This is a genomic window from Flavobacterium sp. GQ95 (assembly GCF_059758655.1).
Map to the genome: position 1 here is coordinate 230,685 of NZ_JCAXEB010000007.1, position 115,343 is coordinate 346,027.

At 34.7% G+C, this 115,343-nt stretch carries 74 protein-coding genes and 1 pseudogene (2 of these 75 cut by a window edge); 46 read left to right on the plus strand and 29 right to left on the minus strand.

Annotated features, from left to right (window positions below; translation table 11 throughout):
- On the minus strand, positions 1–739 hold the 5' portion of the coding sequence (locus AC6CH4_RS15195) for a hypothetical protein (RefSeq protein ID WP_498104355.1). 2 nt of this gene lie to the left of the window's left edge; 739 of the gene's 741 nt are visible here — the first part of the coding sequence; the start codon lies at positions 737–739; the stop codon is cut by the window's left edge — 1 of its three bases falls inside, at position 1.
- Positions 740–1,159: 420 nt separating this feature from the next.
- Here AC6CH4_RS15195 and AC6CH4_RS15200 point away from each other — a divergent pair.
- Positions 1,160–1,250, plus strand: a pseudogene (locus AC6CH4_RS15200) (protease); the annotation flags it as partial.
- A gap of 191 nt (positions 1,251–1,441) precedes the next feature.
- Here the strand turns inward: AC6CH4_RS15200 and AC6CH4_RS15205 are convergent.
- Complete coding sequence (locus tag AC6CH4_RS15205) at positions 1,442–1,804, minus strand: hypothetical protein (protein WP_498104357.1); 363 nt, start codon at positions 1,802–1,804, stop codon at positions 1,442–1,444.
- A gap of 48 nt (positions 1,805–1,852) precedes the next feature.
- Entirely contained in the window at positions 1,853–2,104 is a 252-nt protein-coding gene (locus tag AC6CH4_RS15210) for a hypothetical protein (RefSeq protein WP_498104359.1), read from the minus strand.
- Between the two features lie 592 nt (positions 2,105–2,696).
- Between AC6CH4_RS15210 and AC6CH4_RS15215 the strand changes: the two genes are divergently transcribed.
- On the plus strand, positions 2,697–2,930 hold the full coding sequence (locus AC6CH4_RS15215; RefSeq protein ID WP_498104361.1) for a hypothetical protein: 234 nt from the start codon (positions 2,697–2,699) through the stop codon (positions 2,928–2,930).
- Between the two features lie 120 nt (positions 2,931–3,050).
- Here AC6CH4_RS15215 and AC6CH4_RS15220 read toward each other — a convergent pair whose 3' ends face one another.
- The 3 genes from AC6CH4_RS15220 to AC6CH4_RS15230 all read right to left on the minus strand — a co-directional run bounded on the left by AC6CH4_RS15220 (position 3,051) and on the right by AC6CH4_RS15230 (position 6,505).
- Entirely contained in the window at positions 3,051–3,500 is a 450-nt protein-coding gene (locus AC6CH4_RS15220; RefSeq protein WP_498104363.1) for a GIY-YIG nuclease family protein, read from the minus strand.
- A gap of 63 nt (positions 3,501–3,563) precedes the next feature.
- A complete protein-coding gene (locus AC6CH4_RS15225) occupies positions 3,564–4,565 on the minus strand; it encodes a hypothetical protein (RefSeq protein ID WP_498104365.1) in 1,002 nt (333 codons plus the stop codon).
- Positions 4,562–6,505, minus strand: a complete 1,944-nt coding sequence (locus tag AC6CH4_RS15230; protein ID WP_498104367.1) for an AAA family ATPase — start codon at positions 6,503–6,505, stop codon at positions 4,562–4,564. Before AC6CH4_RS15230 ends, AC6CH4_RS15225 begins: the two co-directional genes overlap by 4 nt.
- Before the next feature lie 735 nt (positions 6,506–7,240).
- Between AC6CH4_RS15230 and AC6CH4_RS15235 the strand changes: the two genes are divergently transcribed.
- Entirely contained in the window at positions 7,241–8,155 is a 915-nt protein-coding gene (locus AC6CH4_RS15235; RefSeq protein WP_498104369.1) for a sugar phosphate isomerase family, read from the plus strand.
- A 489-nt stretch (positions 8,156–8,644) separates the two neighbouring features.
- On the opposite strand, the gene AC6CH4_RS15240 is transcribed toward AC6CH4_RS15235, so the two are convergent.
- From AC6CH4_RS15240 to AC6CH4_RS15250, 3 genes are read right to left on the minus strand one after another with little or no spacing between them, the layout of a single operon-like run.
- On the minus strand, positions 8,645–9,730 hold the full coding sequence (locus tag AC6CH4_RS15240; protein WP_498104371.1) for an efflux RND transporter periplasmic adaptor subunit: 1,086 nt from the start codon (positions 9,728–9,730) through the stop codon (positions 8,645–8,647).
- Positions 9,720–13,004 (minus strand): efflux RND transporter permease subunit, encoded by a 3,285-nt coding sequence (locus tag AC6CH4_RS15245; protein ID WP_498104373.1) that lies wholly within the window; start codon positions 13,002–13,004, stop codon positions 9,720–9,722. The genes AC6CH4_RS15240 and AC6CH4_RS15245 overlap by 11 nt, the downstream gene beginning before the upstream one ends.
- Before the next feature lie 12 nt (positions 13,005–13,016).
- Complete coding sequence (locus AC6CH4_RS15250) at positions 13,017–14,402, minus strand: TolC family protein (protein ID WP_498104375.1); 1,386 nt, start codon at positions 14,400–14,402, stop codon at positions 13,017–13,019.
- Positions 14,403–14,565: 163 nt separating this feature from the next.
- Here AC6CH4_RS15250 and AC6CH4_RS15255 point away from each other — a divergent pair, with 163 nt between their 5' ends.
- The 3 genes from AC6CH4_RS15255 (at position 14,566) to AC6CH4_RS15265 (ending at position 17,124) form a co-directional block, all read left to right on the plus strand.
- On the plus strand, positions 14,566–15,603 hold the full coding sequence (locus AC6CH4_RS15255; RefSeq protein ID WP_498104377.1) for a sensor histidine kinase: 1,038 nt from the start codon (positions 14,566–14,568) through the stop codon (positions 15,601–15,603).
- A complete protein-coding gene (locus AC6CH4_RS15260) occupies positions 15,603–16,301 on the plus strand; it encodes a LytR/AlgR family response regulator transcription factor (RefSeq protein ID WP_498104379.1) in 699 nt (232 codons plus the stop codon). The genes AC6CH4_RS15255 and AC6CH4_RS15260 overlap by 1 nt, the downstream gene beginning before the upstream one ends.
- A gap of 349 nt (positions 16,302–16,650) precedes the next feature.
- On the plus strand, positions 16,651–17,124 hold the full coding sequence (locus AC6CH4_RS15265; protein ID WP_498104381.1) for a hypothetical protein: 474 nt from the start codon (positions 16,651–16,653) through the stop codon (positions 17,122–17,124).
- A 197-nt stretch (positions 17,125–17,321) separates the two neighbouring features.
- Here AC6CH4_RS15265 and AC6CH4_RS15270 read toward each other — a convergent pair whose 3' ends face one another.
- The 9 genes from AC6CH4_RS15270 to AC6CH4_RS15310 form a co-directional block, all read right to left on the minus strand.
- Positions 17,322–18,086, minus strand: a complete 765-nt coding sequence (locus AC6CH4_RS15270) for an SDR family NAD(P)-dependent oxidoreductase (protein ID WP_498104383.1) — start codon at positions 18,084–18,086, stop codon at positions 17,322–17,324.
- A gap of 289 nt (positions 18,087–18,375) precedes the next feature.
- Positions 18,376–19,104: an SDR family oxidoreductase gene (locus AC6CH4_RS15275; protein ID WP_498104385.1), complete on the minus strand. Its 729-nt coding sequence runs from the start codon at positions 19,102–19,104 to the stop codon at positions 18,376–18,378.
- Positions 19,105–19,273: 169 nt separating this feature from the next.
- Positions 19,274–20,197, minus strand: a complete 924-nt coding sequence (locus tag AC6CH4_RS15280) for a helix-turn-helix domain-containing protein (protein ID WP_498104387.1) — start codon at positions 20,195–20,197, stop codon at positions 19,274–19,276.
- Between the two features lie 251 nt (positions 20,198–20,448).
- Complete coding sequence (locus tag AC6CH4_RS15285; RefSeq protein ID WP_498104389.1) at positions 20,449–21,012, minus strand: 2'-5' RNA ligase family protein; 564 nt, start codon at positions 21,010–21,012, stop codon at positions 20,449–20,451.
- Between the two features lie 24 nt (positions 21,013–21,036).
- Positions 21,037–22,404 (minus strand): alginate export family protein, encoded by a 1,368-nt coding sequence (locus AC6CH4_RS15290; protein WP_498104391.1) that lies wholly within the window; start codon positions 22,402–22,404, stop codon positions 21,037–21,039.
- Between the two features lie 3 nt (positions 22,405–22,407).
- Entirely contained in the window at positions 22,408–24,192 is a 1,785-nt protein-coding gene (locus AC6CH4_RS15295) for an amidohydrolase (protein WP_498104393.1), read from the minus strand.
- Between the two features lie 145 nt (positions 24,193–24,337).
- On the minus strand, positions 24,338–25,027 hold the full coding sequence (locus AC6CH4_RS15300; protein WP_498104395.1) for a hydrolase: 690 nt from the start codon (positions 25,025–25,027) through the stop codon (positions 24,338–24,340).
- A gap of 220 nt (positions 25,028–25,247) precedes the next feature.
- A complete protein-coding gene (locus AC6CH4_RS15305; RefSeq protein ID WP_498104397.1) occupies positions 25,248–25,562 on the minus strand; it encodes a hypothetical protein in 315 nt (104 codons plus the stop codon).
- Positions 25,563–26,697: 1,135 nt separating this feature from the next.
- Complete coding sequence (locus AC6CH4_RS15310) at positions 26,698–27,636, minus strand: alpha/beta hydrolase (protein WP_498104399.1); 939 nt, start codon at positions 27,634–27,636, stop codon at positions 26,698–26,700.
- Between the two features lie 436 nt (positions 27,637–28,072).
- Here AC6CH4_RS15310 and AC6CH4_RS15315 point away from each other — a divergent pair, with 436 nt between their 5' ends.
- The 9 genes from AC6CH4_RS15315 (at position 28,073) to AC6CH4_RS15355 (ending at position 39,214) form a co-directional block, all read left to right on the plus strand.
- Positions 28,073–29,539, plus strand: a complete 1,467-nt coding sequence (locus tag AC6CH4_RS15315; protein WP_498104401.1) for an MFS transporter — start codon at positions 28,073–28,075, stop codon at positions 29,537–29,539.
- Positions 29,540–29,584: 45 nt separating this feature from the next.
- Complete coding sequence (locus AC6CH4_RS15320) at positions 29,585–30,901, plus strand: MFS transporter (protein ID WP_498104402.1); 1,317 nt, start codon at positions 29,585–29,587, stop codon at positions 30,899–30,901.
- 88 nt (positions 30,902–30,989) lie between these two features.
- A complete protein-coding gene (kduI, locus tag AC6CH4_RS15325) occupies positions 30,990–31,826 on the plus strand; it encodes a 5-dehydro-4-deoxy-D-glucuronate isomerase (RefSeq protein WP_498104404.1) in 837 nt (278 codons plus the stop codon).
- 5 nt (positions 31,827–31,831) lie between these two features.
- Entirely contained in the window at positions 31,832–32,620 is a 789-nt protein-coding gene (locus AC6CH4_RS15330; RefSeq protein WP_498104406.1) for a gluconate 5-dehydrogenase, read from the plus strand.
- Positions 32,621–32,645: 25 nt separating this feature from the next.
- Positions 32,646–34,052 (plus strand): glucuronate isomerase, encoded by a 1,407-nt coding sequence (uxaC, locus tag AC6CH4_RS15335; RefSeq protein ID WP_498104408.1) that lies wholly within the window; start codon positions 32,646–32,648, stop codon positions 34,050–34,052.
- 99 nt (positions 34,053–34,151) lie between these two features.
- Positions 34,152–35,174: a PfkB family carbohydrate kinase gene (locus AC6CH4_RS15340; protein ID WP_498104410.1), complete on the plus strand. Its 1,023-nt coding sequence runs from the start codon at positions 34,152–34,154 to the stop codon at positions 35,172–35,174.
- A 10-nt stretch (positions 35,175–35,184) separates the two neighbouring features.
- Complete coding sequence (locus AC6CH4_RS15345) at positions 35,185–35,853, plus strand: bifunctional 4-hydroxy-2-oxoglutarate aldolase/2-dehydro-3-deoxy-phosphogluconate aldolase (protein ID WP_074661805.1); 669 nt, start codon at positions 35,185–35,187, stop codon at positions 35,851–35,853.
- Between the two features lie 220 nt (positions 35,854–36,073).
- Positions 36,074–37,516, plus strand: coding sequence for a tagaturonate reductase (locus AC6CH4_RS15350; protein WP_498104412.1), 1,443 nt, complete (start codon positions 36,074–36,076; stop codon positions 37,514–37,516).
- Between the two features lie 81 nt (positions 37,517–37,597).
- Entirely contained in the window at positions 37,598–39,214 is a 1,617-nt protein-coding gene (locus tag AC6CH4_RS15355) for a UxaA family hydrolase (protein WP_498104414.1), read from the plus strand.
- A gap of 500 nt (positions 39,215–39,714) precedes the next feature.
- On the opposite strand, the gene AC6CH4_RS15360 is transcribed toward AC6CH4_RS15355, so the two are convergent.
- Positions 39,715–40,743 carry a LacI family DNA-binding transcriptional regulator gene (locus AC6CH4_RS15360; protein WP_498104416.1) on the minus strand — a complete coding sequence of 343 codons (1,029 nt, stop codon included), beginning with the start codon at positions 40,741–40,743 and terminating at the stop codon, positions 39,715–39,717.
- A 286-nt stretch (positions 40,744–41,029) separates the two neighbouring features.
- Here AC6CH4_RS15360 and AC6CH4_RS15365 point away from each other — a divergent pair, with 286 nt between their 5' ends.
- The 11 genes from AC6CH4_RS15365 (at position 41,030) to AC6CH4_RS15415 (ending at position 57,980) form a co-directional block, all read left to right on the plus strand.
- Positions 41,030–42,469, plus strand: a complete 1,440-nt coding sequence (locus AC6CH4_RS15365) for a glycoside hydrolase family 28 protein (protein ID WP_498104419.1) — start codon at positions 41,030–41,032, stop codon at positions 42,467–42,469.
- A 30-nt stretch (positions 42,470–42,499) separates the two neighbouring features.
- A complete protein-coding gene (locus tag AC6CH4_RS15370; RefSeq protein ID WP_498104421.1) occupies positions 42,500–45,631 on the plus strand; it encodes a SusC/RagA family TonB-linked outer membrane protein in 3,132 nt (1,043 codons plus the stop codon).
- 11 nt (positions 45,632–45,642) lie between these two features.
- On the plus strand, positions 45,643–47,316 hold the full coding sequence (locus AC6CH4_RS15375) for a RagB/SusD family nutrient uptake outer membrane protein (RefSeq protein ID WP_498104423.1): 1,674 nt from the start codon (positions 45,643–45,645) through the stop codon (positions 47,314–47,316).
- Between the two features lie 97 nt (positions 47,317–47,413).
- Positions 47,414–48,349, plus strand: a complete 936-nt coding sequence (locus AC6CH4_RS15380) for an alpha/beta hydrolase fold domain-containing protein (RefSeq protein WP_498104425.1) — start codon at positions 47,414–47,416, stop codon at positions 48,347–48,349.
- Positions 48,350–48,360: 11 nt separating this feature from the next.
- Positions 48,361–49,587: a glycoside hydrolase family 88/105 protein gene (locus AC6CH4_RS15385; RefSeq protein WP_498104427.1), complete on the plus strand. Its 1,227-nt coding sequence runs from the start codon at positions 48,361–48,363 to the stop codon at positions 49,585–49,587.
- A gap of 21 nt (positions 49,588–49,608) precedes the next feature.
- Positions 49,609–50,832 carry a glycoside hydrolase family 88/105 protein gene (locus AC6CH4_RS15390; RefSeq protein WP_498104429.1) on the plus strand — a complete coding sequence of 408 codons (1,224 nt, stop codon included), beginning with the start codon at positions 49,609–49,611 and terminating at the stop codon, positions 50,830–50,832.
- Positions 50,833–50,921: 89 nt separating this feature from the next.
- On the plus strand, positions 50,922–52,520 hold the full coding sequence (locus AC6CH4_RS15395) for a glycoside hydrolase family 43 protein (protein WP_498104431.1): 1,599 nt from the start codon (positions 50,922–50,924) through the stop codon (positions 52,518–52,520).
- 8 nt (positions 52,521–52,528) lie between these two features.
- A complete protein-coding gene (pelA, locus tag AC6CH4_RS15400; protein WP_498104433.1) occupies positions 52,529–54,541 on the plus strand; it encodes a pectate lyase in 2,013 nt (670 codons plus the stop codon).
- A 26-nt stretch (positions 54,542–54,567) separates the two neighbouring features.
- Positions 54,568–55,917 carry a glycoside hydrolase family 28 protein gene (locus AC6CH4_RS15405; protein WP_498104435.1) on the plus strand — a complete coding sequence of 450 codons (1,350 nt, stop codon included), beginning with the start codon at positions 54,568–54,570 and terminating at the stop codon, positions 55,915–55,917.
- A 240-nt stretch (positions 55,918–56,157) separates the two neighbouring features.
- Entirely contained in the window at positions 56,158–56,901 is a 744-nt protein-coding gene (locus tag AC6CH4_RS15410; RefSeq protein WP_498104437.1) for a rhamnogalacturonan acetylesterase, read from the plus strand.
- A 647-nt stretch (positions 56,902–57,548) separates the two neighbouring features.
- A complete protein-coding gene (locus tag AC6CH4_RS15415) occupies positions 57,549–57,980 on the plus strand; it encodes a hypothetical protein (RefSeq protein WP_498104439.1) in 432 nt (143 codons plus the stop codon).
- 114 nt (positions 57,981–58,094) lie between these two features.
- Here the strand turns inward: AC6CH4_RS15415 and AC6CH4_RS15420 are convergent, their stop codons facing one another.
- From AC6CH4_RS15420 to AC6CH4_RS15440, 5 genes are all read right to left on the minus strand, one after another.
- A complete protein-coding gene (locus AC6CH4_RS15420) occupies positions 58,095–59,903 on the minus strand; it encodes a prolyl oligopeptidase family serine peptidase (protein WP_498104441.1) in 1,809 nt (602 codons plus the stop codon).
- On the minus strand, positions 59,887–62,853 hold the full coding sequence (locus AC6CH4_RS15425; RefSeq protein ID WP_498104443.1) for a glycosyl hydrolase 2 galactose-binding domain-containing protein: 2,967 nt from the start codon (positions 62,851–62,853) through the stop codon (positions 59,887–59,889). Before AC6CH4_RS15425 ends, AC6CH4_RS15420 begins: the two co-directional genes overlap by 17 nt.
- A complete protein-coding gene (locus AC6CH4_RS15430; RefSeq protein ID WP_498104445.1) occupies positions 62,853–63,971 on the minus strand; it encodes a glycoside hydrolase family 88/105 protein in 1,119 nt (372 codons plus the stop codon). Before AC6CH4_RS15430 ends, AC6CH4_RS15425 begins: the two co-directional genes overlap by 1 nt.
- Positions 63,972–63,993: 22 nt before the next feature.
- Positions 63,994–66,798, minus strand: coding sequence for a glycosyl hydrolase (locus AC6CH4_RS15435; protein WP_498104447.1), 2,805 nt, complete (start codon positions 66,796–66,798; stop codon positions 63,994–63,996).
- 435 nt (positions 66,799–67,233) lie between these two features.
- Positions 67,234–68,289, minus strand: coding sequence for a GntR family transcriptional regulator (locus AC6CH4_RS15440; protein ID WP_498104449.1), 1,056 nt, complete (start codon positions 68,287–68,289; stop codon positions 67,234–67,236).
- A 572-nt stretch (positions 68,290–68,861) separates the two neighbouring features.
- Between AC6CH4_RS15440 and AC6CH4_RS15445 the strand changes: the two genes are divergently transcribed.
- From AC6CH4_RS15445 to AC6CH4_RS15525, 17 genes are all read left to right on the plus strand, one after another.
- Positions 68,862–72,005, plus strand: coding sequence for a SusC/RagA family TonB-linked outer membrane protein (locus tag AC6CH4_RS15445; protein ID WP_498104451.1), 3,144 nt, complete (start codon positions 68,862–68,864; stop codon positions 72,003–72,005).
- Positions 72,006–72,011: 6 nt separating this feature from the next.
- Positions 72,012–73,544, plus strand: coding sequence for a RagB/SusD family nutrient uptake outer membrane protein (locus AC6CH4_RS15450; RefSeq protein WP_498104453.1), 1,533 nt, complete (start codon positions 72,012–72,014; stop codon positions 73,542–73,544).
- A gap of 419 nt (positions 73,545–73,963) precedes the next feature.
- Entirely contained in the window at positions 73,964–77,122 is a 3,159-nt protein-coding gene (locus tag AC6CH4_RS15455) for a SusC/RagA family TonB-linked outer membrane protein (protein ID WP_498104455.1), read from the plus strand.
- 44 nt (positions 77,123–77,166) lie between these two features.
- On the plus strand, positions 77,167–79,272 hold the full coding sequence (locus AC6CH4_RS15460) for a RagB/SusD family nutrient uptake outer membrane protein (RefSeq protein WP_498104457.1): 2,106 nt from the start codon (positions 77,167–77,169) through the stop codon (positions 79,270–79,272).
- A 429-nt stretch (positions 79,273–79,701) separates the two neighbouring features.
- A complete protein-coding gene (locus tag AC6CH4_RS15465) occupies positions 79,702–82,821 on the plus strand; it encodes a SusC/RagA family TonB-linked outer membrane protein (protein ID WP_498104459.1) in 3,120 nt (1,039 codons plus the stop codon).
- 22 nt (positions 82,822–82,843) lie between these two features.
- Positions 82,844–84,787, plus strand: coding sequence for a RagB/SusD family nutrient uptake outer membrane protein (locus AC6CH4_RS15470; protein ID WP_498104461.1), 1,944 nt, complete (start codon positions 82,844–82,846; stop codon positions 84,785–84,787).
- A gap of 669 nt (positions 84,788–85,456) precedes the next feature.
- Positions 85,457–86,989: a sialate O-acetylesterase gene (locus AC6CH4_RS15475; RefSeq protein WP_498104463.1), complete on the plus strand. Its 1,533-nt coding sequence runs from the start codon at positions 85,457–85,459 to the stop codon at positions 86,987–86,989.
- Between the two features lies 1 nt (position 86,990).
- Positions 86,991–88,061, plus strand: a complete 1,071-nt coding sequence (locus AC6CH4_RS15480; protein ID WP_498104465.1) for a glycoside hydrolase family protein — start codon at positions 86,991–86,993, stop codon at positions 88,059–88,061.
- Between the two features lie 25 nt (positions 88,062–88,086).
- On the plus strand, positions 88,087–88,416 hold the full coding sequence (rhaM, locus tag AC6CH4_RS15485) for an L-rhamnose mutarotase (protein WP_498104467.1): 330 nt from the start codon (positions 88,087–88,089) through the stop codon (positions 88,414–88,416).
- Between the two features lie 45 nt (positions 88,417–88,461).
- Entirely contained in the window at positions 88,462–89,748 is a 1,287-nt protein-coding gene (locus tag AC6CH4_RS15490) for a DUF4861 family protein (protein WP_498104469.1), read from the plus strand.
- A 34-nt stretch (positions 89,749–89,782) separates the two neighbouring features.
- On the plus strand, positions 89,783–91,135 hold the full coding sequence (locus tag AC6CH4_RS15495) for a glycoside hydrolase family 88/105 protein (protein ID WP_498104471.1): 1,353 nt from the start codon (positions 89,783–89,785) through the stop codon (positions 91,133–91,135).
- 226 nt (positions 91,136–91,361) lie between these two features.
- Complete coding sequence (locus AC6CH4_RS15500; RefSeq protein WP_498104473.1) at positions 91,362–92,702, plus strand: hypothetical protein; 1,341 nt, start codon at positions 91,362–91,364, stop codon at positions 92,700–92,702.
- Positions 92,703–92,766: 64 nt separating this feature from the next.
- Positions 92,767–94,167, plus strand: coding sequence for a family 43 glycosylhydrolase (locus AC6CH4_RS15505; RefSeq protein WP_498104475.1), 1,401 nt, complete (start codon positions 92,767–92,769; stop codon positions 94,165–94,167).
- Positions 94,168–94,188: 21 nt separating this feature from the next.
- The gene (locus tag AC6CH4_RS15510) at positions 94,189–95,517 is read left to right on the plus strand and encodes a rhamnogalacturonidase (protein ID WP_498104477.1); all 1,329 of its coding nucleotides are present in this window, start codon (positions 94,189–94,191) and stop codon (positions 95,515–95,517) included.
- Between the two features lie 219 nt (positions 95,518–95,736).
- Positions 95,737–98,145 carry a glycosyl hydrolase 115 family protein gene (locus AC6CH4_RS15515; RefSeq protein ID WP_498104479.1) on the plus strand — a complete coding sequence of 803 codons (2,409 nt, stop codon included), beginning with the start codon at positions 95,737–95,739 and terminating at the stop codon, positions 98,143–98,145.
- A gap of 1 nt (position 98,146) precedes the next feature.
- On the plus strand, positions 98,147–99,529 hold the full coding sequence (locus AC6CH4_RS15520) for a sulfatase-like hydrolase/transferase (protein ID WP_498104481.1): 1,383 nt from the start codon (positions 98,147–98,149) through the stop codon (positions 99,527–99,529).
- Positions 99,530–99,761: 232 nt separating this feature from the next.
- Positions 99,762–99,938, plus strand: a complete 177-nt coding sequence (locus AC6CH4_RS15525) for a BF3379 family histone-like protein (protein ID WP_026983373.1) — start codon at positions 99,762–99,764, stop codon at positions 99,936–99,938.
- A gap of 264 nt (positions 99,939–100,202) precedes the next feature.
- Here the strand turns inward: AC6CH4_RS15525 and AC6CH4_RS15530 are convergent, their stop codons facing one another.
- The 3 genes from AC6CH4_RS15530 to AC6CH4_RS15540 all read right to left on the minus strand — a co-directional run bounded on the left by AC6CH4_RS15530 (position 100,203) and on the right by AC6CH4_RS15540 (position 106,072).
- On the minus strand, positions 100,203–101,711 hold the full coding sequence (locus tag AC6CH4_RS15530; RefSeq protein WP_498104483.1) for a rhamnogalacturonan acetylesterase: 1,509 nt from the start codon (positions 101,709–101,711) through the stop codon (positions 100,203–100,205).
- A gap of 110 nt (positions 101,712–101,821) precedes the next feature.
- On the minus strand, positions 101,822–104,683 hold the full coding sequence (locus AC6CH4_RS15535; RefSeq protein ID WP_498104485.1) for a glycoside hydrolase family 2 protein: 2,862 nt from the start codon (positions 104,681–104,683) through the stop codon (positions 101,822–101,824).
- A 21-nt stretch (positions 104,684–104,704) separates the two neighbouring features.
- Complete coding sequence (locus AC6CH4_RS15540; RefSeq protein ID WP_498104487.1) at positions 104,705–106,072, minus strand: rhamnogalacturonan acetylesterase; 1,368 nt, start codon at positions 106,070–106,072, stop codon at positions 104,705–104,707.
- A gap of 246 nt (positions 106,073–106,318) precedes the next feature.
- On the opposite strand from AC6CH4_RS15540, the gene AC6CH4_RS15545 reads away from it, so the two are divergent.
- The 3 genes from AC6CH4_RS15545 (at position 106,319) to AC6CH4_RS15555 (ending at position 114,069) form a co-directional block, all read left to right on the plus strand.
- A complete protein-coding gene (locus AC6CH4_RS15545) occupies positions 106,319–109,729 on the plus strand; it encodes a DUF4450 domain-containing protein (RefSeq protein ID WP_498104489.1) in 3,411 nt (1,136 codons plus the stop codon).
- Between the two features lie 202 nt (positions 109,730–109,931).
- Entirely contained in the window at positions 109,932–112,058 is a 2,127-nt protein-coding gene (locus AC6CH4_RS15550; RefSeq protein WP_498104491.1) for a hypothetical protein, read from the plus strand.
- Between the two features lie 160 nt (positions 112,059–112,218).
- The gene (locus AC6CH4_RS15555) at positions 112,219–114,069 is read left to right on the plus strand and encodes a rhamnogalacturonan lyase (protein WP_498104493.1); all 1,851 of its coding nucleotides are present in this window, start codon (positions 112,219–112,221) and stop codon (positions 114,067–114,069) included.
- A 384-nt stretch (positions 114,070–114,453) separates the two neighbouring features.
- Here the strand turns inward: AC6CH4_RS15555 and AC6CH4_RS15560 are convergent, their stop codons facing one another.
- Both AC6CH4_RS15560 and AC6CH4_RS15565 read right to left on the minus strand, forming a co-directional pair.
- Positions 114,454–114,978, minus strand: a complete 525-nt coding sequence (locus AC6CH4_RS15560) for a hypothetical protein (protein ID WP_498104495.1) — start codon at positions 114,976–114,978, stop codon at positions 114,454–114,456.
- 289 nt (positions 114,979–115,267) lie between these two features.
- Positions 115,268–115,343 carry the end of a hypothetical protein gene (locus tag AC6CH4_RS15565; RefSeq protein ID WP_498104497.1) on the minus strand. It continues 338 nt past the right edge of the window, so only the last 76 of its 414 coding nucleotides appear in the window; the start codon falls outside the window, past its right edge — the gene reads right to left on this strand; the stop codon is at positions 115,268–115,270.

Consider the following 115,343-nt stretch of genomic DNA (forward strand, 5'->3'; position numbering starts at 1 on the left):
AATTATTAATAATTAAATAGTTATCGCTGTTTCCATTGTCGCCATCTTTTTTTAATCGATTAATATGGTAATTGATATCCCCTATTATTGTAATTGATTCATCATAAGAAGAAAATTTTTGAAAAAATGCTCCAGCAATAGTTACCTCTTTATTATTTGAGTTGTAGGGAACGTATAAATCGTTTACTTTGTATAAATCAAAAATATAAGGAAGGAATTTCACTCCTTTATATTTATCAACAATTGATTGATATACTTTAAGAAAAACTTCTTCATAATCTCCAACAGGTGAAACAATTATATTTTCAATAGCCCAAATCTTTCGTTTGCCAAAAAGTGGATGTGAAATTTCCTTACTATGGATGTTTTCTAAAACTTCAATAGTAAAATAATTCCCTATCAAGCTTTTATAAAAATGTAATTCTGTTTTACTCTCTAAAGTATTTTTTAATCTAACAACTCCCGAAAAATTAGGAACTAATCCCGCTGTTGTTCCATATACGTCAGAAAAATTTGATTTTAATTTTTCCAAAAAACCAATATTCCATTCTTTTTCATAATAATCTACTGTACTATTTTTTTTAATTATTTCATTTAATTTAACTATTCCTGAATAAGAAAAGTAATTTTCATCTTCACTTGTTAGTCCTATTGGATAATATTTCTTTATACAATCACTTATCTCCGAAAAGTTGTGAGAAAGATCATCAATATTAATATTTACAAATTTATTATTCATGCGAAAATAATTTATTTACAATATACAGCAGTTGAAGAAGGAATGCCTGAACATGTACCTGTGATTACAGAAACACCTGAATTTAAACCTGCTGAATAATTCAAATTAGTGATTAAAAACTCTAATATTAATTCTCTAAGATTCCACTTCGCCAGCAAGAAAACGACAGTAAGGTCAATAGTAAACTGATAATTTTTTAATTTTTTTCTTCATCTTTTAAAGGTTTTAATTGGTTAAATTCTTATAATTATTTATCCTTAAATTAGATGAAAGTAGAAAGAAGAATCTGGTAAAAAAGCCTAAAAAATATCAAAATAAGTTTTTATTTACATAAAAAACTTTTGTAAGGATTCCAAATTTTAATTTTCAAGTTAGAATGTAGCCATTCTTTTGCGTTCACGAGCGAAACGCTCGCGCGGGACCAGCCGAAACCAGAATGATATTGCCCGCTTTTAATAAAAAAATGGTGGAAGAAATTAAAGAAGGAAAACATGAGCGTCAGACAGTGTAAAAAGATGTTTTTTAATTAGATGTATCAAGTTGCAAAAAATGCAAGATCAATTTTGGTCTTGCATTTTTTTTTGTAATTGCCAGTTTAATTAATAATCAATCATTAATTCAATATATAAGACTTTATTTATCGTACAAAATATTACAAATTTTAGATCTGGTCATCTTTGTATATTATCTTTAGGATCTAAATTACCCTTGCCACACGCTTATTTCAGAGACAATTCCATTATCGAACGTTAAAACCAGTGAGCCCGTATTTATTCCCGTATGAGTGTAGCCTAGATAATATTTAAAAGTACTTCCTGTTGTTAAACTTCCATCTGGTGCTCCTAACAAAGTAATGATTTCACTTTTAGACATTCCAATTAAGTTATTATTGTTTCGCAAACTATTCATCATATCCCAGCGTAATGACCAATTATCTTCTAATTCTAAATCAGCAGTTTTCCATTTTTCAGAATCGAACTTTTCACCGGATATTTTTCCGCGTAGTCCAAAACCGCAAACAATTATGACAATTGCAATTAGAATGATTTGATTTATTTTCTTCATGTTTTAAATTAGATTGTTGTCATCTCTGTATGCACTAGTTAACGTTACTTAATTTTCTAACATTAAAAACCCTAACAAAATTCCTTTTAGCTCCTTTTCGTCAAAATATTTAATTGTTAAATCTATTTCGGTTTTTGAAAACAATTTTTGAATGTCACTTTTTGGTATTATTAATTCTTCGTTATTTTCAAAGTTATATTCTGAGATTAAATTTTTCCCATTAAAGAATTGTATTTTTTGTTTTTCATAGGATTTAGTATCGCGAAAAAAAATAATTCTCAAATCTTTAAATTCATCCATTTTCTTTATAACGCCAGTTGGTTTATAACAATCAAATTGATTGCTACGAAACAATAATTCAGAACCGTTATAAATCTGCCAGTTCGTAATGGTATCAGTTTTGGTTTCTGCAAAACAAATTTTAGAAGAAGTTAAAAAACAGAATAGTATTATAATTTTCAAATATTTCATTGTGCTGGATTTTATTTAACGTCAGCTAGTGTTTCACTCGCTCATACAATCAAAGAAAACACTTTTTCAGTAAACTTTGATTAGATTTTTTGTAATTTCATTTTTAATTAGGAGCTATTTCCTGCTGTCCTTCCAATCTTTTGTGGTGAACCCCACCACAAAAGGATTTTCCCTCCCATCAGGGCTAGGGGAGTTGGTTTCATAAGAAGATTTATTGTATTAAAATAAATAAATTGTGTAGGAAAAAGAATATAATTTAATTGGTTTTTCTTATATTTGGTATTCCTATTATTACGACTTTAAGGCTAAAAGAAATTTGCCCTTGTATTATGTGTACGGTATCGGAAACGACCGTAAGCGCTGTCGTAAGCGTTAGGAACACTAAGATACAGGGGCTTTTTTATTCCTAACTTACGACATTATGAATACAAACACCCTTTCAAAAGAAGCCGAAACCAGGCTGATGAATTTTTTCAACAAAACAATAGAGCCAGAAACAATGGCTAAGACACTAAGACAAGTAAATTATATACTCGCTTTAGGCGTTATGAGAGAACATGAAACACTTCAAAACGAAATTGCCAATTTAGAAAACGGCTATTATTGGCTGAATGAATTAGCCGAAATCTTAAATCCTTATTTGGATAAGGAATAGAAGTTTCTTTAAAATTTAAATAAAATAAAAAACCTCGATTTTTTAAAATCGAGTTTTTTTTTGTTTTGGATTTTGTTTGCGTTCACGAGCGGGACGCTCGCGCTAGCAGGGGAATTATTTTTAGTTTGCTTTTCGCTTTCCTCGTTTATTTAATCTAACGTTAATATCAATTATAGAATGTATAAATTCTTCAAGTTCTTTTCTACCGAGTTTTACCTCTAAATATGCAAGAGAAAGTTTCCTGCAAATATGATTATTAACTAGAATTTCTATATTCTCAGGAAATTTCAATTTTGTTGTTGCTTTTGCAAAGCCAGGAATATCACAATAGAATCTTTCACCAATTGTTCTTCTTATTGTATGTTGACGGCTATCAAGTAAATCTTTCATTCTACCTCTTAAGTTTCCTGTTTCTCCAACATAAACTATTTTGTCTGAATCTTTAAAGACATAAACCCCAGCAACGCTAGGGATTTTTGTTGCCCAATCTCTTGTCATAATAACTTCTTTAAAGTTATTTTTTGATAATAATTCATCGCTCAATTGTTCTAAATATTCGTCTGTATTCATTCTATAGCTTTCTTATGATGTCATGATAGCCAATTCGATCTATCGTTGCGTTATTATATTTGATTAAATCAATTTTAATTGTTTAGCAATATCTTGTGAATATTTTGCCATTGGTCTTTTGTGAATTTCTGACTGATCAGCATAATTTCCAACGATTAATCTATCTAATATTAATTTATCAGGAAATAAACGTTTAAAGGTGTCTACTAAATTTTTTTTATAAGCGTCAGTATAGATTTTTGCTTTATGAACAAGTTCTTCTGCTATATCAACTTGAGTGTCGTATATACCTTGAATACCAAACATCTTGTTATATTCATTTAAAAAATCAGAATCTCCATTTGAACTTTCAAAATGAACTTTTAAACTACTACTGTCTAATGACAGCCAATAATCTAAAATTGATTTTTCATCGATTGAAAATTTAAATTTATCGATCTCTTTTATGTCATTTGAATACAATTCAAAATCTATTTTATTATCACTTTTAGCTCTGTTGCAATTTCCGCAAACAGGATATAAATTGTAAAAAGAAGTACTTAAAAAAGGATATTTAGATTTTGAATAATAGTGATCTAACTCCAATTTAGCCATATTTTTAGATTTTCTTTTTTTTTCTTTTTTGTCGTAATAAGAAAAGTTAATCACAACTGTTAATTGAGCGTTACAATAGATACATGATTTAATTTCCGAAGCTTTAATATATGAATGAAATTCTGAGTCCCTTAAATCTTCGTATCTCATCGCTTTTACAATAGCTTCGTGAAATTTTACTTTTTTGTCTGGAACATATTGATTAAGAATTAGACCAGTGTCAATTTTATTAAATTCAGATATTAAATTTTTAATTACTGAAGGTTCTGCTTTAATAATGGAAGGGTATTCATTGATAATCTTATCAAGATACTCTCTATGCTTTTTGTGTTTTATTTTTCCTAATTTATCATATAAGTTTTTCAAAGCTTGTTTTGGCTGAATGAAATTAGCTTGTCTCTTTTTGAATAAATTGTCATAAAATATCTCGACTCTATTTTCTAATACTTTATCAATTAAAATTTTTCTCATTGTTCGAATTTTTTTAATTCTTTTTCTAATTCTTTCATTTTTGCTAAAATCGATTCTTTTGTTTTGATCGTAAATTTTTTATCAAATAAATCTAAAAGACGGTCTTTAATAACTGATTCACCAATAATATTTATAACGCTTAATGCTTCGTTTTTAGACCATTTTTGCAGAGGTTTAATGTTTAATCCATTTTCTATAGTTTGCTCATCAAATGTCAGATATTTAATCAAATCAAGAATTTTATTTTTTGCAAAATCTCCCATAAACCCTTCGTTTAAGAAAAAACTATCCACTAATAATTCATGAATATTAGAAGCGAATGTTTGTTCTCTTTCTATATTGGAAATTTTGGTATTTCCATTTTTATCTTTATCTAGAAATAATACATTGCTTTTAGGAATATCTGATAGTACAAATGGGCTATGTGTAGCTAAAATTAATTGAACTTTTTTGTCAATAAATAAATTACTTAAAAAGTTTATTATTTTATCAAAAAAAACTCTTTGCCATTCTGGATGAAGAGCGACCTCTCCTTCGTCAATAAAAATAGTTATTGATTCTCTATTAATGCCATGTGTACTATTTTCAGAGTTTTTAATTTCTTTACTTGCCCAAAAAAATCTCGAATATAAAGTTAATAAATGCTTTTGTCCCGAACTAAATTCGCTCGAAGGTTCATAAGTAAAAATTCTTCTTTTACTTAATAATTCATCCATTAAAGCAATTGACTTATTTAAGAGAATTTTATTTTCTTGTAGTGGAATTTTTAAGTATCCTAAATATTCATAAATATTTGCTTTTTTTGAATCATAAGTATCTGGTAATGGTAGTTCAAAGTTATTCCAGTTTGCATTATTTATAATTTGTATTATATATTCTTTTAAATCTAGAAGTTTCTCTTGTATTAGTAAGTCATCCATTTGATCTGATAGCTTTTCGTTATGTACAAAATCACCAAAATAATTTTCAGGAAATAAAATGTCATTATTTAAAAGTGATTGGAATATATTTATAAAAAATAATCTGAAAAAAAATTTTTTTTGCTCCTCAATTGGAAGCTCATAATATTTAACAGTTGAATTTTCAGCTTGTTTTGTGAAATATTTTTCAAAGTCATATTCTATCAATTGAGATTCTAAATCATCTAATTGATATTGATGTGTATTTATTATCTTCTTCTTGGTATCATTTAAATCATCTCCGTAAAAATGTCTTTTAGCGAGAAAATTATTATTTAAAATCGAGATTGTAATGTTTTTTGGTAAAAATTCGATGTAATTGTTTACCATTGGATAATTTAAAATAAAGTCGCAGATTCTTGAATTCTCCATGTCATTAAAAGCATGTAACGGAGAAATATTCGGGTTATCATTGTTTATTGGATATACAAATTTAGAATTGTATAAATCGTTGTATAGTAATAATGTGGTAGATATGTTTATTAAATTATTTTTTACTGAAATACCTCTATGATCAAAAGTTGGATTGTAATAAATATATTTATTTCGTTCCATTTCATGCCATCTTATTCCCATTTGACCTTCATCTAAAGGGGCATATTCATATCTTAATATTTTATAGCCTGATTGTGTAATAAAATCTTCATTATTGATTATAATTTCATTTTGTACAAATATCCATTGATCTAGGATAATTATTCCTTTACTTTTACGATGTGTTTCTAGACTGCCATTTGTTGCATGAGCTAAGTTGTAATTTATGAACTCGGTTAAATTTGTTTTGCCTGAACCATTTTTACCAACAATAACTGTTACTCCAGAAATATTTTCTTTAAAAAAGTTTTTAGGAGTCTTAATTGAAGGAAAAATTTTAAATTCATTATTTATAAATTGAATTTCTTCTTCAGTACTATGATCGAAGTTAAAACCTGTATTCTTTATGTTTTTATATTCTTCTATCCAAACAAATTTTAATTCCATAATTTTAATTCTACTAATTAATGCTGTTAAATTTAAAGATTTTAATTAATTGCTTTTGTGGAAAACCATATTGTTGTAAAATTCAATCGAAACAAGTTTAATAATAAATATAATAAACTGACCACGTACTTTTACCTGTTTATTCTTTATAAATACTAATTTTCTAACTCTGATAGAAAGGGAAAAGCTTTTTTATTGTTTTCCCTGCTGGCGCGAGCGTCTCGCTCGTGAACGTAATCTAAATCAATTAATATTATACCTGCTTAATATAAATCTTCTATCAAAAATATCACTGTAGCACTCTAAACAAGCAAGTAATTATACCTGATTATTTCTTTTGAAAATGAGTGCCCTAGCCCCGATGGGAGGGAAAATCCTTTTGTGGTGGGGTTCACCACAAAAGATTGGAAGGAACAGCGGGAAATAGCTCCTTATTAAAATTCCAATCTTTTAAAATTCCAAATTCCAAATTTTTTACGTCTTTGTTAATATTTGAGTTTTGGTTTCATAAGCCTTCGACTTCGCTCAGGGTGACAATTGGGTTTAGGTAGAATATCAATCTTTGTCGAGCTACTTGCGGGGATTCCTCATTCCTCGGAATGACAAACTGTACGTGTAGATTATACTTATGGAATTTTTGGCAGTTGTTCGGGAGGAACAAAAGATATTGTAGTTATGTTTTATATTTGCCGTTACATGATGTAATGATCAGAATAAATAACCAATTATAATAAAATGACTAACTCACAATTTACAAGATATGAAGACAACAATACGGTATGGTTGTCTCAAAATAGCAAACAAGAATTTGATTTTACTGATTATGGCATAACGCCTGTTATTCTTGACAGTGAAACTCAGGTTGGTCAGGCGATGTTAAATGAACTTTATAGTACTGCGAAATCAAAAGAAGGTGATATTAATATTGCGCTTCTGGGTGGGAGAGGTGCTCAGGAGTTACACCGTTTGTTGGGAGCCTTAGCGAAGTCAACGCAACAGGATGAGCTACTGGCCAGGTTGAATGTATTTACTCAGGATGCGCTTGCTCCTTTGGGCATGAATAATGATTTAAGTTTTGTTAGAGATTTTGAGCGTATTTTAGGTGAGGCCTTTTTCAAAAAGATAAAAAGCTTTACACCCATGCGAACCGATACAAAAGATTTAGAGTCTGCGCTTGTGGAATATTTGACTAAATTGGAAGCATTAGGTGGTTTGGATATCTTTTTTATTGGTCATGGTCCGGAAGAAAACCAAGCTTCACATTTGGCTTATATTAAGCCTTTCTCTGGAGCGCAATCGCATCATATTGCAGGGATTATTCCAATATCGAGTAGTATTTTGGAGCACCACATTAGCAAGTTTAAAGCGGGTGGAAGCCTTGTTAATGAAAACGATGAAAAGGAATGTCGATCTGCTGAATATATTCTCACTTTAGGGCCGGCTGCGATATTACAAGCCAAAAAGATCGTGCAATCTGTAGTAGATGCTGATTCTGCTCCTGCTAAAATTCAAACGTATGCAAATGTGCTTAAAACAGAGATAAGTTCAAATAAAGAGGAAGCGTTACAGCAATTGAATAAAAATCCTGGGTTGTGGATTAGGTTGCATGCTAATGCTAGGTCTTTTGTGTTGCCTGGTTTGGGGGTGTAGTTGAGTCCAAAGTCGAAAGTCTAAAGTCCAAAGTCCAAACTTTGTCGAGCTACTTGCGGGGATTTCTCTCCCGAAGCCTCGGGATCGAAATGACAAAAATGAGAATACTTTGCGTGCTTAATACACGAGTTTGCAATAAAAAACTTTGCGACTTTGCTCCCGATAGCTATCGGGATTGCGCGATTATTTCGACAGCTTTAAACAAAATAACTTAGTCAATCTTTGTGGAGCTACTTGCGAGGATTTCTCCTTCGTCGAAATGACAAAAATGGGGAAACTTTGCACGCTTAATACACAAGCTTTGAACAAAAAACTTTGCGCCTTTGCGCCTTTGCGAGATTAATTCTTCGCCACAAAAAAGGGCGGTACCAATAGCACCGCCCTCTTAGGCAAAATTTTAATTTACATTTTAAAACCAAATCAAATTTTAAAATGCCGCATTGAAGCGTACAGTTTTTGGTAATCACTAAACAGAAAGCAAAACGCAGGTTATTCGTTTATGATATCGCCTTCTTTAGTTTCTTCGCTGGCAATTTTTACCAGTTTGTCTTTTCGATTTAAGTCGCCAAATATTTCGATTTTATCTTCTATTTCTCTTCCTCTTTTTACATTGACTCTTGCGGCTTTGTGATCGATTACTTTAATTACAAAAGTACCTTCCGCAACATTTACCAAAGCTGTTTTCGGAATTACGAAAGTGCTGTCTTTTGCGTTAAGCGGTAATAACACTTCGGCTACCATTCCAGGTAATAAATCTTTTTTAGTATTGTGAACGTCCATTTCGACACGCTCAGAACGCAGTTTTAAATCTAAAGCGCCAGACATTCTGGTGATGGTTGCTTTAAACGTTTCCGGCAATGATTTTACATTAAAACTCATTTCGTCGCCGGTGTGTAAATATCCCGTGTACAATTCCGGAACAGAAACCGCCAAACGCAATTTATCCTGCTGTTGAATCGTCAATAAAGGCAAATCGGAACCTTTTCCTGCCGGACCAACAAATGTTCCTAAATTGACATTTCTTGCTGCTACAACACCATCAAACGGAGCACGGATTTCAAGATAACCTCTCATAATCGAAACTTCTTTGTGTCCTGCAACTGCTGCCTGATATTGTGCGTAATCAGAGTTTTTCTTTCCGCTGGCCATTTCTAAATCATTTTTAGAAATCGTTCCTTCCACTTTGCTGGTTTCGTACAAACGGTTGTAGGTACTTTTGCTGGTCGCGTAAATGGCTTCCATCGATTTCAATCTTGATTCGGCTGCGGCCAGTTGGGAACTGATTTCAGGCGCTTCTAAAACGATCAAAAGCTGTCCTTTTTTTACTTTAGTTCCAATATCAACTTTAAGTATTTTTACGAAACTGCTTACTTTAGCATACAAATCGACTTGTTGAAAACCGGTTAATTCGGCTGGCAAACGCAATTCGGTTGTTAGTTTTTCTTTTTCTAACAGAAACGTTTCTGTTTTAGGTTCCAATTCTGCAACAGGCGCTTCTTCTTTTTTAGAATTACAGCTGTTCAGGAAAAATAGTGCTGCAAAAAACAGCGCGCTAAATTGTATTTTATTTGTCATTTTTCGAGTTTAATGATGAGATATAATGGATGCTTTCTTCGTCTTCAGGATCTAAAGAAACCGATTGTGTCGTTGTTTTTTCTTGCGCCCACGCAAAGATAAGTGGCAGGATTAGCAATACGGCAAAGGTCGAGAATAATAATCCGCCAATAACCGCTCTTCCTAACGGAGAAACCTGATCGCCACCTTCGCCGTGACCAATTGCCATTGGCAACATTCCGGCAATCATCGCCACCGAAGTCATGATAATCGGACGAAGACGCAGCGCCGCCGCTTCACGAGCCGATTCTAAGGCGTTTCCGTTTATTTTACGCAATTGCTCAGCATTGGTAACCAATAAAACGGCATTCGCGATCGAAACCCCAACCGACATGATGATTCCCATATACGATTGTAAGTTTAGGGTTGAACCTGTAATGGTCAGCATTAATAAGGCTCCTAAAACCACCGCCGGAACGGTTGTTAAAATAACCAGCGAAACCTTGAACGATTGGAAATTAGCGGCTAACATTAAGAAGATTACAAAGATGGCAACCAATAATCCTACTTGTAAACTACTTAATGTTTCTTCCAATACTTTACTCAAACCGATTGGGGTGATGAATAAACCTCGCGGTAATTCTCCCAATGAATTTAGTGTTGCATTCACATCTTTAACCGCCGTCCCCAAATCGGTCTGGTTGATGTTTGCTGTAACAGTAATGTATGGCATTGCCCCTAAATTGTCATTTTCACCGCTTACAAAGCCGGGTGTGATTTTAGCAACGTCACTTAAAACGGGACGAAGCGAGTTTTTCAATACCGGAATTTCTCCAATATCGGTTTTGCTTTTCATTTGGTTTAACGGAACCTGAACCTGAACGTTGTACGACAATCCGGCTCTTTCGTCAACCCATGTATTTTTTTCTGTATATCTTGAAGATGAGGTCGAAGCCACAAGTGATCTTGAAATATCATTCATATCAACACCCAATTCGGCAGCACGGGTTCTGTCAATATCAATATTCATCGCTGGATAATGAATAGGCTGACCAATTTGTACGTCTCTGAAATACGCTATTTTTTGTAGTTTTTCTACAATTTTGTTGGCGTATAACTCATTTCGTTTTTTGTCTTTTCCGGCAATACGAACTTCAATTGGAGTAGGAGAACCCTGGCTCAAAACTTTGTCCGTTAATTCGATTGGCTCAAACGACAGTTTTACATCTGGTAATACCTTTTTGATTCGCGCTCTGAAATCGTCTTTAAAGTCGTCCATATCCGTGTGATATTCTTTCAAACTCACTTGGAATACCGCTTCGTGTGAACCGGCCATGAACAAATAAATCGGGTTAATCGAGAACAGCGATGGGTGCTGACCAACATATACAGAGGATATTCCGATATGTTCTTTACCAACCATTTTTTGCAATTCTTTCAATACAATTACCGCTTTTTCTTCGGTGCGTTCTAAACGGGTTCCGTCTGGAGCACGCATTCTCAACTGAAACTGACTGGAGTTTACTTTTGGGAAAACATCTTTTCCAATGAAAGTAAGAAAGCCAACAGCAAGAAGGGTAGCAGAAACAAGATACACCAATGCAGCTGTTTTTTTGAATGGAAACAAGCGATCTAATGTTCGCATGAATCGGATTCTGAAACGCTCGAAAGCGCCTATTTTTCCGTTTCCGTCTGTATCGGTTCTTTCAACGTAATCTTTTTTCTGAGTAATCAGTTGTTTCTCAGATTCCGGTGTTAATCCGCAAGCATTGAATTCTGCTTCATCATCTGTAATATTTGGCTCGTGTTCATGTTTGGCATGACCTTTCATCAACCAGTTCGCCATTACAGGTACAAAAGTTTGTGATAGTAAAAACGAAATTACCATTGAGAATCCAATTGCCAATGCCAGCGGCAAGAACAACGCTCCCGGAATACCAACCATCGTAAATGCCGGAGCAAATACCGCTAGTATACAAAGCAAGATCAATAATTTAGGCAACGCAATTTCCTGACAGGCATCCCAAATGGCGAGTGCCTTGGGTTTTCCCATGTCGAGATGCTGGTGAATATTTTCGATCGTTACGGTACTTTCATCAACCAAAATTCCAATTGCCAAAGCCAATCCGCTTAAAGACATTAAGTTGATGGTTTGTCCGAATAATTTCAGGAATAAAACTCCCGAAATAATCGAAATTGGAATGGTTAAGATTACGATCAAAGCCGCACGTCTGTCGCCAAGGAAAAGTAAAACCATTAATCCGGTTAAAACCGCACCAATAATTCCCTCTGTAATTAAACTTTTAACCGAGTTGATTACATAAACCGACTGGTCAAATTCGTAGGATAATTTTACGTCTTCCGGAAGTGTACTCTGAATTTTAGGCAATTCTGCTTTTAATTTCTGAACCACATCCCAGGTCGAAGCATCTCCGGCTTTTGCAATACTGATGTAAACCGAACGTTTTCCGTTTACCAAAGCGTAACCCTGTGTAATATCGGCACCATCTTTTACCGTTGCCACATCGCCTAATTTTAAGTTTTGAACACTTCCCTTGAACAACGGAATGTTTTCAAAATCCTTAACTTCTTTAATCGTATTATTCGTTGGTGTAATGTAGTTCACATCGCCCATTCTCACGTTTCCGGATGGAGCAGTTTGATTGTTAATACGGATCGCCTCCACAATTTGATCTGGCGTCATATTGTGCGAACGCAACAAATCCGGATCTACGTTAACCTCAATTGTTCTTGGGCTTCCACCAAAAGGTGCCGGTGACAATAATCCCGGAATCGAAGTAAACGAAGCACGAACGTAGACGTTGGCTAAATCCTGTAACTCATTGTTCGATCTGATTTTACTGCTTAAAACCAATTGCCCGATTGGCAAAGAAGAAGCATCAAAACGAATGATGAACGGAGGCTGTGTTCCCGGAGGAAAGGCCGCCTGGATTCTGTTGGAAAGCGAACTCAACTCGGCAGCAGCCTGTGCCATATTCGTGTTTTCATAATAGGTTAATTTCATAATCATTAACCCCTGAATATTCTTGGTTTCAACCGATTTTACACCGTTTGCAAAGGGTAAAATGTTGACATAAGTCTTAGCAAAATAAGCCTCCATCTGGTCTGGTGTATAACCTCCAAAAGGGTGCGCGATATAAATTACCGGCAAATTCATTTTCGGAAGGATATCTACCTTAATGTCCTTGATGGCACCAATTCCGAAGAAAAATAAACCAGCCACCATAACTAATATGGAGATGGGTTTGCGGAGTGCAAAACGTATTAAATTCATTAGGATCTATAATTAAAATTCATTTATAAATAAGTCGAAATTGCCACTCGCGGCTACTTTTAGCAAATACGATTGCCACACATTGTTGTTGACGATATCACGGTCAATTTCGGCACGGTTTAACGTATATATTGTTTGTGTCAAATCGGTTAAATCGGTTAAGCCGTTTTTGTATAAAGTCGATTTTTGCAGATACGCTTTTTGAGCTGCGTTCACCTGAATCGGTGCTTCTGCAAAATTCTCCAGCGTGATTTGTATTTTATCTTCTGCAAAACTCATTTGCGATTTTAATTCTCTGTCCGCCTGATTGTATTCTTCTTTCAAAGCCTGAGAAACGAATTTCTGAGCGCTTACCTGTCTGCTCATTCGGAACGGTGTGGTCAAATTCCAGCTAATTCCAATTCCGACTAAATAATTAGAACGATCTGGATTTACGCCATCCCAGTAATTTCTGGTGAAAGCCGTTTGATCCTGAATATAATTCGTATCAAAACCAGAAGCACGGGTTTGTACAACACCAAACGCACTCATGGTTGGATAATAAAAACGTTTGTACAGTTTCGTTTGCTGATAACTGTAATCAATTCTTGTTTTATAATATTGAAGTAACGGATGAAGGCTGTCAGTTGTTTTTTCGGCTGTTAAAATGGCTTTCGGAATCTGGTTTACAAACAAGGTATCTGTTTTGAAATCCTGTGGCGCAACGCCCATTAAATCTACCAATTTATTGTTTTGTTCCTTAACGAAATTACGAGCCAGGTTCAAAGCAATTTTAGCTTTTGAAACTTCGGCTGTAGCCAATGTAGAATCTACTCCCGCCAGTAATCCGTTTTTAACACGTGCAACAGCTGTCTTTTTGAAAACTTCTGCACGGCTTAAATTCTTTTGCTGCGAAATCAGTAATCTTTGGCTTGCCAGTAAATTCAAATAAGCAGCAGAAATTTTGATTTCCTGTTGAAACATTTCCTGTTGCAAATCTTTTTCCTTGGCCTGAACGTCGACTTTAGCCAAATTGATTTTTTCCTTTGCTTTTCCGAAAGTGAAAAAGTCCCAGTTCATATTGACTAAATAAAGGGCACCAAAAGCAGAGTTCCAGTTTTGATTGGGTAAAGCAGGACCTGAAGAAGCAGCAGCCAAACCATTTAATCCGTAAAGAGCACCATTTTGCCCGTTGATCGTTCCGTAATCCTGTTGCGCTGATAAGTTCAGATTCGGTAAGTAATCACGTTTGGATTGTTTTAGAGTCTCGCGCGAGGCATTGGTATAATTGCTTTTTGCCCGGATAGAACCGTAGTTTTCAAGACCTGTTTTTATAGCTTCTTTTAAAGACAAGGTTTGTGAATAACCAATTGAGGCAAAAATCAAGAAAAATAATAAAGTAATTTTTTTGAAATACATAAAACTCAAAGTGTGAAATTATGTCCCAAAATTATTTCTCTTACGCGGATATAAGCCTTCTTAAATGATGTAATGCGATTAAAAATGACCAATTGAATTTGTCATTTATTGGGAATAATAATTAAATATTTGTGGTTAATTTGTAAACTATTTAAAAATTAAAATGAATAAAAAGTTTGATAACATCTTGGATAACAAATGGTGGCAGGAAATTGCCGTCGTCGCGTTTTCCTTTACCATATATACACTGAAAAACGACTGGATGTTATTTAGCTCCATGACATCAGTCTTAATGGGCATATTTTTCTACTTCATCTTATACATGCACGCCCAGTTCAATCGCTTTTTTCTTCTTCCGATATTATTCAAAACCCGACGTCCTTTAACTTATGTTTTTCTAACGCTTTTTGGAGTGTTCGTGTTTTCCGTCATTTTGTACGAGATCACAATGCTCGATATGTTCAGCAATTGCCGCTTGTATCAAAACTCACATCAAAGAAGTTATGTGTACCAACTGGCGAGTGTTTTAGGAACTTTGGTTTGTATTTTGAGTCCGATTATTGTTTTTAAATTCTACAGAATCCACAGAAAACAAACTGACGAAACGTTGTTGTTCAACCAAATGCAGTTGAATGCCTTAAAAGGACAATTGAATCCGCATTTTTTATTCAATACTTTCAATACACTTTACGGAATCAGTTTGGAATTCCCCGAAAGAACGCCGGATCTGATTATGAAAGTATCGCAACTAATGCGTTATCAATTGGAAAGTAATAACAAACAATGCGTATCTTTAGAAGACGAACTGGAATTTATAAACAGTTACGTTCAACTTGAAAAAGAAAGGGTAGGATACCGTTGCGACATAACTTACGATTGCAAAATTGACAATGAAAACGCTTATAAAGTGTCGCCAATGTTGTTGATTGCCTTTATAGAAAATGCCTTTAAACACGGAACCTGCGCCATTGAAAAATGTTTTGTTCGCATTATTGTTACAGTCGAAAACGGTTTACTGCATTTGCACGTTGTGAATTCAATTCCGAATAAAAAAACAGATGTTGTTTCGACTAAAATTGGTTTAAAAAATACCATTGAACGTTTGAACTTACTTTATGGGAAAGACTATAAATTAAACATTCAGGACGATAAAAACACCTACATCGTAGACTTGAAATTACAACTGAAAAAGTTTGTGTAATGAAAGAAACCAAAAAATGCATTATTGTAGATGATGAGCCGGCGGCACATTATGTTTTGGCGAATTATATCAAACAAAACCCGGAATTAGAACTTGTTTTTCAGGGTTATAACGGAATCGAAGCGATGAATTACCTGCGTGAAAATAAAGTCGATTTGATGTTTCTGGATATCAATATGCCGGAAATCTCAGGAATGGAATTATTAAAGATTATTCCAACACATCCTAAAACTATTTTAACGACAGCTTATTCTGAATTTGCTTTGGAAAGTTATGATTATGGCGTGATTGACTATTTACTGAAACCGATTTATTTTCCGAGGTTTTTGAAAGCGGTTGATCGTTTTTTTTCAACAGAAAATGCAGCAATAAAAGAAGAAGAAGCAATTGTAAATTCTGTTAGCGTAAAAGTTGATGGTTATTTTATGGATATTGAATTAGACCAACTTTTATTCGCTCAGAGTTTTGGGAATTATGTGAAACTGCACACGATCAAAAGAACGTATCTGGCCTCAATCACGACAAGCGAATTAGAGAAATGCCTTCCTGAAAAGAGTTTTATGCGTATTCATAAATCGTATATCGTGGCTTTGGATAAAATTGATGCGACGGAAAAAGACTTTGTTACCATTAAAAATGAAAAACTCCCAATTGGGATTACCTATAAAAGAGAACTCTCTGACCGACTTAAAAAATAATGAATTGCGGAAATATCAGAGGCAAGATGTCAGATGCAAGAAGCACGAGGAAAGATGGCAGATTTAGACGCGCAACTTTTACAATTCATAACTCATAATTCATAATTCACAATTCAAAAAAGACTGCTTACTAATTCAGTTATTTAAGGAAGAGCCTGTAGAAGATTAATTTCTTCGCAGGCTTTTTTGATTTAGGTAAAATCAATTTTTTGAAATTTGCCAAAAGAGTATTTATACTTTTTAAAAATAACATGAATTGTAAAAAATATCTTTAAAATCTAGTTTTTGTTATAAAAAAAGTAGTAATTTTAATACGTTGATTTGGTTGATTATTTTAAAAATTGAAATCATGAAAAACGTACTTGTAGCTGTTTTCTTTTTATTCAGTGGCTTTTTAATAGCGCAGGAAGGAGTTAATATGAAGGAAAAAGTGACACCGCCAGAGAAAGTTTTATTTACATTTCAGAAGGAATATCCAAATAAAGTACCCGTTTGGGCAATGGAATATGTGGGAGATGATAATGATGAAGTGCGATACGAAGCGAAATTTAAAACAGATACAAATGTAGAAGCCTTGGCTGTTTATGACAATTTAGGAGTTTTAAAAGCTTACGAATTACAGATTCCGTTAAGTCAATTGCCGCTGAAGGCACAGACTTATTTAAAGAAAAATTATCCGGCAAAAGCCATTCGTGAAATTGCAGTTGTAGTAGATTATAAAAGTAAAACAACCTATGAAGTTATAGTAGAAAAGGACTCCAGATTTTACGACGTAGTTTTCGATAAAACCGGAGGCTTTGATGTCATCATAGAGAAAAACTAAAATACGCTTGCTTACTAATTCAAATATATGTGAAACGACAAACCCGATAGAGTTTTAAAGTCTATCGGGTTTTGTTTTTAGTGCTGTTTGTCATTGCGAGGAACGAAGCAATCTCATTTGCTGAGTTAACAAGAGCTTGTGTAGTGTGGTTGCTTCGTTCCTCGCAATGACATACTTTGAGAATACTTAAAGATAAATTACAACATCATTCCGCCCGAAACCTCAATTCGCTGCGCATTTACCCAACGTGCCTCTTCAGAACATAAAAACGCAACAACACCTCCAATATCGTCTGGTAAACCAACTCTTCCTAAAGCAGTTCCTGATGCAATTTGTTGATTCACTTGCTCGTTGTCACGAACAACGCCTCCGCCAAAATCGGTTTCGATCGCGCCAGGAGCCACAACATTTGCCCTGATTTTTCTTTCGCCTAACTCTTTCGCCTGATATTTAGTCAACGTTTCAATTGCACCTTTCATTGAAGCATAAGCTGCATAACCCGGGAAAGAGAATCTCGCTAATCCTGTTGAGATATTTACGATTCCGCCACCGTCATTCATTACGTTTAGCGCTTTTTGAGTCAGGAAAAACGGACCTTTAAACTGAATATTAGTCAATTGATCAAATTCGGCTTCCGTCGTTCCGATGAATGAATTATGAATTCCGATTCCGGCATTGTTTACCAGAAAGTCGAATTTATCGGTTTTAAAAGTGTTTTTTAAAGTAGCTGAAACATTCCCGAAGAAAGAATCAAAAGTACCTGAATCAGCTACATTTAATTGAAGCGAAGCCGCCTTCTGACCTAAGTTTTCGATTTCTTTTACAACCAAATCAGCTTCTTCTTTTTTGCTGTTGTAGGTTATGATGACGTCAATTCCTTTTTTAGCAATTGCGATTGCCATGTTTTTTCCTAAACCCCTGCTGCCGCCTGTTACTAAGGCGATTTTTGTATTTACTGCCATTTTATTTTAGATTTTAGATTGTTGATTTTAGAATATAGAATATAGAATATAGATTGTTGATTATTGAGATATTTGCCACAGATTAAAGGATCACATGATTAAAAAATCTGCCAAATCTGCTGAATCTGCGAGAGAAAATTTAAACACATAGAAACATAGTGTTTCTTTGGCTTGTAAAAGGGTGTCGAAAGAAACTAGTTTCTCACACATAGCTTCTATGTGTTTTTTAGTTAAATGAAATGCCTTTTTTTTTAAGCGTTCCAATTATCTATGTTTCTATGTGTTTAAATTATAAGCTGCCGTGTAATGCCTCAAATGAAGCTTTTAATTCCGGGACACTTGCGTTTACTCTTGTTTCGCTCGTACCAAAAGTTAATTCGTTTTTACCTTCTTTTAATTGTTCAAAAATGGAAACTATAAAGTCAGCTACGCTTGGATGTGCATTGTGTAAACCAACTCCACCCAAATCGGTGTTTAATGCTGGGGGAATAATTTCAATAACTTCAATATTTTTTGATTTTAAAATATGACGAAGTGAAAGCGTAAACGAACGAAAGAAAGCTTTTGTAGCCGAATAAACCGGAACTTTTGCAAAAGGAGAAAAAGCCAATCCGGAAGTAACATTCATTACCGTTGTAAGGGATTTTAATTGAATAAATAAAGAAGTTAAGTGTACAGGTGCTTCAATATTCGTATCAAGCTCCGTTTTCATGCTTTCGTAGAAATCAGCATCGGTAACAGAAACCCATTTTTGGATTCCGGCATTGTTGATTAATACATTTAAATCAGGATGATTTTCTGCAATCCATTCGTAAAGTGCGATGCGCTCTTTTTCATCCGATAAGTCACATACTTTTGTAATTACAGTTGGGAATTTTGCTTTCACTTCATTTAAGACAGCTTCTCTTCTTCCGCAGATAATTACGGTATTATTCTCTTCGATAAAACGTTCAGTCAGGCCAAGTCCAATGCCGCTTGCACCGCCTGTTATTAAAATTTTGTTGTTTGCTAAATTCATCTTTTTGATCTTTTAAATTGATAAGACAAAGGTAGGAGCAAAGCAGTGTTGGGGAATTGTAAATATCAAATGGAAGTTTGCGAAATTCAAATTAAACAATTTTAAATTCCAATTTTTAAATTCCAAATTCCAAATCGGAAAACCTGAAACTTGAAACCTGAAACAAAAATCAACTTCTAAATGCTAAAGGCGTGAACGATGTTTGTTTTTTAAAGAAATTGGAAAAATGCGCTAATTCTTCAAAACCTAGTGAAAAAGCGATTTCAGAAATGTTCCAGTCCGTTTGTTTTAAAAGGATTTTGGCTTCGTTGGTTAATCGGTTACTGATTAATTCGGTTGTGGTTTTTCCGGTATTTTCTTTTAAAACTTTATTTAAATGGTTCACGTGGACAGATAATCTTTCGGCAAAATCTTTCGCTGTTCTTAGTTCTAATCGCTGATGCGGCGATTCAATCGGGAATTGCCTTTCCAACAATTCAGCAAATAAAGAAGAAACTCTTGCCGCCGAATTATGTTTGGAATAAAGAGCCGTAATAGGTTGTAATTTTTGTCCAAAGTGAATTAACTCCGCCACATAATTGCGGATTAAATCGTATTTATAAATATAATCGGAGTTGATTTCTTTTTGTATTTTGTTGAAAATCAATTCAACTTCGACAACTTCTTCATCGGTAAGCTGAAAAACAGGATAACCGTCTGAAGCAAAAATGGGAAGATCGTCCAAATCAATTCCGCTTTTACTTTTGGATAAAAACTCACTTGTAAAAACACAAAATTGTCCGGCCTGATTGGTGTCTTGCGGTATGTAATTATATGGAATTTTCGGTGTTGCAAATAAAAGCCCCTGCTTTTCGATTTCGATTATTTTATCAGCGTATTCAGATGTGTTTTTGCCTCTTATCAAACTTATTTTGTAATAAGCTCTTCTGTCATAAGGCATAGCCGATTTACCCTGCATTCTCTCCAGAAGTTCTTTGATGTCAAATACATTAAAATGACCAATTTCTTTTTTGATGTCGTTGGGCAATAAGGAGCTTGGTTCAATAGAGGTGCCTTTGGTAATATCCTGGTAAAATGAATCTAGGGATTTCATAGGTGTGAATTGTAAAATTCAAATATACGAAAAATAGATTTTAGTTTCAGGTTTCAAGTTTTTCTTGTTTCAGGTTACTTGGTTTGTGTGGATTTAACCGCAAGGTTCGCAAGGGTTTTACGCGAGGTGCGCAAAGCTGCATTATTTAATCGCGCAAAGACGCAAAGTCGCAAAGTTTATTTTCTTTGCGACTTTGCGTCTTTGCGCGAAATTACTAGCGCCCTTTGCGTAAATCTTTGCGAACCTTGCGGTTAAAATAAACTCCCCTGAATTAATTCTGGAATGGGATTACTTCCGAATGGAATAGTATCAATTACAAAAAACTGCTTTTTAATTGGATCCAATTCTCGTAAGACTATTTCACAACATAAAACATTAATATCAATTGTAGTGAAAAGTTGTACTGCTATTTTAAGATTTTCGGGAGTTAATCTTCTTCCAATAGACAGATGAGGATCGTCGCTTTTTTTCAGACTTAAAGGTTTTAATGTTTCCTGCGTTTTTTTAAGGATCGGTTTTAGTTTTGTTTTAGAATCTTCATTTGGTGCAATAAAAAAGGCTCCGCTATTTTCATAAGATCCAAAGTGATCTAAATAAACAGGAAAAGGCGTAAACGTATCACAAACCTTAAAAAGTTTTTGTTTGATTTTATCGATTTCAGATTCAGCAATGGTAAACTCACAAATAGTAATATGTGCAACAGAATTACAGCTGTTATACCAATCTATTTTGCTTTTTAGATAATCCTTCATTGTTTTGACGGAATCAATAACTTCTTGTGAGGGATAAATGGCAACTGAATATTTTTTCTCCATTTTAAGATTTGGTTTTATGCAAATTTAAAACTTAAACTGAGCCGTCAAAGCTGCATAAAAATAATCTTTCCCTGTTCCGACCTCTTTTAAGAATGAACCGGCATTAAACCAACCAGATTCTAATGTAAATGCAAGGAAATCATTTGCAGTATAATCTAAATTAGAGATTAACTGAGAACCTATAAAACGCTCGCTTGTATCTTTTCCGGAATATAAAAGTTGCATATTAGGGGCATAAATACCATCACTTAAAGTTTGTCTCCAAAATATATCATAATCAAATCCAAGGCTGAATTTTTGACTCAATTCTAAATTAATGGAAGGATGAATGTCAATTAAATTCGATGGCCCAATTAAAGCTACTAATCCAAAATAAGCACCTCTTGGATACAACGGATTAAAGGTTTGCAAATGATTATCGTCTGAATGTTTATCTCCTGAAATAATTTCAGCTTTCAGGCCAATTTCAGGCTTGAATTTTACTTCTGAAAAAGTATAACAGGCAAAAGAAGAAATCGTCCAGGCCGATATGGATTTCTGATTTATGTTTCCAAATTGATATAATCCTTCAAAATCATATTTCCAGTTTCCTTTGTTTTTCCAGATTCGGGTCCCAATAGACTGACGATTTTCTTCTCCGATGGCATCATCAAAAACAGCTCTTTTTTTCCATAATCCTAAATAATAAAAATCGATATTTTGGATGAATGGAACTTTATGAATGACAGTATAACTTCCCCAGAATTGCGCATTTTCATTGAAACCGTCATTAAAAGTTCCGGGTTTATTGGCGATTGGATGCGTGTAAAATGCGTCTGTCTGCCAATTGTTTTTTTTATAAAATAATTTGATCGCATCAAAAGCAAGTCGACTGTTTGGACCTTCGCGAACTGCTATTAATCGCTGTGAACCATACGACATTTCCTGTCTTCCTGAACGTAAAGTCAATCGTTCGTTTTCATTCTGAATAAAATCGATATCCAGAAAAGCCTGATGAAAATCCAATTCATTTTCATCCACCGGACTCGGATCAATTTTGCTGTTGGCCAAGCTGCTTTGCAGTTCAACAAAAGTTCTGAAAGCTCCTAAATGAACATCGGCATGAAGCAAATAGCGAGAAAGTAAATAGCCATCGCCTTCGTCAGAATCATCGCCCCATTTATCATTTACAGTGTAAGTATATTGTAATCTTGCTTCGCCACCAATAGTGGCGTAATATTTATTGTTTTGGCCAAGTGGAATATATTTGATTTTTTCATACCAATTTCTGGTAGAATCTTTCAAATAAGTTACATCATCGTCATATCGTAACTTTTGGAATGTCATTTTTTGTTGCGCATTTGCGGTATAAAAGAATACCAAAAGCAACAATAATCGGAATAGCATTTTCATAACTTAGTTTTTTTGATAACCTCCAAAATAATTTACAGGACTCCATTCCGGAATAGCTTTCGGAATTGGATTTGAATAAGTTCTAAAGTCATTGTCGGCATAAACTACTTTGCCGTTTACAACAGTAAGTTTTGATTCTATGTTTAGAATTTTTTCTTCAGAAGTATTGAAATAATCATCAGAAAGAATAACGAAATCAGCTAAGTTATTTGCTTTCAGCATGCCGCGGTCTTTTTCTAAATTAATCAATTGTGCACTTCCGTAAGTGAATAATTTTAAAGCTGCAGTTCTGTCCTGAATATTTTCGTCCAGCATGTATTTTGTGCCGCCCAACGTTTTTCCGGTAGTCAGCCAATACAAACCAACCCATGGATTGTAGCTGGCAACACGGGTTCCGTCGGTCCCCATTCCGACTTTGATACCCATTTCAAGGATCTTTTTAAGCGGAACCGTGTTTGCAGCAGCCGTTTTCCCATATCTTTTTATAAAACTTTCCCCTTGATACGCCATTCTGTGCTGAATTGCCAAACCTCCGTTTAAAGCTTTGATTCTTTTTAGATTTTCAACTGAAACGGTTTCTCCGTGATCGAAAAACCATAATAATCCGTTTAATGGTGTTTCTCTATCAATTTCTTCAATGACATTTAAAAATCGAGTAATGCTTTCGTTGTAAGTCGCGTGAATTCGAAACGGCCATCTGTTTTTAATCAATAATGATAAAACCGATTTTAATTGCCCTTCCATCGCCGGACTTAATTCGGGTCTTGGTTTGTCGAAATTTTCAAAATCTCCGGCACTCATGACCAGATTTTCTCCCGCACCTTGTGCATGGTATTCTACTTTATCGTCGTCGTGATCGTCACAGCCTTCGCCAATTTCGACGGTGCTGACCCATTTGGTATAATCGTTTAATTCGTTTCCTGCTTTTTGGGCAAATAAATAATAAGGCATTCGCACTGTCAAATCGCTTTCTTTGCATAAACCATTTGTTACACCATAATCGTCAGGAAAGTTTTGAAATCCGCCACCTGCATCGATAATTGCGGTTACTCCAAGACGATTCATTTCAGACATAAATTGTTTGGTCGAATTTATTTTTTCATCCGGAGTTAATTCAGGAAGTTTTGAAAGGGTAGAGTATAAGATGAATGCGTTTGGCTCTGCCACTAATAATCCTGTTGGATTTCCTGCTGCATCTTTTTCAACCAATCCACCGTTTGGATTTGGCATATTAGAATCGATTTTTAAAGCCTGCAAGCCTGCTTTATTCAAATAAGCATGTCCGTATAGATGTAAAACGAAAGCTGGAACATCGCCAGTTGCTTCGTTTATTTCTTCTAAAGTAGGTAATCTTTTTTCTTCAAACTGATAAGCATTCCAGCCACCAACAACGCGAACCCATTGTCCTTTTGGTGTTCTCTGTGCCTGTTCTTTTAGCATGGCCAAAGCTCTTTTTAAGGAACGAACGCCGTCCCAGCGTAATTCGGTATTAAAAAATCTTCCTCCGCGGATAATGTGCATGTGAGAATCAAATATTCCCGGAATAATTACTTTTCCTTTCGCATCAATTATCGTGGTGTTTTTGTTTTTTAATTTTAAGATTTCATTGTTTTTTCCTGTTTTCAGGATTTTTCCATCGGCAACCGCCATGGCTTCCACGATAGTGTTTTTATCATCCAAAGTATGAATAACCGCATGATGAACGATAAGTGTGGCACTTTTGCCCTGAGCGAAAATTGGTAAATAAAGAATTAAAAGTAAAGCTGATATTATAAGTTTAGGTTTCATAATAGTGGTTTGTTTAGGTTTTGGTAGATTTAATTAAAAATTGAGAATTAAAAATTAAAAGTATTTAAAAACATATTTTAATATTTCTCGCAGATTTAGGAGAATTTTTTAATTTATAATTCCCAATTTTTAATTTATAAATAATTTAGTGTTTTAGCATTTCGTGAGCATATTGAACACCCACACCATAAGCACCACCATATTTTTTAACCAAATCTGTAACGGCAACATAAGTCTCCTGACGTGCCCAGTCACGTTGTAGTTCTAATAAATATTGCAGTGAAGTGATTGGGTGAGCACCAGCCTGAACCATACGTGTAATAGCCATTTCGTGTGCTTCTTTAGAAACGTCTGCACTTGCATCTGTGATTACATAAACGTCATAACCTTCGCTTATAGCTGATAATGTTGGCCCAACGATACAAACGCTTGTCCATAAACCACCAAAAACAAGTTTCTTTTTACCTTTTTCGGTAATAGCTTTGTGAGCAGGAACATCTTCCCAGGTATTCATTGAAGTACGATCAATGTAGTTTGAAGTTTTTTGTGGATAAAATTCTTCGACTTCACGGAAAACAGGTCCGCTAAATGATTTTTCGGCAACAGTGGTTACTATTGTTGGAACTTTAAATATTTTTGAGGCACCGGCAACCAATGCGGTATTGTTGCGAAGCTGATCTATAGGTGTACTACCAACTGCAAATGCCATTTGGCTTTCATAATCTATAAGAACTAAAGTATGATTGGTTGGATTTAATAATGCAGCACTTGGTTTTTGTGCGAATCCAATAAATGTTACGAATAATAAAACTGCTGTTGAGATTAATTTTTTCATGGTAATTTAATTTTGTGTGTTAATAAAAAGGTTTTTAAAATTTATATTCAATTTGATTTTCAGTTTATTGCGTTCAAAAGCAGTGCCTCGTTTGCAAGGCGTTGATTTATAACGATTTTTTAAAAAAAGGCAATAGTGATTTTAACGATATATCGTCAATGGTTAGGCGATCTTCGTAAATGTTTTAATAAAATGGCATTGGTGAGAAAAATTCTGGTACCTAAATTTTTCCTTTAAGATGTAATCTGTGTTGTATTTCTGATTTTAATAAACCGCTTCCTCCGCCAAAATGCTCAATTACTTCGACATCAGGTTGGTGTTTTAAACAAAAAGAAGTAAACTCTTTTTCGACATGATCTTCGATTCCGGAACTCAAAAGAACAATATCGATTTTGTTGTTTAGAAAATATTCCTGAGCTGTTTTTTCGTCATTAAAACCTACTGCATTCCAGTTTTCATAAGCATTTACCAGCCTAAGAAGAATCTCCAAAATGGGTTCGTTTTTTCCGAGTATTAAGAATTCAAATATTTTCATTTTTTCCTGTTTTAAAGGTTCTAAGGTCCTAAGGCTCTGAGCTACTAAGTTTTTCTTTTCAGTTCTAATTTACTTTACAAATGTATTTCATAATTTCTAAGTTGAACTTAATCTAGAATAAGAACGAAATCTTAGCATCTTAGTCCCTTACTAGCTTAGCTACTTTATAGAAACAAATGTATTTCTTAAATTCTTATTTTAACTTAATCTAGAATAAGAAACAAATCTTAGCATTTTAGCGACTCAGTATCTTAGCAACTTTAAGAAACAAATGTATTTCTTAATTCATAGTTTCAACTTAATCTAGAATAAGAAAGATTCGGAGTTTCTAAAATCTCAAGTTTCTAAGTCTTTTCTTTTTTCAGCTTATAACAGAACTTATAATCTACTATGCAAATGTATTTCATGATTCACAATTCTAACTTAATCTAGGATAAGAAATAAATCTTAGCATCTTAGCGACTTAAAAAAACTTTGAAGTATTTTACTTGCAAAGTTTTTAAGAAATATTTTTTTTTATTTTTTAGAAAAAAGTTTAACTGGAAGAAAGACAACATATTGAAAAAACACAAAATGTTAAAAGTGAAAAAAATGCATAAAAATGAGGAAAACCGTAAGTTTTTCTTAAAAGTTGCTTGTAGTTTTGCGGCGTAGAAGATCAAAAAGTTATGCTGCTTTGCCTTTTTTTACAGCATAATATTCTTCTTAAAACTGTTTTTGGAGAAACAATTTTTTTAATGAAAATTTGACGAATTCATTTGATCGTGGATGCATTGTGTAAGTTTGCAAGACATACAAGAGAGTCTGATTTTTATGGGGTTTTTAGATTTGGTTACACGTTAACTAAATTTAAAAACCCTTTTTTATTTCACAAATTCTGAAAACCTAAAGCCTAACCGCAAGGAACGCTAAGATTTACGCAATGATTGCAATGTTATTAAACTCTTTGAGACTTGATTTGTGTTCAAACGATTGAAACTGTTGGCTATGGTTCAATCAAATCGGATATTTTTGACGGTAATTCAATATAGCCCGAAGTTTCAACCTTGGGAGACAGATCCTGATGATGAATTGTGATCATACATTGCGTCCCAACGGTTGAAACCGTTAACTATTTTAAAAAGACGAGCAAATATCAAAATCCATGGCTCTTAAGCCATTCTTCACAATCCCTGGTCCAGAATTTACTGGTATCTTTTACCCCTAAACCGAAACCATGTCCGCCACTTTCATATAAATGTAACTCAGATGTAACTCCATTTTTTTTGAGTGCCAAATAATAATTGATACTGTTTTCCGGTAAAACCGCTGTATCATCAGTAGCATGTACAATAAAAGTAGTTGGAGTTTGGGCTGTTACTTTTTTCTCATTCGAAAAGGAATCGATTAAGTCTTTTGATGGATTATTTCCCAGTAAACTCGTTTGCGAACCTTTATGGGTTATGTCGTTTTCCATAGATACAACAGGGTAAATCAGAAGAGAAAAATCGGGACGAGCGCTTATTTTTGATGAAGTTTCATATACTCTTTCATCATAATGAGTTGATAGCGTTGATGCTAAATGTCCGCCTGCCGAAAATCCCATAATACCAATTTTATTCGGATCAATATTCCATTTTGGGGCATTTAGGCGTACAATACGCATGGCTTCCTGCGCGTCCTGTAAAGGGCCAACAGTTTTGTTTGTCATGATTAAATCGTTTGGTAATCTGTATTTTAAAACAAATGCTACAATTCCTAAACTATTAAGCCATTCCGCAACTTTTGTTCCTTCCTTATCAATTGCTAAATGCGAATAACCACCACCAGGCAGAATAATTACGGCGGTTTGATTTTGTTTGATTTCTTTTGTGAAAAAGATACTTAAAGTAGGTATTGAAACCTGACTAGTACTTTGTACTTTTCCGTCTTTTATAATTTCTTTTTCCTGATAGTCAGTAGCCTTGATTTCTTGTGGAATCGTTTTCCAAAGTGGGACTACCTGATTTTGAGCCTGTAATTGATTTGTAAGTCCAAAAAGTAGTATCAGGTTAAATATTGATTTTGCAGTTATTAAATGTGTTAGTTTTTTCACTTTATAAAGTTTAATTTAAGTTGAGTTGTTATGGAAAGACTCAAATTTAGAATTTTTTATTGATTTTTCAATTTTATAACATATTAGATAATTGTAATATTCAATAGGAATAGTCTTTATAAATCAATTTGCAAATAGTGATTTTAGTACAATTTTGACATACGAAACGGACAAATTTCACATGTCGATATTTAACATATATATTGTTTAATGTGTAATTTTGGGTTCATTTTTTTATGCGAAATGTTAATTTAACGTATTAAAATAATTTTTTAAACAATTTATTTGTATTATTAAGATTTAAAAGTATATTTGTGCAATCGATTACATTAATTTGTTTTTATTGCATTAACCTGTTGATTTTGAAGATCTGAGTCAGAAATAAATTGATTAACCCGAGGACCAAAAAATATAAATTTAGAATAAAACCGTTACCATGAATCAAACAAATGAAATTTCTAGTAAAACTACTAAATCAACAGGAAGATATCGTTGGAGTATATGTGCATTGTTGTTTTTTGCAACTACTATCAACTACTTAGACAGACAGGTTCTTTCCTTGACATGGAACGATTTTATAGCTCCTGAATTTCATTGGACAAATAATGATTACGGAAATATCACCGCATTATTCTCCATTTTTTACGCTGTATCATTACTTTTTGCCGGAAGATTCGTGGATTGGTTAGATACCAAAAAAGGTTTTTTATGGGCTATTGGAATTTGGTCCATTGGAGCATGTTTACATGCTTTTTGTGGAATTGCAACATCTGGAATTATCACAGGAAATTGGTTTGTAGGTTTTGAAGGTGCAAAAGAGGTTATTAGAACGGTTAACGATACCGGAATGGTAATTAATGTAAGCGTAAGCTTGTTTATTTTTGCCCGCTTTGTTTTAGCGATAGGTGAGGCAGGGAACTTTCCTGCAGCGATCAAAACTACTGCAGAATATTTTCCTAAAAAAGACAGAGCATTTTCTACCAGTATTTTTAACGCAGGCGCAACAGTTGGGGCACTGGCTGCTCCAATTTCGATTCCGTTTATTGCGAAATCTTTTGGATGGGAAATGTCGTTTATCATTATTGGTGCTTTAGGTTTTGTGTGGATGGGATTTTGGGTTTTTATGTATGATAAACCAGAAAGACACCCAAAAGTTAGCGCTGCCGAATTAGAATATATTCAACAAGATGACATTGCTGATAGTAAATTAGTTGGATATGTTCTTGATACCAGAACAAAAGTTTCATTTATAGATTGTTTTAAATACAAACAAACATGGGCTTTTGCTTTCGGAAAATTTATGACTGATGGTGTTTGGTGGTTCTTTTTATTCTGGACACCAGCCTATTTGAGTTCAGTTTACGGAATGGATTCTACAGAAGCAGCTTTACCATTATTTGTACTTTATATGATTACTTTACTTTCTATCATTGGAGGTTGGTTGCCAACTTATTTTGTCGAAAAGAAAGGAATGAATCCGTACGAAGGAAGAATGAGAGCGATGTTGATTTTTGCATTTTTTCCATTATTGGCATTGATAGCACAACCTCTAGGTTATATCAGTTATTGGTTGCCAGTTATCATCATTGGTATTGCAGGTGCTGCACACCAATCATGGTCAGCAAATATTTTTACGACAGTTGGAGATATGTTTCCTAAAAAAGCAATTGCGACGATTACGGGTATTGGTGGCTTGGCAGGAGGTATTGGTTCGACTTTAATTAACAAAGGATCAGGAATGTTATTCGATTATACAAAAGAAACTAATATGGCTTTTATGGGCTTTAAAGGAATTGAAGCTGGCTATTTTATCATCTTTTCAATTTGTGCTGTTTGTTATTTGACAGGTTGGATTGTGATGAAATCTTTGGTTCCTAAATACAGCCCAATTACGGATTTATAATAAAATCCAAACCAACTAACTAACCAACCAAACCAACTCAAAATTATGAATCAAACCAACGAAGCAATCGGAAAGTACCGATGGACAATATGCGGTTTAGTATTTTTTGCTACTACAGTAAATTATTTAGATCGAAATGTAATAAGTTACCTCCGACCTTTTATGGCAGAGGCTTTTCACTGGACACCAGAGCAGGAAGTTATTGATTATTCTAATATTGAATTGGCTTTTAAAATTGCCTATGCACTAGGAATGCTGGTTGCAGGAGGTATTATTGATAAATTGGGAACTAAAATTGGTTATGCTATTGCAACCGGTTTATGGAGTTTGGCAGCAATTGGTCACGCATTGGCAACAGGAACACCTGGTTTTTTAATAGCTCGTATATTTTTAGGAATTACAGAAGCAGGAAATTTTCCTGCTGCGATCAAAGCTACGGCTGAATGGTTTCCACAAAAAGAAAGAGCTTTAGCAACAGGTATTTTTAATTCAGGAAGTAATATCGGAGCTATAATTGTTCCGCTTTCCGTGCCATTTATTGCTGAAAATTATGGCTGGCAATGGGCTTTCATCTTAACCGGAATTGTTGGTTTTGTCTGGCTGGTATTATGGTTTATTTTCTATGAAGTACCGGAAAAACAAAAACGTTTATCTCAGGCTGAATTAGAATATATCAATTCAGATAAAGTAGTTACAACTGAAGTTGAAGATACGGAGAAAGTTTCATGGTTTAAGTTGCTTACTTTTCGTCAAACCTGGGCTTTTGCCATTGGGAAATTACTGACAGATCCGGTTTGGTGGTTCTATCTATTCTGGTTACCTGATTTCTTAATGAAGGAATATAAACTTTCGGCTACAGAAATTATCTGGCCTTGTGCTTTGGTATATGTTATTGGAAGTGTCGGAAGTATTGGTGGAGGATGGTTACCATTAAAATTAATTGAAAAAAACTGGCCAGCTTACAAAGCGCGTAAAACAAGTATGTTGATCTACGCTTTCGCCGTTTTACCAGTATTATTTTCTCAATATTTAGGATCAATAAACATGTGGTGGGCTATTTTGGTAATTGGTTTTGCAGTTTCTGCACATCAGGCCTGGAGCGCTAATATCTTTACAACAGTATCGGATATGTTTCCAAAAAAGGCAACTGCTTCAGTAACAGGAATTGGCGGAATGTTCGGAGCACTTGGCGGAATTTTACTAACTTTAGTGGTTCAAAAAAATATGTTTGTTTACTATACTAAATTAGGAAAAATAGAAACAGGCTATTTTATTATGTTTTGTATCTGTGGAGGCTCATATTTACTGGCTTGGCTGATTATGCATATTTTAGTTCCCCGAATGAAAAAAGTAGAAGTGTAAAATTTACACAAATAAATTTTCATTTGTATTATGATATTTGAAGATAAAAATATAATTTTGTGCAATCGATTACATTAAAATAAAAATTATGACAAAATATAGTTCAAGATACGCGTCAAGCCCTGAAGCAGTAAAACAATATGACACACAACAATTAAGAAATGAATTCTTAATTGATGATTTAATGCAGGAGAATGAAATCGTATTAACGTATTCTCATTATGATCGATATATTGCTGGTTCTGCTGTTCCTGTAAAAGATCTGACTCTGGAATCTATTGATCCTCTTAAAGCGGGTTATTTTTTAGAAAGAAGAGAAATGGGAATCATCAATGTTGGAGGAAGTGGTTCTGTTGTTGTTGAAGGAACATCTTATGAATTAGATTTTAAAGATGCTTTATATATCGGAAGCGGAAATAAAGAGGTAATTTTTAAAAGTGCTGACAGTAAAAATCCAGCTAAATTTTACATAAACTCTGCACCGGCTCATACGCATTATCCAACTGTAAAAGTAAGTTTAGAACAAGCTAATAAATTACAGTTAGGTACAATGGAAACGGCGAATCACCGTACAGTAAATCAAATGATTATTGGTGGTGTGGTTACGACTTGCCAATTGCAAATGGGAATGACGGAGTTACGACCAGGAAGTGTTTGGAATACAATGCCAGCTCACGTACATGATCGTAGAATGGAAGTTTATTTCTATTTAGATATTCCGGAAAATCAGGCTGTTTGCCACTTTATGGGACAACCACAAGAAACAAGACATATCTGGATGAACAATCATCAGGCAGTTATTTCTCCACCATGGTCTATACATTCTGGTTCTGGAACTAGTAATTATACTTTTATCTGGGGAATGGCCGGTGAGAATTTAGATTATGGTGATATGGATGTTTGTAAAATAACTGACTTAAGATAAGAATCATGACAAACTTATTTGATATAAAAGGAAAAGTTGCTTTGATCACAGGAAGTACACACGGACTGGGAATGGCAATGGCAAAAGGATTAGGTGAGGCAGGAGCGACAATTATCGTAAATGGTAATTCTTCTCAACAGAAAATTGATGATGCTGTAAAAGAACTTCAGAATCAAGGAATAAACGCTGTTGGTTATAGATTTAATGTAACCGATGAGCAGGAAGTTATGGCTGCCGTAGCAAAAATACAAAGTGAAGTTGGACCAATTGATATTTTGATTAATAACGCGGGAATCATTAAAAGAATTCCGTTAATAGATATGGAAGTTGCCGATTTTAAAGAAGTTATTGATATTGATTTAGTTTCTCCTTTTATTGTTTCAAAGCATGTTGCCAAAGGAATGATTGAAAGAAAACAAGGAAAAATAATCAACATTTGTTCGATGATGAGCGAATTAGGTCGTAGTACTGTTGGTGCTTATGCTGCTGCAAAAGGCGGTTTGAAAATGCTGACTAAAAATATGGCGACGGAATGGGCAAAACACAATGTTCAAATCAACGGAATTGGACCTGGTTATTTTGCTACTGAGCAAACTAAACCAATCAGAGTTGACGGACATCCTTTTAACGACTTCATCATCAGCAGAACTCCAGCAGCAAAATGGGGAGATGCAAGTGATTTAGCCGGAGCTGCGATATTTTTATCATCAAAAGCAAGTGATTTTGTTAACGGGCATATTTTATATGTTGATGGCGGAATTTTAGCAACTATTGGTAAACCATCAAACGAATAATTTTCTCAATTATATTTAAAAAGAAATGAGCTCAAATAAAACATTCATAAACGACAATTTTTTACTTGAAAATAAATACGCTGAAGAGTTATATCACAATTACTCAAAAAATCAGCCTATCATAGATTATCACAATCACCTGAACCCACAATTTATTGCTGAAGATAAAATTTTTGACAATATCACACAGGTTTGGATCAATGGCGATCACTACAAATGGCGTGCGATGCGTACCTTGGGGATTAACGAACAATTTGTAACCGGAAATGGTTCAGATAAAGATAAGTTCTTAAACTGGGGAAAAACAGTTCCGTATACAATGCGTAATCCTTTGTACCACTGGACACACTTAGAATTGGCTCGTTATTTTGATATTTATGATTTATTGAATGAGAAATCAGCTGAGAAAATATATATCGAAACTTCTGAAAAAATAAAATCAGAAGCTTACAGCACACAAAACTTGCTTAAAAAAGTAAACGCTGAATTAGTTTGTACTACTGAAGATCCAATTGATACTTTGGAGTTTCATCAAAAACTGACAAAAAATCCAATTGGAACAAAAATGAGCACTGCTTTCAGACCAGATAAAGCGATCTTAATTTCTAATGATGGCTATAACGCATACCTGGATACATTGGGGGATGTATCCGGTATTGCGATTAATACTTACGCAGATTTGCGTGATGCTTTGAGAAAAAGAATTGAATTCTTTAATCAAAACGGATGTAAATTAAGTGATCATGGTTTGGATCAAATTTATTTTGAAAACTTTACTGAAGCTGAAATAGCTTCAATTTTCAAAAAGAAAAGAGAAAATCAAATTATAACTCCGGAAGAAGCATTGAAATTTCAAAGCGCAATTTTGTTGTTCTTAACAGAAACATACCATGAATTTGGATGGGTACAACAATTTCACTTAGGTGCATTGAGAAATAATAATGCCCGTATGCACAGAATTTTAGGTCCTGATACAGGTTGGGATTCTATTGGAGATTATCCGCAAGCACAAAAACTATCTTCTTTCTTAAATGCATTAGATAGCAAAGATAAATTAACAAAAACAATTATTTATAACCTGAATCCTGCTGATAACGAAGTTATGGCTACGATGATTGGAAACTTTAATGACGGAAGCGTTAGAGGTAAAGTACAATTTGGTTCAGGATGGTGGTTTTTAGATCAGAAAGACGGAATGACAAAGCAATTAAATGCCCTTTCAAACATGGGGTTAATTAGCTGTTTCGTAGGAATGTTGACAGATTCAAGAAGCTTTTTATCTTTCCCAAGACATGAATATTTCAGACGTATTCTTTGTAATCTTTTAGGAGATGAAATTCAAAGAGGGGAACTTCCTGCTGATATGGAATGGATTGGAAAATTGGTTTCTGATATTTCATATAACAATGCAAAAGAATATTTTAAATTTTAATTGAGAATATAGAATATAGAAAATAGACGAAAGAGGCAAGAAGAAAAATTTTTCTATAGTTTGATTAATAAAACTTTACTGGTAAAACAATAAAACAATATGAGTAAAATAGTTGCATTCGGTGAAATTATGTTACGTCTTTCGACAGAACGACACCTGCGTTTTTCACAATCTACAGCATTTGGCGCTTCTTATGGAGGTGGAGAGTTTAATGTTTGTGTGTCTTTGGCAAATTATGGCTTAAATGCTGAGTTTGTAACAAGACTGCCTGAGAACGAAATTGGTGGATCTGCGTTGAAAGAAATGCGAAAAATGAACGTAGAATCTAAAAATATCATTTTTGGAGGAGAGCGCTTAGGAATCTATTTTCTTGAAACAGGTGCCGGAACAAGAGGAAGTAATGTAGTGTATGACCGCGCGCACAGCTCGATGGCAACTATTGAAAAAGGACTTATTAACTGGGAAAAAGTATTGGAAGGTGCTACCTGGTTTCACTGGAGTGGAATTACACCTGCAATTTCTCAAAGTGCTGCAGAAGCTTGTTTAGAAGCTATTAAAGTGGCACATAAAATGGGAATTCCGATTTCATGTGATTTAAATTACAGATCAAAATTATGGCAGTATGGTAAAACTCCAAGTGAGGTGATGCCGGAAATGCTGCAATATAGCAACGTTATTTTAGGAGATATTGATACAGCTTATTTTATGTTGGGAATTCCTAAAGTGAATCCAAATTATCAGGATGAAAAATCGCTTCCTGTTTTATACACGAAGTTGTTTGATTTGATTCCGAATTTAAAAACTGTGGCAACAACTTTACGTTATTCTGTAAGTGCTTCACACCAACGAATCGGAGGTGTTTTATTTGACGGAAAAGCAATTTATCACGCTGCTGTAAAAGAAGTAACACCTGTTGTAGACAGGGTAGGAAGTGGAGATGCTTTTATGGGAGGATTGATTTACGGATTGTCGCAATATAAAAATGATAATCAAAAAGCATTAGATTTTGCAGTGGCAGCTTGTTGCTTAAAACACACAATTGCAGGAGATTATAATTTAGTTACATTAAAAGAAGTTGAAAATATGCTAGGTGGTGATTCTGCCGGATTAGTATCAAGATAAAAAATAAAAAATGGCAAAATATTCAAGAATTGAAGTAGCGCAGCAAATGAAAGACAACGGAATGGTACCGTTATTTTTTCATTCTGATATAGAAATAAGCAAGAAAGTTTTAAAAGCCTGTTATGATGGTGGTTCACGATTAATGGAGTTTACCAGCAGAGGGGATTTTGCTCATGAAGTTTTTGGAGCTTTAAACAAATATGCTTTGGCTGAATTGCCGGGAATGATGTTAGGAGTTGGTTCAATTACTGATGCTGCTTCAGCGTCCTTGTATATGAGTTTGGGTGCTAATTTTATTGTAACACCGGTTTTTAGAGAAGATATTGCAATTGCATGTAACCGTCGTAAAGTATTGTGGTCACCAGGTTGCGGAACACTTTCTGAGATTGCAAGAGCTGAAGAATTAGGTTGTGAAATTGTGAAATTATTTCCTGCTGATATTTATGGACCAGAGTTTATTAAAGCAATAAAAGGACCATGCCCATGGACGAATATTATGCCAACCGGAGGTGTTTACCCAACAGTAGAAAGTTTGTCTTCATGGCTGAACGCGGGAGCAACTTGTGTGGGTCTTGGATCCCAATTAATTTCGAAAGATATATTAGATAAAAATGACTTTGACGGATTAAAAAACAAAGTAAGTCAGGTTTTGGATATCATCAAAAATATTAGAAAATAAATAAGGAGTAATCATACCGATTCCTTATTTAGATTGCAGTTTTTTTTAGATTTAACGTTTTGTAATTGAGCATTACGCTTGCTAAATACAGTTTGTCACTCCTCACAGCAAATTGTATTTTACTCTTACAAGTGTAATGTTTCTTTTACAATTAAAAAGAACTTCTTATAAAGCAATAAGGTATTTATCGTGGTTATTTATAACACTTTAATGAATTAAAATGAAACAGTTAAACAGAAAAAATACAGGATTAGAAAAATTACAGCCAATTAAAGTAGTTCAGTTTGGAGAAGGGAATTTCTTGAGAGCTTTTGTTGATTACGCTTTTCACAAACTAAATAAAGAAGTTGATTTTAATGCCGGTATTGCAATGGTTCAACCTTTGAAAGACGGTATGGTAAACATGATTAATGATCAGGACGGTCTTTATACTTTGTTTATGAACGGAATTAAAAAAGGCGAAAAAATACAAGATATTGAGTTAATTACCAACATTGTAAAAGCTATAAATCCATATACTCAATTTGCGGATTATTTAGCTTTGGCAAAAGAAGAAGAACTTCAATTTATTGTTTCAAATACTACTGAAGCTGGAATTGAATTCATTGAAAGTGATACTCCGGATATGCAACCGCCAGTTTCATTTCCTGCAAAGCTGACTGTTTTATTATATGAAAGATTCAAACATTTCAATGGAGATGCTTCTAAAGCAGTAACTATCATTCCTTGTGAATTGATTGATTATAACTCAGAGACGCTGAAAAAATATATTTTGCAATATGTTGATTTATGGAAATTAGAGGATGCGTTTAAAACATGGGTATCAGATGCTTGTACGTATCACAGTACTTTGGTTGACAGAATTGTTCCTGGATATCCAAGAGCTGAAATTGAAGAATACAATAATAAATTAGATTATCAGGACAATTTAATTGTTGCTGCTGAACCTTTCTTCCTTTGGGCTATTGAAGGTGGCGATGCTTTAAAAGCAAAATTACCTTTTGACAAAACAGATTTGAATGTAAAAATCGTTGATGATATTCGTCCTTTTAAAATGATTAAAGTTCGTATTCTAAACGGTGCACACACGGCAATGGTTCCTTTTTCGCTTTTGTATGGTAACAAATTAGTAATGGAAACGGTTAACGGAGATTTTACCGGAAAATTCGTAAACAGCGTTATTGGTGAAATTAGTGAAACGCTTGATATGGACAAAAATGAAATTACTGCCTATTCTGAGGAAGTAATGGACCGATTTAAGAATCCATTTATCAAACATGCACTTGCTGATATTGCCCTAAATTCTATCTCAAAATTCAAAGTAAGAGTTTTGCCTAGTTTATTAGGATATTATAATGCTAACAAAAAATTGCCTGTTAATTTGACTTTTTCATTAGCGAGTTTAATCCAGTTCTACAAAGGAACCTGGAATAACGAAGCATTACCTGTTAAAGATTCTCCAGAGATAGTTGAAGCATTTAAAAACGCCTGGCAATTAGGATCTGCAGATTTAGTTGTAGCTAAAGTATTAGCTAACACTGACTTTTGGGGAGAAGATTTAACTCAAGTAAAAGGTTTATCGGAAGCTTTAGTATTGGCCTTAAATGAAATTGAAGAAAACGGAATAGAAAAAGGTTTTGCTAATTTCAGCAAACAGTATTAATTGGAATAGTTTTTAACTTTTTGAGACACATCTTAGCAACTTAGTATCTTAGAAACTTAGCAACTTTAAAAAAAAACGATCATGCAAAAAAAATTAATAAAAGTAAACCCTTCAGATAACGTTGCTGTTGCATTAGTTAATCTGGTTGCTGGCGAAGTAATCAACTTTGAAGGACAAGATATCACTATCGAATCTGATGTAAAAATGAAACATAAAATTGCAATGGATCCTTTTAATGTAGGAGACCGCATTATTATGTATGGTGTATTGGTTGGTAAAGCAAGTGCAAGAATCGAAAAAGGAGGATTGCTTTCTACTGCAAACGTAAAACACGAGAGTGATAAAGTAACTGGTAAAACAGAGACTATTGGCTGGAATTCTCCAAATATTGATAAATGGAAAGACAGAACATGGCAGGGCTATCACAGAGAAGACGGACAGGTTGGAACTGAAAATGTTTGGTTGTTTTTTCCACTAGTTTTTTGTGAAAACAGAAATATCGAAATCTTAAAAGATATTTTTGAGAAAGAATTAATGAAGCCAAAAGAGAACGATTATCAATTGTTACTTCGTTCTTTGGTAAAAACAGAAACAGGTGGTGCTGGTAATGAAGCGGCTTCTAACGATGCTAATTTATTCAATAATATCGAAGTAAAGTTTATCACGCATCAAGGTGGATGTGGTGGAATTCGTCAGGATTCGCATAGTTTAGCTAAGCTATTAGCCGGTTATGTAAACAATCCAAACGTTGCAGGAGCTACTGTTTTGAGTTTAGGATGTCAGAATCTTCAAATTCAGATCTTCAAAGATGCTTTGGATGCGATTAATCCAAATAGTAAAAAACCTGTCTTGATTTACGATCAACAACAAATCGGAACAATTGAAACGATGTTGAGTAGTGTTGTAAAAGATACTTTTGAAGCAATCAAAAAAGCGAATGAAATAAAAAGAGAACCAGCTCCTTTATCTAAATTAAGAATTGGTTTAGAGTGTGGTGGTTCTGACGGATTCTCCGGAATTTCAGCTAATCCAACATTAGGAGTGTTATCTGATCATTTAGTTGCTTTAGGAGGAACTACAATTCTTTCTGAATTTCCTGAATTATGTGGAGTAGAACAGGAATTAGTAAACCGTTGTGTAGATGATAAGGACGGAAAGCGTTTCTTAGACCTAATGCAATGGTACGAAAAAACAGTTGTAGATGCAGGTTCAGGATTTGATATGAATCCATCTCCAGGTAACATTAAAGACGGTTTGATTACAGACGCAATGAAATCGGCTGGTGCTGCTAAAAAAGGAGGGACTTCACCAATTGTAGGTGTTTACGATTATGGAGAATATATTAATGAAGCAGGCTTTACATTGTTATGTACGCCAGGAAATGATGTTGAATGTACAACTGCAATGGTAGGTTCAGGAGCTAATATGGTGTTATTTACAACAGGTTTAGGAACTCCAACAGGTAACCCAATTGCGCCGGTTGTGAAGATATCATCTAACACGGAATTGGCTAGAAAGATGTCTGATATTATTGATATTGACACTGGTGGAATCATCACTGGAGAAAAATCAATCGATGAAATGGCAGACGAAATGCTTGAGTTTATTATTGATGTTGCAAGTGGAACGATCAAAACGAAAGCTGCAATTTTAAATCAAAACGACTTTATTCCTTGGAAAAGAGGAGTTTCGCTATAAGATTTTTTTTCACCATATAAGGCATGTAAGTTTTATATGCGATACTTAGTAAAGGCAGCTCATTTAAGGGCTGCCTTTCGTTTTTATTTTATGCCATTTCGGAGGATACTCGAGCGACAGCGACAGGCGAAGCAAATCACACATGAAACTCTACAAAGATTGGCGACATAATTTGGACCCGAGCGACAGCGAACAGGCGAAACAATTTAAACATCAGTAACCTAAATATAGCCCGTGGTTTCAACCACGGGGACACAATCTATGGGACACAATCATCATGACAATCCGGATCCCCGTGGTTGAAACCACGGGCTATGTTTTAATATTACGGACTTACAGTTCGTCGCTCTCTGGATGTGATTTCTCGTTCCTCGAAATGACAAACTCTGCGATAACTTCGCTTAAACAAAAAAAGCAACCCTTCTATGAGCTGCTTTTTTTGTTTAATTATAAGTTCTATAATTAAATTTACTTATAATCACTTATATGGTGGAAAAAAATTACGATGTTGTTCTGGACGAAGACTTGCGAATGTGTAATTCTGGTGCGAGAACTACCTTTTTTTCGATTTTAATGGTATCTGTTTTGTCTACCTGTTCAAGGAAAACACGTGCTGACATTTTTCCCATTTCAAGTGGAGACTGATCTACAGAAGTAATTGATAATTCCATGAATTTGGTAAAAGGCTCATTACTAAAACCTGCTACGCAAAACTCTTTTGGAATACTAATATTTCTTTCTTTTAATTCCTGAATGGCTCCTAAAGCAGCAAAATCACTCGAAGAGAATATAGCGTCTGGCGGAGTTTCCAGTTGTAATAAAATATTAACGGCATCTTTTCCGGCTTCAACACTACTTCTAACCGGGACAACATATTCTTCTTTAAATGTCATTCCGCTATCTAATAAAGCCTGTTTATAACCTAAGAATCTATTTTTGAAAATTTCAAGCGATTGATCTCCTGATAAATGGGCAATACATCTGCAACCTTCACTTATTAAGTGTTTTGTAGCAATGTAACCACCTTTAAAGTCATTAATAGTTACGGAGCTTACACCATCAATATGTTTACTACGGTCAAAAAAGATAAGTGGAACGTTTTTTTCTAATACATTACGAAAAGCACCATCATTCTCAGTGCTTACAGCAGTAACAGACATAAGAATTCCGTCTACCTGTGCGTCTATTAAAGTATATAAATTTTCACTTTCTCGTTTAAGATCTTCGTGAGTTTGGCATATAATTACCTGATAACCATGAGGCTGCAGTTCTTCTTCAATACCTCGGATTACCGAAGCGAAAAAATTACTATCAATACGAGGAACAATAACACCTATATTATTACTTCGACCACTTTTTAATGCTAAAGCAAGTTTGTTTTGCTTGTAGTTCATTGAAGCAGCGGTTTTAATTACCAGGTCACGCGTGCTCTCTTTTATCTTGGGATTGTTGTTCAATGCCCTGGAAACAGTAGCTGCAGTGATATTTAATTTTTTGGCAATATCATAGATGGTTATTTTTTCGCTCATTCAAAAATAGTTTTTGATTAATTTATAGACAAAAATACATTTTTTTTATATAATCTAACATATAATGTTATCGATTACCATAATTTATAATTAAATCGTTTTCGATTCTACAATGATAATAAATTATGTCTTTTTTTACACAAAGTGTAAATAAAATTACTAATAAAAATTAAATATATAAATTATTTCTAAATTAATTTGGTGCATCCAATGTATTTTTCTATTTTCGTGTAATCGATTACATGATTGTTGAATTTTATTTCAAAAAACACTAAACCCAATGCAAATGATTACATATAAGGCTTTAAGGTTGAAATCAATTGTGGTATTTAGCGTTGTAACTACGCTGGTTTTATCTTGTGGCAAACAAGTTTCTACAGTTTCTGAAACTAGTCCATGGAAAAAAATGGATTTAATCATAAAAAGTATTCCTGAAACTCACTTTTTGAATAAGGAATACAACATAAATGATTTTGGGGCTGTAGCCGATGGAAAAACAATGAATACTGCTGCTTTTGAAAAAGCAATTAAAGCATGCACTGAAAATGGCGGTGGAAAAGTAATTGTTCCAAATGGGAAATTTCTGACTGGCGCAATACATTTAGAAAGTAATGTAAATCTACACTTGGAAGATAAAGCTGAAATCCTTTTCAGTATAAATCCAAAAGATTATCCAATCGTTCATACTTCCTGGGAAGGAACTGAAGTAATGAACTATTCTCCTCTTATATATGCTAAAAATAAAACAAATGTCGCCATATCTGGAAAAGGAATCCTAAATGGTCAGGCAAACAGCACAAACTGGTGGGTTTGGTCTGGAGGTAAAAGTTATGGATGGCAAAAAGGAATTCCGTCACAAAACGATCCGACAAACAGAGAAGTTTTGGTGGATATGGCAGAAAAAGGAGTGCCGGTTTCAGAAAGAGTTTTTGGTGATGGACGCTATTTACGACCAAGTTTTGTTGAATTCTTCGAATGTAATACGGTTCTAATTAAAGATGTAACCATAATAAACGCTCCATTTTGGATTTTACATCCTTTAAAATCGAATAATATAATTATTGACGGAGTTACCGTAAATAGTCATGGTCCTAATAATGATGGCTGTGATCCTGAATATTCTCAAAACATCATTATCAAAAATTGCACTTTTAATACGGGTGATGACTGTATTGCTATTAAAGCAGGAAGAGATGCTGACGGCAGAAGAGTGGCAATACCAAGTAAAAATATCATCGTTCAGAATTGTAAAATGATTGATGGTCACGGAGGAGTTGTTATTGGTAGTGAAATTTCTGCAGGAGTAAACAATGTGTTCGTAGAAAATTGTGTAATGGATAGCCCAAATCTGGACAGGGTAATTCGTATTAAAACAAATTCAAAAAGAGGAGGAGTTATAGAGGATGTCTTTGTTCGAAATCTTGAAGTAGGAACGGTTAAGGAATGTGTTTTAAAATTGAACATGTTTTATAATGTATACGGATCGCAAACGGGGAATTTTATCCCAATAATCAGAAATATAAATCTTGAAAATATAAATGTAAAAAACGGTGGGAAATATAGCGTTTGGGCTGAAGGCTATAAGGAATCTCCTGTGGAGAATATCACACTTAAAAATGTGGTAATTCATAAAGTAGATTCCCTTTATAAATTGAAAAATGTAAAAAACATAAATTTTATTAACACTTATATCAATGAAAAAAAAGTAGAACCAATTAAAAATTAATAACTATCACTTTAACCAATAACCAAACTTATGAAAATTAAAACATTCTTAAAGAAAAGAATAAAATACAATCTTGTATTTTTATTTTTCTTAAATCTCCTTTGCAGTAATGCAATAAATGCTCAGTCGAGTGTAGTAGAAGGAAAAATTACAGATGCTGCCGGATTATCTTTGCCGGGTGTGAACATTCTTGAAAAAGGAACAAAAAACGGAACTTCAACAGATTTTGAGGGAAGTTTTAAATTAAACGTATCAAGCACTAAAGCCATCTTAGTAATTTCATATTTAGGCTTTCAGACACAAGAAGTTAGTGTAGCCGGAAAATCTAAAGTAAATGTAAGTCTTACAGAGCAATCAAATGCACTTACAGAAGTTGTTGTCGTAGGATATGGATCTGTAAAGAAAACAGATCTTACGGGTTCTGTAAGTACAATCAGCGCTGCAACAATTACAGAAAGAAATACCATAAATGCATTAGAAGCTATTCAGGGAAGTACACCTGGGGTGCAGATTTCATCTAGTTCAGGACGCGCCGGTGACGGATTTAAAGTGGTGATTAGAGGAAATAACTCATTAGTCGCTGATTCAAGTAATCCAAAAATGGTTGGTTCAACTCCTTTATATGTTGTTGATGGTGTGCCAATGGATGGAATTGATTTTTTAAATCCACAGGATATTGCCAGAATGGATGTATTAAAAGATGCTTCTTCTGCTGCAATTTATGGATCGAGAGGATCAAATGGAGTTATCATCGTAACAACTAAAAGTGGTACAAGCGCTAAAGCTGGTATGAATGTTACTTTTGATACTTCTTACGGAACTAAAACTGCTGCCAGATTACCAGAAATGATGAGTGGAGCAGAATGGTGGAAATTTCACCAGGTTGCTTATATGAGTGCTACTCCTTTAACTCAAACGCCTGCACAACTTGCTGCATTGGCAGGAAATCAAAGCCCATTATTAGTATCAAGAGCAAATAGTGGTTATAATTTTGATTGGTATGATGCCGTACTTCAACCAGGGATGACTCAAAATAATTATTTGAATGTTTCAGGACGTTCTGATTCCGGATTAAGCTATAACTTAGGTTTTGGTATCCAAAGTGATGAGGGACTTATTGAAAATGATTCAACAGATAAATACTCTTTTAAATTAGGTTTAAATCATAAAATAAATGACAAATTTTCTACAGGAGCAAATATTACTGTAGCTCGTCTGGATACTCAATTAGGTAGTGATTTGGCTATGCAGGATGCTTTTAGATTAAGTCCGCTTATGTCACCATGGGCTGTTGATGCAGCCGGAAATGAGCTAGTTGGAACGAACTTTTTTCTTCCTGGAAAATTAACATACCCTGATGGTTCATGGGCAATCAATAAAACAAGTGCAGTCAATCCATTAGTAGAGATTGCAAATTCTTCTCAAACTGAAAAAACATGGCAAACGGTTGGAAATGTTTATTTTCAATATCAACCTATTAAATGGTTGTCTTTTAAAACAACTTTTGCTGCCGGAATTAACAATACAAAAAGAGGAGCTGCATACGGGGCGCAATCTAATGCAGGTGTAACATTAAACGGTAAAAATTCAGCATCAATTGAAAATTTAGAGAACTTTAATTACACTTGGGATAATCAGATAGATTTGAAACATACTTTTAATGAAGTACATGATTTTAGTGTTTTATTATTGCAAAGTTTGTACTCAAATGTTGATGAAAGTTCTTACCTATATTCAAATACACAACCTTTTGATACTGATATAAATAATATTGGTTCAGGAGTTCAGACAAGTTATGTTGTGAAATCAGCATATGCAAAAAATACGCTTAACTCATATGCAGTGCGTTTAAATTATAGTTTTAAAGATAAATATTTATTAACGGCATCTAATAGATGGGATGGCTCATCAGTATTGGCAGAAGGCGCAAAATGGGAAAGTTTTCCATCTTTGGCTTTAGGTTGGAAAATAAGTAAGGAATCATTTTTAGCTGGTAATTCTACTGTTTCAGATTTGAAATTGAGAGCTAGTATTGGATATACAGGAAATGATAACGTTGCTCCATATACTTCACAGGCATTATTAAATCAACAAACGTTTTATGCAAACAGTTCTAGTGTCGTTCCGGGATGGCAATCAGAAACCTTAGCAAATCCACTTTTAAGCTGGGAGAAAACAAGGGAATTCAACTTAGGTATTGATTATGGTTTCTTAAACAACAGAATTACAGGTACAATTGATGTTTATGACAGATTATCAGAAGACTTGATTTACAAACAACAATTACCTTCAGAATCAGGATGGAAAAACACTTATGCAAACGTTGGTTCAGTAAGTAACAAAGGTATCGAGGTGTTATTGACTACAAAAAATATTAAGTCTAAAAACGTAAGCTGGGAAACTACATTTACATTTACTAAAAATGTGAATAAATTAGAGTCAATTTACAATCAGGATAAAGTAAGTGATATTGGAAACACATTAATTCTTGGTTCTCCGTTAAACCCTAATTACAACTATGTGTATGATGGTGTTTGGCAGGAAAGCGAAGCGGCTCAGGCAGCTAATTACGGTATGGCGCCTGGACAGGCAAGACCAAAAGATCTAAATGGTGATGGCAAATTTAATCAGGATGACAGAACGGTAATTGGGAATCCGAATCCGGAATGGCAAGGAAGTTTTTATTCAAAATTGAATGTGGGTCAGTTTGATTTCAATTTCTCTGTATTGACAAGTCAGGGACAGACAGTATTAAGTACTTTTCACCAGAACTTTGCCGATGTAAGTGACAGAGGTCGTCAAAAAATTGCAATGGATTATTTTATTCCAACAAACGGGGCCGGTATTGAGGCTAATGCAAATGGTACAAATCCACGTCCAGGACCAATTGCAACTGGAGCTGGGGCTTATTGGACTTCTTTATTTGCTTATTATAGAGACGCATCTTATGTAAAAATTAAAAATATATCTCTAGGATATACTTTCAATTCAGAATTGCTTAAAAGAATGAAAATGAGTAATTTAAGAATTTATGTAAATGTTTTAGACCCATTCGTATTTACGAAATTTGATGGATACGATCCGGAGTGGGCTGGTTCAGCTTTTGGTGTAAACCGTCCGGCATCTGTGACTACGCAATTGGGACTAAGTGTTAAATTTTAATAAGATATAAAATGAAAAAAATAATATTAATTATAGGATTAATCGTTACGGTTTTTAGTTCATGTAATGATTATATTGAAGAAGAAAGTCTTTCTAATGTTCCTGCTGATGCAACTTATAAAACAGCATCTGGATTTCAATTATTAGTAAACACTAATTATGCATGGCTTAAAGGAATCTATGGAGGAAATCCATGGTTGTTTGAATCAGGTACCGATATGTATGCTGAAGGAAGAACTCCTGAACCAGCTGGTTTAAGCCAATATACACAGTTAATTCCGTCATCTTCAAATGTTGATGAGTTGTATAACTCCTGTTATCAGTTAATTCAGTCTGTAAATAAGACAGTATATTACTCAACTGTGACGGAACAAACATCGAATTTAAATACGCTAGTTGGTGAAGCAAAATTTTTAAGAGCCAATGCTTATTTTTTATTGGTTCAGACTTATGGAGGTGTGCCAATTGTTTTGGATAATATTACCACTCCGGTTTTGTCCTTTAAAAGAAACACAGCTGAAGAAGTATATGCTCAGATTATTGCTGATTTAGATGCCTCACTTGCTAGTGTTGGTACTGGAGTTTACAGTACAACAGGAAAAGTAAACAAAAGAGCCGTAAATGATTTATTGGCAAAAGTTTATTTGACAAAAGGTTACGAAACTTTCGGTACTGCTGCTGATTTTACAAAAGCAGCTGCTTATGCAGATGCAGCAATTACAGGTCAAGCTTTAAATGTAGCTTTTGATCAGTTATTTAAACCTGGAAATGATTTGAATGCAGAAACTATTTTCTCTGTACAATATGATAAAGCTTCAACAAGTACTGATCCAACAAAATTAGGAAACAATCAGTTTTACTATTTCAGTTCTTATTTAGGTGGTGCAGAAACAGGAGCTCCATTAAGAAGCTACAATTTATGTCCAACAGATTATGCTTTAGGACTATATGAAAAAGGAGATAAAAGATGGGAAGCTACGTTCATGACAGAAATCCTTGAAGGACCTGAAACGACAAACGGAGTAACAAAAAATATTTTGTATTATCCATATTACAGAAGCACAAATCCTGCTTCTCTAAAAGTAAGACACTTTTATGCACCAAAATGGTTTACCGCTGCAGACAGACTAGCGTGGGAAACAGCTAATGCATCAAGAAAATCAGCTACTTTTGTATATCACCCTTATGGAGAATATTCAGCGGCATATACATTAATTAAAAATTTGGATTGTTATACTATTCCGGTTAAGAAATTTGATGATCCGGATCCGACAACTCCATCTAGTACAGGTCCTGTTAGTACAAGAGATATTATTGTTTCAAGACTTGGAGAAACCTATTTAATAGCTGCGGAGGCTTATTTGAAAGCGGGAGTTCCTTCAACAGGTTTAGATCGTTTAAATGAGGTAAGAAGAAGAGCTGGTGTGGCGAATGCAACCCTTGCACAATTTAATATCGATTATATATTAGACGAAAGAGGAAGAGAATTGCTTGGAGAATACAAACGTTGGTTCGATTTAAAACGTACTGGTACGCTTGTTGCAAGAGCTTCTGCACATAATTATAAAATTAAAGCTGCTAATTTTGTGGGTGTTGATGGTAAACTTAAAATTTTAAGACCAATCCCACAAAGTGTATTAGATTTAAATCAAAATAAAGATTTTCCTCAGAATCCTGGTTATTAGTAATTGGATGATTTTTTGAGAAATTGTTTTTTGAAGAAGTTAAGAAGGAGTTTGGCAAATTGTCCAAACTCCTCTCTTAACTAAATTTTTTTTTAAGATGAAAAAGATACTTTTTATAATGTTGTTAATCTCAAATACTATTCTTGCTCAGAGCAATTATAGTATCGATACTTCTTATACTATAAAAAGTACTTACAAAAAATTAATCAAAAAATATCCTCTTATAACGATTCCGCAGAAGCAAAATAATACTGCAGTTACTGAAATTAAAGAGGTTATTTATCAGGAAGATAAAAACAGAGCATTGCATTTTGATGCTTTTTTCAATACTAAACAAAAACAGAATCCTGCCGTAATCATGATTCACGGTGGTGGCTGGAAATCAGGAAATAAAAACCAAATGCACGACATGGCCAGAGAAATTGCTTCAAAAGGCTATTCTTGTTTTGCAATTGAATACAGATTATCATTAGAAGCAAAATATCCGGAAGGAATCTTTGATGTAAAAAATGCAATAAAATTTATAAAAGATAATGCAATAAAATTCAATGTAGATCCAAACAAAATTGCCGTTTTAGGTTGCTCTTCAGGAGGACAAATGGCAGCTTTGATTGGTACAACAAATGAAATTTTAGATTTTGAAGATAAATCATTTAAAAGTAAATCTTCTTCAAAAGTACAGGCAATTATTGATGTAGATGGCGTTTTAGCATTTAAGCATCCAGAATCTTCAGAAGGAGATATGGCTTCATTTTGGCTTGGTGGAACTTATGATGAAAAACCTGAAAACTGGAAGAATGCTTCGGCTTTAAATCATACGAATAAAAGCTCGCCTCCAATACTTTTTATAAATAGTAGTTTTGACAGGTTTCATGCCGGAAGAGATGATATGATTGCTGTCTTAAATCAATATAAAATTTATAATGAAGTAAAAACAATTCAGAATTCCCCTCATTCTTTTTGGTTTTTCGAGCCTTGGTTTACGGAAACAGTTGTTTATACCGTACAATTTTTAGATAAAATTTTTAAATAGCTCTCATAAAAATGAAAACAAAAATCACAATAACAAGTTTATTTTCCAGATCAGTAATGTCGATTTGTTTGGTGTTATTCTTTTGTTTTAAAGTTATCGGTCAGCAACCTGAAAAAAAAGAGGTCGTTATTTTCAAAGATTTAAAATGGTCAGAGAGAATGGCACTTTCTATCATCAAACGTGATCCTAAAGCCTGGCAAATTGATAATAATGAAAAGCCAAAGTGGGATTATAAATTAGGACTGTTAATGACTTCTTTTGAAAAATTGTATTATAAAACAAACAATCCGGTTTACGGTGACTACATTAAGGACTATGGAGAAACAGTTATAAATACTTCAGGCGAAATTCTGAATTATAAGCTTGAAGATTATAATATTGATAATATCAATGCCGGAAAAATGCTTTTTGATCTTTATAAAAGAACAAATGACGAACGTTATCTGACTGCAATAAAGACTTTAAGAAAACAATTAGAAACGCATCCAAGAACAAATTCCGGTGGTTTTTGGCATAAAAAAATCTATCCAAAGCAAATGTGGCTGGACGGCTTGTATATGGGAACACCATTTTATGCTCATTACACTTCGGAGTTTGATGGAGGAAAGGATTTCAATGATATCGCAAAACAGTTTGAGCAAATTCATTTACATACCATCGATAAAAAAACAGGTTTATTATTTCATGCCTGGGATGAAAGTAAACAAATGCCCTGGGCCAATAAAGAAACAGGAACTTCACCTAATTTTTGGTCCCGCTCTATTGGCTGGTATATGATGGCTTTGGTTGATGTGTTGGATTATATGCCAAAAGAGCATCCGAAGAGAAAAGAATTGATTCAGTTTTTAAATGAAATTTCAGTAGCAGTTGCAAAATATCAGGATGCATCAGGATTATGGTATCAGGTTACTGATTCGGGTTCAAAAGAAGGGAATTACCTGGAAGCTTCAGGTTCAGAAATGTTTGTTTATGCTTTTGCAAAAGGAGCAAACAAAGGATATTTACCAAAAGAATATAAAGGGCTGGCAATAAAAGGTTTTGACGGTATTACAAAGAAGTTAGTTACAGTTGATCCTGATGGTGAAATACATATTACACAAGTTTGTGCAAGCGCAGGGTTAGGTGGTAATCCTTATCGTGACGGCTCTTATGAATATTATATAAAAGAAAAAATAAAAGTAGACAACTCTCACGGATTAGGGCCTTTTATTTTAGCCGCATTAGAATTAGAAAAGTAGTAGAATTTAAATATATTTAAAATGAAGAACAAGAGAAAACAAGGTTATTTTGTATCGGCTTTATTGGTTTGTGTTATGGCTTTTACGAGCTGTAAAGTAATTTCGCAAGAGCCGGCAAGTAAAGACATCGTAATTTCTAAAGATTTAAAATGGTCTGATAAAATGGCGTTAACTTTAATGAAACGTCATACTGAAAGTTACATGATAGATGATTCTAAAAAACCTAAATGGGATTATGTACATGCTTTAGTTTTACATTCATTCGAAGAATTATACAAGAAGAATCCAGATCCAAGATACAATGCTTATGTAAGAAGTTACGTGGATAATTTTATTCAGGAAGATGGATCTATTAAAACGTATGAGTTTGACAAGTACAATATCGATTTGGTTGTGCCTGGACGCTTGCTTTTTGATGTTTATCAAACTTCTAAAGAAGAAAAATATTTAAAAGCAATGCAATTAGTGCGCAAGCAATTATTAGAACAGCCAAGAACGGCAAGCGGTGGGTTTTGGCATAAGCAAATTTATCCAAACCAAATGTGGCTGGATGGTTTATATATGGGAGAACCATTTTATGCACAATATACACTTACTTTCGAAGAAGGTAAAAGTTTTGATGATATAGCAAAACAATTTGAATTAATTCAACTACACGCAACAGATCCAAAAACAGGATTATTATACCACGCCTGGGATGAAAGCAAACAAATGCCTTGGGCAAATAAACAAACCGGAAACTCACCAAACTTTTGGTCAAGAGCTTTAGGATGGTATGTAATGGCCTTGGTTGATGTATTGGATTATATGCCGAAAGAGCATCCAAAGCAAAAAGAATTGGTCAAGTATTTAAACAATGCTTGTGCAGCTTTGGCTAAATATCAGGACAAATCTGGTTTATGGTACCAGGTAACAGATAAAGGTGGAGAAAAAGGAAATTATTTAGAAGCTTCAGGCTCTTCAATGTTTGCTTATGTTTTTGCAAAAGGAGCAAACAAAGGATATTTGCCTGCAAAATATAAAAAACTGGCTAATAAAGCATTCGATGGTTTGACTAAAGTTTTAATCAAAAAGGTAGACGAAGATGGTGGTATCACATTAACAAATTGCTGTCAGGTAGCTGGTTTAGGTGGAACTCCTTACAGAGACGGTTCATATGAATACTACATAAACGAAAGAAAAAAAGATAACGACCCTAAAGCAACTGGCCCTTTTATTTTGGCAGCTTTAGAATTGAACAGATAATTTGATTCAATTTTTTGATTTCATACCAATAGACCTGATCGTTTTTTTAAACTATCAGGTTTAATTAAAAAGCCTTTAATTATTACAGAATGAAAAATATAAAAGTCATTATTCTTTTATTATCAGTGTTCGCAACACAAGAGAATTACGCCCAGGTTTGGGTGTCTGATAATGGTGATGGAACGTATACAAATCCCATAATTCATGCTGATTATTCAGATCCCGATGCTGTTCGAGTAGGCGATGATTTTTACATGACTGCATCATCTTTTAATTGCATTCCGGGTTTACCAATTTTGCATTCGAAAGATTTGGTAAACTGGAAAATTATCGGATATGCGCTGACCAAACAAATACCAACAGAAACTTTTGATAAAGTGCAACATGGTAATGGAGTTTGGGCGCCCAGTATAACGTTTCATAATAATGAATTTTATATTTATTATCCGGATCCTGATTTTGGAATTTATATGATAAAAGCCAAAAAAGCGGAAGGACCATGGTCAGAACCTGTTTTAGTAAAAGGCGGATCAGGATTAATTGATCCTAGTCCGCTATGGGATGATGATGGAAAAGTTTATCTGGTTCATGCCTATGCAGGAAGTCGTGCAAAAATTAAAAGTTTAATCACGGTTTGCACAATGAATGCCGAAGGAACTATTGCTAATAATGATGAAGTGATGGTGATTGATGGCCATGAAAGTGAAAGTACTATTGAAGGGCCAAAATTTTATAAACGAAATGGTTACTATTATATTTTTGCTCCGGCTGGTGGAGTTTCCACAGGCTGGCAGACCGTTTTAAGATCAAAAAATGTTTTTGGACCTTATGAGAAAAAGAAAGTTTTAGAACAAGGTAAAACTGCTATAAATGGTCCACATCAGGGAGCGTGGGTACAGACGCAAACGGGCGAAGATTGGTTTATCCATTTTCAGGATAAAGGAGCATATGGAAGAATTGCTCATCTTCAGCCAATGAAGTGGGAAAAAGACTGGCCTGTAATGGGACAGGATTTTGATAAAAACGGAATTGGAGAACCGGTAACGACTTTCAAAAAACCAAATGTTGGGAAGAAATATCCAATCGAAACTCCGGCAGAATCAGATGAGTTTAATGAACCAAAGTTGGGATTACAATGGCAATGGCAGGCAAATGCTCAGGTACAGTGGGGATTTCCAACAAGTTTAGGCTATCTGAATTTGTTTTGTTTACCAACAGTAAAAGAAAGTACTAAAATCTTTGAAGCACCGAATTTATTATTGCAAAAATTCCCTGCTGAAGAATTTACAACGACAACCAAATTAACTTTTAATACAAGATTAAATGGTGAGTCAACAGGACTCTTGATCATGGGATTGGACTATAGTTATTTGTGTCTTAAAAATGATAATGGAAAATTGTATTTAAGCCAGAAAACAGGAACTTTTGATAAGAAAATTTCTGAAACACAAACAGCTCCAATTTTGATTTCAAACAATACAATTTACCTTAGAGTTCAGATTAAAAAAGGAGGAATTTGTAGTTTTTATTACAGCTTAGATGATAAAAAATACCAACCAATTGGAATTGATTTTACTTCAAAAGAAGGAAAATGGATTGGTGCGAAAGTAGGACTTTTTGCCTTGAGCGAAAAAGTGACAAATGACTCAGGAAATGTGGCAGTAGATTGGTTTAGAATTACTAAATAATAATGAAGATGATTCAATTTAGAAAAATAGTAGTGCTTTTTTTATCAGTGGTAAGTTTGGGCTTGCATGCTCAAAACACGTATAAAAACTGGCCGGACGTTATTCGTAAAAATGATGCAGCCTGGTTTGGTACTGCAGAGGCAAAAGCTATTGCAGAAAACGTGTTGCTATACCAAAGAAACATTGGTGGATGGCCAAAGAATATCCAAATGCAAAATCAGCTTAGTGAAGCGGAAAAGCAAAAACTCATCGCATTAAAAAATGATGAACATGAGGTTACAACTGATAATGGAGCAACCAGTCAGGAAATGCTTTTTATGTCCAGAATGTATGCACAGGTTAAAGACGAACGTTACAAAGAATCTTTTCTAAAAGGCTTAAATTATTTATTGGAAGCGCAATATGCTAATGGTGGATGGCCTCAGTTTTACCCTTTGAAAAAAGGCTACTATACGCATATTACATACAATGATAATTCGATGGTCAACATCTTAATTATATTGAAAGAAATCAGTGAACAAACAGATTATTACAGTATAAAACCTTCGAAAGAAATAGTCGAAAAAACGAAAAAAGCTTTTGATAAAGGAATTGATTGTATTTTAAAAACACAATACAAACAAAATGGAGTTTTAACGGCCTGGTGTGCACAACATGACGAAGTTACTTTGGCTCCCGCGAATGCAAGGGCTTTTGAATTAGCTTCCCTAAGCGGATTTGAATCTGCAAAAATTGTACTGCTTTTGATGTCGATTGAGAAACCTTCACCGGAAATCATTACAGCCGTTAAAAGTGCACAGGCATGGTTTGAGAAAACAAAAATCACGAATTTAGAAGAAAAAAGAGTTTTAAACGATGCTGGAAAAATCATTGATAAAAAAATGCTTCCGAAGGAAAATACTGATCCTATTTGGGCCAGATTCATGGACCTTGAAACAAATGAACCTTTCTTTTGTGACCGTGATGGAATCAGGAAAAAATCTTTAGACCAAATTGGCTCCGAAAGAAGAAATGGTTATTCCTGGTATTCTGATGCACCAAAAGAAGTACTAAAGAAATATCCGGCATGGGCAATCAAAAATGGGGTTAAAGTTTCTTCTAAGGAAGTTCCTGCAAAAAAAAACGATAATGTAGTTTTAACGGTGGCACAGGACGGAACTGGTGATTTTACTAAAATACAGGAGGCAATTTATGCAGCTCCGGCCTTTCCATATGAAAAGGTTACTATAAACATCAAAAATGGAATTTATAATGAAAAAGTGCGTGTTCCGGAATGGAATACGCATTTAACCCTAATTGGAGAAAGTAAAGAAAATACCATTATTACTTTTGATGATAATTTTAAGAAAATCAATTTAGGACGAAATAGTACTTTTTACACCTATACACTTTTAGTTGAAGGAGATGATTTTTCGGTCTCCAATTTAACGATTAAAAATACTTCAGGAGATCATGGTCAGGGGATTGCATTGTCAGTCGTGGCCAATCGTGCAAAAATTTCAAATTGTACTATTTTAGGAAACCAGGATACATTATATCTTTCAGGAAATAACGTAAAACAATACTTCAAAGATTGTTATATAGAAGGTACAACCGATTTTATTTTTGGAAGCGCAACCGCTTTATTCGAAAATTGCACTATTAACAGTATCAAAAGTTCTTATATAACAGCGGCCTCAACTCCGGAAGGAATCCCATTTGGTTTTGTTTTTAAAAATTGTAAACTAACGGCAAATCCTGAAGCTACAGTGGTTTATCTTGGAAGACCCTGGAGAGTTTATGCAAAAACTGTTTATATAAATTGTGATTTGGGAAAACAGATTAGGCCTGAAGGTTGGGAAAATTGGTCTAAACCTGATGCAGAAAAGAATTCTTTCTATGCGGAATATAATTGTAAAGGCGAAGGTTTCCAGCCGACCAAAAGAGTATCATGGTCACATCAGCTTAAAAAATCAGAAGCAGACAAATATATTATAGAAAACATTCTTAAAGATTCAGATGCAAAGTGGTATTCCAGATAAATTTTGACTTCAAAAAAATAAAAATTATGAATTTTAAATGTCTCGTTTTTTTATTGCTTTCTTGCTTTTCTTTTGCTCAGAACAGGGAATTTCCAACGGCAAAAATAGATTCAATTGTCAATAGAATTCAGTTGCCGGTTTTTCCTTCCTATCAAATAAATATCCAAAAATTAGGGGCAAAAGGTGATTCTGTAACCAATAATAAAGTTGCTTTTGACAGGGCAATGGCATTGTGTAAAAAGAACAACGGAGGGACCATTATTGTTCCTAAAGGAATCTATAAGGTTAACGGACCAATACATTTTGTAAGTAATGTAAATCTTAAGATTGAAAAAGGTGCAAAAATCAAGTTTAGTGATAATCCACAAGATTATTTACCAATGGTTTTAACAAGTTGGGAAGGCACCATGTTGTACAATTACAGTCCACTAATTTATGCATACGAATGTTCTAATATTGCCATAACGGGTGAAGGAACAATTGATGGAGAAGGAGGTAAAACCTGGAAAAGTTTTAAGGCTAAAGAAGAATCGGGTAAAAACAGAAGCCGCGATATGAATCATAATAGCGTTCCTGTAAAGGATAGAAAATTTGGTGAAGGTTATTTTTTGCGCCCACAGATGATTCAGTTTTTTAATTGCAAAAACATTTTAGTTGAAAATATTCGTATAGAAAATTCACCTTTTTGGTGTCTGCATTTATTAAAGTCGCAAAGTATAACAGTTCGGGGTGTTAGTTATAAATCGTTAAATTATAATAATGACGGAATTGACCCTGAATATACTAAAGATGTTTTAATTGAAAAAGTAACTTTCGATAATGGAGATGATAATGTCGCTATAAAAGCAGGAAGAGATCATGAAGGAAGAGCAAATACAGCTACTCCTAGTGAAAACATTGTAATTAGAAACTGTAATTTCAAAGGCCTACACGGAGTAGTTATTGGAAGCGAAATGTCTGCAGGAGTCCAAAATGTGTATGTAGAAAATTGCAAAACAGTTGGTTATCTAAAAAGAGGAATTTATTTAAAAACCAATGCAGATCGTGGTGGTTTTATAAAAAATATTTTTGTTAGAAACATTCAGCTAGATGAAGTAGAAGATTGTTTATACATGACCGCGAATTATCATGGAGAAGGCAAAGGATTTCAATCAGAAATTTCAAATATACATTTTTCAAATATTACCTGCAATAAAGCATCAGAATCGGGAATTGTGATTCAGGGATTTCCAGACAAAAAAATCAAGAATATTTCTTTAACTAATATTGAAATAAAGTCAGCTAAAAACGCCATATCAAACGAAAATGCCGAAAATGTATTAATGACCGATGTCTTTATTGGAAAAAAAGCAACTGTTCCTACGGCAGCAAAATAGGTTTTTAAAGGTTCATAGGGGCAAAAATTCAAGGGAACAGAGGTTTCTTCCGAATTTTTTCATCCAAAGTGCGAGGGATTACAGAAGAAACTCTCATCATGTTTATCATTTTGAAGGTCCGGTTTGTCATCGTGACGAAGGAAGGAACACGCAAGAAACTCGACAAAGTAAAGCAACAAAGTTACCAGAATTAACCAATCTAAGAAGTCTAAAGTCTAACAATCTAAGAAGTCTAAAAAAATGAAACACTACATACTAATCCTCTTCCTGATAACAACAACTTGTTTCGCTCAAAAAACAACAGTCTATTGTATTGGTGATTCAACAATGGCAAATAAAAAAGATCCGGACCGCAACCCGGAACATGGCTGGGCTCAAGTACTTCAGCCTTTTTTCAGCGATAATATTATTGTAGAAAATAAAGCTGTTAATGGCAGAAGTACCAAAAGTTTTATCAATGAAAAAAGATGGGATTCGATATATAAAAAGCTAAAAAAAGGAGATTATGTATTGATTGAGTTTGGGCATAATGATGAAAAAATAGAAGACTCGACAAGATATACTAATCCTCACACATCTTATAGATATAATTTAATCAGGTTTGTAAAAGAAACGAGAGCTAAAGGTGCAACACCAATATTGCTTACTTCTATTGCAAGACGAAATTTTAATGAAAAAGGAGTATTAGTGCCAACGCATGGCGATTATCCGTTAGAAACAAGATTAGTAGCTCAGGAATATAAAGTACCATTTATTGATTTAGAATATTATACTGAACTGCTGGAACAATCTTATGGACCAGAAAAATCAAAACAATTGCATTTGCATTTTAAAGCAGGCGAGAATCCTTATTATGATAAGGATAAAGCTGATGATACACACCTGTCTTCATTAGGTGCTACAAAAATTGCAGCAATTGTTATTAATCAGCTTAAGATTTTAGAAGACTCTGCTATAGAAAAACTAAAAAAAGCTATTAAATAGAGATTCTATAAATACTAGGACTTCTAAACTATAACAGTAGAAATAATTTCTATGTTATAGTTTTTTTTATGCTCATCAAATCAAAATAAGGATTGCCTTAATCTATAAGTATTATAACTTTAAGAGGTAATTTTTGTTTCCTTTAAATCTCAATTTTGCCTCACCTTATTAAGGTTCATTGCCTTATAGAATGTTTATTGTTTTTTTTATTCTCAATATTTTAACCGTTTAAATATTTTGATGTTTTTTTCGCAAAGATGGGAGAGCTTATGTTCTCCCATTTTTTTGTTTTAAAATCTTGCTTATAAATGTTTCATTATTTATAAAAACTGCAATTGTATTCAATGCCTTAGTAATCAATTAATTGTTTCATTTTCTCAAAAAAATCTTCACATCTTATTATAGATAACAGGGTTATTCTTCAAATACCCTAATCTATAACTTTAAAAACTTATGGTGGTAAAGCAAAAAGGTATTTAGGGGGAACTTTGCATCTTCAAACTTAGATGTTTGAAATATAAACACTTAAGAAACTAATTAAATACATAATAATTAAGATGTTATGAAAAATAGATTACTCCCTTTATTTTTTGTTTTAGGAATTTACGCTGCTCATTCGCAGGTAGGTATTGGAACAAAAAATCCAAATGTCTCATGATAATAAAGGAGTTTTCCTAAAGATGTTTAAAAGAAAGTTTAAAGATGAGTTTGATTTCTCTGGAAATTCATTTCTGATCGAAAATGAAAATGATTATAAAGATTTCGATCGTTCGATATTTGTGGTTTATGATAAAACTGAGATGATCGACTATCTGAAATTAGAAAAGAAAGGATCAAATGTTTTAGTTTGTTTATTCAATAAGCAGTTATATGGCAGTTTAACTTTTTTTCAGGAAATTAATAATCTAATTCTATTAGATGAATCTAAAACAAAGCCAGAGATTGTGAAAGATTTAAAAGCCTATTTTAAAAAGACTCAAGAGCCTGTTGAGCAAGAATCTAAATCTTTATTTGGAAGTTCTGCGATCTTTCAAATGCAATTTCATAATTTATATAATGCGCTATTTTTTCTGCTTTAGCTTGTATTAGAGGGCTTTTATAAACTAAAAGTTATTTTAATTAATTCACTTTAAAATGTAGGATAAAGGTTGCTCAATATCCTACATTTTTATTTTAGAGAGTTTTTAATATTTCTATTCTTTTTTCAGAGCAGCAATTTCTTCTCCGGAAACTTTTATAACCGTACCATGGCGTGTTCCCGCAGGGAAACTAATTTGTTTTGAAATATCTTCCCAACCTTGAGGAGTTTCTTTGACTGCTCCATATTTTTTTTTGGTGTACTTATCAAAATAAACAGTCCAATTATTGTTTATTTTAATTGCTGTTGGGCCTTCTGCCCAATAATTGCCTGTAATAGCATCGCTCGCTTTACTATATGGACCTTTTAGTTTTTTACTAACAGCTATTTTAATGTTTTTTTGAACCGGATTTCGGGTTTCATCTTTTAGATACATTACAAATCCCTGTTCTTGTTTTAGAATTGAAGCATCTATAACATTAAATCCAGGTTCATAAAGTAATTTGGTTTTGGAGAATTTTTTAAAATCTTTTGTTCTGGTGTAATAAATTCTATGGTTATAGCCTTTTTCTTCCGCTGATTTTGTCTCCAAAAATTTTCCGTCGATTGTAGACGCCCAATAGATCATGTATTTTTTAGAATTTTCATCATATGTAATTTCAGGAGCCCATGTATTTCTTGTTTTTTCTTCAGATGCCATTACCGGAATAAATTCCTGTTTTGACCAATGGATTAAATCTTTTGATGAAGCATATCCAATTCCTTTATCTGTCCAGCTAACGGTCCAAACCATATGATATAACCCGTCTCCACCTTTTATAACACAAGGATCTCGCATGAGTTTATCTTTACCTACTTCAGGAGTTAAGAATGAAGCGTCATTTTTTAAAGCTGTCCATTTATATCCATCTTCACTGTAAGCTAAATGCAGACCGTCCTCACCGTTTCCTTTAAAATATGTAAATACATAACCATCGGGTTTTAACATGAAATCATTAGCTATTAACCATTTTTCACAGGTTTTGGGCCAGTACGCATTTGTTCCTTTCACACCCAAACCAAAACCATGGCCCCCATTTTCATATAAATGCATTTCAGCAGAAACTTTTTCTTTTTTCAAAGCCAGATAATAATTAATGCTGTTTTCAACCGGTACCGCTTTGTCATCTGTGGCATGAACTAAAAATGTTTTTGGTGTGTTGGTATTTATCTGTTTTTCATTTGAATATTTATACGCTGTTTCAGTGTCAGCGTTTTGGCCTAATAAATTATCTTTAGATCCCTGATGCGTAATTCCTTCCTGCATTGAAATAACCGGATAAATTAAAATTGAAAAGTTTGGTTTGGCACTTGTAGTATCTGCCGAAACATAAATTTTATCATTGTAATGTGTAGATAAAGAGGAAGCCAAATGACCGCCAGCCGAGAATCCCATAATACCAATTTTGTTAGGATTCAATTTCCATTTAACGGCATTTCGACGAACTAATCTTACTGCTTCCTGAGCGTCCTGCAATGGACCAACACTCTTATTTTTCATAATTAGATCACTAGGCAATCTATATTTGAGAACAAAAGCATTTATGCCCAGACTGTTAAGCCATTCTGCAACTTTAAATCCTTCTTTATTGATAGCCAGCATGCCATAACCGCCTCCAGGGCAAATTATAACCGATGTTCCATTAGATTTTTCTGAATCAGCAAAATAAGCTGTAAGGGTAGGTTTTGTAACTTTTCGAACATCTTCTGCAATTCCGTTTTTATCCATCACTATTTTTTCTGAATAATCTTTGGATATAATTTCATCCGGAATTTCATTCCATAGAGAGATTTCCTTTTTTTGCGAGAAAACAGTAAGGCTCATTCCTAAAGAGACAAGAATTAAAACTGTTTTAATCGTGTTTAAATTATTTGATTTTTTCATAAAATTCTATTTCAACAATGCGTAATTGTCCAGTAGCATCTACTGATGTTTTATCTTTATATAAATCTAATTCCTTTGTTGGATCTACTTCAACAATTTTAGAAAAACCGTCTTTTTCCTTGTTCGCACCACTTAATTCGATTGTGATTTTTTCAGCCAAAACTGGTTCTAACGAAATTGTAATGTATCCCAAACTTTGGGTTGTATTTCCTTTAAAAACTTCTTTTCCATCAGCCAAAATTCGAATTGGATATATTTTAGTTCTCCAACCCGTTAATTTCATAACAACTTCATTTACAATTGAAGGTTTTGAAAGTGTATAAATTATAGTTCCTGTATTAATATTTCCATCATTTTTCCATTCCGTTAGTTCGTTATCATCATAACTTTTGTAGGTATCGCTATTATTAGCTGGCGAAACAGCATTTGAAATATTTATAGAAATCCTTTTTTGTGTGTAAGACGCCGTTTTTGGAGTTGGCCCACGTTCTAAATTTGATGGAAGATCTGTTCCCGGAATTTCTTTTGAAAGACCGTTTGCCACTATTACAGGCTTTGTTTCAAAAGACAATTCAGATGATTTTAATCCGGTTGACGTTGCTGTAATTTTTATTTTTCCAGCTTTCGCCAAAGATTGAATCATAACACGATTAATACCGTTTTCTACCGGAATTTCTTTTGAAAGGATATAATTTTTAGGTCCTTGTGCAATTCCACCCAGCCATGTTGCTGGCCCCTCAATTGAAAATGAAATCATATTATTACTAATCGGGCAACGATTACCATTTTTATCTACAACTTCAATATTAATTAAAGCAACATCGGCACCGTCCGCCAGCATGCCTTGTGGCTGTGTTCTTAATTGTAGTCTTATTTCTGACGGTTCGTCTGAAGTTTTTTTCTCATCTTCGCTTAAAACAGTTCCATTTTCATTATAACCAATCGCTTTTACTATTCCAGATTTCCAATTGATATTTTCAAACGTAAAAAGAAATTCATTACTTCTTTTTCCAAATCCTTTAGAAAATCCATTGATAAATAATTCAACGTTAGAGGCTGTTGAAACTACGTAAATGTTTTTTGTTACAGTCTCATTATAATTCCAGTGTCCCAAAATATGCGTACGATGTTTCTCAACATCTACCCAACCATTCCAGATGACCTGATGTGCCCAATAACCGTCTTTTGGTATACGCATAGCATCGACTTCACCACTTGTTCTGTAATTTTCCTCACCACGATGATGTGTGTTTGAGTCTGAGAAAATAATGTTTACGCCGCCGGAGTTTACTCTTTTTCCGGTTCCTGGTCTTTCTTTATAATAATCATACCAACGTATAACATCTTCAATAGCATGACGATCCTGATTATGGTTGTAATCATTTGCTGGATTTCCGCGATATAAAGGACCATCGCCTTCTTTGTGATAGGGAGGTGAGAATTCATCCCAATATTTGCGCAAGCCTTCATCTCTGGAATATTCGGTTGCCCAAAATGGTTTCCTGGCGCTTTTGTTTATATAAAGCATCTCTCCTCCATATTCGGCTTCCTGACTGTCCAGCATTTCGCGAGAGCCAATTGCGCGTCCTCCAAAAGGATCATAAGTATCTCTAAGGCTTTTCATTTCATGCATGTGAGCTTCACTGATCGATTCATTACCACTTTCATAAAAAATAATACTCGGATTATTTCGGTTGTAGATAATAGCGTCACGCATTAAATTTACACGCTGTTTCCATGTATCGCCCTGGGCATCTTTTTCAGCATCACCGGCAGGCATTGCCTGTAATAATCCAACTCTGTCACAAGATTCTATATCTTGTTTCCATGGCGTTACATGCATCCATCTAACTAAATTGCCATTCCCTTCAACAATTAATCTATTGCTGAAATCACTTAACCAGGCAGGAACTGACATTCCAATTGCAGGCCATTCATTACTGGTTCTTTGTGCATATCCTTTTATCTGAAGCACTCGGTCATTTAGCCAAAATTGACCTTCCTTAAAATCTGTTTTTCTAAAACCAGTTTTGGTTGAAACTTCATCAACAATTTCCCCATCTACTTTTAAAATCGTTTTTACAGTATATAAATAACCGTAGCCCCAGCTCCAAAAATGTAGATGATTAACTAGATTATTGGCTTTTAAAATTTTTGTTTCATTTGGTAGAATAGTCGTTTTGTCACCAGAAAAATTAGCGATTTTTTCCCCGTCTAAATTTTCAATGATAACATCATATTGAATTGTTTTTGAGGTTTCAAATTCATTATGAACTTCTGTTTCAGCATTGATCACAGCGCTTTCAGTCCGAATATCAATTTTTGAAGGATAAATATAAACCCCCGAAGTTTTTAAATTGGAGTAGAATGGAAGTGTTTGATATAATTTGTTGGTAATATGCAGAAAAACGTTTTTTGGAATTCCGCCATAATTTGCATTGAAGTTGATGTTATTCCATTGATAGGATGCTCCTGTAGCTTGTTCTTTGTATTTCCAGTCGTTATCAATTCTAAGGGCAATTGTGTTTTCTTGTGGAAAGGGTTTTGCCAAATTTGAAATATCAAAGCCAAAAGCCATTACACCATTTTCATGGAGACCAATTTTTTGACCGTTTAGATAAATTACTCCTGCTTGACGAATTCCTTCAAATTCTAAGAAAACTTTACAGTCTTTGATTCCTTTTGGAAGTTTAAATTTCTTCCGATACCAGACAATCCCGGTTGTAAGATGTTCAATGTCTTTTTCGAAAGCTTCTTCCTGGTTATAGGCATGAGGAAGTGTTACTTTTTTCCAGGAATTATCATTAAAAGAAGGAGACTCTGCATTTTTAGAGTCTCCTGTTTTTAGTTTCCAATCGGCATTGAAATTGTATTTTTCTCTCTTAAATTCCTGAGAAAATAAAGTTGAATTAAAAAGAATTAAAACAAAATACAATAACGCTTTTTTCATTATTTCATTTTATAAATTTCTGAACCGGCTAGTAAAAAACACCCTAATCCGTAATCTTCAAAATCCGGAATTTTATCGTATGATAAAGGTTGACCATCTTTAGGTTCTTTTCCTGTTGATTGTAAAAAGCCTAAAAAGCCATTTGCATGTAGACTTTCAGTAGTTACGGCATTCCATGCTTTTTGAACGACTGGTAAATAAGTTTCTTTTTTCAAAATTCCACTGTTTATACCGTAGGTTATTCCGTATATGAATAAGGCAGTTCCTGAAGTTTCCTTTTCTCCAAAGTTTGTTGGATCATGTAAACTTACATTCCAGAATCCATCAGGTCTTTGAATAGGAACTAATGCAGCTGCCATAGCTTTTAAATCCTTTACATATTGTTCTCTGTGAGGTGCATTTTCAGGAATGATGGTCAATACTTTTGCCAAGGCACCAATAACCCATCCATTTCCACGACTCCAGTAACAATCTTCACCATTTGGTTCTTTGTATGGAGGATCAAAATCGGCATCGCGCCACCATAAACCATCTTTTGGATTAAAAAGTCCGTTGTCTCCATGTTTGTTTCTGGAATACATGTACATCTGGTACATTTTTTCGAAATAACGATTGTCTTTTTCTAAAACTCCCATTTTTGCAAAAACCGGCATTCCCATCTGAATGGCGTCAATCCACGACCAATCGTCCAATTGAGCTGTACTTAAGAGCATATTAATATTCGCTTTTGTATTTTTTAGTTTTTTAGAATCTGGTTCTAAATTATATAAATCAATATAAGTTTGAGCAGCACAATAATTGTCAGCATTGCGGGTTGTGTTTCCGCCATTAAATCCCCATTTATGAAATTCTGACCAGGAATAAGCGTAGTCATAATACGCATCTTTCGGGAAAATTTCGTGTAAAGCCATTAATCCTTCATAATAAACGCCTCGTGTCCAAATATTGCTCGGGCGTTCTTTATTGGTAATAATTGTTTTGCCTGTTTCTGGCCATTTCTGCATAAAATAATCATTAGCCAAAATCATTTGTTTCAGCACCAGTTTCTTATCAAAAGGCTGTTGTGCGCTTGCGGTATATAAAAAGCATATAGCGAAGATTAAAAGTAATTTTCTCATTTTAGTATTCGTTATTTAGTAGTTAGTTTTGTTGTTTTAATGGCGTCAACGTTACAGGCCCTAATAATCCTGAAGGCATCGGACTCCATTTTGTTGCATCGAATTTTTTATAATCTTTATCAACCATATTGATTTCGTAGAAAATTTTCCATTCTTCGCCTTTTAATTCTTTATTTCTAATTCGGTTGGCAGAAAGGTTTGTAACCTGAATTTTTAAGGTATTTTTTCCTGATTTTAATTTTCCTATATTCAAATTAAAAGGAACAGACCAGGCAGTACCGATAAACTCATCGTTAAGCCACACTTTTGCGCTTTCGCGAACATCTCCCAGATTCAAACTCCAGAATTCTGTTTTGGTATTCGGATTATCAAATTGAAGCGTGTATGTTGCAGATCCTGAAAAAGCTTCTGCCTCAGGACCTAATTTTGTCCAGGATTCTAAATTTGAAATTGTTGCGTTTGGAGGCAATTGAGGACCGCCTTTATCAAAAGTGATTTTCCAATTTCCTTTTAAGGGAATCGCATCAGCAGTTGGTTCGTAATATTTCCATTTCTTTTGTGAAGCTGTGTTTTCTGTTTTTAGAAAATAAGATTGTCCTGGTTCTATTTTGATTTTTACTAATGTTGTATTCGCGTCTTTTTTTACAATAGCATTCCCATAATTTCTATTTAGCGGATCAAAAATTACAACCTCTTTATTCCCAATTTGAAGTGGAATAAATTCATCTATTGTTTTAGGAGTGTGATTCACTAAATAATATATTTTTTCCCCACCAACATTTCTTCGAATGAATTTTAAACCAGTATTTACAAGTGTTTCAGGATATATTTGAGTGTTTTCTAATGTTTTAAAGATATCAGTTGTTGGCTTAACCAATTCACTGTTTGCAGTCAAAAGCGTTTTAAGTTCCTGTTCCTGTTTTTGGTAATCATTAAAGCCGGGAACAGATTCCGGAAGTCCTTCAAAGATAATATTCGCACCTGCTTTTTTCAACTCAATAAGTTTCTGCAAAGTGGCAAGCGGCATTTTTTTGCAAGCAGGAATAATCAATGATTTGAAAGTTCCGCCTGGCAGACTAACTTTTCCGTTTACCACTTTGGCTTCAGAAATAAAATTATCAGAAATAAAGTCAACACCATATCCTTTTTTCATAAGGATTTTGGTTGTATCATAAAATGAAGTTTCGTACAGCCAATCAGATAAAGAATGTATTTTGAATTGAAAAAACAAAGTTCCATTTTGATACTTGTCCCAAGTATCAAAAATGGGCCAATAAAGTAATATTTCATTATCTGATTTTCCTTGTTGCAACATTGACTGACAATTTGCGATATAAGAGAAAAGGGCAGGAGCATCTTCCCAGATACTATTATTGGCATTAAAATTTACGGATGCATAAAATTTCCATCCCGGCCATGCAGCTCTTTCCGGAGAATAAGTGGAGCCATGAAGGAAAATATGATTGACTCCGTTTAGCATTAAATCTTCTGCTTCAGGTTTGCATTGTGATAAAGCTGTTTTAAAATGCTCTCTCAACCAGGTAAAAGTTTCAGAAGAAACAAGGTTTTTTCCTGAAACATGCGCTGCAGATGACGAGAATTTCAACATTACTGGGTCTGCATCTCCTTCACGAATATCTTCTTTTTCACGTCTGAAACCCGGAATGTCAAATGGCATGGAACCAAAAGTTTCACATTCAGGAATATCCGCGGAAGCGTATAAATCAATTAAATTTCCTGGAGATCCGTGTGCCTGAAGTTTGGTTTTAAAGTTTTTTGAATTTGCCCATTGTGTCCAGGGTTTGTCAAATTTATTCAATAATAAATCGCCAATAGTTTGTCTGTAATCACTTTTTATTCGGTTATCAACTTCATTATCAGTTTCACTCAGTAATAAATTCAATTGCTTTTTTAAATCATAGCCTCTTAGTTTTTGAAATTCTTCGAAAAAATTAGGCGTAAAATCAGTTCCATAAACTTCGTAACTGTCATTAAAAATCGCTCTGATTTTTCCTTCACGACCTTTAAAAGCATTATTAAACGGAACGACATAAGTATTTAAGGCTTCTTCTGAATAATGGTCTAATGTAAAACCGCTTCCTCCAGGAGCAGATCTTTTTACTTGCTGTCCGGTTTTACCACTAAAAACAGCGTATACGGTATAATCTGTTTTTTTGGCTTTCCATTTTAATTTATTTGGTTCTGATGGATTAGGAATAGAAACTGATTTTCCATCGATACCTTTATCTTTTGGTTTGGAAAGATTTTTATTCAAGTGATTTGTCAGATCAATAACAGATCCGTCACTTCCATAAGCAACTACATATAAAAGCTCTGCCGGTTGTTTTTCTTTGGTATTTTCCAGTTTAATATTTCGATCAATTGTTTCGTTCTTTTTCACCTGGTATTTTTCGACAACCAACTTTGTAGCGGCATAAGGCAAAGTGACATGTGAACCTCCATAAGGCCAGCCCGTTCCTAAAACCATATCAACCTGCATATGAAGACTATCTGAAATATGAATAGTATAATCTAGCATTTCCAGCCATTTTGGAGAGAGATAATCAATGAAATTGCTTTCTTCTCCTTTGACACCGTAGATTGGGGTAATTTCTACACCACCAATTCCGGCCTTATGAAAATCTACAAGACTCTTCTTTAAGTTTGGTTTGTCTACAGCACTTCCCATCCACCACCAGCGCGCCCATGGCTGATTAATATTTGTTGATTTTGGCCATGGAGAAGTTGTTTCCTGAGCAAATGAATTTATAAAGCAATAAAAAAACAGAAGAATAAGGGAGTAATTTGGTTTAGTAAATCTCATCATTGTCGTTTCAAATGGTTGTCAGTTAGTTAAAAGTAAAAGTAGCAGTAGTTCTTAAAATTGCTATCCTGTAGCATCCTGTTTAAAATGAATTTGTAAAAAGTAAAATGAATAATAAATTTATATTATTTATTATTAATTCTTATTTTTTGAGTAAAAAAGATGTGAAATACTGAAAATTATTTCAATAAAAGTTTGTATAATATATTTACGAATTTGACACTTTAAAACAAATAGGTTAAATTAATTTTAGTTACAATAAATATAAAATAATCAAAAATACCAAAGCTTTGATCCTTAACGATGTATCAAAATAACAAACCTTCAAAGAGACTTGATTTATTTTTCTCAGCAGTATTATTTATTAAAAATATCGTTAAAATATTTAAATCTTAAACGAGCAAGTATAGAATTTGAAGCCAAATTATAATGGGTTTTTTATAAGGAATTCCGTTCTATGTACTGGAAGGGGTTTTTAATGAATTCTTTTTTACCACTAAGGAGTAGTTTCGCAGCTTGTTCTCCCATTGCTTGAAAATCAGTACTAATAACTGTTATCCCTAAAAGCGCTTTGAGTGGGGTTTCGTTATACGAAATAACGCCTACATTAACGCCCATGGTCAAATTTTTCGCCCTGATCTGCTGTATCAAATTTACAAGGTCACTATCTTCAAGTGTGATATAAGCTTCACTGGAATCAAATTCCTGATCAGGATAGATTTCGTCAAGAACTTCAAAATCCATTTGATGTTTTTTGCAAAATTGTACAAATCCTTGTAAAACTGCCTTAGGGTAGGGGAAAAGAGATTTGCTGGGGTATACTAATATAAATTTTTTATATTTTTTTACTTTCTCCACACCTTCTTCCAGAGCCTGAGCAATATCTTTTTTATAATCTTGATAAATAGCTGTAAAAGTTCCTGATATTTCAGAATAAGAATTGTCAAGTATTACTAATTTTTCTTTTGGAATAGCTTCAATAGCTTTAATCACCTTTGGAGTATAGTTAACATGGCTTTTCCCTTTGCCTATGAAGTGAGGCATAATGATGAAGTAATTGTAATTATTAATGTTTTTTTTAAGGGAATTAATGAAGAGTTGCTCATCACAATAATAAATATACATATTTACGCGTCCTTTTAGACCTATAGTATCAACAAAAGCATTATAAACTTCCATTTTATAAGAACTGGGTTTATTGATGAGAAAGAAAACATCAGTTTTAATATCTGAATTTATATCACGCACAAAGTTTCCAACTCCTTTTACAGAGATAACGAGGTAACGGTCACGTAAAACTTTGTATGCTTTTTCGGCAGTATCCCTTGACATCGAATTTTTATCACTTAATTCATTAATTGATGGGAGACGCTGCCCTGTTTTTATTATTCCGGACTCGATATCAGCGGCTATACTGTTTGCTACCTGAATAAATTTAGGAACACTTGAATGTTCTTTGATTTTGACTATAATGTGTTCTGTCTCTGGAATCATACTGAATAATAAATGTAATAATTTGACAATAAACAATAAGATTTAGACTGATTGTAATACCACAAAGCATTTGCAAGTACTCTTGAATTTATTTCTGTAAAACAGTTAATTTTTTGATTTAGTTGCATTGAAAGTCTTAAAATAAGCTTATTAATTTGCCGCAATATATTATATAATTCTTTATATAGTATCCCGTACTGTATGTTAAAATTTAAGCTAATAAAAAATACAAAAAGGTTAACTACTAATTCAGAGGAATGAAAACGAATTGAAGCTATTCAAATGTGGAAAATATTTTAAAAACGTCTTTGTAAATGTTTTTATTTCTCAGTTTTTTTAGAAGATAAATATGATATATGAAAAAAAAATGATCTTTTATTTTGATATTATTAGTTGTTGCTGTAATACTTTGTTTAATATTGAAAATCAATAAGTTGAATAGTTTTTTTAGTTAAAATAAGCATAAAATAATTTATAAGATACTGAGAGTTAACAGGATACTACAGGATGCTGTGCAATCTTCTTCTAAATAGATTTGGGTAAACTAATTAATTAACCAAATTTAACTTTTTATGAAAAACAAATTTAATCTTTTGCTGATCATGGCCTTGTTTGCGCTTTTGCATACATCAGGCTATGCGCAAAACAAAACGGTTACAGGAACAGTTACGGATCCGTCCAAACTCTCTATTCCGGGAGTTAATGTAATTGTTAAGGGAACAAATCGAGGAGCGAGTACCGATTTTGATGGAAAATACAGTATTTCTGTAGCTCCTGGAGAAACTTTGATTTTTTCGTTTGTGGGATTTATCAAAAAAGAACAAGTAATTGGAGCTTCAAATAGTTACAATATTTCTTTAGATGCTGAAAGTTCAAATTTAAATGAAGTAGTAGTTATTGGTTACGGTACCCAAAAGAAAAAGTTAACTAGTGGTGCCATATCCGGAATTAAAACAGAGAACTTTACAGAAAGGCCAATCTCAAGAATAGATCAGGGTTTGATTGGTCAGGTAGCAGGAGTTCGTGTTAAACAAACGACAGGTTTACCAGGACAGCCTTTTAGTATCGAAATTAGAGGTTCTGGTTCTATTACTGCTGGAAACGAGCCATTGTACGTTGTAGATGGATTTCCCATTTATACCGAAGGATCAAATTCTAATGGAGGGTTTTCAAACGGAAGTCCACTGGATAATATGAACCCTAATGATGTGGCTTCTGTTGAAGTTTTAAAAGACGCTGCTGCAGCTGCAATTTATGGTTCCCGTGCTTCTAATGGTGTGGTTATCATCACAACAAAAAAAGGTAAAAAAGGAAAACCACAATTTACTTTTAATACTTATGGAGGAGTTAATAAAGAAGCAAACAGAGTTGATATGCTCGATGCTCAGGGATGGATTAACCGTGCAAAAACAATGATTGACGGACAGTGGCTTGGATCTGGAATTGCAGGTGCTTCTGCCAGTCAGACTAATGCTGAAAGAATTGCTGCTTATAATTTAAAGAATCCAACAGCGCCTCTTATTCCAAGTAACAGCAGATATTATACCTATTTGTATGACGACAGATGGGATATTCCAGGTCACCCGGGATTGGATTATATTGATTGGCAGGATAAAGTTTTTCGTACCGGAGAATTTAGTAATTATCAATTAACTGCTTCTGGTGCTACGGATGCTGTGAATTATTATGTCTCTGCAAACTATCAAAAAAATACCGGATACATTGTTGGTACTGACTATACTCTATTTTCAGGAAGAGCAAATATTGATGTTAAATTATCAGAAAGCTTTAAGATGGGAATCAATTTAGCGCCATCTTATTCTATTAAAAATGATCCGGGAGTTGAAGGTAAAGACAATACTTTGTTTAAAGCCCTTACTGCAACTCCAGTTTTTGAAAGTGCTTCAAATGCTGCAGGAGAAAAGTATACAACAAGATATGCATGGGGATCAAGTACAACCAATATGTTGAATGCTTTAGCCAGAACAGGTAGAAACTCGATGTATAGAACTTTGATTTCTGGATATGCCAATTATCAATTTGCTAAAAGTTTTACCTTCAAAAGCACCATTAACTTTGATAACTCAGATAATGTGAACGAAAGCTATACTCCAAATGATGTAATTGCAAGTATCAGAGGAGCTTATAATACATACAGAAGACAAAATATTGTCAATGAAAATACACTTACTTATGATAAAACTTTTGGAGATCACAGTTTTAACGTGCTTTTAGGACAGTCTTTTAATAAGTATGAAATTACAAAATCTACGATGTCTTCAGGTGCGCTTTATAATAGTTCAACTATTGAAACTCTGCCTGCGGGATCTATTGGTTCAACAACTGCAGAAAAAAATACATTACTTTCTTATTTTTCTCGTCTTCAGTACAATTTCAAAGAAAAATATATTCTGGCAGCTAGTATAAGACGTGATGGTTCTTCTAAATTTGGTACAGATAGAAGATGGGGAACTTTTTCATCTCTTTCTCTGGGATGGAGGGTAAAACAAGAAGCATTTTTACAAGATGTTGACTGGTTAACAGAATTAAAATTAAGAGCCAGTGCAGGTACAAACGGAAGTAATAATATTGGAAGTTATGCTCAGTATGCAACTCTTGGGTCATTCAATTATTCAGTTGGTGGTGCAGCTGCGGCAGGTCAGGGAGCAGCTTCGATTCCAAACTCAGACTTGCATTGGGAAGAATCAAAAAGTATAGATTTTGGATTGGATTTCGCATTCATAAAAAACAGACTTAGCGGAACATTTGAAGTCTATAGAAAAAATAATAATGAATTACTTTTAAGGGTTCCGACTCCAAGTTCTTCCGGTTTTCAAACGTTTCAAACCAACATTGGGGAAGTACAAAATCAGGGATGGGAATTTGAGATGAACTCTCTAAACGTTAAAACACCTAGTTTTGAATGGAGAACATCTGCAAATATTAGTCATAACGAAAATAAAGTGGTGGCTTTAGGTCCGGGTCAGGACAAAATTGAAATTAGTAACTCTTTTGATGGAGGAATCCCTTTTATAAAATTAGAAGTTGGCAAACCAATGTATACCATTTTTGGATTAAAACAAAATGGAGTAGTTAGTCAGGCTGATATCGATACAGGCGGAACAACTATTGGAGGAAACAAATTGGTTCTTGGAGATCCAAGATATGTAGATCAGAACGGAGATAAAAAAATTAACTCAGAAGACCGTATAGATTTAGGGAATCCAACTCCAAAATATACGTGGGGAATTACGAATACTTTTAAATACAAAGACATTGATTTGAATATTTTAGTTCAGGGACAAAATGGAGGAACAGTTTATGGATTAACAGGACGTGCTATTGATCGTACCGGAATGGGATCTGTAGAGAATTCTCTAAACGTTGACCCTGCAGTTAGAGGAAACTGGAGAACTTCTTTTGGTTATCAAGCAAACTCTGACTGGTTATATAAATCTGATTATATAAGTGTTAGAAATATTTCTATCGGATATAATTTAAGACAAGCATTAAAAGGAATTAAAAGAATTGATAACGCAAGATTATATGTGACAGGAGAAAACTGGTTCTATTGGAATAAATACAAAGTTGGTTTCAACCCTGAAGCGGTAAATACTTCAGCAAGTTCAAGCTCTGATTTTGCTGTACCAGTTGATTATGGTGGAGCTCCTTTGGCAAAATCTTTAGTTATCGGACTTAACATTAATTTTAATTAAAAGAAAATGAAAAAATATATTTATTTAATGGCAGGCGCTGTATTATTTGCGCTGACATCTTGTACAGATGAGTTGAATCAATTGCCTTTATCACAAGGGACAATTGAGAATTTTTATGCTACCCCGGGTGATTTTGCCCAGGCAAGAAATGCAACTTATTCAGTAGCTTTTCACGGAGCAGGAACGTATGGTTATGCAAACAGGGTTTTAAATTTAAGTGAAACAAGATCAGACAACTTATTGGCAACAACAACAGCATCAAGAGATTGGGAAGGGATCAATAGTTTTTATACTTCTATCAGTTCTAATACTTATGTAAAAGAGGCTTATACAAGTAATTACAATGCAATATATAAAGCAAATCAGTTGTTGGAAAAACTTGCAGAAAAAGGAGACGCAATCTTTACCAATCCTGCAGATAAAGCAGCAATGGTGGCTGAAGCTCGTTTTCTAAGAGCGTTTTGTTATTTTGATTTGATCAGATGGTTTGGAAGAGTTCCATTAATTGATCGAACAATGACGGTTCAGGAAGCCTCTAAAGTTGGCAGAACTCCCGTAACTGAAATTTATGATTTAATTATTTCCGATTTGAATTTAGCTATTGCAGATCTTAGTCCAACTTACGATGCAGCTAATTTTGGAAGAGTAACTAAATATGGTGCAAAATCATTACTAGGGTTGGTTTACATGACACGCTCTAGTCCAAAATACGGAATTGATGGTGCTATGCTTGGATTAAACGAATGGGATAAAGCGTATAAAGAGTTAAATGATATTAAAATAAGCGGATTATATACTTTTGGAACAGATTACGCAACCATTTTTAAAACAGAAGGTCTTGCAAACAAAGAGAATGTATTAACTATTCCTTACACACAAAATATTTCAACCCCGGTTGGAGGAAATTTTATGGTTGAAGTTGGATACGAGCCTTATTTTGCTTCCGTAAATTTATCTGCACAGGGATCTTTAGAAGCTAAACCAATTTCGAAAGGGTTTTTAAATATGTTTGCTGCGGATGATAAAAGAAAAATTGCCGGTATTGCCACAAGTTATACAGTAGCTTCCGGAACTTATAAGGGAGATTATACGGAACCGGTTTTCAAAAAATATATAGATGCGACACGATACGGAAACGGTCGTGAAGATTGGGGTGTAGATTTTATGGTAACACGTTATACTGATGTATTGATGTTAATGGCAGAATGTACATTACATGGCGGTGGTGGAACTCAGGCAGATGTAGATGCAATTGTTAATCAGGTTAGAACCAGAGCGGGCGTACCGGCAAATGCTGTAAATATCAATTTAGACCAATTGTTTGATGAAAGAAGAAAAGAATTCTTTTCAGAAGGTACAAGATGGTTTGATTTAATCAGATCTGGAAAAGCGGTAACGATTATGAATGCCTGGAGAATAGCTGAGGATACCGGTAATAAAATCAGAGTAATCGATAATAACTCATTATTGTACCCTATTCCGTTGCAGGAACTTTTGGCTGTGCCTGGACTTTACGATCAAAATCCTGGATACGATTAATAAATAAACTTTTATTTTTTTTTGTTTAGAAGGAAGCCGTCTCATTTTTGGGACGGTTTTTTTGTATAAAGTCTTGTGAAAAGAATTTATATTGGTAAAGATTATATACTTTTTTTAGAACGGCGTTTTGAAAAATATCATGTATTAAATAGTATATATGATATTTCTCTATTTCTTAATTTTTTTAGAACATAAATATCATATATGAAAAAAAAATATTCAATTATTTTTATATTAACAACTCTTGCTTTTATATTTTGTTTAATATTGAAAATCAATTAGTTCTGACTTTTTTTTCGTAAAAATATGTTAAAATAATTTGTAAGACACTGAAAGTTAGCAGGATACTACAGGATGCTGTGTGAACCCCTTCTAGATAAATTTGGATTAACTATTAATTAACCAAATTTAAACTTTTTATGAAAAACAAATTTAGTCTTTTGCTGATTTTGGCCCTGTTTGCATTATTGCAGACATCGGGTTATGCGCAGAACAAAGTTGTTAAAGGTACAATTACAGATGCCTCGGGATTACCTATACCAGGAGCAAATGTGCTTTTAAAAGGAACAAAACAAGGAACCAGTACTGACTTTGATGGGAAATACTCAATTAACGCAAGTGCTGGTCAGGTATTGGTCTTTTCTTCTACTGGTTCAAAAACAGTTGAAATGACTGTTGGACAAAATTCAGAAATTAATGTAAAACTTGCTGAAGAAATATCACAACTGAATGAGATTGTTGTTGTTGGTTATGGAACTCAGAAGAAATCTGATGTAACAGGATCAGTTTCAACTATTTCAGCTGAGAAATTAATGAACAGGCCTGTTTCAAGTGCAACTGAGGCTTTACAAGGTAAAGTTGCGGGGGTTGATATAACCACAAACGAGCGCCCTGGATCTCTTGGTACAGTGCGTATTAGGGGGAATCGTTCTACAACTAAAGATCTTAATGATCCTTTGTATGTTGTAGATGGTGTGCCATTGTTGTCTGGGTCTGCTATCGAAACCCTTAATCCAAGAGATATTGAATCGATGGATATTCTTAAAGATGCATCTGCTACGGCAATTTATGGATCCCGTGGTGCAAATGGAGTTATAATTGTAACAACCAAACAAGGGAAAGCAGGCAGATTTACTTTAAATTATGCAGGTACAGTAACTACTTCTCAAATTGTTGACAGATCACCATCAATGAGCGCCTCTGATTTTATCACGTTCAGACGTTGGGCAGCCTACAATTTGGATCCAACTAAATATGCTAATCCGGCTACACCTACTTTGGCAAATGACAGATTGATTTTTGATAGTGCCTTAGACGGTCAAACATCAAGAGATAATGTCTTAAAAGGATGGGCCGGCGGAACTTGGGATGCTTCAAAAGTAACCAATACAGACTGGACCGATTTAGTAACTCAGGGAGGAATAAGTACGGAGCACGTTATAAGTGCTAGTGGAGGTTCTGAAAAAGTAAACACTTACGGATCTATAGGGTATTTGGATAACCAGGGTACTCAAAAAGGACAATGGTATAAACGTTATACAGCAAAATTGACTTCAAATATCACTCCGGTTCCATGGTTTAAAATGAATGCCTCTTTTAATGTTTCATGGAGTGAACAAGATTATGGTATGTCAACTTTGAATGCAAGAAGTGGTACAGCGCCAGATGCGATCTACGGAGCTGCTAAATCTGTTTATAATATTGCTGTTCCTTATGATGCAAATGGCAATTTGATTATTAATCCAGGTGGTGAATCGGGTATTTATACCATTATGAATGAATGGGATAAAAGTACGCAGCAATCACAAATTATGCGTGTTTTGGCTAATTTTTCTGCTACTTTAGATTTTGGTAAAATGACCAAATCATTGGAGGGACTTAGTTATAAAATAAATTTTGGACCTGATTTTCGTCATTGGAGAGAAGGAGTTTATATTGATGGAACATCATCTCTGAAAATTAATTCAAATGGTAGTACAGGTGTTAACTTTGCCCGTCTTAAAAATCGTCGTGATCTTTCATGGACTCTGGATAATATTATTAGCTATGACCGTACATTTGCAACTAAGCATAAAGTTGGTGCAACTTTGTTACAAACAGCATCATCCTGGGATTATGAAACTTCTGAAATGAGCGCTAATAATATTCCTAAGCCTTCTTTTTTATGGAATGCAATGGGATCGGTAGATGCTACAAATGCTGCTAATAATGCACGTATGAGCTCTGGTCTTAATCAACGTGCAATTACTTCTTATATGGCCCGCGCCAATTACGGATTTGATAACCGTTATTTATTGACTGTTTCAGGACGTTGGGATGGAGTTTCGCAGTTGTCTGATGGACATAAATGGGACTTTTTCCCTTCTACGGCTGTGGCTTGGCGTATCAATAACGAAGAATTCTTAAAAAATGTAGATTGGATTGAGAATTTAAAATTTCGTTTAGGTGTTGGAGTTTCTGGTAACTCTTCAGTTGATCCTTATGGGACACTCGGAAATATCAGTCAGTTATTCCTTCCTTTTAACGGTATGAGCAATCAGCCAGGTTTTACGACAAATGAGCCTTATTATACCAATAGTCAGACTGGGATGCCTAATAAAGGTTTGGGTTGGGAGAAAACCACACAATATAACGTTGGTGTTGATTTTAGTTTCTTAAATAACAGAATCAGTGGTACTATTGATGCTTATAAATCTAGTACGGATGCTTTGTTATTACAAGTAAAAACACCAACTGTTTCAGGATATCCTTATATCGTTGCAAATGTTGGTGAAACAAAAAACCATGGGGTCGAAGTAACGCTAAATCTTATTCCAATACAAACTGCTAGTGGCTTTACATGGGAAACTAATTTAAATGGCGCGTGGCAAAAAGACGAAATTGTGGGTCTAGCAAATGGCGCACAAGACATGGTAAGTAACTCATGGTTCATTGGACAGTCAATCAATGTTCGTTATGGGTATGATTATCAGGGTATATGGCAGAACACTCCTGAAGATCTTGCTGAAATGGCAAAATGGAATGCTAATAGTTATAAGTTTACACCTGGTAACGTGCGTCCTAAAGATCAAAATGGTGATTATAAAATGGACGCTGCCGACCGTGTAGTTTTAGGTAATAGTAATCCTAACTGGACCATGGGATGGAATAACAACTTTACTTACAAAGGTTTTGATCTTGGAATAAACCTTTACGGACGTACAGGATATACCAGTGATTTAAAAGGAGAAGCGCTAACTGCTCATTCTAATCAACGTGAAACAGATTATTGGACTCCGGATAATCCAAATGCTGAATTCCAAAAACCAATTCTTGGACAGGCATCTTCAGGTTCACAAGATCCATTTTCTGGACTTGTTGGTTTTCAAAAGGCATCATTTGTAAAAATTCGTAATATTTCTTTGGGTTATAATTTATCTAAAGATGTTGCAAATAAAGTTGGATTGGCAAACATGAAACTTTATGTGCAAGCTGTAAATCCTGGAAGTATTTACCAATCTTTAGACTGGTATGATTTTGACACGGATAAAACTTATTTCAATCGTAGTTTTGTTATGGGTATTGAGGTTGGGTTTTAATAATATATTGTGGCGAATTGAAGTATAACAATAAAAGTAAAAAAATGAATAATATAAAAAATATCGGAATCGGTCTTTTATTAATGGCGGGACTGTCTTTTACCTCGTGTACAAAGGATTTTCTGGATGAAGAACAAACAAATGCGTATTCGACCGCTTATTTTGATACTCCGGAGGGTCTTCAGGCTTTAACAGTATCTCTTTATGGTAATATCCGCTGGCATTTTGGTTTTGAATGGTCGTATGGAAATACGCTTTATGGTACCGATGAGTTTACCAATGCAAATGACCTTACCAACGAAATGTGGAATACCTATGATAACCGCTTTGGACCAGTAGGCGCGTCACCAGCAACGGGAGCGGCTAATGGAAATGCAACTAACCCAGATGCACTTTGGGATGAAATGTACTATGGTATTGCCTCTTGTAACACGATCATTGCTAAGGCGGAAAAAGTAATTCCGGATCTAAAAGTGAGAAATCGTTGTTTGGCTCATGCCTACTTTTTAAGAGGGTATAATTATTATAGGCTAGTTGCGCAGTATGGAGGTGTTGTTCTTCAAACAGTACCTGTTGAAGGAGTTGTTCGTAACTATGAGCGCGCTTCAGAAGAGAAATGCTGGGAGCAGGTAATCTCTGATTTCCGTAATGCCTATAGTCTTTTTGAGGGTGAAGTTTTTACTTATGGAAAAGGTATTACCTGGACAAAAGCAACTGCTGCACATTTTTTGGCAAAATCATTATTGTTCCGTTCTTCAGAGCGTAATGATGCCTGGAATAGCGCTTACAAAGATGCAGATCTTAAAGAAGCAATTGATGCTTGTTCGTATGCTATTACAGCGCGTGGTCCATTAACACCTAATTATAGTGATTTATATGCAAACTGGACAGGAATTGATTGTCCGAATGAGCAATTGAATGAAATTTTGATGGCTGCTGGTCACAATGGTGATGCTGCTACAGTGGGTCGTTTTGGAAACCGTACTTATAACTATTTTGCTCCTCAGTTTTCTAGTTTTTCCGGAGGATGGGTAAAACGTGGTGTTTGGATTGGAAGTATGGATTTTCAACGTTGTCGTCCTACAGAATATACGTACTCGGTTTTTGATCACGTAAATGATGCTCGTATGTGGAAAACTTTTAGAACTGTTTACGGAGCAAATACTGTGATAACTCCTAATCCGGCTGGAGTTAAAATTGGAGATCCGGCTATTGTAATGATTTTAAATACTAAAAACGACAATACTTATAACACTGCTAAATTTGGTGCCACAGTTCAGGGTCCAACCTGGACAGATGCAGCGGGTCGTTTACCAGAATGGAATACAGGAGCAAGACAAACTCCTACTTCAGGAACTTTAGCAGTTAAAAAAGGACAATTTGTTCCAAACTCTTTGGTATTGTATCAAAACGGAACTTATGTTGCCCCTACATTTAAAAACCAGCCAATTTGTAACTTCTTCGCTGGTATCAATAAAACAGAAGATGGTTCTCGTACTGCTGAAAGAGGTGATGCGCACCGCGATGTAATTATGGCTCGTCTTGCTGAAACTTATTTAGTACGCGCAGAATGTTATGTTCGTTTGAACCAATTCGGAAATGCAATGCAGGATATTAACGTAGTGAGAGCCAGAGCACAATGGAAAGCTGGAGAAAATAGATCTTATTATAATGATGGTTCTCAGGCGTTTAAAGTTAATGCTTTAAATACAGGAACGAATGCGACAAACTTTACGGCTTCAAATTTAGATATGAATACGTATTATTTGTCTAATCCAACGATTCCTGTTACAACAACAGCATCTGATTTAAGATTAACAACATTCCCTGGTAGCCTGCCGGCAGAAGACGAGGCGGTTATTGCTAAAGTTGGTGCTGCAACAGATAAGGAACGTGCAATAAACTTTATTCTTAATGAATCAACTCGCGAATTATTAGGAGAATGGCAACGTTGGGAAACACTATCTCGCACAGGATTGCTTATTAAACGTGCAAAAGCATTCAATGCTGAGGCAGCCACAAATATTACTGCCAATAAACACGAGCTACGTCCAATTCCACAATCATTTATTGATGGATTATTGAATGAGGATGGTTCTAACTTATCTGCTTCGCAAAAAGCAGAATGGCAAAATCCAGGTTATAAATAATATTTAAATTTTTGTTTTTTTTAAACCGTCTCAATTGTGAGACGGTTTTTTTATGTTTAATCAGGAATAATAGAAATACAATTTCATAGCATTTAATAGTAAGTTTTTATAAGGTTTTTTAAAATGTAAAATATGTAGTGTTTTTAGTAATATTTTTTCTATTTAATAAAAAATTTTGAACAAAATTATGGTATGTTGAAAAATAATAATATTTGATTTTTATATGTGTATTTATTGTTTTTTTAAATGGATTTTACTTGAAAATCAATGCTTTGAAGGTTTTTATGGTTAAAAAAAACTTAAACAAATATTGTAAAACACTGTAAGTTAGAAGGATAGTATTGTACTATACAGGATACTACAGGACGCTACGGAGTTTACTTCTGGATAAATTTGATTAACTAATTAATTAACCAAATTTTAACTTTTATGAAAAACAAATTTAGTGTTCTGTTGCTGATAGCAATGATCGCATTATTCCATGCATCAGGCTACGCACAGAGCAAAGTAGTTAAAGGTACCGTTAAAGATGCATCAGGACTACCGGTGCCAGGAGTAAACGTCCTCATTAAAGGGAGCCAAAATGGAGTTAGTACAGATCTTGATGGTAGTTATTCTATCAATGCTGCTCCTGGAAATGTTCTTACTTACAGTTTTATCGGTTTTAAAAAACAGGAAATCACTGTTGGAAGCGCGGCTACTGTTAATGTCTTATTACAAGAAGAAGATAATTCTCTTGAGGAAGTTGTTGTTGTAGGTTACGGTACAAAGAAGAAAAAAGATCTTACCGGATCTATTGTCAGCGTAGGTGCTGAAGAAATTGCTTCACGACCTGTTGTTAATGCTGTTCAGGCGGTACAAGGAAAGGCTGCCGGGGTTGATGTTACTACTAATGAGCGTCCTGGAACTGTTGCGAGTATTACCATTCGTGGAGCCCGTTCTATTTCGGCTTCCAATGAACCACTTTATGTAGTAGACGGTATTCCGTTAAATACAAGGCTTAATACCGATGCAACAACTGGAAAAAATAGTGTTGATGCTAATTCAGGAGGAATTGACTTTTTAAATCCTACAGATATTGAATCAATCGATATATTGAAAGATGCTTCTGCTACAGCTATTTATGGCTCTCGAGGTGCTAATGGTGTGGTTATTATTTCAACAAAAAAAGGAAAAAACGGAAGATTTACATTAAATTATGACACCTCAATTGTAACGGAAGAGATACATGAAAATGCTCCAATGATGACTGCCGGAGAATATATTGATTTTCGTCGTTGGGGAAGATATTATTCTAACCCAAGTGCTTTTCCAAAAGGAGATGCACCAAATATAGAAAATGATAAATTAATTTTCCTGGCTTCTGCTGATCCGGCTGCATGGGCAAACATCGAGAGAGGATGGGCTGGCGGAACCTGGGATGGTTCTAAAGTAGCTACTACAGACTGGACCAAATTTGTAACCCGTACCGGAATTACAGTACAGCATACATTAGGTGTAAGTGGTGGTACTGAAAAAATGAAGGCTTACGGTTCTTTTGGATATTTGAACAACACTGGAACATTATTTGGGCAAAGTTACAAGCGTTATAGTGGTACTGCCAATGTTGATATTACACCAACAAAATGGTTTTCAATGGGAGTAAGCATTAATACTAGTTATGGTATAAATGAATACGGACAGTCAAACACAGGAAGAACTGCTGTTACAAGTTCTACGGGAATATACGCAACAGCTCGTACAAACCTCCCTTACGCAGTTCCTTATGATCTTAACGGAAACAGAATTGATAGTCCTGGAGGGGATTCAACGATTAGAACTCCTGTTGATGAATATAAATTATCTCAGGATCAACGTATCACAATGCGTGCTTTTGGTAGCTTATATGCACAATTTGATTTAGGTGGTTTCAATTCTAAACTTGACGGTTTAAAATACCGTGTAAATTTTGGTCCTGATCTTACTTCTTACCGTAATGGTGTTTTTTTAGATGGTAAATCAGCGATTCGTTCAGGAACAAGTTTTGCTTCTTTAGCCAAAGAACAAACAATTTCATATACATTAGATAACTTGCTTTTTTATAACAAAACTTTTGGTAATCATACTGTTGGTGGTACTTTGTTATTAAGTCAGACACAATATCATAATGAGCAAAGTGCAATGTCAGCTAATGATATAAAAGATCCAAGAAACAAATGGAATGCTTTGACTCCTTCTAATGTAACTCTTGCAGGTTATTCTTCCGGTTTAATAGAATCGGGTTTATATTCTTATATGGGTAGGGTAAATTACAGTTTTGCAGATAAGTATTTGTTAACCGGATCGTTTCGTAGTGACTCGGCTTCTCAATTAGCTCCAGGGCATAAAGAAGCGTTTTTTCCAAGTGCTTCCGGAGCATGGGTATTAAATAAAGAAAAATTTCTTGAGGATGTATCCTGGATTAACCAATTAAAAATGAGAGTTGGTTATGGTGTTACCGGAAATTCTGCAATTGCTGCTTACGGTACTCAGCCTCCGTTGACAGGAATCGTTTATCCAAACGGATCTGGTGTTGTTAACAATACATCATTAGGGAATTTAGATTTGGGCTGGGAAGAAACAGCACAGTTCAACTATGGGATTGATTTTTCATTGTTTAACAGCAGAGTATCAGGTGCTTTAGATTATTATACAAGTAAAACAACTAATTTATTGTTTAAAAGAGGTATTCCAACAGTAAATGGTGCAAAAGATTCATATCAAAACGTTGGTGAAACTGAAGGAAGCGGAGTAGAACTTACTCTGAATACAGTAAACGTAACAGTAAAAGATTTTGAGTGGACTTCTACTTTTAATGGTTCATACCAACAAAGTAAAATTGTATCGCTGCAAAATGGAAAATTTGATGATATCACTAATAATTTATTTATTGGGAATTCGCAAAATGTGATATATGGTTTCGAATCAAACGGAATCTGGAAACCTGAAGATGCTGCCGAAATGGCAAAATTCAATGCAGCTGCAGGTTCTACTATATTTACTTTTGGTAATGCAAGACCAGTAGATCAAAATGGTGATTATAAAATTGATGCTAATAATGACCGTGTGATTATAGGTTCTAAAGACCCAAAATATATCATGGGATTAACGAATACTTTTACTTATAAAAATGTAGAATTATCATTCTTTATCTATGGACGTATGGGGTATTATTATGATACTTTAGGAGAAAACGAAGGAGCTAAAGGAAGTCAAAGATCAATCGATTATTATACAGATAATAATACCAATGCTGAATATCAAAAACCAATTTATTCTGCAGGTACAGGAGATCCTTACTACCCAATATTAGGATATCGTAGTGGTTCTTTCTTAAAAATGAGAAATGTCTCCTTAGCATATCATTTCGATAGAGATTTAGTGCAAAAACTAGGACTTTCTAAATTGAGATTATACTGTCAGGCAACAAATCCCGGTATGATTTTCACAAAAGTAAAATGGACTGATTTGGATACACAGACAACAGCGTCAAACAGAGGTATGACTTTAGGGTTAAATGTAGAATTCTAAATTAATTTTAAAAAAGATCATTATGAAAAATTATAAAAAACTATATATCAATTTAATGCTTGTTGCAGCATTGACTTTAACAAGCTCTTGCAACAAAGATTTTCTTGATGAAGAGCTGACCACAGCTTATAGTAAAGACTATTATAAAACCGAAGCAGGTATTCTGGCATTAGCAAATGGTACCTATTATCAGGTTTTTGCTGCAGAATTTCAAGGTGAAGTTCCGCTTTCGGCAACAGAATCCGGTACAGATGAATTTCACGCCGGAGGAGATCCATCAAACTGGATTTGGAATTCTTATTCTTCAGGTTTCAAGGCTTTTGTAACAGTATCAAATGCTAATACTGTAGCTGCAAATACCAATTGGGACAATTTATATATTGGAATTGGAAATGCAAATCAATTAATCGAAGCTGCTACAGATATCGTTTCTTCAAATGATGCGATCAAGAAAACAGCACTAGGAGAAGGATACTTTTTAAGAGCTTTCAATTATTTAAAATTAGTAAGTCAATACGGTGCAGTTCCTTTACAATTGAAGACAAGCTCTACTGTTCAGTTAGAATTTACAAGAGCTGCACCGCAAGAAGTTTTAGGACAAGTAATCGAAGATTTTAAACAGGCTTATGCTTTGTTGGGTAATGCGGGAGCTCCTGCTAAAATTACTAAAGATGCTGCTGCACATTATTTGGCAAAAGCCTATTTAATGCGTGCCAGTGAAATTAATGACAGCTGGAACGGAACTACAAAAGCGGCAGATTTGCAACAGGTAGTTACGCTATCAGATGAGGTAATTTCGCATCATCCATTAGCAGCAAATTATGATAATTTATGGAATTATACCATTGCAGATGGTGCAAACGAAAAACTTCCTGAGTTAATTTTATCTGCTCAGTTTAATGCCAGTACATTGACTACGGGAGGAAATCAACAGCACTTATATTTCCTTTCTACTTATGATCAGTTGCCTCAAATGAAACGTAATCTTGCAGGAGGCAGGCCATTTAGCCGTTTGGCACCAACTTATTTTGTATATGATACTTTTGATCATGTAAACGATTCTCGTTTCTGGAAAAGTTTTCAAACAAAAAGTATCGTGAATAACCAATCAGGAGCTCTTTATAAAAATGGCGATTTAGGAATTATGTATATTGTAAATACACCTGCTGATACACGTTTTGCCAAAACTAAAAATACTGATGTTATAGTTTATCCAAAAACCGGAAAAACAATTCCAAGTGCTTATGTTGCTTATGCAGCTGATAAAGTAGGCTTAATGGCAGATGTTAGATTCCCGTCTCTAAGCAAATATATGGATGGAAACAGGATAGATTTAAGTAATATTAAAGGATCTCGTGACGTCATTTTGGCGCGTTCTGCAGAAACTTATTTAATGGCTGCTGAAGCAAAAGTGCGTTTGGCAAAATTAGGATCTGCGTCATTTGCTGATGCGTTACCATATATCAATACAGTTCGTACTCGTGCGGCTTACAAATCTGGAGAAAATCGTGCTGCTTATGTAGATGGTTCAGCAGCCTGGACGGTAACTGGTCAGGCTGGAATCCCGATTTCTTACATTCCTGAAAATTCCTATTACGAATCTAATAATATCGCAGTTGCTACAACAGCAACAAGTTTAACAATCGCAAGCACTAATGCTTTACCAGCAGAAGATATGGCGGTAATTGCAAAACTGGGATACGGTAGTGATTATGACAGAATGTTATGTTTGATACTGAATGAGCGCACCAGAGAACTTTGCGGAGAATTTCACCGTTGGGGAGATTTGAGCAGAACTAAAACTTTGGTTGCAAGAGCAAAAGCTTACAATATTGAAGCGGCTGCCAATATTCAGGAATTCCATAATTTACGTCCTATCCCTCAAACTTTTCTTGATGCTGTTTATGCAAACGGCAAACCATTGACTGCTGAAGAAAAAGCAACTATGCAAAACCCTGGTTATTAGTATACTATTTTATATTTTTGTTGTTGAAAACCGTCTCAAAATTGAGACGGTTTTTTTTATATCAAGGCAGGGTACAACAGGATAGTTATCAGTTATTTAATAAGTAAATTTGATTATTAAATTTTTCAATAAGAATGGTTTGGAATTTAAGTGGTAATTGGTAAAATTAAGTGGTTTTAATTTTACAAAAGGCAGTAACTCGGTTACTGCCTTTTTTGTTTTAATACATGGTAAATTTGCAGGACTAAATGTAAAAAATAAATACATTTTCGTTACCATATTTCAAACATAGCCCAAGGTTTCAACCTTGGTAGCGCAATATATATATCTGTATTTTACTATATCACCCAAGGTTGAAACCTCGGGCTATGTCTATAAAATGGATAATCAGCAATTTTTTTTCATCATATTAATAGTAACCACTTGTTTAACAGAGGAAACAGATATTTGCACACGTGTCATTACATGTACCTTCAAACATAGCCCAAGGTTTCAACCTTGGGAGACCTGGTGAAGATACGTGATTAATGTACGCACAAACCTTTGGCCATGTCTATATTAGAATGTGATTTTAACAAAAATATAGTTCCGATTTACAGGGCACAACAGGATACCGATATCGTTTTAGTGACATATCTTTAAAGCTTTAGTATAAAAATTAAATTACCTATGATTTATTTGAAAAAGCTTTCTTTATTATTCATTATTTTAGGATTTAAATTGACACTCCATGCTCAGGTAAAATTGCCTGCTTTAGTAGCAGATAATATGGTTTTACAACAAAATTCAAAAGTAAATTTATGGGGATGGGCTTCTCCAAATGAAAAAATAAACATTCAGTTAGGCTGGCAAAATACACCTGTAGAAATTATAGCAGATTTAAATGGAAATTGGAAAACTACTGTAAATACACCAGTTGGAAGTGAAAAACCATACGATATCACAATTGAAGCTTCCAATAAAATTATACTAAAAAACATTCTGATTGGTGAAGTTTGGATTTGTTCTGGTCAATCGAATATGTATTTCCCTGTTGGGAAGGAAGATGGAACCTGGAAAACAGGGGTGAAAAATTATGAAGAAGAAATTAAGAATGCCAATTTTCCATCCATCAGATTGTTTACAGTTCTAACAAAAGCTTCTCAAAAACCATTAGAAGATGTTACCGGAAGCTGGGCAACATGTTCACCATCTACTATAAAAACATTTTCGGCAGTTGCTTATTTTTTTGGCAGGGATTTGTATCAAAAATTGAAAATTCCAATCGGATTAATTTCGTCTTCATGGGGAGGAACAAAAGCCGAAGCCTGGACTCCTCAAACGGTTTTAGAAGGAAATACGGACTTTTTACCTATCCTGGAACAAGATGCAAAAAATGAAAAACTGTTTCAGGAAAAATTAGAAACGTATTATGCCGATTTGAAAAAAGAACGATTGGCAAACAATATAGAGGGTTTTAAAAGCCAACTAAAAAAGCCGAAAAAAGAAGAAAATAAAACATCATATGTACTTTATAATGCGATGTTACATCCTTTGGTAAATTACACCATGAAAGGTGTAATCTGGTATCAGGGTGAAAGTAATGCCGAAAAAGCATTTTTATACAGAAGCTTATTTCCAGCAATGGTAAAAAGCTGGCGAGATGAATGGAAGCAAGGCGATTTCCCTTTTTATTATGTTCAGATCGCACCACATAAAGGTCAAAATCCGGACATTAGAGAAGCACAATTAATTGCGTCAAAAACAATTTCAAATACCGGAATGGTTATTACTACTGATGTTGGAAATGCGACCAATATACACCCAATCGACAAACAAACTGTAGGTTATAGATTGGCTTTAATTGCCAAAGCCAAAACATACGGCGAGAATAAATTGGTATATTCAGGGCCAACGTACAATCACTTGAAAATCAAAAAGGATAAAATTCAATTGTTTTTTGATGATGTAGATTCGGGTTTTAAAAAGCCATCAGAAGATTTAAAAGAATTTGAAATTGCCGGTAATGATCAGGTTTTCTATCCTGCAGAAGCAAAAATTGATGGAAAAACGATTGTGGTTTCGTCATCAAAAGTAAAAAATCCAACAGCAGTTCGTTTTGCCTGGAAAGCTGTTCCGGAACCCAATTTATTCAATAACGAAAATTTACCTGCATCACCTTTCAGAACAGACGATTGGGAAGTGGGAGTTCAAAAGAAATAAAATGAATCGAAGAAAATTTATAATAGGAAATTCACTTGCTGTTATGGCACTTTGCCTTCCGTTTCCGGTTATGGCAAATGATTTTATGGATGATCCAAAACTTTCAGATTTCGAGAAAAGGCTTCGGCCAGTTGGGCGCGCACTCGAATTTGAAGATTATTATGTTTGGTGCAACAGCCCAATTGAAGGTCCGGATGGTAAAATTCATGTGTTCTTTTCAAGATGGCCAAAAGCAAAAGGAATGAGCGGATGGATCAGTAGTTCTGAAATTGCCCACGCCGTTGCGGATAAACCGGAAGGTCCATATGAATATGTAAGCACTATTTTAGCCCCTCGCGGTGAAGGTTTTTGGGATGCCACAACCTGCCATAATCCGAGTATTCATTTTGTAGACGGAAAATATGCGCTGTTTTTTATGGGAAATTCTAATGGGAAAATGAATACCAAACGTGTCGGATTAGCTACTGCAGATTCGCTTTACGGGCCATGGGAAAGACCAGATAAACCTTTATTGCTTCCGGGAAAACAAGGGGAATGGGACGATCTTTTGACCACAAATCCTTCTTTTCTAAAACATCCAAATGGTGAGTATTGGCTTTACTATAAATCTTTGGATACCGAGAATTACGAACATCCAAAATTCCCTATTAAAGGGAACAGAAAATACGGTTTGGCCATTTCAAAATCACTCCACGGTCCTTATGAAAAATACAAGAACAATCCGGTAATTGATTTTTCTAAACTGGGAGATAATAAACAATGTGAAGACGCTTTTGTCTGGTATGAAAATAAGAAATTCAAAATGTTAGCAAGAGATATGGGCGTTTTTGGAATTGATAATGGCTTATATATGGATTCTGACGATGGTATTCACTGGAGCGATCCTTTGATTTCATATCAGCCTTTAAATAAATATATAAAACAGCCTGAAGCACCGAAACATTTAAATAGATACGGTCGTGGAGAACGTCCGCAATTATTATTTCAAAACGGAAAAGCAACGTATTTATTTATGGCTTCACAAGGAGGAAAATATGAAACCTCTTCCGGATTTATTTTTAAAATAGTTTAATTAAATAATTTTTAACCCCAAAAAAATGAAAAATAACCAAACTATCAGAAACGCTTTCAAAATGCAATTAAAACCTGGTTTTGAAACAGAATATAAAAAGAGACATGACGAAATCTGGCCTGAATTGCAATCGTTACTTTCAGAAACGGGTATTCAGGACTATAGTATTTTTTTGGATGAAGAAAGTTTAACTCTTTTTGCAGTTCAAAAAATTAGCCCCAATTTTGATGAAAAGCTGTTGCCCAATCATCCAATCGTAAAAAAATGGTGGGCCTATATGGCTGATATAATGGAAACATATCCTAATAATTCGCCAGTTACTGTTCCATTAAAAGAAGTTTTTCATTTGGATTAATTAAATTGTGAAATGCGAAACAAAGAAAACCTGAAACAAAACAAAATGAAAACGAATCTTTATCTGTCAATCGCTTTAACGGCAACGATATTGACAAGTTGTAAAGCGCAACAGAAATCAACAGGAACGACAATAATCTTAAAAAACACTTCAGAATTGACAGTGCCCCAAAAAGCTATTGTAATTAAAAGAAGTCAGTTTTCTATAAAAGAAGATTCGAAAGTTTATCCAATTTTAATCCATAAAAAAGATACGATTCCAGCGCAATTAAATGATTTAGATGGAAACGGAAAATGGGACGAACTTTTTCTGGTAACTGATTTTGCTCCAAATGAAAAGAAAACGGTGGAACTAAAATGGTCTTCTCTTGATCCTAAATTTCAAATAAAAACAAGTGTTCGTTTCGGAAAAAGAGAAGCTAAAAATTTGCCTGTTCAACCCGCAACAGAAGAAGTTTTGATGGCAAATCAGGTATACAAAAAGTTAGGTTTCCAGAAATACCAAACAGACGGACCAACCTGGGAAAATGATAAAGTAGGTTTCAGACATTATTTAGATGGAAGAAACTCAAAAGATGTTTTCGGAAAAAAAATCCCTGCAATTACTCCTGAAGATGTCGGAATCAATAGTAAAGGCGAAGTAGAAGATAATTATCATCAAATGTACGACTGGGGAAGAGATATTTTTCCGGTTGGAAGTTCGGCTGGTTTAGGAGGTTATGCCTTATTGATCAACGATAAAATCAACCGACTTGGAATTTTGACGAATGACACTTTGAATAACGTCGAAAAAACAACTTTTAAGATCGTAAGTGAAGGCCCGGTAAATTCGGTTTTAAGTTATAGATATCAAAATTGGGAAGCTTCGGGAAATAAATATCAGGTTCAGGAAACTACCTCAATCTGGCCGGGAATGTACGGTTATGAAAACACAGTTAAAATTGACGGTCTTAAAGGAAAAGAAATTTTTCTGGCAGCAATTTCAAACCTGAATAATAAAAATCCTTTGAAAGTAGTTGAAGCCGGAGATTGGGTTTGTTTTATTCAGCATGATTATTTAACCTATGAGCACACATGGATTTTAGGGACTGCCATTTTGGTTCCGAAGAACATTTATAAAGGATATATCGAAGCTCCTAAAACCGGGCAACTAACAGATTCTTATCTGGCAAAACTATCAATAGAAAACAATAAAGAAATCAGCTATTATGCGATAGCAGGTTGGGAATTGAGCGCCGATCCAAACTTTAAGGATTCCACTTATTTCAGCAATTATGTAACCACTTTGGCGAAACAACTGTCTGCCAAAATAAATGTTGAAATAGGAAAATAAAACAATCTCATTTTAAACTAAACTAACACTAGCTATGAACTATAAATCGACCAAAATTATAACCTTATTTGCGTTTGGAATCTGCACTGCCATAAACGCTCAAAAAACTGATGCAACAGCGCCATTGCACTTAATGCAGCCAGATTATCCAACACCATATGTTATTCCACAGAAAGAAAACATAAAAGTGGTGTTAGACAGAGTCTATAATTTTTTGGATAAAAACTCGGCTTCCAAAATTGTAGATGCTACTACTAAAGCTGTAATTACAGATTATAAAAAAGGCAATCAGGACATTGTATTTGAGCCAGGTGCTTTTCGATTAACAAGTTATGAATGGGGTGTGACATACGCCGGAATGCTTTTGGCGTCTAAAGCCACAGGCGAAAAATATTTTGCAGATTATTCCAATAAAAGAATACAATTGATTGCGGATATTGCTGCCAATTACGACGAAAAAAACATCAAAGACAAAGACATGCTCAAAACGCTTCATCCTGAAGCATTAGATTTTGCAGGAGCGCTTTGTGCAGCATTTATTAAAGCCAAAAAAGAAGGTTTAAAAGCAAATGCTGATCCTTTGATAAACAATTATATTGATTTCATAAGCAATAAACAGTTTCGATTAAAAGACGGAACCCTGGCCAGAAACAGGCCTCAGGACAATACACTTTGGTTAGATGATATGTTTATGAGTGTGCCGGCCTTAGCCCAAATGGGGAGTTATACCGGAGATGTAAAATATTTTGATGACGCTGTAAAACAAGTCAATCAGTTTTCTAAAAGAATGTTTAACGAACAAAAAGGCATTTATATGCACGGCTGGGTGGAGTCGATGACAGTGCATCCTCAGTTTCATTGGGCGAGAGCCAATGGTTGGGCGGTTATGACCATGGTTGAATTGTTAGAAGTTTTACCAAAAAATCATCCGGGATATCCTCAGGTTTTGGCGCAATTACAAAAACATATTGCAGGTTTAGTACAATATCAGGACGGAACTGGTTTTTGGCATCAGTTATTAGACAGAAATGATACCTATTTAGAAACATCGGCAACAGCTATTTATGCCTATTCGATTGCAAGAGCTATTAATCGCGGTTATGTCGATAAAATGACATATGCTCCGGCTGTTTTATTGGCATGGAATGCAGTGGCGACAAAAGTAAATGACAAAGGCCAGGTAGAAGGAACCTGCGTTGGAACCGGAATGGGATTTGATCCTGCATTTTATTATTATCGTCCTGTAAATGTTTTCGCGGCCCACGGTTACGGCCCGATTTTATTAGCTGGAGCTGAAGTAATTTTAATGTTGAATGATAGTCAGTTCCAAATAAATGACAGTTCAATTCAGTTGAAAATAGAAGGGAAAAATAATTTGCATAAGTAATGTGAAGAGTTAGAAGTTAGGTGTTTTGCACTATGCAGAAGTGATTTTGCAAAGTCGAAACGCAAAATTTTCAGAGTTCAGTTTGTCATCTTTAGGAACGAAGGATCACACTAGAAGCTCGACAAAGATTGGCGATTCCAGGAACGGAATTCCTTGTGTGATCCTTCGTTCCTCAGGATGACAAATAAAACTTCGCTCGATTAATTCAACCCAAAAGATTTAATTTATGAAACTCAGCCCAACAATAAATATACTTTGCTTGTTGTTCACCGTAACAACTTTTAGCCAGATTGGAACCCGATTTCCATCAGAAAAAAAGACCATAAAAGATCCGGTCACCGGTGTTGATTTGATTTTTCTAACGACAAAATCTGCGGGTGATTCCAAAACCTATCCAACGCATCCGCAATGGACTGCCGATGGACAATGGCTAATTTTTAGAAGCAAAAGAGCCAATGATGAAGCTATGGCGGTAAACGAAAAATCAGGAATAATGGTTCAGGTTACCGAAGGCGGTTATACCGGAACATTATGCATGGCTCAAAAATCGATGAAATTGTATTTTATGCGCAAAGCAGAGGGCGATAAAATGCAAATTATAGAAGTCAATCTGGAAGCCGTTTTTAAAGACAGTCAGGATGGAAAGATGAAACCGGTTTCGGCTTATGAACGTGTTTGCGGAATTACAACTCCAGAAATGGGTGCTTCCGGAGATATGGCTTTGGATGCTGATGAAGATCGCGTTTACTTTAGAATTGGAAAAGAAGAAGCAGCAAGACATATAGACGCAAATGTAAAAATTGAAAAGAATTTTGGGCCAAGAAATATGGGGGCAGGCCCGGGCGGAATTGGCAGTATGAATATAAAAACAGGCAAATTCAAACATGTAATTTCTGTTCCATTTCAGGTTGGACATATTCAGTCGAACATTTGGAATCCGGGCGAATTGGTTTTTTGTTGGGAGACGGGAGGAAAATCGCCTCAAAGAACATGGACGGTTATGGCAGATGGAACTGGTTTAAGACCTTTATATCCCGAATCAGATTTTGAATGGGTAACGCACGAAGCCGTAATTTCGAAAGATGAGGTTGCCATGGCGATTATGGGACATCGCAAAATAGATATTCAGAAAGAAACTCCAGTTGAAGTTACCACAAGTACAGAAGTTCGAAATCCTCAAAATCCGGGTCAGGAAAGTAATTGGGGAAATTCGGGAACACGCGAAAAACCAACTGGTTTGGCTATTGTAAACTTAAGAACGCGCGAAATGATTATCGCCGGACAAACCAAAAGCGGAAGTGGTTTGTGGCACGTTCATGGCTCTGCTGACGGAAGATGGGCAGTTGGAGATGACTTCTCCAGAAGTCTTTATTTAATCGACAGAAAAACAAATGAAATGATTATGCTGACGACCGGACATAAAGACACCGCGGCAGATCATATTCATCCTACTTTTAACAGAGACGGAACAAAAATTCAAATTCAGTCCGCAATGCTTTCTGCAGATAATAAAACGATGAATATTTGCATTGTAAATGTTCCGAAAGAATGGCTGAAACGTAAATAGAGAAGAAAGAGAATAGAAGAAAGAAAATAAAATGGTTATTAAAAATTGTTCCAATTTACGAGGCTTGAAAAAAGAAATAAAATTTATTATTCTTTTGCTGAATTCGGTTTTCGCATTTGCGCAACAGCCTGGAAAAATGGACGCCATTTATTCTGGAGTTCCCTGGTTTGATCAAAACGGAAATATTGTAAGCGCTCATGGTGCCAACATCATTAAAGAGAATGATACATTTTATCTTTTCGGAGAAGCACATACTAATGACAGTAATGCTTTTGCAGGATTTAATTGTTATTCGTCAAAAGATCTTTATAATTGGAAATTTGAAAGCATCGCACTACCGGTAGAAGAATCTGGAAAATTAGGTGCCAATAGAGTGGGAGAAAGGGTCAAAGTAATGAAATGTCCTAAAACCAATGAATATGTTATGTATATGCATGTTGATAGTTTAACCTATAAAGATCAGTTTGTTGGCTATGCCGTTTCAAAAGAAATAAAAGGCCCTTACGAATTTAAAGGCCCGCTTTTGTTTGAGGGAAAACCAATTAAAAAATGGGATATGGGAACTTTTCAGGATCATGATGGTTCTGGATATATTTTGGTTCACGGCGGTGAAATTTATAAATTGAATGATGATTATAAATCGGTTACAGAGAAAGTAAACGAAAATATCACCACGGGATTTGAATCGCCAACACTGTTTAGAAAAGATGACCTCTATTATTTTATTGGTTCGCATTTAACGAGTTGGGAGAAAAATGATAATTATTATTACACCTCAAATTCACTAAAAGGACCATGGACATCTCAGGGTTTGATTGCTCCGGAAGGAACATTGACATGGAATTCCCAATCGACCTTTGTATTGCCAATTCAGGGTTCAAAAGAAACGACTTTTATGTTTATGGGTGACCGTTGGTCTTTTCCCAAACAGGCTTCTTCAGCAACTTATGTCTGGCAACCGCTTGTGATTTCGGGAACTTCAATTTCGATCCCTAAATATCAGGAAGCCTGGCAACTCAATACTTCAACAGGAATTATTTCTAAAACAGAAATTAAAGATGAAGTAATTAAAAATACGGATAAGCAAATTCAATACAAAGGAAATTGGAAACATCTCAATAATGAAGTTCCTGAAAGTAAATCGGATGAAAAAGAGGCTTCGTTTTCAATTCGGTTTAACGGTCGACAAATTGCATTCAATAGTTTTGTTGGTTCTGAAAATGGTTATGCCAAAGTGGTTTTAACCGATGAAAAAGGAAAAGAAATTGTAAAGGCGATTATTGATATGTACAGTAAATTTTCAATGGAATCGCAAGTGTTTGTTTCTCCAATTTTGAAGAAGGGGAAATATAGAATAACCGTTTCTGTAACCGGAGAAAGACCAAATTGGTCGGATAAAAGAAAATCGCATTATGGAAGTACAGGATATTATGTTTCTGTAAATCAAATAAAAATAAAAAAATAGATATTAAATAAAACAACGACAATGAAAAAGTTTTTCGCTTTAGCCCTATGTGTTCTGGGAATTTCTCAGGCCTCATTTTCGCAAAAATATGCCAATGATAAGTTTCCTGATGGAAGTGAAATTACGCCTTGGTTTAAAGATTATACCAAACTTCAATTAAAAGATTTAGGTAAAAAATACACGATAACCGATTTTGGAGTTGGTAAAGACAGCACCAAAATCCAAACCGTTGCGATTCAAAAAGTAATTGATAAAGCGTCTGCAAATGGCGGAGGCGTAATCATTATTCCGAAAGGAGTTTTTCTGAGTGGTGCTTTATTTTTTAAGCCAAAAACAAGTTTATACGTTAGTGAAGGCGGAGTTTTAAAAGGTTCTGATGATATTGCCAATTATCCAATTATGCCATCCAGAATGGAAGGTCAGAATCTGGATTATTTTCCTGCATTGGTAAATGCTTATGGTGTTGATAATTTTTCAATTTCGGGAAAAGGAACCATCAACGGAAATGGGAAAAAATACTGGGATGCTTTCTGGGCGCGCCGTAAAGAGAATCCAAAATGCACGAATCTTGAAGTTTCCAGACCAAGATTGGTTTTTATATGGAATTCAAATAACGTACAATTGCAAGATGTAAAACTGATTAATTCTGGTTTTTGGACCAATCATTTCTACAAATGTAATAATGTAAAAATGCTGGATTTGTATATTTTTTCACCACATCTTAAAGACAAAGCACCAAGTACAGATGCTATCGATATTGATATTTGCAGTAACTTTTTAGTAAAAGGATGCTTCTTGTCGGTTAACGATGATGCGATTGCTTTAAAGGGTGGAAAAGGACCATACGCAGATCAGGACAAAAACAACGGACCAAATTCAAATATTATTATTGAAGACTGTAATTTCGGATTTTGTCACTCGTCTTTAACCAACGGAAGCGAATCGATCCACAACAGAAATGTAATTATGCGTAATTGTAAAATCGACGGAGCTTCAAGATTATTATGGCTAAAAATGCGTCCCGATACGCCTCAAAGATATGAATACATTAGAGTAGAAGACATCAAAGGTTCAGCCAAAACTGGCCTGGCGGTTTTTTCCTGGAAACAGTTTTTCGACTTAAAAGGCCGTCCTGATATTCCGCTTTCCTATGGCGATAATGTGACGCTAAAAAACATAGAATTAAAATGCGAGACTTTTTATGGAGTTGAAAATGACCCAAATGTGCGTCTTTCCAATTTCACTTTCGAAAATTTAAATATCGAATCCACTAAAACAGAGATTAATAAAAGCCTGATAAACGGAGTAACTTTTAAAAATGTTTATGTGAATAAAGTGCTTGTTGATTAAAAAGAGATTCTAAGTTACTAAGATTCTGAGGTTCTAAGGTTTTTTTGGAGAGGCGGATAGCAGTGCGTTAATATCGAATGGCTTTACTCAAAGTATATTTGAAGTTACCACAAAGTTTGCCATTCCTCGGAATGACAAAAAATGAGAATAAAATCTGCGTAGATCTGCCTAAATCCGTTTAAATCTGCGTGCAATGACAATTCAAACAATACCATCAAAATGAATAAGATTCTAGCAATTATCTGCGCAATATCAACTTTGACATCCTACAGTCAGGATAAAAATGCTGTGGAGTTTTCAATTGCGGATGCCAATCAAACAGCAACTATTTATATTGATAAAAATGCCGATGCACTAATTGTTTGGGCGGTAAATGATTTAGCAGATGATATTAAAGAGATAACAGGAAAACGTCCGGAAATTATCCCAACAGATTTATTTTCTAAAAAAGGAATTTATATTGGAGAAGCTTCTTCCAATTTATTTCGATCTCAAAAAAGTAAAAAAGAAGTAGCAAATCAATGGGAGAAATTTTCCATTCAAAAAGAAAAAGAAAATTTAATAGTCATAGGAAGCGATGTACGTGGAACTGTTTACGCAATCTTTGAAATTGCTGAACGACTCGGAATTTCTCCATGGAAATGGTGGGCAGATGTACATCCTCTAAAGAAAGAAAATGTAGCATTACAACTTCCCCGTAAGGGAATAGTTTCATCGCCATCAGTGCAATATCGAGGCATTTTTTTAAATGACGAAGATTGGGCATTACAGCCTTGGGCGGCGAAAACATTTGAACCGGAAACAGGTGATATCGGTCCAAAAACATATGAGAAAATATTTCAGTTGTTACTGCGATTAAAAGCGAACACGATTTGGCCAGCAATGCATCCGTCCACAAAAGGATTTTTCACCCTTCCGTGGAATAAAGAAATGGCGCAAAAATACCATATTGTTATCGGATCTTCTCATGCAGAACCAATGCTTCGGAATAATGTGGATGAATGGAAACTAAAAATTTACGGCGAGTATAATTATTTTACCAATAAAACCCAGGTCGATAAATATTGGCAGGATCGTTTGGACGAATTAAAATCGGCTCAGAATGAGACTATCATGACATTGGGAATGCGGGGCGTGCACGACAGCAAAATGGAAGGTGCGAAAGATTTAGCAGCATCAATTGATATGGTCGAAAAAATCATTGTCAATCAACGTGAAATGCTTTCGAACACTTTCAAAAAACCTCTGTCATCCATTTCGCAAGCCTTTGTTCCGTATAAAGAAGTGTTGGAATTATACGACAACGGACTCAAAGTTCCGGATGATATTACCTTAGTCTGGCCCGATGATAATTACGGCTACATTCGTCGTTTGAGTAATGAAGAGGAGCAAAAAAGAGCAGGAGGAAGCGGTGTTTATTATCACATCAGTTATTGGGGAAGACCTCACGATTATCTTTGGCTGAGTACAACACAGCCAGGTTTAATTTGGTACGAAATGAATAAGGCTTACGAAAACGGAGCGAAGAAAATGTGGATTGTAAATGTCGGTGATATCAAACCTGCAGAATATGACACCGAACTTTTTTTAGATTTAGCCTGGAATATCAACAGTATAAAATCGGATGGATTAAAGGAATATTTGAAAGATTGGGCTTCACGGGAATTTTCGCCTAAAATCAGTTCAGCAGTTAGTCAAATTTTTGAAGAATATTATCGTTTGGCGTTCCTTAGAAAGCCCGAATACATGGGTTGGAGTCAAACGGAACCGACAACTCCTGTAAAACTTTCTGATCTCTCTGAAGAAGAAATCTGGGACAGAATTAAAGCATATAACAGACTTATTGAAAAAGTAGATAAGTTGTCTGATTTGATTCCGCCAGAACGAAAAGATGCATGGTTTCAATTGGTTGTTTATCCTGTAAAAGGTGCCGCTTATATGAATCATAAATTTTTATATTGGAATTTAGAAGCGACAACTTCTGATGAAAATCAAAAGGAAAAGTATCAGGTTTTGGCTTTAGAATCTTATCAGAAAATTGAAGGGTTGACCAATTATTATAATACTAAACTGAGTAACGGAAAATGGAAAAACATGATGTCGATGCATCCGAGGGATTTACCCGTTTTTGATGCGGTTAAAAAGAATACATTTTCTAAAGAATCGTCAAAATTAAGTTCAGACAAAATTGTTATTCAAGGGAATCAATTTGCTTCTAAAAAAGAGGCGGAAGAATATAAATGGAAGACGATTAACGGTTTAGGATACAGTAACAATGCGGTTACTTTATTTCCATTAAAACAACAGGATTTTAAAACCGAAAAGCCTTTTGTTTTATATGAATTTAAAATAGAAAATGCTGGCGAATATGAAATTGAAGTTCATTTGCTTCCGACGCATTCCAATAATTTTGATCAGGAAATCGGAGTTCATTTGGATGAAAAAACAATTCAGTTTTTCAAAATAAATACCAAAGACCGTGATAAAACATGGAAGAAAAATGTGCTTCGAAATAGTGCTATTGTAAAAGTATCAGCATCAAATTTGCAGAAAGGGAGACATACAATTAGGATTGAAGTTAATCAAACCGGAATTGTATTGGATTACATAACGGTAAAAGCTAATTAAAATGATGAAAAACAGGAATACAAGAATACAGTTGTTAATCATGCTATTGTTTTGTTTTTCAATTTCGTATAGTCAGGGAATTCAAAAGAAATTAGTAGAAAAACCTAATATTATTTTGATTATTGCCGACGATATGGGATGGAATGACGTTGGCTACCATGGCTCAGAAATCAAAACACCAAACATCGATTATTTAGCCCAAAATGGAGTAGAACTCAATCGGTTTTATGTTAATCCTACTTGTTCTCCCACAAGAGCGAGTCTCTTAACAGGAAGGCCTTCGAGCCGTATGGGAATTGTAGCGCCAATTGGAGATCGGGATCAGACCAAATTACCGGATTCAATACCAACTTTGCCGAAATTATTGCATCAAAATCAATATCAGACTGCACTTATCGGAAAATGGCATTTAGGATTGCAACTCGCCAGTGGCCCAAAAGCGTATGGTTTTGATTATTCGTACGGCTTTTTACACGGACAGATAGATCAATACACGCATTTGTATAAAAATGGAGATAAGAGTTGGTATAGAAATGGTGAGTTTATAGAAGAGACAGGTCATGCCACCGATTTGATCACAAATGAAACCATCAAATGGATTTCTGAAATAAGAGATCCTAATAAAAATTTCTTTTTGCAGGTTGCCTATAGCGCACCGCATTTTCCTTTGCAGGAAGAACAAAAGTGGAAAGACCCTTATATGAATTCCATTAAAGACAGTTCACGCAGGGATTATGCCGCTGCAGTAGCTCATATGGATAACAGCATAGGTTTGTTGCTTGAAAAATTGAAACAGCAAAAACTGGATGAAAATACATTGGTAATTTTTATGAGTGATAATGGTGCTATGGAAAACTGGGATTCCAAAAACGAATACAACGGTGTCCATCCATCGAATACCACTCTTGGAGACAATAAGCCGCTTAGGGATTGGAAAACATCCAATTATGAAGGTGCTGTGAGGGTGCCGTGTGTGATGTACTGGAAAGATCATTTGAAGAGTTATAAAAACTCAAATTATATTTCAGTTATTGACCTGTTGCCAAGTATTTTATTTTTGACTGGAGAGAAGACTTTACCTCAAACTGTAGAAGGAAAGAATGTCTGGTCAGCAATTGCTGAAAACAAAACGATCCCCAATCAGGAAATTTATATAAGAGGCCATTTGCAGGAAAGTTTAATCAGCAAACCCTGGAAAATAATCAGAACAAGACATCCCAAAGCAATACCAGCGGACTATGAATTGTATAATATTGAAAAGGATCCAGAAGAAAAGAATAATGTCTGGAAGCAAAATGAAGTAATCGCAGCACAAATGGAAACTGCTCTTGAAAATCAGTTTAAAAAGGATGCTAAAAAAGTTAATAATGAGAATATTAAATAAAATAGGGATAGAAAAAGTACTGTAAATAGGTGTTAAGACGTTAATATTAAGTTTTAAGAAGAAAAAAAATAGTAGTATTTATTTGATGTAAGTAATTGATAATAAAGTGAAAAGCTTTGAGATTAATTTATTATTAACGGGAAGGGTAAAAAGAGTTATAATTTTAACATTAAAGATGCGTTATCTATCAAGCAAACTTTTATTTTTGCGCCTTAATTTAACACTTATAAGCATGAAAGATCTATTAGTAAAAATCAACGCCGAAATTGACACATTCAAAGCAGAAGCTGAATCTTTAACTGAAAAAGGTATTAAAGCTGCTGGAGCTAGAGCACGTAAATCAACTTTAGAACTTGAAAAACTTTTAAAAGAGTTCAGAAAAGTTTCTATCGAAGAATCAAAAAAATAATCTTTTTTGAATTAAAAGATAAAACCTCGTTTAAGCAATTAAACGAGGTTTTTTTTAAGTTATAAGTTATGAATTTTGGCATAGCCCAAGGTTTTAACCTTGGGAACACAATACAAAAAACAATATGATTTATCTATCCGTCACCGAAGGTTGAAACCTTTGGGATTAGTTTGGTGATCTATATTGCGCACCCAAGGTTGAAACCTTGGGCTATGTTAAAAGAAATTAAATTGGGATTTTTTGAGTAAATAGTATAACTTACAACTATTTAGAAATTTCAATATAATCCTTCAAACTACATTCCTTAATTTTTTTAATGCTTTCGGCAACTGTCAATGCATTCAAAGTCGCACCTTCCAAACCTGTATGCGTGTGGTCTTTCGGGAAGAAGTCTTTTACTTTTTCTTTTCCTAAAGCTTCATATTTTAGAGCTACAATTTCATTCAAATCAATATAATAAGCGCCTTCCTTATCGGCAGTGGTTTTAGACCAGTTTCCGTAGGTATCAGTTCTGCGTTCGACTTTATCGTTTGGCCATTCGTTTCTTGGCGTCTGACTTAAAACAATCGGAATTGCACCTTTTTCTTTCGCTTCTCTGATGAATTTTGCCATGTACCAGCCAAAAGTATGTACGATTCCTTTTGAACCGTCAGGGCGTATTACTTCTTGTGTTTCTTCCCCGTTTCCTTTTAGGGAACCTCTAAATTTTTCTTTGTCTACAGCGCCTGCATCGTTATGTCCAAACTGAATCAAGATAAAATTTCCCGGTTGTAATTGGTTTTTAACTTCATCCCAAAGACCTTCATAAACAAAAGTTCTGGTGCTTCTTCCGCCACGCGCTTTATTGACAACTTCAATTCGGGTCGTATCGCAATACTGCGGAAAAGGAACGCCCCAGCCCACAGCATCAGGATTACCGTCGTTACTCGCCATGGTAGAATCCCCAATTAAAAACACTTTTTTCTTAGCTGGAAGTACAATTTTAGGATTTTCTAAAATGTAATTTTTTAAATAATTTTTACTCGTTTTCAATTCATTAATAATAACCGAAGCCGAAAGTACAGCACCTTTTGCAGAAGTATGCGTATGATCTTTTTTATAGAAATAAGTTCCGGTTACTTTTGCTTCGCCGAATTTTTCCATTTCAAGGGCCATTTTTTCATTCAAATTGATGAAAGTAACCTTTTCCTTTTCAGCAATTTGTTTGGCCCACAATCCGTATGATTTGTCGTTACGAGGTACTTTGCCTTCCTTCCAGTCGTTTCTCGGAATGGGAGAACAAATAATCGGAATAGCTCCTTTTGCTTTGGCCTCCTGAACCATTTTTTGAATGTACCAGCCGTAGCTGTGAACAATTTCATGTTTTTTGGTTATTAAATTGTCAATTTCCTGGGTTTCATTTCCAATTCCTTTAATGGTTCCTCTGGCGCGAATAGTATCATTTACAGGTCCATCATCATTATGTCCAAATTGAATCAGTACATAATCGCCTTTTTTTAATTTATTTAAAACTTCTATCCATAAACCTTTGTCCTGAAAAGTTCTCGAACTTGTCCCTCCCAAAGCATGATTTTCAATATGTACTTTGGTGGTATCTAAAAACTGGCCAATAAAATCTCCCCAGCCCCAAAGTCCGCCGGTTCCGTCGCCTTTGCCATTTTTAACGGTTGAATCTCCAACCATATAAACAGTTGGTTTATTGTCTTGTTTTGAAGTAAAATTGAAAAATAATACCGTAAGAAATAAGACAGAAAGTATTTTAACTGATTTCATTTTCTTAATTATGAGTTATGAATTGTATGTGTTTATTTAACCGCAAAGTTCGCAAAGGTCTACGCGATGTACGCAAAGCTTAGCGAACTTTGCGGTTAAATAACACAGTATTAAATCTTACTTCTGAAATCAAACCACAAATTCATTTTTATCCCATCATCTCCGCTTTTGATTCTGATGTTGGTTGGCTGACTTTGAGGCCCTTGTTGTTCCAGAGGTTTGAAATCTCGCATCGCTGGAATTTCATACATAAACGAAATATCTCCTTCCGGGAATGCCGGCTGAGGATAACTTCCCGGGAAACCATTTTTAGGCAAATCAGGAGTAAATAATCTCAGGAACAAATTATCATTTTCACTGAAAACTTTAAATGATGAGGCACCTGCTTTTAAGTTTGCACCCAATAAATTGGCATGATAGCCTTTAAATTCAGGATAAATCAAATTCTCAAAACTTTCTCCCGTAATCGTGGTGTTATAGTCCTTCTCCCAAATGCCGAAAGTAGTTCCTTTAATTCTGTTTTTCCAAACATGATACGGACCTCTTCCAAACCATTTAATACCCGTAACTTCTTTCTCCGGAAAACTGAATGTAATTCCAAAAGAATTGATTTTATCTTCAAAAAAGGCACCGTCAAAACCTTCTCCGCCAGAAGCATTTTTAAGCGCGACCAATTCCATTTTAAATCTTCCGTCTGGCTCCATAATCCATTTAATAGATGATAATCCGCCAGAATAATTTACAACACAAATGGCTTTATCGCCATCCTGCGAAACCTGAATGTCTTTTAATTTGGCTTTCATTCCAATTGGACGTGGGCCATTTGTTAACGGAATAGTTGAGATTCCGTTTTTAACAGCAGTAATTTCTCCGGTTACAGCATCTAAAGAAACCGTGATATCGCTTCCTTTTAATGTAATTTCATTTCCGGTTTTTACGGCTGAAGCTTTTGCTTTTGTATTTTGAACAGCTAAGAATTTATTTGCATAATATAACGCTTTATGAATTGGCCACGTCCAGGTATAAATTTCTTTATTGAATTGATCGTAAGCCGTTATTGATAAAACGTCACCTTCTGCAAAATTATTCGGAACAGCGAATTGAATTTTACGGGTTTCCCCCGGATCAATACTCGGAAGTTCAATTTTCCCTGAACTTATTGAAGTTGAAACTCCATTAGAATAAAGCACATTATTGTCGGCTTTCATCACTTTAAATTCCATTTTGCAGGTATTCAAATTGCTGAACAAATAATCGTTTTTGATGAAGAAAGAGCCGTCAAAATTTTCAGAAACCTGTTTTGGCTGAAACTGAATGGGCGACCAAACTTCTTTTACGGTATAATAACTTCCTTCTCTTTCACGGTGCGGTCCTAAAATTCCGTCAGCCGCCAATGAACCTTTAGAATCAAATTTTACATCTCCGGTCCAATCAGAGCGTTTTACGGCTTCGTCTAACATCGCCCACATAAAACCTCCGGCAAAAAGCGGACTTTCTTTGTAACGATTCCAAAAGTCTTCCAGTGCAGCTCCGTGTCCGTTATCGTAAGTTCCGTGCATGAATTCAGTTGGGAAAAACACATTTTCGCCCGCATTAAAACGGTGCATTCCGGTTAAATAAGTAGGATAGTGGTGTGTGTCCCAGCCGTTAAAATCGGCCCAGGGGTGAATCACAATTCTTTTTTGCGGATCCAGATTGGCAAAAACTTTATCGGTATCATAATTCCAACCGCCCTCATTTCCATTATCCCAAATAATTACTGAGGCATGGTTAACATCGCGCGTAATCATTTCGGTTGCTAATTTCTTTCCGGTTTCAGTATCATAAGAGTTTTGCCAGCCCGCCAATTCATTCAAAACAAAAAGCCCTAATGAATCACAGACTTCTAAAAAATGTTCATCCGGCGGATAGTGCCCGCGAACCGCATTCATATTCATGTCTTTGATTAATTTCCCGTCCAGTTCACTGATGCGTTTACTCGTGCTTCGACCGCCTTCTGGCCAAAACGAGTGACGGTTAATTCCTTTCATGATAATTTTAGTACCATTCACATAAATTCCGTCTTGTTTTTTAAACTCTAAAGTTCTAAAACCAATGCGTTTATCATATTGATGAATTATAGTTCCGTTTTGTTTTAAAACCAATTGTAAGTCATATAAATTAGGAGTTTCCGGAGTCCACGGTTTTATATTTTTCCATTGTGCTGCAATAGTTGCTGCAATACTTTTTGTTTTAATCGGAAAAGTAAAAGTTTCGAAATTTTCTCCATTAATACCTTTTAATGTTGCTTCTAAAGTGTTGTTTTTTGAAATATTTTTAAGACTTAAATCGACAGTAAGAGATCCATCCATTTTTGGATTTACACCAATATTCTGAATATGTGTTTTTGGGGAAACTTCCAGCCAAACCGGACGATAAATACCACCAAACAACCACCAGTCTGCTCTTCTTTCTGCGGCATTAACTGATTTATTAGCAGAATGCTTCCAGACATGAACTTCTAAAAGATTTTTAGAACCGTATTTCAGTAAAGAAGAGATGTCATATTTAAATTCATAAAAACCTCCCTGATGAATTGCTCCGGCCAGTTTTCCGTTTACTTTTACTTCGGTATCTGTCATGGCACCTCCAAAAGCAATTACAACGTCTTTGTCTTTATAATCCGCAGGAACTTCAAATTCATATTTATACAAACCTTCTTCTTTGCTTGGCTCTTTTTGTTCCAATTCCTTGTACCAGCGCCCATACGTATACTCACCAAAACCTTCCAATTCCCATTGCGATGGCACATTTATTTTAGACCATTTTTGACTGTTGTTACCACCCGTACAATAAAAATCCCATTGTACAGGATGTTCAAAATCTTTTCCGGAAAGATAAATTTTATCCGTTTGTTGTGCGTGGCTATTTTGGGTCAGAAAAAGCGTAAACGCAGCAATAGAAAGATTTTGGATTGTGTTTTTTAGTTGCATAATTGGTAGATTCTTCGATGGTTAATTGCCATCTGGTTTAGTAATTTCAAAACGGTCGCTCATTGGGAGTGTCCAACTCGAAATATAGTTTGGTTTCTTTGGATCGTAATTTGGTGTTTCTTTTTTGATTTGTTTTTTTAACGGAATATCAAGTTCTTTAATTCCTTTTATTACACAAAGTGAAATTTCGTTAGCGCCAAAACTATTAAAGTGGGTATTGTCGTCTAATGCTTTCTCTTGTCCCGGAAAAGTATTGGCAGGATACTGCACAAAAGCTTTTCTTGAAGGTTCATCGCCCCAGGTTTCATATAATTCGGTTGTCATTTTAGTAACGTCGATAAATGCAATATTATTTTTTTGAGCTACTGCACGCATGGCAGCAGGAAAATCCCCATGGGTTTCTTTTAAAGTGCCATTTTCATTGAAGAATCGGCGTTGCGTTGGGGTTACCAAAACCGGAATTGCGCCTTTATCTTTAGCCGATTGAACAAACTCGGTCAATAAATCTGAATAGGATCCCCAGGCACCATTTCCTTCGCCTTTTATTTTTTCGTCATTATGGCCAAATTCAACAAACAGATAATCTCCTTTTTTAATTTGATTAAGAATCTTTTTTAAACGATTTCCGTTTTTAAAAGAACTTAATGAGGATCCCGAATAAGCGTAATTAGCGACAGCAACACTATCATCAAAATAGTTGGTAATAAATTGCCCCCAGGAAGCCCAAGGCTCTACATCCTGATCGGTAACGGTTGAATCTCCAGCCAAATAAACAACCGTCAAATTGTCTTTAGCAGTGATTTTTATATTCTGAATTGAAACTTCACCTAAAAATTCAAGCGTTAATTTATCATCCCAATCTAAAATATCTTTTTCTCTGTCTTTAAGTGTAACATTTAATTGATCATCGATTTTGGGTGTTCTGATATTTATATTGAACGTTTTGGTTATTTTTTGTCCTTTTGGTACTGACAATTGATTTAACATCAACCTTCTTGATTCGGCTTTTATAGAAACGTTTGAAGCTTTTTCGTTGCTTCCCATGGTAACTTCGACCTGATAATTTCCTTCGGGTAATTGTACGGAGAAATAGGTTGGTTTTTCAGTAGAAAAAGAATTAGTATTGATTTTTACTTTTGAAGAAGAATTAAGATCAAAACCATATCCTGTTTTGGTATCATAAAGTATAGGTTTATTGATTATAATTCCTTTTGTATTTTTTGAAGTGCCAAAATAAAACGAAAGTGATTTTGTGTTTTTAATGCTGTCAGATGAATGTGTTTGCGTTAAAAAGCAATGGTTATTTAAATGATTGTCAACATGCATCGCAAAAAAAGGCGCAGGCATAACAAAACAAAAGACACATAAAAAAGTACTGATTTTTATCAATTTTTCTGAATTTAAGTTTATTTCAATTTCAAAGCTAACAGTTCCGTTTTTATATAGTATCCTGTACTATGATGTTAAAATATTATGAGATTGTAAATTATTATATTATAAAAATCAGGTAGGTACAGGATGCTATAACATAAAAAAACAGAGAAATTGCGGTTGAATTATCAAACAATTAGGAATAAATTGATAAAGATGCTTGTTTGGTAAATATTGTTAATACGCCTTTTTTGAATGAATTTTATGAAAATCAAAATACAACATTTTTTCTTTCTTACAGCAACATTTTTTCTCTGTTCAATGGCCTCATTTGGTCAGGAAAAAAATGCAATGCGTAAAATACATTATGCACCTGAAGGAAATAGTTTTGTATTAAAAAATGGAACCCGAAAATTCAATCGTGCCTTGTACGGTTCAAACACTGGTTTTAGGGTTGAAACCGGAGATTTACCTGAGTTTGCAATGTACATGCCAGGAATGGGAGGGAATTTCAAACTCGGAATTATAAACGGAAAAGAAAGCAAATGGATTACCGAAGCCTCTAAAATTGATACCAGATATGTTTTGGGAACCATGCATTATACAATTGAAGATGCTATTTTAGGGAACGGAAAATTATTTGTTGATGTCGTTGCCCTGAAAGAAAAAGAAGGTTTTATTTTAAAAGTGTATGGGAAAAATATAGCTAAAAGCACTAATTTAATTTGGGCTTTTGGTGGTGCAACAGGAAAGAAATTCAGTCGTGATGGCGATATTGGTGCTGATCCGGAATCGGTATTTTATTTACAGCCTAATTATTGTATTAATAATAAATATACGATCCAAAAACAATCTTTTCTGTTGGAATACGGTTCTGAAAACAACAAACAGAAAACAGGTAACAACAAAAGCCTTGTTGGATTTTTTCCGGAATCAGAAACACATTTAGCCAATGCAAATCAGCAAAAAATACCTTTGGAATTGTTTAATTCTACAGATGAAACATTGCCGGTTATTACAGGAAAAATAAATTCAATTACTGAAAAAAGCAACTACTGGCTTTTGGCGACCGAAGATCTAAAAATTGATGTTTCGCAAAAAGGATTGGCTGCATTATATGAGAAATCAGTTCAACAAACACAGGTTTTAGCAAATAGAGTGAAGGTAGTAACACCAGATCCTTATATCAATACTTTAGGTACAGCATTGTCCATCGCTTCTGACGGAATTTGGGAAAGTCCTGCCTATCTGCATGGAGCGATTGCGTGGAGAATGTACCTGAATGCGTGGCGTGGTGCTTATACCGCAGATCCGTTGGGTTGGCATGATCGTGCAAAATCACATTTTGAGAGTTATAGTAAATCGCAGGTTACGACGCCGGAAAATGGACCGGTGGTTTTTGATGAAGAAAAGAATTTAGCGCGTCAGAAAGAAGAAATAGGAACGGCAATGTTCAGCAGTGGATACATTAGTCGAAATCCGAATAAAAATACGGTCGCACATCATTACGATATGAATTTGGTTTTTATCGATCAGATGTTGCGTCATTTTAAATGGACGGGCGATACTGCTTTTATGAAAGAAATGTGGCCAACGATTCAGCGACATTTAAATTGGGAAAAACGAAATTTTGATGCAGACGACGACGGACTTTATGATGCATATGCTTCAATTTGGGCAAGTGATGCGCTACAATATAGTGGCGGTGGAGTCATCCATTCTTCTGCCTATAATTATTACGCCAATAAAACAGTAGCGGAAACGGCAAAGAAAATAAACGAAGATGCAAATCCATTTTCAAAAGAAGCCGATAAAATTTTAAAAGCAACAAACGATGAACTTTGGATTCCGAATAAAGGAATTTTTGCCGAATATAAAGACGCACTCGGAAACCGATTATTACATGACACGCCTGGCATTTGGAGCATTTACCACACGATAGATTCGGAGCTATCGAACCCATTTGAAAGTTATCAAATGTTGGGTTATGTCAATAATCAGATTCCGCATATCCCGATTTCGGCTGAAGGATTGGATAAAAAAGACCTTTATGTAATCAGTACAACGAATTGGCAGCCTTATACATGGTCGATTAATAATGTGGCTTTGGCCGAACAATTGCATACGGCATTGGCTTTCTGGCAAGGAGGTCAAAGTGAAGAAGCGTACAAAATGTGGGAAAGTGTCTTGATTGAAAGTATGTATTTAGGAGCTTCTCCAGGAGGTTTTGAACAGCTTTTATATCAGGATGCCATTCGTGGTGAATTGTATCGCGATTTTGCTGATCCAATTGGTATGGCGTCACGAACTTTAGTGGAAGGATTATACGGCATCCAGCCCGATGCGCTTGCAGGAATTTTAACAATTAAGCCCGGTTTTCCATCAAAATGGAAGGAAGCGTCTTTAGAAATTCCGGATATTTCTTTTTCTTTCAAAAGAGAAAATAAGAAAGATACATATAGAATTGAGAATCGTTTAGCATCAAAAATGAATTTAAAATTGATTCTAAACGCACCTTTTGACGGAATAGAAAATATCAAGGTAAATGGAAAGGAAGTGAGTTGGAAAGCGATTTTGGAAAGTATTGGAACTCCCAAAATAAGTATTGAAGTACCTTATAATTCAGTTTATGATGTGATCATTAATTGGAAAGGAAATGTTTTGGAAGACCTAAAAACAGAGACAATTTATACTTCGGGAGAATTATTAAATCTTACTGCTTCAAAAGCGAAAATTGTATCCGTTAATGATCCGCAATCGGTTTTAACTGAGATTTTAAAAACAACAAATTCGCTTAAAGCGAAAGTAAATGGAGAAGGTCATAAAACATTTTTTATTGAATTGAAACAAGGTGAATTATCATGGTGGAATCCGATTAATTTGAATATAAAAGCAGAAGAGAAATCCAATAAAAAAGAAACAAATTGGGATGTGCCTTTGGATAAATCCGCAAAAACAGAAACCGTTTCCCTTACTTCCTTTTTTAATTCGAAAGTGACTGATATTTTCAACTATGAATATTTATCACCAAGACCAAAAACGGCAACCTTACAATTACCAAAACAAGGAATCGGGAATTGGTGTTATCCAAATGTATCTGTAAAAATTGATGATTCAGGCTTACGCCAAAAAGCAAAAGCAAACGGACAAATTAGAACTTCAAATGGGATTCCGTTTGAAATGCCTTCTGATGAAAGTCAGAAAAATATAGTTTTTACTTCAATGTGGGATAATTTCCCCGAAAGCATTAAAATTCCGCTTGACGGAAAAGCTTCACACGCTTATTTTATGCTGGCCGGAACAACCAACCCAATGCAAAGCCGAATCGTAAACGGTGAAATTAAAGTGGAATATACAGACGGAACATCAGAAATTTTACAATTAAAAAATCCGGAAAATTGGTGGCCAATTGAACAGGATTATTTTGTAGACGGATTAGCGTTTACGACTGACGCTCCAAAACCTCCAAGAGTATATTTTAAGACAGGAGAAATTTCGAGAACATTCAAAGATTTTAAAACGATAAAAGGTTTTTCAAGTTATGGAATTGATGGCGGTGCAGGAACGATTTTAGAATTGCCTTTAAATAAAAATAAAACATTAAAGAATCTTACTTTGAGAACCATTGCAAATGATGTGGTGATTGGTTTGATGAGTCTTACGTTAATTAGATAATATGGGTAGTATAAAATTTTCACCGCAAAGCACGCGAAGTTTTTATTTTGGTGTGTTTGAAGTTGGCTTTAATAAGTTCGCAAAGCTTTGCGTACATCGCGTAAACCTTTGCGGACCTTGCGGTTAAATTCTTTCTCATTTCAACTTGAAACCTGAAACCTGAAACAAAAAATAAAACTTGAAACTATCAAAATATAACCAAATGAAAAAATACCTCTTACTTATTACGGCATTATTTTCCTTGTCGTTGTCGGCACAAAAAATAGACAGAAAAGCTTTGGTAACCAGACATAACGTTCAAATAACCGCCATCGATACTTTGGCTTCTCTGACTGTTGGAAATGGTGCTTTTGCTTTTACCGTTGATGCTACCGGATTGCAGACTTTTCCGAAAAAATACCAAAACGGAATTCCGCTTGGGACACAGTCAGAGTGGGGCTGGGACAGTTATAAAAATACCAAAGGATATAAATTCTCAGAAACTTTACGCGATTACAAACAGTACGGCAGAGACATATCCTATACGGTTCAGATTAAGGAACCTACTCGAAAAGTAGAAGCTGTAAACTGGTTCAGACAAAATCCGCATTTGTTGCAGTTGGGGAACTTAGGTTTTGAAATCACCAAAAAAGATGGAAGTCTGGCAAAACCGGAAGATATCAAAGCGATTGCTCAAAAACTGAATTTATGGACAGGTGAAATCGAAAGTTATTTTGAAGTAGAAGGAATTCCGGTGACAGTTTTGACGGTTTCGCATCAGGAAAAAGATGCGATTGGTGTAAAAGTAAAATCAGATTTATTGCTGCAAAAACGTTTAAAAATCAGTTTAAGAATTCCGTTTCCAACAGGAGATTGGGCTGATATGGGAACAAAATGGGAAGGGAAAGACGATTACAAAAGCACATTGGTTGAAAAATCAAAAACAGAAGCGGTTGTAACGCATGTGATGGATAGTATTTCGTATAATGTCAATTTAAATTGGAAAGGAAATGCGCAAATTAAAAAGACTGCCGATCATTATTTTGTGATTGAAGCATCTAATACGAACACATTAGAAGTAAGTTGTCTTTTCGCTTTAGCGGATAAAAAATCGGCTTCAAATTCTTCTTTTGCTGATATTGATAACAGCAGTATAAAAGGTTGGGAACAATTTTGGAAAAGCGGTGCAGCTGTAGATTTTTCAGGAAGTACAGACAAACGTGCTCCTGAATTAGAACGAAGAGTTATATTGTCGCAATATTTAACAAAAGTGCAATGTACAGGGAAAGTTCCGCCTCAGGAAACAGGTTTGACCTATAACAGTTGGTACGGTAAACCGCACTTAGAAATGCATTGGTGGCACGGTGTTCATTTCGCACTTTGGAGCAGACCGAAATTATTAGAGAAAAGCCTTCCGTGGTATCAAAAGGTTTTTGATAAAGCTAAAAATATTGCCAAAAGACAAGGTTTTGAAGGAGCAAGATGGCAAAAAATGACAGATCCTGATGGAAATGAAAGTCCGTCGTCTGTAGGTTCGTTTTTGATTTGGCAACAGCCGCATTTTATTACGTATGCTGAGTTAATGTATCGTGATAAACCAACAACTGCAACTTTAAATTTATACAGTGAAAGAGTTTTTGCAACAGCAGATTTCATGGCTTCGTTTGCCAATTACGATGCTAAAAAGGATCGTTATGTGTTAGGACCGGGCGTGATTCCAGCGCAAGAAAGATTCAAAGCGATGGAAACGTTTAATCCAACCTATGAATTGGCGTATTGGAACTGGGCGCTAAAAACAGCAATCGCCTGGAAGAAAAAATTAAACCAAAAAGTACCGGAAAAGTGGGAAACGGTTTTAGCAAAATTATCGCCATTACCAATCGCTGATCAGGTTTATCTGGCTACAGAAAGTGCAACAGATTCATACACAAATCCGGAATTCAAAACAGATCATCCATCGGTATTAGGAACTTTCGGAATGCTTCCGGAAACTTCTTTATTAGACAAAAAAATAATGAAAAATACGTTTGATCTGGTTTGGAAAACATGGTCGTGGGATAAAACATGGGGTTGGGATTTCCCAATGACCGCAATGTCCGCTGCCCGTTTAAACATGCCGGACAAAGCAATTGATGCTTTGTTTATGAATGTGACTACCAACACCTATTTAAAAAACGGACATAATTATCAGGCAGAAAGACTGACTTTATATCTTCCCGGAAACGGAGGATTACTAACTGCAGTTGCCATGATGTGTGCCGGTTGGGATGGAAACACAGAAGAAAATCCGGGCTTCCCAAAAGATGGAACATGGAAAGTGAAGAGTGAAGGATTTAAGAAAATGTTTTAGTTTAAAGCTGCTAAGTTGCTAAGATTCTGAGAGGCTAAGTTTTTTTACTTACGTTTTATTGAAGCTCAGGATGACAAGATTGCGTTAAAAATAAAAATCTGCGCTAATCTGCATAAATCTTTTAAAATCTGCGTGAAACTTTATAATTCAAAAAATAATTATGAAAAATAAAATTCTATTCTTGTTATTGTTTTTCTCTTATTCCATTTTTGCGCAACGACAAATGGAAAACTTAGACCGTGGTATTATTGCCGTTAAAGACAAAGGTCAGTTTTTTATTGGCTGGCGTGTTTTAGGAACCGATACTGATGATCTGGCTTTTAATTTATACCGAAAAAGTGGCACTAAAAAAGCAATCAAATTAAATGACAAGCCAATTTCCGGAGCAACCAATTTTGTTGATACCAAAGCAAATCCGCAAGAAGAAAATACCTGGTTTGTAAAAACGGTTTTGAAAGGAAAAGAAATGGATGCAAAAGGAAGTTTTACTATTCCTAAAGCAAGTCCGGCTAAAGATTATTTATCAATTGTCTTAAAACCGGTTGAAGGATATATTCCGAATGATCTTTCTGTTGGGGATTTAGATGGCGATGGAAGATATGATTTGATTGTGCATATGACCGGAAAAAGTTTAGACAATTCTTTTAAAGGAATTACAGATCCGCCGATATTTCAGGCTTATACTTTGGACGGGAAATTTCTGTGGCAAATTAGCTTAGGAAAAAACATCCGCGAAGGTGCACATTATACTCAGTTTATGGTGTATGATTTGGATGGTGACGGAATTTCGGAATTTGTATGCAAAACGGCTGACGGAACGACGGACAGTCAAAATAATGTAGTAGGAGATGCTTCGAAAGACTGGGTAGACAGAGATCCAAATTCTCCTATTTATGGAAAAATTTTGAAAGGCCCGGAATATCTTTCGGTTTTTGACGGAAGAACCGGAAAACTGATTACAACTGTAGATTATATCGCAGAGCGCGGTGATCTTGGCGGTTGGGGCGGACATGGCGGAAGCGGTGGAAATGATACCAAAGGAAACAGAATTGATCGTTTTACAGCCTGTATTGCTTATTTAGACGGAATTCATCCGAGTGTTGTAATGTGTCGTGGTTATTACGGTAGAACGGTTTTGGCTGCCTGGGATTTTAAAAATGGAAAACTAACTTCAAGATGGGTTTTTGACAGTAAAGATGCAGAAAATCCGTATTCCGGAATGGGAAATCACGGACTTTCAGTAGCCGATGTGGATAATGATGGAAAAGATGAAATTGTCTACGGTTCCATGTGCGTTGATGATAATGGTCAGGGATTGTATACAACGGGTTTCAGACATGGTGACGCTTTGCATGTTACCGATCTTGATCTGGACGTTTCGGGTTTAGAGGCCTTTGGAATTCATGAAATTGAAAACGGAACAACAGGTCCGGGAGTAACATTCTTTTCAGCAGCAGATGGAAAGGTTTTGTTTACAGCTTCTCTTAATGAGGATGTTGGTCGTGGTGTTGCAGACAATATTGACCCAACCAGAAAAGGGGCGCAATGTTGGTGGTCTGGCTCTCCGGATTTGCATGATATGAAAGGAAACGCGATTGGAAAAGCACCAACATCAACTAATTTCTTAATTTATTGGGATGGCGATACTTCAAGAGAATTACTGAATTCAAATTACATTGATAAATACAATGCAGGAAGATTGTTTACCGCCACAGGAGCCGCATCAAATAATGGAACAAAATCAACACCGGGACTTTCTGCTGATATTCTGGGAGACTGGCGAGAAGAACTAATTTTAAGATCGGAAGACAATAAAGAACTAAGAATTTATTCGACCACCATTCCGACAGAAGTGAGACAATATACACTAATGCACGACTCACAATACAGATTAAGTATTGCCTGGCAGAATGTAGGTTACAATCAGCCGCCACACACGAGTTTTTACATGGGTAAAGACATGAAACCGGCTCCGAAACCAAATATTGTTTTGATGAAGGTTAAGGAGTAAAAAATTTTACGGTTTATCTTTTATTCTCTTTTTCATTTTTGAAGTTCTCTGTAAAATTTCCAAAATCAAACCATAAGAATTTTGTGTTTTAAATGCCATCATTAAAATTACAATTTTAAGTCAGGATAGCGAAGAATGATTTATATGTTGAAAAACTTACCATAACCTTAATTGAGAATGTTGTTTGATGGCTTATTTAAATTTATTCAACATCTTGTTTAGAGTTTTTCTTTTTTCAATACAAAAAAACCTCGCCTGTTTCGGGGCAAGGTTTGATTTTTTTTTTGTCCTTTTTGTTGATTTAGTCCACTACTTACTAACTGCTGGACCAACACATCTGGAACACTATCAAATAATAAAAAAAGTAATTAGATTACTGATGAATCATTTAGGGGTAATCAGTTCCAATTTTCCGTTCTTATATATATAAAAGCAAGTGTAGGTATGAGAAACATCTTTTTTGCTAGTTATTGCTTTTGCCCTGAATGTGACGTCAATTAAATCTTTAAAAGCAGATGCATCGGTCGAATAAAAATAGACCGTTATTTTATCCGCATTGGTTTTACCCAAGTAATCCCGATCTTTAAGCTTTTGTGAGGAGTAGAATCCGACCCGGATTTCATTACTATCTTTCCAGAAAGCCACCGAAACAGTATTGTCTGTATTTCTTCCCATGTAATGCTTTGCATCCAGGTCAAACTGCAGTATTTTATTCTTCAGATCGGCATTTTTTATCCTGATATTATCATCAATATTTGCTTTATTACAGGAATAACTTAAAATTAAAAAAAGTAAAATCATTATATTTTTCATCTTATCTAATAATTTAGAATTAAATTCATTTAAATTGGCAGGTGTAGGTGTTTTAGCAGGAATTGTCCTTTTTACGATATTATCGTTGAAGTTCAATTCGATGCCCGGCCTTTTCGATACAAAAATATTGAACGTTTCAGGAACCCTGATAAAACAAATGTTGAACAAATGAGGCTTATCAAGCAACTAGAAGAAAAAGACAAACCATCTTTAAGCTTATTGACAAGATGCTAACCAATAAAAAATTCAAAGACTTTTTTGTTAAAATGTAACAACACTATAAAACAAAAAACCTCGCCAATTGATGAGGTTTTCTTTTTCTATGCTTTATCGATTCCCTTTGCGCCACACAAAAAGAATTCGTACGGGAGCTGTGATTTAGAATTCAGGGTATTTTACAAATATCTGTTTTTACATATACTGTTTTTTTAGCTTTACCAATTTCATAAATAAACAATTTC

Coding starts and splice junctions, on each gene's coding strand:
- AC6CH4_RS15205 (WP_498104357.1), bottom strand. CDS start 1,804: ATGAAGAAAATAAATCAAATCATTCTAATTGCAATTGTCATAATTGTT.
- AC6CH4_RS15210 (WP_498104359.1), bottom strand. CDS start 2,104: ATGGATGAATTTAAAGATTTGAGAATTATTTTTTTTCGCGATACTAAA.
- AC6CH4_RS15215 (WP_498104361.1), top strand. CDS start 2,697: ATGAATACAAACACCCTTTCAAAAGAAGCCGAAACCAGGCTGATGAAT.
- AC6CH4_RS15220 (WP_498104363.1), bottom strand. CDS start 3,500: ATGAATACAGACGAATATTTAGAACAATTGAGCGATGAATTATTATCA.
- AC6CH4_RS15225 (WP_498104365.1), bottom strand. CDS start 4,565: ATGAGAAAAATTTTAATTGATAAAGTATTAGAAAATAGAGTCGAGATA.
- AC6CH4_RS15230 (WP_498104367.1), bottom strand. CDS start 6,505: ATGGAATTAAAATTTGTTTGGATAGAAGAATATAAAAACATAAAGAAT.
- AC6CH4_RS15235 (WP_498104369.1), top strand. CDS start 7,241: ATGACTAACTCACAATTTACAAGATATGAAGACAACAATACGGTATGG.
- AC6CH4_RS15240 (WP_498104371.1), bottom strand. CDS start 9,730: ATGACAAATAAAATACAATTTAGCGCGCTGTTTTTTGCAGCACTATTT.
- AC6CH4_RS15245 (WP_498104373.1), bottom strand. CDS start 13,004: ATGAATTTAATACGTTTTGCACTCCGCAAACCCATCTCCATATTAGTT.
- AC6CH4_RS15250 (WP_498104375.1), bottom strand. CDS start 14,402: ATGTATTTCAAAAAAATTACTTTATTATTTTTCTTGATTTTTGCCTCA.
- AC6CH4_RS15255 (WP_498104377.1), top strand. CDS start 14,566: ATGAATAAAAAGTTTGATAACATCTTGGATAACAAATGGTGGCAGGAA.
- AC6CH4_RS15260 (WP_498104379.1), top strand. CDS start 15,603: ATGAAAGAAACCAAAAAATGCATTATTGTAGATGATGAGCCGGCGGCA.
- AC6CH4_RS15265 (WP_498104381.1), top strand. CDS start 16,651: ATGAAAAACGTACTTGTAGCTGTTTTCTTTTTATTCAGTGGCTTTTTA.
- AC6CH4_RS15270 (WP_498104383.1), bottom strand. CDS start 18,086: ATGGCAGTAAATACAAAAATCGCCTTAGTAACAGGCGGCAGCAGGGGT.
- AC6CH4_RS15275 (WP_498104385.1), bottom strand. CDS start 19,104: ATGAATTTAGCAAACAACAAAATTTTAATAACAGGCGGTGCAAGCGGC.
- AC6CH4_RS15280 (WP_498104387.1), bottom strand. CDS start 20,197: ATGAAATCCCTAGATTCATTTTACCAGGATATTACCAAAGGCACCTCT.
- AC6CH4_RS15285 (WP_498104389.1), bottom strand. CDS start 21,012: ATGGAGAAAAAATATTCAGTTGCCATTTATCCCTCACAAGAAGTTATT.
- AC6CH4_RS15290 (WP_498104391.1), bottom strand. CDS start 22,404: ATGAAAATGCTATTCCGATTATTGTTGCTTTTGGTATTCTTTTATACC.
- AC6CH4_RS15295 (WP_498104393.1), bottom strand. CDS start 24,192: ATGAAACCTAAACTTATAATATCAGCTTTACTTTTAATTCTTTATTTA.
- AC6CH4_RS15300 (WP_498104395.1), bottom strand. CDS start 25,027: ATGAAAAAATTAATCTCAACAGCAGTTTTATTATTCGTAACATTTATT.
- AC6CH4_RS15305 (WP_498104397.1), bottom strand. CDS start 25,562: ATGAAAATATTTGAATTCTTAATACTCGGAAAAAACGAACCCATTTTG.
- AC6CH4_RS15315 (WP_498104401.1), top strand. CDS start 28,073: ATGAATCAAACAAATGAAATTTCTAGTAAAACTACTAAATCAACAGGA.
- AC6CH4_RS15320 (WP_498104402.1), top strand. CDS start 29,585: ATGAATCAAACCAACGAAGCAATCGGAAAGTACCGATGGACAATATGC.
- kduI (WP_498104404.1), top strand. CDS start 30,990: ATGACAAAATATAGTTCAAGATACGCGTCAAGCCCTGAAGCAGTAAAA.
- AC6CH4_RS15330 (WP_498104406.1), top strand. CDS start 31,832: ATGACAAACTTATTTGATATAAAAGGAAAAGTTGCTTTGATCACAGGA.
- uxaC (WP_498104408.1), top strand. CDS start 32,646: ATGAGCTCAAATAAAACATTCATAAACGACAATTTTTTACTTGAAAAT.
- AC6CH4_RS15340 (WP_498104410.1), top strand. CDS start 34,152: ATGAGTAAAATAGTTGCATTCGGTGAAATTATGTTACGTCTTTCGACA.
- AC6CH4_RS15345 (WP_074661805.1), top strand. CDS start 35,185: ATGGCAAAATATTCAAGAATTGAAGTAGCGCAGCAAATGAAAGACAAC.
- AC6CH4_RS15350 (WP_498104412.1), top strand. CDS start 36,074: ATGAAACAGTTAAACAGAAAAAATACAGGATTAGAAAAATTACAGCCA.
- AC6CH4_RS15355 (WP_498104414.1), top strand. CDS start 37,598: ATGCAAAAAAAATTAATAAAAGTAAACCCTTCAGATAACGTTGCTGTT.
- AC6CH4_RS15360 (WP_498104416.1), bottom strand. CDS start 40,743: ATGAGCGAAAAAATAACCATCTATGATATTGCCAAAAAATTAAATATC.
- AC6CH4_RS15365 (WP_498104419.1), top strand. CDS start 41,030: ATGATTACATATAAGGCTTTAAGGTTGAAATCAATTGTGGTATTTAGC.
- AC6CH4_RS15370 (WP_498104421.1), top strand. CDS start 42,500: ATGAAAATTAAAACATTCTTAAAGAAAAGAATAAAATACAATCTTGTA.
- AC6CH4_RS15375 (WP_498104423.1), top strand. CDS start 45,643: ATGAAAAAAATAATATTAATTATAGGATTAATCGTTACGGTTTTTAGT.
- AC6CH4_RS15380 (WP_498104425.1), top strand. CDS start 47,414: ATGAAAAAGATACTTTTTATAATGTTGTTAATCTCAAATACTATTCTT.
- AC6CH4_RS15385 (WP_498104427.1), top strand. CDS start 48,361: ATGAAAACAAAAATCACAATAACAAGTTTATTTTCCAGATCAGTAATG.
- AC6CH4_RS15390 (WP_498104429.1), top strand. CDS start 49,609: ATGAAGAACAAGAGAAAACAAGGTTATTTTGTATCGGCTTTATTGGTT.
- AC6CH4_RS15395 (WP_498104431.1), top strand. CDS start 50,922: ATGAAAAATATAAAAGTCATTATTCTTTTATTATCAGTGTTCGCAACA.
- pelA (WP_498104433.1), top strand. CDS start 52,529: ATGATTCAATTTAGAAAAATAGTAGTGCTTTTTTTATCAGTGGTAAGT.
- AC6CH4_RS15405 (WP_498104435.1), top strand. CDS start 54,568: ATGAATTTTAAATGTCTCGTTTTTTTATTGCTTTCTTGCTTTTCTTTT.
- AC6CH4_RS15410 (WP_498104437.1), top strand. CDS start 56,158: ATGAAACACTACATACTAATCCTCTTCCTGATAACAACAACTTGTTTC.
- AC6CH4_RS15415 (WP_498104439.1), top strand. CDS start 57,549: ATGTCTCATGATAATAAAGGAGTTTTCCTAAAGATGTTTAAAAGAAAG.
- AC6CH4_RS15420 (WP_498104441.1), bottom strand. CDS start 59,903: ATGAAAAAATCAAATAATTTAAACACGATTAAAACAGTTTTAATTCTT.
- AC6CH4_RS15425 (WP_498104443.1), bottom strand. CDS start 62,853: ATGAAAAAAGCGTTATTGTATTTTGTTTTAATTCTTTTTAATTCAACT.
- AC6CH4_RS15430 (WP_498104445.1), bottom strand. CDS start 63,971: ATGAGAAAATTACTTTTAATCTTCGCTATATGCTTTTTATATACCGCA.
- AC6CH4_RS15435 (WP_498104447.1), bottom strand. CDS start 66,798: ATGATGAGATTTACTAAACCAAATTACTCCCTTATTCTTCTGTTTTTT.
- AC6CH4_RS15440 (WP_498104449.1), bottom strand. CDS start 68,289: ATGATTCCAGAGACAGAACACATTATAGTCAAAATCAAAGAACATTCA.
- AC6CH4_RS15445 (WP_498104451.1), top strand. CDS start 68,862: ATGAAAAACAAATTTAATCTTTTGCTGATCATGGCCTTGTTTGCGCTT.
- AC6CH4_RS15450 (WP_498104453.1), top strand. CDS start 72,012: ATGAAAAAATATATTTATTTAATGGCAGGCGCTGTATTATTTGCGCTG.
- AC6CH4_RS15455 (WP_498104455.1), top strand. CDS start 73,964: ATGAAAAACAAATTTAGTCTTTTGCTGATTTTGGCCCTGTTTGCATTA.
- AC6CH4_RS15460 (WP_498104457.1), top strand. CDS start 77,167: ATGAATAATATAAAAAATATCGGAATCGGTCTTTTATTAATGGCGGGA.
- AC6CH4_RS15465 (WP_498104459.1), top strand. CDS start 79,702: ATGAAAAACAAATTTAGTGTTCTGTTGCTGATAGCAATGATCGCATTA.
- AC6CH4_RS15470 (WP_498104461.1), top strand. CDS start 82,844: ATGAAAAATTATAAAAAACTATATATCAATTTAATGCTTGTTGCAGCA.
- AC6CH4_RS15475 (WP_498104463.1), top strand. CDS start 85,457: ATGATTTATTTGAAAAAGCTTTCTTTATTATTCATTATTTTAGGATTT.
- AC6CH4_RS15480 (WP_498104465.1), top strand. CDS start 86,991: ATGAATCGAAGAAAATTTATAATAGGAAATTCACTTGCTGTTATGGCA.
- rhaM (WP_498104467.1), top strand. CDS start 88,087: ATGAAAAATAACCAAACTATCAGAAACGCTTTCAAAATGCAATTAAAA.
- AC6CH4_RS15490 (WP_498104469.1), top strand. CDS start 88,462: ATGAAAACGAATCTTTATCTGTCAATCGCTTTAACGGCAACGATATTG.
- AC6CH4_RS15495 (WP_498104471.1), top strand. CDS start 89,783: ATGAACTATAAATCGACCAAAATTATAACCTTATTTGCGTTTGGAATC.
- AC6CH4_RS15500 (WP_498104473.1), top strand. CDS start 91,362: ATGAAACTCAGCCCAACAATAAATATACTTTGCTTGTTGTTCACCGTA.
- AC6CH4_RS15510 (WP_498104477.1), top strand. CDS start 94,189: ATGAAAAAGTTTTTCGCTTTAGCCCTATGTGTTCTGGGAATTTCTCAG.
- AC6CH4_RS15515 (WP_498104479.1), top strand. CDS start 95,737: ATGAATAAGATTCTAGCAATTATCTGCGCAATATCAACTTTGACATCC.
- AC6CH4_RS15520 (WP_498104481.1), top strand. CDS start 98,147: ATGATGAAAAACAGGAATACAAGAATACAGTTGTTAATCATGCTATTG.
- AC6CH4_RS15525 (WP_026983373.1), top strand. CDS start 99,762: ATGAAAGATCTATTAGTAAAAATCAACGCCGAAATTGACACATTCAAA.
- AC6CH4_RS15530 (WP_498104483.1), bottom strand. CDS start 101,711: ATGAAATCAGTTAAAATACTTTCTGTCTTATTTCTTACGGTATTATTT.
- AC6CH4_RS15535 (WP_498104485.1), bottom strand. CDS start 104,683: ATGCAACTAAAAAACACAATCCAAAATCTTTCTATTGCTGCGTTTACG.
- AC6CH4_RS15545 (WP_498104489.1), top strand. CDS start 106,319: ATGAAAATCAAAATACAACATTTTTTCTTTCTTACAGCAACATTTTTT.
- AC6CH4_RS15550 (WP_498104491.1), top strand. CDS start 109,932: ATGAAAAAATACCTCTTACTTATTACGGCATTATTTTCCTTGTCGTTG.
- AC6CH4_RS15555 (WP_498104493.1), top strand. CDS start 112,219: ATGAAAAATAAAATTCTATTCTTGTTATTGTTTTTCTCTTATTCCATT.